Source organism: Magnetospirillum aberrantis SpK (genome assembly GCF_011022235.1).
In the GTDB taxonomy this organism is placed as follows: domain Bacteria; phylum Pseudomonadota; class Alphaproteobacteria; order Rhodospirillales; family Magnetospirillaceae; genus Magnetospirillum; species Magnetospirillum aberrantis.
The window spans coordinates 168,761-283,067 of the sequence record NZ_JAAIYP010000038.1; the positions used below are offsets into that span (position 1 = coordinate 168,761).

Sequence of the window (114,307 nt, forward strand, 5' to 3'; positions counted from 1 at the left end):
GCCCAGCGGCAGTTCCCCCAAGAAAAAGGGCGCGGATCGCTCCGCGCCCTGGTGCTTTCCCACGAAACCGGCGTCAGCCGACGATGTGGTAACCGCCATCGACGAACAGCGTGGTGCCGGTCACCGATTGGGCCAGGTCGCTGACCAGATAGGCGGCGAACGATCCGCAATCGTCGATGGTCGCCAATTGATGGGTCGGCGCCTTGGCGGCGGCGGCTTCCATCAATTCGTCGAAATGGTCGATGCCCGAGGCGGCGCGGGTCTTGAGCGGGCCGGGCGACAACGCCACGACACGGATGCCCTTTTCCCCCAGTTCCGCCGCCATGTACTTGGTGGTCGCCTCAAGCGCCGCCTTGACCGGGCCCATGACGTTGTAATGCTCGACCACCTTGCGACCGCCATAGAACGACACGGTCATCATGCAGCCGCCATCGGTCATCAGCGGTTCGGCCAGACGGGCCATGCGCACGAACGAATGACACGACACGTCCATGGCCATCATGAAGCCGTCGCGCGAGCAATCGACCACGCGGCCGTGCAAATCCTCGCGGCTGGCGAAAGCGATGGAATGGATGACGAAATCCAGCTTGCCCCAGCTCTTTTCGATCTCGGCGAACACCGCCTCCATCTCGCCGTCCTTTTGGACGTCGAGCGGCAGGATCAGCGACGCGTCAAGCCCTTCGGCCAACGGGCGCACCCACTTCTCGGCCTTCTCGTTGAGATAGGTGACCGCCAACTCGGCGCCATAGGCGCGGCAATGCTTGGCACAGCCATAGGCGATGCTCTGGTCGTTGGCGATGCCGACCACCAGGCCCTTCTTGCCGGTCAGATCCAGGGTTTTGACCAACTGATAGGGCTTCAGGGAAGCGTCCATGATGTTCCTCTCGGGTAAGGACGTGCTGCAATGCAACATACCCCGCCCTCTGGTCATACCTCAAGCCCCCTGCCCCGCTTTTCCCCAAACAGTCACACGTTTCGTATGGTCTTACCACGCTTGACGGCGTGCCAGACCTGACGCTATGACTGACGAACGTGGTGATTTGACCGACCGGCTTGCGGCCACGTTAAAATAAACGCTAAAGAGGTTCCGAGCTTGGCATTTTCCAGGCCCCGATCCGCCCCGGTCGGGGTATTTTCATGTCTGCCAGGAAAGGGGCCGATCCATGACCAAGAATACACCCACCAAGCGCCCGCTGCGCCTGCGCACCCGTCAGGTCCGCGCCGGCCTGTCGCGCACCGGATTTTCCGAGACCAACGAAGCCATCTTCATGAACTCGGGCTATGTCTACGGCAGCGCCCAGGAAGCCGAGGAAAGCTTCGACGGAACCCGCGACCGCATGGTCTATTCCCGTTTCAAGAATCCCACCGTCGCGGTGTTCGAGGAACGTCTGGCCGCGCTGGAAGGCGCCGAAGCCTGCCGCGCCACCGCCTCGGGCATGGCCGCCGTGCACGCCGCCCTGGTGTGCCAGTTGAAAAGCGGCGACCGGGTGGTGGCGCCGCGTGCGCTGTTCGGGTCGTGCACCTGGATCATCGGCGACTTGCTGCCGCGTTTCGGCATCGAGGTCGAATTCATCGACGGCACCGACACCGCCCAATGGGAACGCGCCCTGTCGCGTCCGACCCAGGTGGTGTTCCTGGAAACACCGTCGAACCCGACGCTGGAAATCGTCGATCTGGCCCGCGTCGCCGAGCTGACCCACAAGGCCGGCGGCCGGCTGGTGGTGGACAACGTGTTCGCCACCCCCATCTTCCAGGCGCCGCTGTCGCTCGGCGCCGACGTGGTGGTCTATTCCGCCACCAAGCACATCGACGGTCAGGGCCGGTGCCTGGGCGGCGCGGTCTTGGGCTCGGCCGAGTTCTGCAACGACGTCTTGGGCCCTTACCTGCGCCACACCGGGCCGGCACTGTCGCCGTTCAACGCATGGGTGCTACTCAAGGGATTGGAAACGCTGGACCTGCGGGTCGAGTGCCACGCCGCCAACGCGTTTACGGTGGCGCGCTTCCTGGAAAGCCGCCCCGAGGTGGCCCGCGTCCTTTATCCCGGCCTGGAAAGCCACCCCCAGCACACCTTGGCCAAAAGCCAGATGTGTGGGTACGGCGGCGTCGTCGCCTTCGAGATGAAGGGCGGCAAGGACGCGGCATACAAACTGCTGGACGGACTCGAGGTGATCGACATCTCCAACAATCTGGGCGATTCCAAGAGCCTGGTCTGCCACCCCTGGACCACCACCCACCAGCGCCTCACCCCCGAGCAGAAAGCCGAGCAAGGCATCACCGAGGGGCTGTTGCGTCTGTCGGTGGGGCTGGAAGACGCCGACGATCTGGTGGACGACCTGCGTCTGGCTTTGGAATCCTGAGCCTCGGGCCTGGATTTCATTTGAAAGCGGTCTAATATTGTCCCGGCGCGGCCTGCCCGCGCCGGGATTTTTGCTTGGAACGGAACCGTCGCCATGTATACCGAGACCACGCGCGGCATCACTGTCACGGTCCAGCCCATCTTTCTGGAAGACCAGTCCTCGCCGGCTGAAGGCCATTTCGTCTGGGCCTATCGCGTCCACATCGAAAACAACAGCCGGGAAACCGTGCAGCTGATGCGGCGACACTGGAAGATCGCCGACGCCCTGGGCCGCGTCCAAGAGGTCGAGGGGGCCGGCGTGGTCGGCGAACAGCCGATCCTCGAACCGGGCGGATCGTTCGAATACACCAGCGGAACGCCGCTTTCGACCGCGTCGGGCATCATGATGGGCACCTATCGCATGGAAACCGACGACGGCGAGGCATTCGACGTGGGCATCCCCGCTTTCTCGCTGGACAGCCCGCACGAAGCGCACCGCCCCAACTGACGGGTTGCATTCGGCCGCCGCCATCGCCACATGGGCAAAGGAAGCAGGCCACCCCGTTTCAGGACAGAGCAGGACAGGTTCATGGACGATCAGATCACTTTGCCCGCCGAATTGCGCCCCGCCACCGCCAGTCCCCGCCCCAGCCGCGCCGAAGCGGAAGACGCGGTGCGCGTGCTGTTGCGCTGGGCCGGCGACGACCCGACCCGCGAAGGACTGGTCGGCACGCCCGAGCGCGTGGTCCGCGCCTACGAGGAATTCTTCGCCGGCTACGACCAGGACCCGGCCGACATCCTGCACCGCACCTTCGAGGAAACCGACGGCTACGACGAAATCGTGCTGTTGCGCGACATCCGTCTGGAAAGCCATTGCGAACACCACATGGTTCCCATCATCGGCAAGGTGCATGTGGCCTATCTGCCCGATCGCCGGGTGGTCGGCATCTCAAAGCTGGCCCGCGTGGTGGAAATCTTCGCCAAACGCCTGCAAATCCAGGAAAAGCTGACCAGCCAGATCGCCAACACCATCAACGAGGTGTTGCAGCCCAAGGGCGTCGCGGTGGTGATCGAGGCGGCGCATGAATGCATGACCACCCGTGGCGTCCACAAGCCGGGCGTGACCATGGTCACCAGCCGCATGCTGGGCGCTTTCCGCAACAACCCGGCAACCCGCCGCGAATTCATGGCGCTGATCCAGGGCCGCGGCCACGGCCTGTCCAACGCCTAGGCCAGCACCATTCCCGCATCCAGCGCCGCCTGTTTCGCCGCCGCCACCTCGTCCGCCGAGGGGTGGCGGTTCAATTTCGGGGCCCGCGCCGCACGGTGCAGCGGCCGGTAATCGTCCAACACCTCGACCACGGTGCCGGCGGGCAGGGCGGCGAATGCCGCCCGACTGCCGCCCAGGTCGTTGGGCAACACCAGATGGCGCACCAAGACCCCACCGATCGCGCGCCCCTGTTCATCCCGCCGAAGCGGCCCCACCTGGGCCGCCATGGCGGCGACAGCGGCGGCGGCCACCCGCGGATAATCGGCGACCCCGGCACACATCCGCCCCGCCGCCGCCTCGCCATGCTTGAAGTCCAGCACATAGAGGGCGACCACGCCCTCCAGCAACGCCACGGTGTCCAGGCTGTCGTAACCGCCACTGACCCAGGCCAGCGGCAGGGAGAAGCCGCGTCCGACGGCGCGGGCCACCGCATCCAATATCTGAGCCGGCACATGGCTGGGGCTGGACAGCGCCACCATGCGATGTCCCTGCTCCTGGAGCCGGCACAGCAATCCGGCCAGGGCCTCGCCGTCCATGGCCTCGCCGTCTCCATCCCAACTGGCGGCGGCGGTGGAACAGGCGAGACAGCGCAGGTTGCACCCGGCGAACAGGATGTCCGCCGCCCCCGCCAACATCCCCTGCCGCGCCGTCACCCCGGCCACCGCCGCTACCGTGCCGGTCTGGCAGGTGGCACGGCGGATTCCCCGTGTGCGGTCGGCACCGCACCGGCGGGCACACAGGGTGCACGACGCCAACCGTTCCAACGCCAGGTCGGCGCGGCGGCGCAAATCGGACGGAACCGGAAACAAGGGTGCGGACATGCCCCATCATAGACCGCCCACGAAGTGCTGGACAGTCCGCGCGAAGCGGGCCACCTTTCCCCCTTGCACAAAGGGGTATTCACCGCGTGATCGACTTCAAGCCGGTCGTCTTCGTCAACGGCATCTTGCTGATCATCCTGGCGGCGGCCATGGGGCTGCCGGCCATGGCCGATGCCGTCTCGGGCGATTCCGACTGGCGGGTGTTCGCCGTGTCGGCCCTGGTCACCGCTTTCATCGGCGCCGGCATGGCCCTGGGCGGACGCCCGGCCGAACACCAGCCGCTGACCACCCGCCAGGCGTTCCTGCTGACCGCGTCGGTGTGGTACGTGCTGTCGGCTTTCGCGGCCCTTCCCTTCGCCTTTTCCGCCTATGGGCTGTCGCCGGCCGACGCCTTCTTCGAAGCGACCAGCGGCTTCACCACCACCGGCTCGACGGTGCTGACCGGCCTGGATTCGGCCCCCAAGGGCATCTTGCTGTGGCGGGCCCTGCTTAATTGGCTGGGCGGCGTCGGCATCATCGTCATGGCGGTGGCCATCCTGCCGATCCTGCGCATCGGCGGCATGCAATTGTTCAAGATGGAAAGCTCGGACAAGAGCGACAAGGTCAAGCCGCGCGTCACCCAGGTGGCGGGATCGATCCTTCTGGTCTACCTCACCTTCACCGCCGCCATCTGCCTGGGCTTGTGGCTGAGCGGCATGACGCCGTTCGACGCCATGTGCCACGCCTTCGCCGCGCTCGGCACCGGCGGGTTCTCGACCTCCGACCAATCGTTGGGCAAATGGGGGCCGGCGACCCAATGGATCGCCATCGCCGGCATGCTGATGGGGGCCATGCCCTTCACCTTGTTCGTCAGCCCGTGGAAGCACCAGCGATGGCCGTTCCTGAAAGACAGCCAAATTCGCTGGTTCCTGAATTTCGTCGCCTTCTTCGCGCTGGTACTGGCGTTCTGGCAATGGGCCTTCAACGACATGGAGCCCGGAGAGGCACTGACGCACGCGACCTTCAACGTGGTCAGCGTCGTCACCACCACCGGCTTCGCTTCGACCGACTACAACGCCTGGGGCGGTTTCGCTCAATGCGTGTTCTTCATCCTGATCTTCATCGGCGGCTGCACCGGATCGACCGCCGGCGGCGTCAAGGTGTTCCGCTGGGAAGTGCTGTTCAAGCTGGCCGGCGTGCATCTGAAACGCCTTTTGCACCCGCACGGCATTTTCGTGGTGGACTTCAACCGCCGCCCCATCGCCCAAAGCATCCTGGATTCGGTGCTGGGCTTCATGGCCATGTTCTTCCTGACCTTCGCCATCTTTTCGCTGATGTTGACCGTGGCCGGCATGGACCTGATCAGCGCCATCACCGGTTCGGCCCAGGCGCTGTCCAATGTCGGCCCCGGACTGGGACCGGTCATCGGCCCGGCCGGCAACTTCCAGACCGTTCCCGACCTGGCCAAGTGGATCATGGCCTTCGAAATGGTCATGGGCCGGCTCGAACTGTTCACCGTGGTCGTCTTGTTCACCCGATCGTTCTGGCGGGAATAAGGCCATGATCGACTTCCGCCCCGTCCTTCAGATCGTCGGCACCATCTTGTGCCTGATGGCCGCATCCATGGCGCTGCCGGCACTGGCCGACATGGCCTCGGGCCATCCCGAATGGCGCATTTTCGTGATGTCGGGGTTCACCACCGGCATCGCCGGGCTGGGGCTGATGCTGGGAACGCAAAGCGACTTCCAGTCGCTGAGCGTGCGCCAGACCTATCTGACGGCGGCCCTGGGCTGGGTGGTGCCGTGCCTGTTCGGCGCGCTGCCGCTGATGTTCGGTGCAGCCGACCTGTCGACCATCGACGCCATCTTCGAATCGACCAGTGGCCTGACCAACACCGGCTCGACGGTGATCGACGGATTGGAGCACATGCCACGCGGCCTGCTGTTGTGGCGGGCGCAACTGAACTGGATGGGCGGCATGGGCATGATCGCCATGGTGGTGGCCATCCTGCCGACACTGAACATCGGCGGCATGCAGGTGTTCTGCATGCATGGCGGCTCGTCGGGCGACATGCCGCTGCGCCGCTCGGCACGGGTCGGCGTCGCCATCGTCAGCGTCTACGTGATCCTGACCGCCGCCCTGGCGCTGGCCTTGTGGCTCGCCGGCATGCCGCGCTTCGACGCCGTCGTCTACGCCATGAGCACCATCTCGACCGGCGGGTTCGGCACCCACGACGCCTCGTTGGGGATGTTCAACAGCGCGGCCATCGACCTGATCGCCTGTGTCGGCATGGTGCTGGGCGGCGTTCCCTATCTTTTGTTCCCGCAACTGGCGCGGGGGCGGTGGCGAACCATCCTGCACGACCAACAGGTACGGCTTTATCTGTGGCTGATGGCCGCAGGCTCGGCGGCGGTGGTGCTGTGGCTGATGGTCGAACGCAACTTCTCGGTCCTTGGCGCCATTCATCACGGCGTGTTTACCGTGGTGTCGGTGATGACCGGCACCGGGTTGATGACCATCGACTATAGCGATTGGATCGGCCTGCCGGCGGCGGTACTATTTTTCCTGACCTTCGTCGGCGGCTGCGCAGGTTCGGCCACCGCCGGTATCAAGGTATTCCGCCTGCACCTGCTGTTCGCCAACGCCCGCGTCCAGATGCACCAATTGCTGCGGCCGCACGCCATCGAGGTCCCGACCTTCAACGGTCGGCCGCTGTCCAACGAAATCCTGCAATCGGCCATGGGATTTCTGTTCGTCTACGTTCTGGGCTTCGCCGTTTTGTCGATGACGCTGGGCTTTCTCGGGCTGGACTTCCTGACCGCCATCTCGGGGGCGGCGGCGGCGATTTCCAACCTGGGGCCGGGCCTGGGTGAAACCATCGGGCCAGGCGCCACTTTCGGGTCGCTGCCCGACATGGCCAAGATGGCGCTGGCCTGCGGCATGCTGTTCGGCCGCCTTGAGATGTTCATCCTGCTGGTGCTGTTCGTACCCAATTTCTGGAAGCAATAACCCCCAGAGGGGGCGGATCAATCCGCCGGATCGGGCCGGTATTCGGTGACCACCCAGGTGCCGTCCTTGGCCTGACAGGCGGTGACGTCGCGCATGAACTTCTGTTCGCCGAAATCCGCATCCTGTTTGAGGTTGCGACAGGGACGGCCGGAACGGTCGGCGTATTGTGCCCCCAGTGGTGACACCAGCCCCCGGTCGCCGCCCTCGGTCCACGACACCGCCTCGCCGTCCTCGGCGGCGGCGATGGTGGCGCGGGCGTGCTTTTCCTCGGACGCGCCATCGACGTAGCTTCCGGCGGCATAGCCGACCAAGGCCCCGCCCAGCGCGCCGACCCAGGTGCCCTGGGTCGCGGTGGCCGCCACGGCGCGGCCGATGCCGGCGCCCACGGCGGCACCACCAGCGGTCCCGTAAATCTGGCCGTTGGTGGGCGCGGTGGACGAACAGCCCGCCACCATCAGCGCCACCACCGTCACCACCATGCCCTTGCGCGCCATTTCGGCCTCCGTCTGAAACTCTGGCGCCGGATCATATCTCAACCCGGCAAGGCCGTCATCGTCCGGCGATGGTCAACCCGTCCACCCGCACGGTGGGACAATCGACGCCATAGCGGAATACCAGATCGTTGGCCGGCACCAGCTTGAGCAGCATGTCCCGAAGGTTGCCGGCGACGGTGATTTCCGACACCGGATAAGCGATTTCCCCACCGTCGATCCAGAAACCGGCGGCACCGCGCGAGTAATCGCCGGTGACCATGTTGACGCCCTGGCCGAACAGTTCGGTGACATAGAAGCCCGAGACGATGTCGCCCACCATCTCCGCGACGGTGACCGGACCGGCCTCAAGATAAAGGTTGCTGGCCGACGGACTGGGCGGCGAGGCGGTGCCACGGGTGGCATGGCCGGTGCTTTTCATCCCCAATTGCCGGGCGGACCGGCAATCCAGCAACCAAGATGCCAGCACCCCGTCCTCGACCAGCGCCAGCTTGCGGGTCTCGACGCCTTCGCCGTCGCATGGCCGCGACCGCAGCCCGCGCACCCGATGCGGGTCGTCCACCACCCGGATGCCATGCGCCATGATGCGCTTGCCCAAGGAATCCTTGAGAAACGAGGTTCCACGCGCCACCGCGGCGCCGTTGATCGCGCCCGACAGGCTGCCCAACAGGCCACGGCTGACGCGCGGGTCGAACACCACCGGCACCTGGCAACTCTTGACCTTGCGCGCCCCCAGACGGCGCACCGCCCGGCGGCCGGCTTCGCGCCCCACGTCCTCGGGACTGCGCAGATCGGCCAGATGCACCGCCGAGGTGTAGTCGTAGTCGCGTTCCATGCCGGTCGCCCCCTCGCCCGCCAGAACCGAGGCGGAAAGCGACGACGACGTCACCGCATAGGCGTGCGAGAAACCGTTCGAAGCGACGAACGCCACCGCCGAGCGCCCCCAACCGGCATCGGCCCCTTCGGAATTGGTGACGCCGCTCACCGCACGCGCACTGTCCTCGGTCCGCTTGCATAGCTCCAGCAAGTGCTCGGCGGTCGGTTCAGCGGCGTCGCAATTGTCCAGTTCGGGAAAGCTTCTGGCCAGTTCCGAGGGATCGGCCAACCCGGCGAAGGGGTCTTCCGGCACCGTCCGCGCCATGGCGACGGCGCGATCGACCAACTCGCCCAGCGCGGTTTCCGAACGATCCGACGACGACACCATGGCCTGACGTCGCCCGATCAGTACCCGCAAGCCGATGTCGCCGCCTTCCGAACGTTCAAGCCGCTCCAGCTTGCCCAGGCGCCAGCCCACCGATACCGACACGGAATCCAGGGACACGGCGTCGGCGGCGTCGGCTCCGGCGGCCTTGGCCTTGCACACCAGATTGTCGAGCAAAGCAAGCGTGTCGGACATGGGGGCTTCCTCCGTTCGGACCGGCAAAGGAAATGGAAAGGCTGGCGCATGGCTACCGCCACAACACGCCAGCCAACGCTAGCACGGGCGATGGCGCCAGGGAACCCGGCGCGCGCAGCCTCCGCGAAAGCCGGGACTCAATCGTGGATTGGTGGTATACTTTTCCGTGTCAACCTGTGCCAAGCGCGAAGGGGGAGGGGATCATGGCCACCTCCGCCATATCCGCCGCATCGTCGACGGACACCCAATACCCGATTTTGATCAACGGCTACCTGTGCTACAGCGCCGCCGAAGTCCGCGCCGCGCGCCAGTTGATCAACCCGCGCACCATCGACAAGGTCACCGGCCTGCCGGTCCGCGAAAGCGACACGCAATCCACATCGACCCGCCCCAGCTTCATGGAGAGCCTGCGCGGCTACAGCGCCCAAGGCACCAGCGACGACGAGACCACCCGGCCGCGTGGCTCGTTGCTGAACATCCTGGCCTGAGGCGGGGTTCTTTCCTAGAATCGTCCTGCCTTCAATCACAGAGAGCGGATAATGCGCTGGATATGGGCGTGTGCCCTGGCGTGGATCGCCATCATGTCAACCAGCCAGGCAACGGAACTGCGCGGCCGCCTCGAACAAGGCGGGCTGGCGTTGGGGCAGGCACGGCCGGGTGCCGACATCCGCCTGGACGGCCGCAACGTCCCCACCGATTCCGCAGGACGCTTCGCCTTGGGCTTCGGCCGCGACGCCCCGGCCCAGGCGGTTCTCGAAATCGATGGACAGCGTCAGATGCTGGCCATCGCCCCGCGTGCGTGGAAAATTCAACGTATCGACGGTCTGCCGCCGGCCAAGGTCACCCCCGATCCCTCGGACCTTGCCCGCATCAAGGCGGAAAACCAATTGGTGGCGGCGCGGCGGGAAATCGTCACCCCCATCGCCCAGTTCCTGGACGGAATCGCCGTCCCGGCCGATGGCCCGGTATCAGGCGTGTTCGGTAGCCAACGTGTGTTGAACGGCGAAGGCCGCGCCCCCCATTCCGGCACCGACATCGCCGCCCCAGCCGGTTCCCCCGTGCGGGCGCTGGCCTCGGGCACCGTCACCTTGGCCCATCCTGGCATGTTCTTCACCGGGCTGACGGCCATGGTCGATCACGGCCTGGGGGTGCAAAGCGTCTATGCCCACCTGTCGCGGCTGGACGTGGTCGAGGGGCAGCACGTCGAGAAAGGCCAAGTGATCGGCGCGGTCGGCGCCTCGGGTCGGGCCACCGGTCCGCACCTGCATTGGGGGGTCAGCTGGCTGGACGTGCGTCTTGATCCCGAGACGGTTCTGGCCGTTCTCGCCACCCCCTGACCCACCCCATACCTCAGTCATAATTTTACTGTGACGGAGGCGGCAATTTTTGTGCGCCAACAATTCCGCGAATTGTTCTTTCCCACCGTCAGGCCAACACCGGAGAAGACGCGCGAAGACCTTGTGACAAAGGTAAACGACTCGTAAACACGCACACCCCTTGAGAAATTGACCCCACGATAAGAAAGGAGAATCATTCCAGACAGAACGATAACGGGAGGTAATCATGGGGTGCGTCTACCAGCCCGAGGGGAGTGAGAACCGTTGCCGGAGCTGTCGCTACTGGTTCGAGCGGTGCTGCCATGCCCTGGCCCTGATGGAACCGGTGGAGCAGCGTTCCCATTGCCGCCACTTCGTCAACGAACGCACGACCCCCACCCCGTTGCTGGAGACCGCATCATGGTAGGTCGTCTTCCTTTTCCCGACTTGATGCGCGATTCCCTGGTGGCCCTGGCGCCGGCGCTGTGCCATCTGCTGGCCGGCTGGGCCATCCTGGGCTGATCCCCTTTTCCGGCGGTTGCCGGCCGATGAAACCGGTATAATGTCCTGGCATGGACGACGGTTTCGCCTCTCTTCTGGCCCGCGTGCGCGCCTGCACCTTGTGCGCCCCCCATTTGCCGCTAGGGCCACGTCCGATCCTGCGCGCCAACCCTGGCGCACGGTTGCTGATCGTGGGGCAGGCGCCGGGAACCAAGGTGCACGAGACCGGCCTGCCGTGGAACGACCGTTCCGGCGACCGGTTGCGACAGTGGTTGAACCTTGGCCGCGACACGTTTTATGACGAGGACCGCGTCGCCATCGTACCGACGGGGTTATGTTATCCCGGCCGCGACCCCAAGGGGGGCGACCTGCCGCCGCGCCCGGAATGTGCGCCGCTTTGGCATCCGCAAATCCTGCCCCTGCTGACCGAGATCCGGCTGACGCTGGTGGTGGGGTCCTATGCCCAGGCGGCGCTGTTGGGAACACGGCGCGCCGGCACCATGACCGAGACGGTGGCGGCGTGGCAGGGTTACGGCCCGAACCTGTTCCCCCTGCCCCATCCCAGTTGGCGCACCACCGCCTGGGAAAACAGAAATCCTTGGTTCGCGGCCGAATTGCTGCCTGATTTACGCTCGCGCGTGCATGCCCTGCTGAATTCGCCGTGACCAATTCCTGGCACGGTGGCGGGCAAAGATGTTAAAGCAGCCGCCACCATGATCGTCCGCGACAATCCTTCCGCCTGGCAATTGCTGTTCATCCTGCGCGGTTCCATCCTGCCGCGCATCGGCCGGCCACTGGCGCTGACCGTCGGCATCGCGGTGGCCGCCACCCTTTTGCACGGCCGGCTGTTCGACACCAAGATCACCCTGACCCCCATTCCCTTCAGCTTGATCGGGTTGGCGCTGGCCATCTTTCTGGGCTTTCGCAACAACGCCACCTACGACCGCTGGTGGGAAGCCCGCAAATTGTGGGGAGAATTGCTGATCCGGGCCCGCAGCCTGACCCGGCAATGGCTGTGCCACGTCACCCCCGCCGATGAAGACCAGCACCGCCGTCAGGTCTATCGCCTGATCGCCTTTGCCCACGCCCTGAAACACGCCTTGCGCGGCGAGGGAACGGACCATACCGGCGACTTCCTGAACCAAGACGAGCGCCCCGGCTGTGTCGCCGCCGCCAATCCTCCCGACGCCATCCTGCGTCGTGTCGGAGCCGAGTTGGCGGCGGCGGTAGCTGGCGGCCGGGTCAACCCCATGCTGGCCGCGGCCATCGAGAACAATCTGGACGGCCTTGCCGCCGTCCAGGCCGGATGCGAACGCATCCGCACCACGCCGCTGCCCTTCGCCTACACCTTGCTGTTGCACCGCACGGCCTATCTTTATTGCCTGATGCTGCCGTTCGGGCTGGTGGACAGCATCGGCTACGCCACGCCGGTGGTGGTGGGGCTGATCTCCTACACCTTTTTCGGCCTCGACGCGCTGGGCGACGAATTGGAGGAACCGTTCGGAACCCAGGCCAACGCCCTGGCCCTGGATACGCTGTGCCGGCGGGCGGAAATCGACCTGCGCGCCGCCTTGGGCGAACAGGACTTGCCCGAGATGCCCAAGCCCGTGGATTTCTGTCTGATGTGATCAGCGCCCCAACAGGCCGTCGATCTCGCCCTGATCCATGGCGCGGTTGGAACCATGGATGATGGCCGAAGCGCAATCCATCAACGCCTGGGCTGTCCGCGCCAGCACCCGGCACGATTCGCCCAATTGTTCGGGGCCGGCGCCACCGGCGATTTCCGCGTCGATGCGATCCACACCCTCGACGATCAGGGTGTTCAACTGCCGGATGGTTTCCTCGAACGGCAGACGGTAGACACTGGGCACCCGGTCATAGGCCTCGACGGCCAATTGCTTGTCGCGGAAGGTGGAATCGGCGAAATGGTCCTTATAGGACTTGGGTTGCCACAGCTTGCATTCCTCGATCATGTCCGGCATGTCCGGCAGCATGTCGAGCAGCATGACGATCTCGTTGAAATGGTTGAGGTAATCCGTGGCAAGCAGAGTCTGGGCGCTGATGTTGGTGCCTTCGACCCGCTGGCGATAGTCCTCGAACCCGGCCAGCTCGTCGGACGGAATATCGACGTCCACTCGTCCCTCTCCCTTACCTTCCCCCAACCATATCCTGGCTTGCAGGTCTTCTAAATTCAAGGAAAACGCGCGGGGGATAAGAACGCATCAGGCGCGATGATAGGGGTGCCCCGAAAGGATCGCCTGGGCCCGCCACAATTGTTCGGCCGCCATGGCACGAACCAGCATGTGCGGCCAAGTCATGGCCCCGAACGACAGCATCAGGTCGGCACGCGCCCGCACCGCGTCGCCATGGCCATCGGCGCCACCGATCAACAGCGCCAGATCGGCGACGCCGTCGTCACGCCACCGCCCCAGGCGACGGGCGAAATCCTCGGAACCCATGGATTTTCCGCGTTCGTCGAGCGCGATCACCACCGCGCCGGCAGGAATGGCGGCCAACAGCAATTCCGCCTCGCGCGCCTTGCGGTCAGGCACCGGCAACGGCCGTTTTTCCTCGACCTCGCGCAAGGTGAGCGGCGGCGTCAGACGGCGGGCATATTGCTGGAACAGGTCAAGCTCGGGGCCGGGCTTGGCCCGACCCACCGCAGCCAACCACAGTTTCACCGCTTTAGACCGAGGCCTGAACGGCCGAGGCGAAAGCGTCCTTGGTGCGTGCCCCCAAACTGGCCGGACGGGTGCCGCCCCACATCTTTTCCAGATTGTAGAAGGCGCGAACCTCGGGCCGGAACAGGTGGACGATGATGTCGCCGCCATCGATCAGCACCCAGTCGCCCTGGGGCAAACCCTCGACCGACACAGGCTGGCCGGCGTCCTTGAGCGCACGCATCAGGTGGTCGGCCATGGCGCCGACCTGACGCGACGATGCGCCCGACGCCATGATCATGTGGTCGGCGATGGACGACTTGCCGCGCAAATCGACCACGACGATGTCTTCGGCCTTGTCGTCATCAAGCTTGGCAACGACAAGATCGACCAATTCTTCCGCCGAGGCGATGGCGGGCTGGGACCGGGTGGTTATGGGTTTGCTCCTTCAAAAAAGCCTGGCCTTTGGCTGCGAATGGCGGTGGCCGAGGCGGGATGCAGCCGGGTATGCAAATAGACCCAAGCCGGCAACGGACGCTTCACCAGACCGCGCGCAGCCCGATCGGCAAGCCGGAAACGCGACAGGCGCCGGGCAGCCTTGGCCGCCAGCGCCTTCTGAGAATAGGGAGCACGCGCCAGAATCGCAACCGGAACAGCCTGGAAAATACGGGTCCAGCGTGCCCAGCGAGCCATCTGCGCCAGATTGTCCGCCCCCATCAGCCAGACGAAGCGGACGCGGGGGAACCGGGTCGCCAGTTTGCCCAGCGTATCGACGGTATAGCGGGTGCCCAGGTCCGTCTCGATGGCGGTGGCGTGCAGACGCGGATGCCCGGCCACCACCCGTTGCGCCGAACGCAACCGCGTCGCCAGGGGGGCCATGCCGGCCGATGGCTTCAGGGGATTTTGCGGACTGACCAGCAACCATACCTGATCCAGCCCCAACAATCCCAAGGCGGTCTCGGCCACATGGCGGTGGCCGTCATGGGCGGGATTGAACGACCCGCCCAACAGCCCGACCCGAACCCGCCGCCGGTCGCCCCAGGGATTGAGCGGGATCATCGCGGCAACCTGGAACAGTGATACGGATGAACACGGATGAACGCGGAGCGTATCAGCGGCACCACCCATCCGAGTCCATCCGTGTCCATCCGTGTCACCTTATTCCTCAGCCCGGCCGGGTCTGGCCCGAGCCCAGCACCTTGTACTTGAAGGTGCAAAGCTGTTCGACGCCGACCGGACCACGGGCATGCATGCGGCCCGTCGAAATTCCGATCTCCGCCCCCATGCCGAATTCGCCGCCATCGGCGAACTGAGTCGAGGCGTTCCAGCACACGATGGCCGAGTCGCAGCCGTTAAGGAAGGTTTCGGCCGCGGCCGGATCCTCGGTGACGATGGCTTCGGTGTGGTGACTGCCGTTGGCGTTGATGTGGTCCACCGCCGCCTGCACGCCGTCCACCACCTTGACCGAGATGATGGCGTCCAGATATTCGGTGCGCCAATCCTCGTCGGTGGCGGGCACCACGCGGGGATCCACCGCCTGAGTCGCCGCATCGCCGCGCACCTCGCACCCAGCCTCCAGCAGGTCGCGTACCAGCACCGGCAACAACGCCTGCGCCTGGGCATCCACCAGCAAGGTTTCGGTGGCGCCGCAAATGCCGGTGCGGCGCATCTTGGCGTTCAGCACCAGCTTGCGCGCCATGTCGGAATCGGCCGCGCCGTCCACATAGGTATGGCAGATGCCTTCCAGATGCTGGAACAGCGGGATACGGCTTTCCCTGGCGACCCGCTCCACCAGCGACTTGCCGCCGCGCGGCACGATGACGTCGATATAATCGGTCATGGTCAGCATCTCGCCCACTGCCGCGCGGTCGGTGGTGGGGACCATCTGCACCGCGTCCTGGGGCAACCCGACGGCCTCGATGCCGGCGCGCAACGCCGCCATGATGGCCTGGGACGAATGATAGCTTTCCGAGCCGCCGCGCAGGATGGCGGCATTGCCCGATTTCAGGCACAGGGCAGCGGCGTCGGCGGTGACGTTGGGACGGCTTTCATAGATGATGCCGATCACCCCCAGCGGCACGGCGACGCGCTGGATGCGCAGGCCGTTGGGACGGTCCCATTCGGCCAGCACCCGGCCGACCGGATCGGGCAATTCGGCGACGACCTCGAGCCCGGCGGCCATGCCCTCGATGCGGACATCGTTGAGCAGCAGGCGATCCAGCAGCGCCTTGGTCAGGCCCTTGGCCTCACCCGCCGCCATGTCCTTGGCGTTGGCCGCCTTGATCGACTCGGCCTGAGCCCGCAGAGCCGCCGCCGCGCCGCGCAACGCCGCGTCCTTGGCCGGGCCCGGCACCAGCGCCAACTGGCGGGCGGCGGTGCGGGCCTTTTGGCCCAGGTCGGTCATCAGCGTGTGCAGTTCGGTGCTCACAGTCAGCCCTCCATCACCAGATCGTCGCGGTGGATCAGTTCGTCGCCGCGCGAATCGCCCAGCAATTGGGCGATGTCGGCGGAACGGTGGCCCATGATGCGGCGCGCGTCGGAAAAATCATAGGCGGCAAGGCCACGCCCCAGAACGCGGCCATCGGGGCCGCGCACCAGAACGCAGTCGCCGCGTTCGAATTCGCCCTCGACCGCCGTCACCCCGGCCGGAAGCAACGAGCCCCCCTTGGCCAGCGCGCGGGCGGCGCCGGCATCGACCACGATGCCGCCTACCGGTTTCATGGCGCCATAGATCCATTGCTTGCGTGCCGTGCGCGGGCCGCCCTCGGGCAGGAACCACGTCGCCCGCGCGCCGCTCTCCAGGGCGGTCAGCGGGAACAGCGGCTCGCCCTTGCAGATGGCCATGCGGCAGCCGGCGGACAGACAGATGCGCGCCGCCGCCAGCTTGGTGACCATGCCGCCCGAACCGTAGCCGGTGCCGGGATCGCCGGCCATGGCCTCGATCTCGGGGGTGATCTCGTGTACCTCGGGCAGATAACGGGCCGTGGGGTTGTGGCGCGGGTCGGCGGAGTAAAGCCCGTCGATGTCGGAAAACAGCACCAGCGCGTCCGCCGAGATCATCTGAGCCACGCGCGCCGCCAGCCGATCATTGTCGCCGAAGCGGATTTCGGTGGTGGCGACGGTGTCGTTCTCGTTGATCACCGGCACCGCCCCCAGCCGCAACAGGGTTTCCAGCGTCTGCCGCGCGTTGAGGTAACGGCGCCGATCATCGGAATCGAACAGGGTCAACAACACCTGGGCGCAGGTGATGCCGTGGCGGGCCAACGCTTCCTGATAGGCATGGGCCAACTGAATCTGACCGGTGGCGGCGGCGGCCTGTTTCTGGTCGAGGGTCAGGGGAGGCGTCAGGCCGAGATGGCGGCGCCCCACCGCCACCGCGCCCGACGACACCAGTACGACCTCTTGCCCGCGCGCCCGGCAGCGGGCGACGTCGGCACACAGGCTTTCCAGCCATTCGCGGCGAATGTGACCGGTGGCTTCGTCCACCAGCAGGCTGGAGCCGACCTTGACGATCAGGCGCTTGGCGTCAGCGATCGGACTCGTCGTCGTCATCCTCTTCCTCGTCGGCTTCGTCGTACCAGATCCATTCGCCGTCGGCGCCGTAATAGCCGTCGTCCTCTTCCTCGGCTTCGGCATCCTTCATGCGGCGGTAAAAGCCTTCGTTGCCCTTCTTGCCGACACCGGCGGTGACGGCTGCGGCGACGATACCGGGCTCGGCCGCCTTGGAATCCTTGATCTCGACCAGCAGTGACCCCAGGATTTCCTTAAGCCCCATGCCGGCCACGCCGGACAGGCGGAACACCTTCTGGCCGCAGGCTTCCTCGAGTGCCGCCAGCTTTTCCGCGATGTCCTCCTCGGTCAGCGAGTCGCACTTGTTGAGCGCCACCACCTCGGGCTTTTCATCCAGGCCACCGCCATAGGCCGCCAGTTCGCCGCGCACCACGTGATAGGCCTCGGCCACGTCGTCGCCCGTGCCGTCCACCAGATGCAACAGAACGCGCGTGCGCTCGATATGACCCAGGAAACGGTCACCGATGCCGGCGCCTTCGTGGGCCCCCTCGATCAAACCGGGAATGTCGGCCAGGATGAATTCGTCACCGCCCAGATAGACCACGCCCAGATTGGGGTGCAGGGTGGTGAAGGGATAATCGGCGATCTTGGGGCGCGCACGGGTCACCGCCGCCAGGAAGGTGGACTTGCCGGCGTTGGGCAGACCGACCAGACCGGCATCGGCGATCAGCTTGAGACGCAGCCACACCCACATTTCCTTGCCCGGCCAACCGGGATCGCCACGGCGCGGCGCCTGATTGGTGCTGGTCTTGTAATGCAGGTTGCCGAAGCCGCCGTCGCCGCCGCGCAACAGCACCAGGCGCTGACCGGCCTCGGTCAGGTCGGCCAGCACGGTGTCCTTGTCCTCGGACAGGATCTGGGTGCCCACCGGCACCTTGAGGACCACGTCGTCGCCCTTGCCGCCGGTGCGCTGCCGGCCCATGCCGTGCATACCCTTGGCCGCCTTGAAATGTTGTTGGTAACGGTAGTCGATCAGGGTGTTGAGGTTATCGACGCATTCGATGACCACGTCACCGCCACGGCCGCCGTCACCACCATCGGGACCGCCGTATTCGATATATTTCTCGCGCCGGAAGCTGACGGCGCCGGCACCGCCGTCACCGCTCTTGATGAAAATCTTGGCCTGATCGAGGAATTTCATGTGTCTGCCCTCAGGCGGCGGGCAGGGGCACCGCGCACGCCGGGTGCCTGGGGCACCGCATTATGTCGAAACGGCAAAAAGGGGAACGGTCCTTGACCGTTCCCCTTTCGCAAAACCTTTCCGTCGGGGACGGCCGATTACTCGGCGGCCTCCGGCAGCGGCGCCACGTCGATGAAGGTGCGCTCGCCGCGATGGCGGAAGCTGACCTGACCGGCGGTGGTGGCGAACAAGGTGTGATCCTTGCCCATGCCGACATTCACGCCGGGATAGAACTTGGTGCCGCGCTGACGGACGATGATGTTGCCCGAGATGACGAGTTCGCCGCCGAACTTCTTGACGCCGAGGCGCTGACCCGCGGAGTCGCGGCCGTTACGGGACGAACCACCAGCCTTTTTATGAGCCATGGTCTCTTACTCCTAAAACTTCCGCGGCTCAGCCGGCGGTGATGTCGGTGATGCGCAGGATGGTGAGGTCCTGGCGGTGGCCGTTCTTGCGGCGCGAATTCTGGCGGCGGCGCTTCTTGAAGATGATGAGCTTCTCGCCACGGGCCTGGGCGACGACGGTGGCCTTGACCTGGGCGCCGGCCACGACCGGAGCGCCGATCTTGTCGCCGACCATCAACACCTGATCGAGCACGACCTCGGAGCCCGCTTCACCGGCCAGCTTCTCGACGCGGATCACGTCGTCCTTGGCCACCTTGTACTGCTTACCGCCGGTCTGAATGACTGCGAACATCACGATTCGTCCTGAGCAAAAATGAACTGGCGCGCCCAGGGCTTCCCGGCGCGAGAGGGCGCAACTATACTCGGGACGACCCGAGAGTCAAGCGATTGATGGGCCACATTTTCGCGACCCGCGCATGGCCGGCTTTCCCCGGAATCACACGAGGCGGCCCGCCGTCACGGACCGCCTCGCTCGATAGCTAGATCAGAACCATCATGAAACCAAGGGCCAGATAAGCAACCCCAGGAAGAGACGCGACGCCGGCTTCGGCGAGCAGATGGAACCGTGCCATTTTTACCCCCTGTCGTTCCCATGACTGCCGCCACGCGGCCCATGCAGGTCCCAACCGGGGAATGCAGCGACATTAACCAATCGCTAAGACTCTGTACACTGCGCATTACGAAGCCCACACCTGCACCACGCGCACACGTAATTGTTTTAATGAACTCTAAAACGCACACACAGAAAAAGGGCTCCCCCGTTCGGGGGAGCCCTTCATCCGCCATCAGGACAACACGGTTTAGTAGCGGTAGGTTTCCGGCTTGAACGGACCCTCGGCCGCGACGCCGATATATTCGGCCTGACGCTGGTTCAGCTTGGTCAACTGGGCCCCCAGCTTACCCAGGTGCAGGGCGGCGACCTTCTCGTCCAGGGTCTTGGGCAGCACATAGACCTTCTTCTCGTACTTGCCGGGATTGCAGAAGATCTCGATCTGGGCCAGCACCTGGTTGGTGAAGCTGGCCGACATCACGAAGCTGGGATGGCCGGTGGCGCAGCCCAGGTTGACCAGACGGCCCTCGGCCAGCAACAGAATGCGCTTGCCGTCGGGGAACTTGATCTCGTCCACCTGCGGCTTGATGTTGGTCCACTGGAAGTTCTTGAGGCCGGCGACCTGGATCTCGCTGTCGAAGTGACCGATGTTGCAGACGATGGCCCGGTCCTTCATGGCGCGCATGTGGTCGACGGTGATGACGTCCACGTTGCCGGTGGTGGTGACGAAGATGTCGCCGCGCGGGGCGGCTTCTTCCATGGTCAACACCTCGTAACCTTCCATGCAGGCCTGAAGGGCGCAGATCGGGTCGATCTCGGTGACGATGACGCGGCAGCCCTGGCTGGCCAGGCTCTCGGCCGAGCCCTTGCCCACGTCGCCGAAGCCGGCGACCACGGCGACCTTGCCGGCCAGCATGACGTCGGTGGCGCGGCGGATGCCGTCAACCAGGCTTTCGCGGCAACCGTACTTGTTGTCGAACTTGGACTTGGTCACCGAGTCGTTGACGTTGATGGCCGGCCACAGCAGGGTGCCCTTCTTCTCCATTTCATAGAGACGATGGACGCCGGTGGTGGTTTCCTCGGTCACGCCGCGGATGGCGACGCCGTTGCGGGAATAGAAGGTGGCATCGGTGGCCAGCTTCTTCTTGATGGAGGCGAACAGCACCTCCTCTTCCTCGCAAGTCGGGTTGGACAGCACCGAAAGATCCTTCTCGGCCCTCATGCCGAGATGGATCAAAAGGGTGGCGTCGCCGCCATCGTCCAGGATCATGTTGGGGCAGCCGCCGTCGGCCCATTCGAAGATCTTGTGGGTGTATTCCCAGTACTCTTCCAGGCTCTCGCCCTTGACGGCGAACACCGGGATGCCGGCGGCGGCGATGGCGGCGGCGGCGTGATCCTGGGTCGAGAAGATGTTGCACGACGCCCAACGGATGTCGGCACCCAGGGCCTTCAGCGTCTCGATCAAGACACCGGTCTGGATGGTCATGTGCAGCGAACCGGCGATGCGGGCGCCCTTCAGCGGCTGCGACGGGCCGAACTCCTCGCGGGTGGCCATCAGGCCGGGCATCTCGCTCTCGGCGATGTCCAGCTCCTTGCGGCCCCAACCGGCCAGGGAAATGTCGGCAACCTTATAATCGGTCATGATCTCGCGCCCTTTTTGCGGGGATTGTCCTGATCCCGTTGTACCAGCCTCGGGCGACAATGGCAACGATGATATAAAGATATGTTTATGTGGGAATGAAATGGCGCCACCTGTCCTGCATTTTTCGCGCCCCTGTGCGCATCAGCCCCCACGGCAACGCATGAACACACAGGCGCAAGAGGCGTAAAGTGGTATGACCATTTGCAGGGCGGCCGCCAAGGAGGGACGCCATGATCACCACATCCATTTTCCCCACCCGTTATGTCCAGGGAGCCGGCGCCATCGCCATGCTGCCGGAAGAAGCCCGCCGGCTGGGCGACACCGCGTTGGCGGTGGTCGACCCGCGCGTGCTGCCCGCCGCCGCCGCCGTGGCGCAAAAAGGCGCCATCGTCATCGCGCTGGAAGCATTCGGCGGCGAATGCTCGGACGAAGAGATCGAACGGATTTCTGCCCGCGCCCGCGCCCTTGACGCCAATGTCATCGTCGGCATCGGCGGCGGCAAGGCGCTGGATACCGCCAAGGCGGTGGCGCATGCGCTGGGCCTGCCGGTCGCCATCGTTCCCACCCTGGCCTCGACCGACGCGCCATGCAGCGCGCTCAGCGTCATCTACACCGCCGAAGGCGCGTTCAAGCGCTATCTGGTGCTGCCGCGCAATCCCGACCTGGTATTGGTCGACAGCCAGATCGTCGCCGACGCGCCGGTCCGCTTCCTGGTGTCGGGCATGGGCGACGCCCTGTCCACCTGGTTCGAGGCGGAAGATTGCAAGATCAGCGGCGCCGCCAACATGACCGGCCGGCCGGGCGGCATGACCGCCTTCGGTCTGGCGCGTCTGTGCTACGACACGCTGTTGGCCGACGGCGTCGCCGCCCGCAAGGCGTGCGAGGCGCGCAAGGTCACCCCGGAACTGGAGCGGGTGATCGAGGCCAACACCTTGTTGTCCGGCCTGGGATTCGAAAGCGGCGGCCTGTCCGGGGCGCACGCCATCCACAACGGTCTGACCGTGCTTGAGCCGACCCATGCCTTCTGGCACGGCGAAAAGGTGGCCATCGGCACGCTGTCGCTGTTGATGCTGACCAAGCGGCCGGCCGCCCTGGTAGCCGAAGTGTTCGGCTTCTGCGAGGCGGTGGGGCTGCCCACCACCCTGGCCGACATCGGGCTGGCGGACGCCACCGACGAGCAATTGCGTCAAGTGGCCGCGATGGCCTGCGCCCCCGGCGAGACCATCCACAACATCAAGGGCGACGTCACGCCGGAACAGGTGTTCGCCGCCATCAAGGCAGCCGACGCGGAAGGACAACGGCGCCGCCACCGCCACGCGGCGGAATAGGCGGCCCGCACGGCCGGACCCCTCCCCCCTGGTCCGGCCGCCGCCTTCGGGCTAAGATGGCGCCCCGAGGACGTCACGGGAGCGCCGGTGGATGGAAGACGCGGTTTCGCGGGTAATGGATTCCCGCCTGGGTGACCTGTTGGCACGCTGGCGAGAGAGCTTCGACCCCGAGGGGATGCTGCGTCCGCTGGAAAACCTTTCCCCCCATGGCGACCATCTGTTGCTGATCGCCATCGAGGACCAGGGGTGTCGCTACCTGCATTACGGCCAGGCCTTCGTCGAACATTTCGGCGTCGACCTGACCGGACAGGTGATCGACACCCTGGCGCCCGAGATCCTGGCGCCCGAGCGGCGCGGCATGCTGGAATTCGACTACGCTTTCGTCCAATCCCGCCAAGCGCCGCTATGGCGGTCCTACACCGCCAACTTCGCCACCGACGCCAAGGGCGCCAGCGTCATCGAGACATGGCAACGGCTGGTGCTGCCGGCCGGCGGCAACCTGTTGGCGGTGGGCGCCTATCCGGTCGAACAAAGCCAGCCGGACGGCGAGGCGGAAAGCCTGTTGCGGCTGGTGGTGGAACGGGTGCCGGTGGTGCTGGACCGCGATGGCCGCATCTGCGATTTGGCCCTCAGCCTGCGGGATTATTCCGACACCCAGCGCCATGCCGCCGAGATGGAGGTTCTGGCCAACCACGATGCCCTGACCGGCACCGCCAATTTGCGCCATTTCCACCGCCTGACCGGGCTGGAACTCAGCCACGCCCGCCGCATGAACCGCTCCTTGGCGCTGTTGGCGCTGGACCTCGACCATTTCAAGCGCATCAACGACCAGCACGGACACGCCGCCGGCGATCTGGCGCTCAAGACCTTCGCCGCCACCTGTCGCCGCGCCTTGCGCGATCCCGACATCCTGGGCCGCTGCGGCGGCGAGGAATTCGCCATCGCCCTGCCCAGCACCGGGCTGGACGGCGCGCTGGTTCTGGCCGAGCGGCTGCGCGCCGCGGTCGAGGAATTGCGGGTGCCGCTTCCCGGTGGCGAGGTGCTGGATTTCACCGTCAGCATCGGCGTGGCGGTGGCCAATCCCGGCGCGGAGGGCACACCCGACGTCTCCGCCCTGATGGCCCACGCCGACCGCGCCCTTTACGCCAGCAAGAAGGCCGGACGCAACCGGGTCAGCATCGCCGGGGAATAGCTATTTCTTGTCCACCACAACGTTCTCGGTGCCTTCGGCCCCCATGGACACCGCCAGGATGCGCACCGGCACCGTGCCGGTGTTGAGGCCCTTGTGGCTGACGTTCATGGCCTCGACGAAGCCGGCCCCCGGCCCAAAGGTCTGCTTGCCCGAAGCGCCGTAATCCACCGTCACCTCGCCCTCGAGGATATAGGCGAACATGGGCGCCGGATGATGGTGCAGAACGGTTTCCGTCCCCGGCGCGATGGTGACCACCACGGCGTGGACCTTGGGCGCGCCAGTGGTCGGATAGCGGATGTCCTCGCCCACCACCGTCTTGGTGGTGTCCACCAGCTTGACCGCCGGATAAGCGTCTTCGGCCAGGGCCATGCCGGGCGAAAGCAGCGCCACCAGCGCCGCGAAAGTCACCATGCGCATGCTAAACGTCTCCCCCATTGAAACTATCGAGCAACTGAGCGATGCGCGAACTATCGCTCTGGTCCATGATAGCACGGGCGCGACGGCTTGCAGCCCCCAGATCCAGGGTGCGGATACGCTGTTTGACCACGGCGACGTTGGTCGCCGACATGGACAGGTCGTGGATGCCCAATCCCAGCAACAGCGCGGTGAAACGGGGATCGCCCGCCACCTCGCCGCAGACGCAGACCGGAATGCGGGCCCGCAGCGCCGCCTCGGCCGAGAACTGGATCAGACGCAGCACCGCCGGATGCAGCGGATTGTAAAGGTGCGCCACCGTCTCGTCGGCGCGGTCGATGGCCAGGGTGTATTGGGTCAGGTCGTTGGTGCCGATGGCGAAAAAGTCGGCATGCCACGACAGCGCGTCGGCGGCCAGCGCCGCCCCCGGCACCTCGATCATCACCCCCAGGGGCGGCAAGGGATCGGCCATGGGCACATGGTCGCGGCGCAGACGTTTCACCACCCGCTCCATGACCGCGCGCACCGCCCGCATTTCCTCGACGGTGGCGACCATGGGAATCAGGATGCGTAGCGGACCGAAAGCCGAAGCCCGCAGACAGGCGGCCAATTGCGCCTCCAGAAGGTCGGGCTGGGCCAGCGACAAGCGCACGGCGCGCAGTCCAAGGGCCGGATTCGCTCCTGGCGAGATGCCCAGGCCACGCGCCAGCTTGTCGCCGCCGACGTCCAGCGTGCGGACGGTGACCGGCCGTCCCTCCATGCGGCACACCAGATCCCGCAACACCTGGAACTGCTCTTCCTCGCCCGGCAGATCGTCGCGGTTCATGAACAGGAATTCCGAACGCAGCAGGCCGATGCCCTCGGCCCCCGACGCCAGCACGGATTGGACCTCGCCGGGCAGCTCGATGTTGGCCTGAAGCTGGATGTGCACACCGTCGCGGGTCACCGCCGGCAAGTCGCGCAGCCGGTCGAGCGCCCGCCGCCCGCGCAGGAAGGCGGCACGGCGGCGGCGGTAATCCTTCAACACTTCGGGACGAGGGTTGACGATGACCTTGCCCTCGCGGCCATCGATCACCACCACGTCGCCCGAGCGCACCCCCTTCATCAACCCGGCCACCCCCACCACCGCCGGCAGGCCCAGCGAACGGGCCATGATGGCGGTGTGGCTTTCGGCACCGCCCAGCACGGTGGCAAGCCCGGCCACCTGGCGCGGATCAAGCAGGGCGGTGTCGGCCGGGGTCAGTTCCTCGGCCAGGATCACCGCGTTGCGGGGCAGCACCTGGAACGGACGATAGGGCATGCCCGTCAAATTGCGGATCAGCCGGCGCCCCAGGTCGCGAATGTCGGCGACGCGGGCCGACAGATAGGAATCCTGCATGGCCTCGAAGGCATGGGCGATCTCGTCGATTTCACGCTGGACGGCGGCTTCGGCGTTGACGCGATCACGTTCGATGCGCCCGCACACTCCGCGAATCAGCCTGGAATCGCGCAGCATTTGCCGATAGGCGTCGAGCAGATAGCCCAGTTCCTCGGCGGCCGCGCCCTCCAATCCCTCGGCCTTGATCTGCAATTGCGCCACTTCGCGGCCGGCGCGCTCGGCGGCGTCGGCGAAGCGGGACAATTCGGCGGCGACGCGCGATTGCGGCAAGCGGTATTCGGCGACGGTGACCGCCTCGGCGGCATGGCGATGGACGACGCCGATGGCGACGCCACGGCTGACACCGGTGCCATCAAGCACAAGTTCGGCGCCAGCGCTGGAAAGCGCCAGACGGGGCGTGTCGACGTCGGTGGTGGTGGCTGTCATCCGTCTCCTTCTCGAACGCGTCCGTCCCTGTGCGTTATTGCTTATTTAGGAGTTCAATCTTCCTCGTCGAACTTTTTCGCGATCAGGCCGCACAGCGCCTCCAGCGCCGCGGCGGCCTGGGTGCCCTCGGCCCTCAGTTCCACCGAACAGCCGGGCGCGGCGGCCAGCATCATCAATCCCATGATCGACAGGCCGGACACCTCGGTTCCGCGGTGGGCGACGTGGACCTGAGCGTCGAAGGTGGCGGCCAGCTTGACGAACTTGGCGGCGGCACGGGCATGCAGGCCGCGCCGGTTGCAGATGGAGGCCGTGCGCTTGAGCTCCTCGCCCGAGCAGGCGGAAAGGTCGGTCATTTACGGTCCTGGGTCAAAAGCTTGGATGCGACATTGATGTATTTGCGCCCGGCTTCCTGGGCCGAGGCGACCGCGTTGGCCAGCGGTTCGGAATGGCGCACGCTGGCCAGCTTGATCAGCATGGGCAGGTTGACGCCGGCGATCACCTCGACCTTGGCCTTGTCCATGATGGAAATGGCCAGGTTGGACGGCGTGCCGCCGAACATGTCGGTCAACACCACGACACCGGTGCCGTCGTCGCACCGCGCCACCTGTTCCAGGATGTCGTTGCGCCGTTGTTCCATGTCGTCGTCCGGGCCGATACAGACCGCGCCGACATTGGGCTGAGGGCCGACCACATGTTCCATGGCGGCGACAAGCTCGTCCGCCAATCGGCCGTGGGTGACAAGTACCAATCCGATCATAGCCATCCCCTTGTCAAACTCCCCCTGCTTCGAGCTCGCGATGGCGCAGCTCGACCCGAACCCCACGCTGTTTCAGCCATGCCGCCAGACGTTCGGACACGAAAACCGAACGGTGCCTGCCCCCGGTACAGCCGATCGCGATCGTCAGATAGCTTTTCCCCTCGGCGGAAAAGCGCGGCAGCAACGGCGCCAGAAGGTCGGTCATGGACTGGAAGAAAGCCGGAAAGGCGACATCGGCCGCCACATAGGCCGCCACGCCGTCGTCGCGCCCGGTCAACGGCTTCAGATCCGCGACGTAATGCGGATTGGCAAGGAAACGCGCGTCGAACACCAGATCCGCCTCGCGCGGCAGGCCGTTGCGATAGGCGAATGAGGTGACGAACACCATCAGCCCCTGATCGGCGCCGACGCCGAAATGACCGGCCAACACCCGCTTGAACTGTCCCGGCGCCAGATTGGTGGTGTCGAACACCAGGTCCGCGCGCCGCTTGAGCGGCGACACCAGCGCACGTTCGTGGCGGATGCCGTCGGCCAAGGGCCGGTCCACCGCCAAGGGATGCCGCCGCCGGGTTTCGGTGAAACGGCGGCACAGAACGTCATCGTCGCAATCGAGAAACAGCACCCGCACGTCAAGGCCGCGTTCGTCCGCCAGCGCGTCCAGCGCCTTGGCGATAGGTTCCACGCCGAAATCACGGGTGCGGATGTCGATACCCACCGCCAGCGGCCGGGCCATGGCCTCGCCATCGGCGGGACGGACCAGGGACGGCAACAACCCCACCGGCAGGTTGTCCACCGCCTCGTAACCCAGATCCTCGAACACCTTGAGGGCGGAGGTCTTGCCCGCCCCCGACAACCCGGTGACGATCACCACCCGGCCATTGCCGCCACGCGCACCCACGTCCCGCGGCGAGGCGGCGAGTTGAGTGGGACAGACGGTGTCGGGCGAAGGGGTCGAATGCGTCATCACGGGCGCATTATATCTCGTGTTGCGGAAAGCATCGCAAGGCGAACCTTCGCCGGAGCCGACGCCTCGAACGGCGCCAGGGCCACCCTCGGCACCATCACCCCCAAAAGCTGGGCGGCGCTGGGCTCGGGCAGACGTTCGACGTCCTTGGCCGCCACCAGGTCGACCACCAACGCCAACGGCGCCCGGCCGCGATGGGGAAGCCGTACGACCCCCACCCCCCGTACCTCGAGCAGACCGGCGATGGTTTCAGGGGCGGAAACGAACAGACGGCCGCCGTCATGGCTGACCGCGCTCTGGTCGTCGGCCACCAAGGTGGCGCCGCCATCGATCAGCCGAAGCGCAAGGTCGGACTTGCCGCTGCCCGACGGGCCGCGGATCAGGACGGCGTGGCCGCCGATTTCGACGCTGGTGGCATGAACCAGATGCATGAACGCAGGGTGGAGCGGCAAAGCGGGCGAGTCAATCCCGCCCTTTCCCTTATCCCCTCAGGCGTCACGCGCCAAGGGCAGGACCACGACGAAGCGGGCGCCGCCCTGCGGACGGTTCTCGGCCCAGATGCGTCCGCCATGGGCCTGGACGATTTGTTTGCTGATGGACAGACCCAGGCCGGAATGGGTGCCGAACTTCTCGGACGAAGGCCGTTCCGAATAGAAGCGGTCGAAGATGGCCTCGAGCTTGTTGTCCGGGATGCCGGGACCGTCATCCTCGACCTGAATCCGCACCGACGCCCCTTCGCGCCATGCCGAAAGCGAAATAACTCCGCCCGGCGGACTGAACGACGCGGCGTTGCCGATCAGGTTGCGCAACACCTGCACCAGACGCCCCTCGATTCCGACGACCACCAGCGGATCGTTGGCCGGCACCCGCACCCGATAGTCAAGCCCACCTTCGTCTTCGCCGGTGGAACGGTAGATGTCGCACAGCGTTTCCAGCATGGCCGCCACGGCCACCGGCTCGTTCTCGGCCCGCGACAATTCGGCGTCGATGCGCGAAGCGTCGGAAATGTCGGTGATCAGGCGATTCAGACGTTCGACGTCGTCCTGGACAATGGCCAGCAGTTTGCGCTGCTTCTCGGGATCGGTCAGCCGCGCCGCCGTCTCCACCGCCGAACGCACGGATGTCAGCGGGTTCTTGATCTCGTGGGCGACGTCGGCGGCGAAGCGTTCGATGGCGTCCATGCGGTTCCACAGCGCCTCGGTCATTTCCTTGAGCGCACGCGACAACTCGCCGATCTCGTCGCGGCGGGCGGGAAAGTCGGGAATGCGGTGGCGGCGTCCATGCCCGTGGCGCACCTGTTCGGCGGCCAGGGCCAGGCGGCGGATGGGTCGGGCGATGGTGCCCGCCATATAAAAGGACAAGGCCACGGTCAACGTCAGCGCCGCCACGAATATCTGAAGAATGTTGACGCGCACCTGGAACAGGCTCTTGGCGACGTTGCGCCCGTCGGCCTGGACCACCAGGGCGCCGACCACCTGTTTATAGCGCTGAACCGGCACCGCCACCGACAAGACCAATCCGCCGGCCCGCGAGCGCACCGCCGTACTCTTGCGGCCGGCCAGCGCCGCCATGGCCTCGGGCCAGTGTTCGGCACGGTCGTCGGCGTGTTCCCGATGCGGCGACAAGGTGGGGTCCTTGGGCATCCAGGTGGTCACCGCCTCCCACCATTGCCCCAGATGGGCGCGCCAGCCGGGACCGGCCGGCGGCGGCAGTTCCTCGATCAGGATGTTGCCCTTGACCGACAGCAATTGCCGAGAATCGGCGGCCAGTCCGCCCACCGCGTCGAACAGGCGGATGCGCACCTTGGCCGGTTCGGCCAGACGGCGGACCATCTGTTGCGCCAGATCGGGATTGAGTTCCAGAAAGCCCAGCGCCTGTTCGCTGACCGCGCCTTCGCCCACCGCGCCGGCAACCATCTCGGCCTGGGTGGTGAGCCCCGCCAACTCGCCCAGGATCAGCCCCTGTTTGTAGCGGTCCATGTAGAACAGGCCGGCCACCAGCAAGATGGGCGCCACCAGATTGACCGCCAGGATACGCCGGGTCAGCGGCGAACTGAGCGGCCGCCAGCGGCGGAAGCGGCGGCGCGGCGGCGCGAACTCAGAGGGAATCGTCACGATAGCGGTAACCCACGCCGTAAAGGGTCTCGATGTGGGCGAATTCGTCGTCTACTTCGCGGAACTTCTTGCGCAGACGCTTGATGTGGCTGTCGATGGTGCGGTCGTCCACGTAGATGTGTTCGCCATAGGCTTGGTCGATCAACTGGTCGCGGTTCTTGACGTGGCCCGGCCGCTGGGCCAGCGACTTGAGGATCAGGAACTCGGTCACCGTCAGATCGACGCTTTGGCCCTTCCAGGTGCAGACGTGGCGGGCCTGATCCAGCACCAAATGCCCGCGCACCAGGGTCGAGCCGGCCGCCGGCTCGGGATCGGCCGCCGCCTCAAGCCGGCGCAGCAACGTCCGAATGCGCTCGATCAGCAGTTTTTGCGAGAACGGCTTCTTGATGTAGTCGTCGGCCCCCATGCGCAGCCCCAGCAACTCGTCCACCTCGTCGTCCTTCGACGTCAGGAAGATCACCGGAATGGCCGATTGCTTGCGCAACCGTTGCAGCAATTCCATGCCGTCCATGCGCGGCATCTTGATATCCAGCACCGCCAGATCCGCCGGCTGGGCCGTCAATCCGCGCAACGCCTCGGACCCGTCGGTGTAGGTGCGGACCTTGAAGCCCTCGGCCTCAAGCGCCATGGACACCGAGGTCAGGATGTTGCGGTCGTCATCGACCAAGGCGATGGTGTAACTCACGACGGACTTCCCTCCCAACTGGGCTGTTGCGCAGCAAGGGTTACCCAATCCCTTTGTCCTGGCAACCCCCGCACGCCCGGTGCGGCATCTCGCGGCAATTGACAGGGCGATTGCGGCAAAATTATAGTTCGCCCCGATGGTTCCCCGCAGGTGCACGATGTGCGCTTCGGGGTGAAAAGGGAACCCGGTACGGCAGCCGAAAAGGCGGCTTATTCCGGGGCTGCCCCCGCAACTGTAGGCGGAGAGGTTCCGGCCGTTCGCGATGCCACTGGCCCGTCCACGAAAATCCACTCGTGCGGCGATCACGCTGGGAAGGCTATGCCGGACCCCATGACCCGCGAGCCAGGAGACCTGCCATCGCACCCGCGTGCGCACGCTTTTCCGGGCGGGGTGTCCTGGAATCGTGGTTCGTCCCCTGGCGACAGGGGGGGACTGTGCGCCCGCTTTCGCGGATGTAAGGTGGATTGACATGCATATCATGGAAGGGTTCCTTCCCGTGGCCCACGCGGTGGGCTGGACGGTCGCTTCGGCACCGTTCGTGGTGGTCGGCGCACGCCGTCTCAAGACCGTGCTGGCCGAACATCCCGAGGCTCGGCTGAGCCTGGGCGCCGCCGGCGCCTTCGCCTTCGTGCTGTCGGCGCTGAAACTCCCCTCCGTCACCGGCTCGTGCTCGCATCCCACCGGCACCGGCCTGGGCGCCATCACCATGGGCCCGGCGGTGATGAGCGTATTGGGCACCATCGTCTTGTTGTTTCAGGCGTTGCTGCTGGCCCATGGCGGCCTGACCACGCTGGGGGCGAACGTGTTCTCCATGGCCATCGCCGGCCCGTGGATCGCCTGGGGCGTGTGGAAGCTGGCGGGCAAGATGGGCGCGCCGGCCGCGCTGGCGGTGTTCCTGGGCGCCTTCCTCGGCGATCTCGGCACCTATGTGGTGACTTCGGTGCAATTGGCCCTGGCCTTCCCCGACGCCACCTCGGGCATCTTGGGGGCATTCCTCAAGTTCGGCGGCATCTTCGCCATCACCCAATTGCCGCTGGCGGTGGCCGAAGGCCTGTTGACCGTCGTCGTCGTCAACCTGCTGGCGTCGCGCCAGGCCGGCACGGAGTCCAAAGCGTGATGACCCGCACTTCCAACACCTTGCTGCTTTTGCTGGCGGTCCTCATCGTCGCCGCCCCCATGCTGCTCAAGCTGCCCGGCGAATACGGCGGAGCCGATGGCGCCGCCAAGGACGCCATCGCCGAGACCGGCTACGAACCGTGGTTCGAGCCGCTGTGGGAACCGCCCTCGGGTGAGATCGAAAGCCTGTTCTTCGCCCTTCAGGCGGCACTGGGTGCCGGCGTGCTGGGCTTCGTGCTGGGATACCGCCGGGGACAGCGCCACAAATGATCCCATCCGACCGGCTGGCCCATACCAGCCGTTGGCGGAAACGTGCGTTGGCGGAAAAGGCTTTGCTGTCGCTGGGCCTTCTCGTCCTGGCGCTGGCGCTGCCCCCATGGCCGGGGGCGGCGCTGGTGCTGGCGGCGGCCGTTGTCTGTTCCGTCACCGCCGGCACCCCCTTGGGCGCGCTGGTCCGGCTGGCGGCCGGGCCGCTTGCCTTCATCCTGACCGGCGCCGCCACCTTGACCGTCCAGGGCGGTCCCGAAGGATTGCATTTTTCCCAAGCCGGCGCCCATCAGGCCGGACTTTTGGTCCTGCGTTCGTTGGCGGCGGTGTCGGCACTGTTACTGCTGACCGTCACCACCCCGGCCTCGGATCTGGTCCAGGGCCTGCGCCGCCTGGGCCTCCCGGCCGAAGTGGCCGAAGTGGCGCTCACCACCTATCGCTTGCTGTTCGTTCTGCTGGACACCGCCGCCGCCATCCACACCAGCCAGGAGGCGCGCCTGGGCACCGTCGGCTGGCGGCGGCGCATCCGGTCCACCGGCCTTTTGCTCGGCAACCTCTTGCCCCGCGCGCTCGACCGCGCCCGCCGTCTTGAACTGGGGCTGGCGGCACGCGGTTTCGACGGCAGCCTGCGCACGCTGTCGCCGGCCCGCCCGGTCCGCCCGGCCAACGTGGCGATCATCGCCATGCTGTTGATCGCCTTGGGAGGGGCGGGTTTATGGATATGATCCTTGAAGCGCGCGGCCTGCATTACGCCTATGCCGGCGGGGTGGCCGCGCTCGATGGTCTCGACCTTTCGGTGGAACGTGGCCGACGCCTCGCCATCCTTGGCCCCAACGGCGCCGGCAAGACCACCTTGTTGATGCATCTGAACGGCACCTTGCGCCCCGCTGCCGGCCAGGTGTTGCTGGACGGCGAGGTTCAGACACACGGCCGCGCCGCCCTGGCCGCATGGCGGCGCCGGGTTGGGCTGGTGTTGCAGGAACCCGACGACCAGTTGTTCGCCCCATCCGTGGCCGAGGACGTGTCGTTCGGCCCCCTGAACCTGGGCCTGTCCGAAGACGAGACCCGTGCCCGCGTCACCGAAGCCCTGGACAGCCTGCGTATCGGCGACTTGGCCGAACGCCCCACCCACATGCTGTCTTTCGGCCAGAAAAAGCGCGTCGCCATCGCCGGCGCGGTGGCCATGCGTCCCGAGGTGCTGTTGCTGGACGAACCCACCGCCGGCCTGGACCAGTTCGGCGCCGTTCACCTGTTGGCGGTGTTGGAGAAATTGCGGACCGGCGGCGCCACCTTGGTATTCACCACCCACGACGTCGATCTGGCCTGGGCCTGGGCCGACACCGTCGCCTTGTTCGTCAACGGCAAGGTCGTCCGTCAAGGCCCCCCCGAGGACGTCCTGGCCGATACCGAGGCCCTGGCGCAAGCCCGCCTCAAGCCGCCGCTGCTGCTGGATCTGGGCTTGGCTGCCCGCGATCACGGTTGGCTCCCCCCCAGCGCCCGCCTGCCGCGCACGCGGGCCGAAGCGATGGCCCTGATGGAAAATATCAGCCGATAAAACAGCGGCTTAACGCATTTTCCGGCAAAAAAACGACGACGTTCATACCTTTGTTATATGCCGTTGCGCGTATTCATACGCGCAACGCGAACGCCGTTTGCATCCATAGGGCAGGATGTCCTCAATCGCGAACGGGAAAGAGGTGATGAGAAAGCGGCCCCTCCACAAATCATCGGCCCGCTTTCACGCCAGCGAGAACAAGAAAAACCGAGCAGCAAGAATCCCGCCCGGAAGGCGTTTCCTGCCCCACCCCCCCACGCTTTCCGGACCGGGCAAGCCCCCTTCCCTTACCCCAGGGGAAGGGGGCTCAATTTTTCCCGTTCAGCGCTTGCCGCCGTGCATGGCCCCTACCGGCTGAACGTCGACGGTGACGGTGACCTTTCCGGCCTGGGCGAAGGTCAGCTCCATGGGAAAGCTGGTTCCTTCCTTGAGCGGTCCCCTAAGGCCGATCAGCATGACGTGCAGCCCGCCCGGCTCCATGACCACGGTCTTTCCCGCCGGCAGCTCGATGCTTTCCACCGCCACCATGCGCATGACGTCGCCGTCCTGAAGGTGAGTGTGCAATTCCGCCACCTTGGACACATCGACAGCGGCCGACAACAGGTTGTCGGTGACGGAACCGGTGTTGGCCATGGTGAGGTAGGCGCCGCCGGCCGGAGCCCGCGCCGGGGTGGCCCGCGCCCAGGCTTCCTTGACTTCGATGGTGCCGACCTTGGCCTCGCCGGCCAGCGCAGGCAATGCCAGCACGGACACCGACACGGCGAGCACGGTTCCCAGCAACCTTTTCATCTGCGATGATCCTTCCCCGATATGACACGGTTTCGCCCGCGATTCGCGGAGCGACATGGTAGAGCTTAGGGACAATCGACACCATGGCCCATGACGCCGATCAAATGAAGACCCCGGATCTTCCCGCCGACAACCGTCAGGCATTGCGACAGGTGGCCCGTTCCTGCCGCAAGGCGGTGCTGTCCACCCTGGCGGCCGATGACGGCAGTCCCTATGGGTCGCTGGTCACCGTCGCCTTCGACCTGGACCTTTCCCCCATCCTGTTGCTGTCGGGACTGGCCGACCACACCCGCAACCTGATGGCCGCCCCCGCCTGTTCGCTGCTGCTGGACGGCACCGACGGCCATCCCAACCCCCAGACCGGGCCGCGCGTCACCCTGTGTGGCCGGGCCGAACGGGTCGATGAGCCACGGCTGCGCGCCCGCTTCCTGGCCCGCCATCCCGGCGCGGCGCTGTATGCCGATTTCGGCGATTTCTCGTTGTGGCGGATCATCCCCACACGCACCCATTTCGTCGGCGGCTTCGGCCGTGCCGTGTGGTTCGACGCCCCCTTCGGCCTTGCTCCCACCCAGATCGCCCAACTGGCCGCCGCCGAAGCGGCGTTGCTGGAGGATGCCAACGCCCGCTGGGGCGAACGACTGGGCGACGGCTGGCGGATCGCCTCGCTGGACCCGGACGGCGCCGATCTATCCAATGGGCAGGAATTCCGCCGCCTGATCTTTCACTCGCCGATTGACGGACCGGAGCGGGTTCAGACCGCCCTGGCGGAATCCCTGAACCATGCTTCCGGCTAAGTCTTTCGCATAGGCCTCAGTCTACTAAGGGCATTGCCCGCGCGCCGCCGGGAAGCTATCTTCGGCTCCTCTTCACGGCGGCGGCGTGGGCATTACGCCCGTGTCGGATACGGCGATCGAAACCCGCGTCTTCCGCATCATGGCGCGGCAGCTCTCTGGGGCCCGGAAAACGGCCACCATCAAAGGGATGGAGAACGGTAATCATGACGAAACTCGGTATTCCCGGCGGCAGCACGGTCAACGCCAATCTGTTGGCGTGGATCGACGAGATGGCGAAGCTGTGCCAGCCCGACGCCATTCACATCTGTGACGGCTCCGAGCGGGAGTACGACGCCCTGTGCGAACTGATGGTCGCCGGCGGCACCGCCATCAAGCTGAACGAGGCCAAGCGCCCCAATTCCTACCTCTGCCGCTCCGACCCGCGCGACGTCGCCCGCGTCGAGGACCGCACCTTCATCTGCTGCACCAACAAGGACGACGCCGGCCCGACCAACAACTGGGTGGCGCCCGCCGAGATGAAGACCCGCATGGGCAAGCTGTACAGCGGCTGCATGAAGGGCCGCACCATGTACGTGGTGCCGTTCTCCATGGGTCCGCTGGGCTCCGACATCGCCCATATCGGCGTCGAGATCACCGACAGCCCCTATGTCTGCACCAACATGCGCATCATGACCCGCATGGGTCAGGCCGTGCTGGACCTGCTGGGCAAGGAAGGCGAGTTCGTCAGGTGCCTGCACTCGGTCGGCAAGCCGCTGGCCGCCGGCGAGGCCGACGTCGCCTGGCCGTGCGATCCCGACAACATCACCATCAGCCATTTCCCGGAAGAGCGGACCATCTGGTCCTATGGTTCGGGCTATGGCGGCAACGCGCTGTTGGGCAAGAAGTGCTTCGCGCTGCGCATCGCCTCGACCATGGGCCGCACCGAAGGCTGGCTGGCCGAGCACATGCTGATCGTCGGCGTGGAAAGCCCCGAGGGTGAGAAGACCTATGTGGGCGCCGCCTTCCCGTCGGCCTGCGGCAAGACCAACTTCGCCATGCTGCAACCGCCGAAGGGCTTCGACGGCTGGAAGATCTGGACCGTCGGCGACGACATCGCCTGGATCAAGCCCGGCGCCGACGGCAAGTTCTACGCCATCAACCCGGAAGCCGGCTTCTTCGGCGTGGCGCCGGGCACCGGCTACCACACCAACGCCAACGCCATGGCGGCCTGCGCCAAGAACTCCATCTTCACCAATGTCGGCCTGACCGACGATGGCGACGTGTGGTGGGAAGGCATCTCGGAAGAGAAGCCGGCGCATCTGATCGACTGGAAGGGCAACGACTGGACCCCGGCCTCGGAAACCCCGGCCGCCCACCCGAACGCCCGCTTCACCGCCCCCGTCGGCCAGTGCCCGTCGGTGGACCCGGATTGGGAAAACCCGGCCGGCGTGCCGATCTCGGCCTTCATCTTCGGCGGCCGCCTGTCCAAGACCATGCCGCTGGTGTACCAGTCCTTCGACTGGGTGCACGGCGTCTATCTGGCCGCCACCATGGGCTCGGAGGCCACCGCGGCCGCCGTCGGCCAGGCCGCCATCCGTCGCGACCCGTTCGCCATGCTGCCGTTCTGCGGCTACAACATGGCCGACTATTTCAGCCATTGGCTGGACATGGGCCGCAAGGTCGCCAACCCGCCGGCCATCTTCCGCGTCAACTGGTTCCGCAAGGACGCCAACGGCAAGTTCATGTGGCCGGGCTTCGGCGACAACATGCGCGTGCTGAAGTGGATCGTCGACCGCGTGCACGGCCGCGCCCCGGCGGTGGAAAGCCCGTTCGGCAACGTCCCCACCTATGACGACCTGAACTGGAACGGCCTGGACTATCCCAAGGACAAGTTCCTTGAGCTGATGACCATCGACCGCGAGGCCGGTGTGGTCGAAGCCCGCAGCCAGGAAGACAATTTCGACAAGTTCCTGGACCGTCTGCCCGGCGAGTTCAAGTGCCAGCGCGAATTGCTCAAGGCCCGCATGTGGCGTTCGCCCGCCACCTGGACCCTGAAGCAGTAAGCTTCGGCCAAGGCTGAAACAGAAAACCCCCGCCGGAAACGGCGGGGGTTTTTTATCGGGGGGGCGGTACCCTATGGCGTCCCTCTGCGTCGGAACCGCCCGACCCAACGGCGGGCGCGGGCGCGAACCTCGCGTCCGGTGGGGAACAACGGCAGGCGCGGCTTGTCCACCTGGGTCGGTTCGGCCGCCAGCCCAACCTCGCCGATGTTGTCGTCGGCGTCGAGCGCCCGCACGATCAACTCGACCTCGCCCAGCGGCACGCGGTCGCCGATGCCCGGCCTGGTCCCCAACGATCCCTCCAGCCATGCCGCCACCGCCAACTCGCACGCTTCCTCGGGGACCGGCAGGCCGTACATCACCGCCAGTTCCCCCATGCGCACGCGGGGATCGATGGGAAAGTCGCCAAAGAACTGGCGGTCGGCCTCGGCCGCCTGGGCCGGACTGGCGAACAGACGGTCGAGATGGGGAACGCGCTCGGGCTTGGCGAACAGCCACACCATGTCGCCGGGTTTCAGTTTCTGCACGCCCGAGCCCAGCAACGAGCGCCCGTCGCGCACCACCAGGGACGGCGACGCCCAGCGCGGCAAGCGGTGGCCCTGGGCCACCAACGAATTGGCGACGATGCGATAGGCCACCAATTCGTGGGCGGCGCCGGGAATTTCCAGCTCCATGCGTTCGACCGGCCCGATCCGACGCGGCACCACCTGCCCCAGCCAGCGCGCCACCGGACCGATGGTCCAGCCCTGGACCGCCAGCGACACCAGCACCACCATGAAGGTGACGTTGAAGAACACCCGGCCGTTTTCCATGCCCGACACCATGGGCAGGATCGCCAACAGGATGCCGACCGCACCGCGCAAACCGACCCACGAGACGAAGGCGATCTCGTTGCGGCTCATGTGGAACGGCAACAGGCCGATCCACACCGCCAGCGGCCGGGCCACGAAGATCAGCACGAAGGCGATGCCCAAACTCGGCAGGATCAGGGGCGGGAACTCGTTCGGGCTGGCCAACAGCCCAAGCGTCAGGAACATGGTGATCTGGGCCAGCCACGTGGTGCCGTCCTGGAAACGGCGCATGGTGTCGGGCGCCACCAGCCGTGAGTTGCCGGCCACCAGACCGGCCACATAGACCGCCAGGAACCCCGATCCCCCCACCAGCGCCGTCGCGGCGAACAGCATCAGCGACATGGCCAACCCGGCCACCGGCAACAGGCCGCGTTCGATCCCGAGCCGGTTCACCGCCTGGACGATCACCGCGCCGCCCACCAGACCGGCCAGGGCGCCGATACCGAATTCCCGCAATAGATTGAGGATGACGAAACCGCCGAAACCGATATGGGTCGAACGGTCCACCAGGAAGCGGATCAGGATCAGCGTCAGGAAGATGGCCATGGGGTCGTTCGACCCCGATTCCACCTCAAGGATCGAACGCACGCGATCGCGGATGTGGATGCCGCCGACCCGCAACAGGAAGAACACCGCCGCCGCGTCGGTGGAACCGACGATGGAGCCCAACAACAACCCCTCGATCCAGCTCATGTCCAGCAACAGGCACGCCGGCACCGCCACCACCGCCGCCGTCAGCACCACCCCCAGCGTCGCCAGCGACAAGGACGGCAGCGCGGCCATGCGCACCGCCTTGATCGGGGTGTGGAACCCGGAATCGAACAGCACCATGGCCAGGGCCACGGAACCGATCATGTAGGCGGCCGAAGCGTCGTCGAAAATGATGCCGCCGACACCACCGTCGCCGGCCAACAGGCCGACGCCCAGGAACACCAGCAGCAACGGCGCGCCGATCCGATACGACAACAGGCTGGTGAAGATGCTGAAGGTCACCAGCCCGGCCAACACCAGCACCGCCACGTTCATATGTTCGATCACGCTCGGACCCTTTCCGCGCCCACGCCGCCCCTTCAAGGGGTGTAAGGTCGCTCCGGCGCGATGTCCAGGGGCGACAGGGACATGGCCGGCATGATAAGCGTTTCCCCTCAATTTCAAGGCCCCCGATGCTTGGTTAGAAAGGGGCCATCAACGGATATAAGGTGGCTCGATCTTGGAGCACGGCATCTTTCGCGATGCATTGATTTTCCTGGCGGTCGCCGTGTTGGTGGCGCCGCTGTGCCACCGGCTGCGGATCAGCCCGGTGCTGGGCTACCTGTTGGCCGGCAGCGCCGTCGGCCCCGCCGGCCTGGGCCTGATGAGCGAACAGGAAGGGGCGCGCGACCTTGCCGAACTGGGCATCGTCTTCCTGTTGTTCATGATCGGCCTTGAACTGTCGTGGGACCGTCTGCGGGTCATCCGCCACTTCATCTTCGGGCTGGGCACCGCCCAGGTTCTGGTCACCGGCGCCGCCGCCGCCGCCATCATGCGAGCGGTCGGCATGGACTTCGCCGGAGCCGGCGTGGTGGGAATGGCGCTGGCTTTCTCGTCCACCGCCTTCGTGCTTCAAATCCTGTCCGAACGTGGCGAGTTGAGCGGCCAGGTCGGGCGACTGGCGGTGGCGGTCCTTATTCTCCAGGATCTGGCGGTGGTGCCGTTGCTGGTCACCATTCCCCAGCTCAGCGGCCACGGCTTCAGCTTTTCCTGGGCCGAATTGCTGGCGCTGGCCAAGTCGGTGGCGGCGCTGGTGGTCATCTTCCTGGTGGCGCGGCTGGCGCTGCGCCCCTTGTTCCATGTGGTCAGTTCGACCCGCCAGCCCGAAGTGCTGGTGGCCGCGGCGCTTTTGGCGGTGGTGGGCACCGGCTTCGCCACCGAGGCGGTCGGGCTGTCGCTGAGCCTGGGCGCCTTCCTGGCCGGGGTGATGTTGGCCAGTTCCGAATACCGCCACCAGATCGAGGCCGACCTGCAACCGGTGCGCGGCCTGTTGATGGGATTGTTCTTCCTGACCGTCGGCATGACCGTGGACCCGGTCAAGGTGCTGGCCAACCTGCCGCACATCGCCGCCGGCGTCGGCATGCTGGTGGTGGTCAAGACCTTCGTGCTGACGCTTCTGGCGCTGGCCTTCCGCTTCCCGCTGGCGACGTCGCTGCATCTTGGGCTGCTGCTGGCCCAGGGCGGGGAATTCGCCTTCGTCGTCCTGGCCCGCGCCGGCCAGCACAATTTGATCGGCGGCACCGAAATCGAGCTTCTGACCTCGGTGGTGGCGCTCAGCATGGCGGCGACTCCGGCCCTGGCTCTGGCTGGCGAGTGGGTGGTGCGGCAACGCCGCATGGCCGACGGCCGCGCCGCCGCCCCCGACGGTGCCGCCAAGGACATGGCCGACCATGTGATCATCGTCGGTTTCGGCCGCGTCGGCCAGATCGTCGCCGGTCTGTTGCGCGAACAGGGCATCCCCTACATCGCCATCGACCGCGACCCGCGTCTGGTGGTGCGGCTGCGCGACGCCGGCCACGCCGACATGGTGTTCTATGGCGACATCCGCAAGGTCGAGGTGCTGAAGGCGGTGGGCGCGGCCCGCGCGCGCGCCGTGGTGCTGACCATCGACACCGGATCGAGCCGGGAAAAGCTGGTGCCGCGCCTGCGGGCCAACTTCCCCGAATTGCGCATCCTGGTGCGTGCCCGTGACCGCCGTCAGGCCAAGGGACTGGAACAATCGGGTGCTACGGCGGTGGTGCCGGAAATCCTGGAAGGCAGCCTGCAACTGGCCGGCCTGACCCTGCGCCACCTGGGATTGCCGCCCGACGACGTGCAGGCCCTGCTCGAAGAGTATCGACGCGGCGACTATGCCCGCCTGAGTCTGACCCTGGAACGGGAATAGGCTTCCCCTCCCGCGAGCGGGAGGGGAAAGCTTTTACGGGTTCAACACCTTGGGCACATTGTTGAGACGCAGACGGAAAGCGTCGGGCATGCCCTTTCCCAACAACGGCCGCAGATACATGCGAAAAGCGTCGGTGACGTCGGTGCCCGATTCCGAGATGAAGGCGTCTTCCATGGTACGGGTCTTGCCGGCCACCGCCTCGAGCGGCATCAGCTTGTAATCCACCGAATAAAAGCCGGTGCGCTGAATGGTCACCGAACCGTCGTTTTGGCCCCACATGGCGAACTGCACCGCCTTTTCGCCGACCTCGCGCGCCTCGCGCTGATCGACGTCGGAAACGCAGCCCACGAACGAACGTTGCAGATAACCGAACGTGTCGCCGCGTACCCGCTTGTACCCCAGCTTACCCTTGATCTCGTCGCACAACAGGTCGGCCAGGGCGCCGGTGCCGGAAAGCTGTATGTTGCCGTGAGCGTCCTTTTCCACTTCCTTGGCCAATTGGGTGACGATGGGGGCGCCGGTTTCGTCGTGGATGCCCTCGCTGACGGCGACGACGCACCGGCCGTGCTTGTCCATGGTCGCCTTCACGTCGCCCAGGAACTTCTCGACCTTGAAGGTACGCTCGGGCAGATAGATCAGATGCGGGCCGTCATCGGGGAACTTCTTGCCCAAGGCCGAGGCGGCGGTCAGGAAGCCGGCGTGGCGGCCCATCACCACCGCCAGATAGACCCCCGGCAGGGCCGCGTTGTCCAGGTTGGCCCCCATGAACGATTGCGCCACGAAACGCGCCGCCGAGGGAAAGCCCGGCGTGTGGTCGTTCAGCACCAGATCGTTGTCGATGGTTTTCGGAATGTGCATGCAGCGCAGCGGATAGCCGGCCTTGCGCGCTTCTTCCGACACGATGCGCACGGTGTCCGACGAATCGTTGCCGCCCACATAGAAGAAATAGGCGATGCCATGCGCCTTCAGCACCTTGAAGATTTCCTGGCAATACTTGAGGTCGGGCTTGTCGCGCGTCGATCCCAAGGCCGAGGACGGCGTGTCGGCGACCATCTCCAGATTGTGGCTGGTTTCCTGGGTCAGATCGAGGAAGTCCTCGTTCACGATGCCCCGCACCCCATGCCAGGCACCGTACACCAGATCGACGTTACGGAACTTGCGCGCCTCCAACACCACGCCGGCCACCGATTGGTTGATCACCGCGGTCGGCCCACCCCCTTGGGCCACCAGTACCTTGCCGTGCAGCATGACACCTCCCACTTTCAGCCGGAATCTGTCCGGCGGCCCAGGATAGGACAGAACCGTCGCCGACGACAGGGGCGACAGGGGGCTTGTACCGCCATACGAGAGGCGCCATTTTGAGGCTTGTCTTTCCGCAACCAGGAGTTCCGCGACGTGTCCGCCGACGACGATTTCGAGATCGAGTCCCCTTGTGTGTCCCAATGCGGACTGGATCCGGTGACCGGCACCTGTTCCGGCTGCGGCCGTACCATCGAGGAAATCCGTAACTGGAAGCTGTCCTCCAACGCCGAAAAGCTGGAGATCCTGAACGCCATGGCCCGTCGCCGCGCCCAGGCGGCGGCCGGCTGATGGCCCACGCGCTGGATCGCATCGGCGAATTGCTGGATTTCTGGTTCGCCGACGCGCCACGGCTGGACGGCGAACTGGCCGGCCGTTTCGGCGACGACTTGGCACGGGCGGCGCGCGGCGAATTGGATCATTGGCTGGACAGCGCCGACGGCGCCCTGGCCCTGGTCATCTTGTTGGACCAGATGCCGCGCCGGGTGTTCGCCGGCAAGGCCCAGGCCTTCTCTTTCGACAGCCACGCCATGGCGGTGGCCGAGTCGGCGGTGCTGCGCGGCCACGACCGCGCCTTGCCGCCCGACCGGCGCCGCGTGCTGTACATGCCGTTCCTGCATTCGGAATCGCTGCCCGACCAACGCTATGGCGTCAGCCTGTTCGAACAGGCGGGCGACGACACCGAAGGGCTGGAACTCGCCCGCGCCGCCTGCGCGGTGATCGAACGCTTCGACCGCTTCCCCCAGCGCAACCACATCCTGGACCGCGAAACCAGCCCCGAGGAAGAAGCCTTCCTGAACTCTCAGGCCGCCTTGATGGAAATGTAGGCCGCGGTGCCGGCCAAGGTTCCGGCCGCCGCGCGGTTCAGGACCTTGAGGGCGGCGGGACGGCGCAGCACCGCACGCGCCCGTGCTGCCAGGAAGATGTAGGGGACCAAGGCCACCGTCAGGACCACCACCGACCCCGCCGACACCAGCAGATAATCCCGCGTCGTCATGGTATCGAGCGGCAACAGGGTCGGCAGCAGGGCCAGATAGAACAGCATGGTCTTGGGATTGCCCAAGGTCACCAGCAAGCCGGACAGGAAAGCGCCGCCGCCACTGCCGCCGGTCTGCCCCTCGATATCCTGGGACAGCAACCCCTGGCGCCACAGCTTCCACGCCAGGAACGCCAGATAGGCCGCGCCCAGGTACTTGACCACCAGGAAAACCGTCCCGAGGGTCTGGGCCACATAGGCGAACCCGAAACAGACCGTGGAAAAATAACAAAGGTCGCCGACGATCAGCCCCAGCCCCATGAAGACAGCCGGGCGCACACCGCCGCCCAGCGCGCGGGCGACGATCGCCGTCATGCCCGGACCGGGAATCAGGGCGGCAACCAACAACGCGGTGCCATAGGCCAGGAACGTCGCCACACTCATCACGCTCTCCGTTTTCAGCCGTTACTGTGCGAATTCACCGGCCGCGAGACAAGCGCCCATTGCGCATCCCCGCCGGCCGCCATGCCGCGATCCGCCGCCATTGGCGCTCCGCCCCGCCCCATGCTATGGTCCGCCGGCCCATTTCGCCGAAAGACAGGCAATCCCTTGAGCAAGAAGAAGATTTCTCTGGACTACTCCACCTCGGTACTGATGCGCCGGCTGATGAAGGAAGGCATCCGCCCCTATATCGGCATGGTCTTGCTGGCGGTAACGTGCATGGCCGTCTCGGCCGGTTCCACCGCCATGTACGCATGGCTGATGGACCCGATCATCAACAAGATCTTCGTGGCCCGCAAGGCCGAGTACCTGTGGCCGCTGGCGGTGACCATCATCACCACCTTCGCCGCCAAGGGCGTCGCCGATTATGGCGAAGCGGTGCTGTTGTCGCGCGTCGGGTTGCGGGTCATCTCGGACATGCAGAACCGGCTGTTCGCCCGGCTGATGGACCTGGACGTGGCCTATTTCCACGCCAACCAGTCGGGCAAGCTGATGAGTCGGCTGACCAACGACGTCAACGCCATGCGCTTCGCCGTGTCCAACGCGCTGACCGGCGCCGGCAAGGACGCCTCCAGCGTGCTCTTCCTGGTGGGATTGATGTTCTATCAGGATTGGGTGCTGTCGGCCCTGACCTTCTTCGTCTTTCCGCTGGCCGTGCTGCCCATCCGCAAGCTGGGCCGGCGCATGCGCAAGGTGACCGCCAACACCCAGGAACAGACCGGCCTGCTGGCCACCTATCTGAACCAGGCCATCCAGGGCATCCGCGTGGTCAAGGCCTACGGCATGGAGGATTACGAGAAAAGCAAGGTCCGTTCGCTGGTGGAATCGCTGTACGACCTGACCTACAAGGCGGCGCGGGTGCGCTCGGCCTCCTCGCCCATCATGGAGATGTTGGGCGGCGTCGCCATCACCGTGGTCATCGTCTATGGCGGCTCCCAGGTGATCTCCAGCGCCGACACCGACCCCGACCGCGCCGGCGCGTTCTTTTCGTTCATCACCGCGCTGATGCTGGCCTACAAGCCGATGAAGGCGCTGGCCAGCCTGAACACCAACCTTCAGGAAGGCCTTGCCGCCGCCGCCCGCTGCTTCGAGGTGATCGACGCCCATGCCGGCATCGCCGAACGCCCCGACGCCGCCGAACTGGTCGTGCGCGAAGGCAACGTGCGGCTGGAGGGCGTGTTCTTCACCTATGACGGCATCAAGGCGGCGCTGGACGGCGTCACCCTGGACGTACCGGGCGGCAAGACCGTCGCCCTGGTCGGGCCATCGGGCGCCGGCAAGACCACCATCTTGAACCTGTTGCCGCGCTTCTACGACGTCACCGACGGCCGCGTGCTGGTGGACGGCCAGGACGCGCGCGAGGTGTCGTTGACCTCGCTGCGCGCCAAGATCGCCCTGGTCAGTCAGGAAATCACCCTGTTCGACGACACCATCCGCGCCAACATCGCCTATGGCCGCTTCGGCGCCACCGAAGCCGAGATCGAGGACGCCGCCCGCATGGCCGCCGCCCACGACTTCATCATGGGCCTGCCCAACGGTTACGACACCATCGTCGGCGAACGCGGCCTCAACCTGTCGGGCGGCCAGCGCCAGCGTCTGGCCATCGCACGCGCCATGCTGAAGAACGCCCCGATCCTGTTGCTGGACGAAGCCACCAGCGCGCTCGACACCGAATCCGAGCGTCAGGTGCAATTCGCCCTGGAACAGTTGATGAAGGGGCGCACCACCATCGTCATCGCCCATCGTCTGTCCACGGTGGTCGGCGCCGACCTGATCCACGTCATGGATCGCGGCCGGGTGGTGGAAACGGGTGACCACAACGCGCTGATGGAACAAGGCGGCCTTTACGCCCGCCTTTACGCCATGCAGTTCGCCGAGGAAACCCAGCGCGCCGAGCCCCAGGGCTGGCCAGCCTGAAGCCCGGAGACCGGCGCATGGGTCTGATCAAACGCATCGGCAGGAACGAACGCATCCGGGGCACGCTGTGCTGGCTGGCGTCGCTGTATATCCGGCTGGTCGAGGCGACCGGCCGTTGGCAGGTGATCGGCGGCCATATCCCCGCCGCCTATTGGAATCAGGGCAAACCGTTCATCCTGGCCTTCTGGCACGGACGGCTGCTGATGATGTCCAAGTGCTGGCGCGGGAACGTTCCGATCCACATGCTGATCAGCCAGCACCGCGACGGCAAGCTGATCGCCCGCACGGTCAGCCATTTCGGCATCGGTTCCATCGAAGGGTCGACCAGCCGGGGCGGCGCCGCCGCGTTGCGCACCATCCTGCGCACCCTCAAGACGGGCGGGTGCATCGGCATCACCCCCGATGGACCGCGCGGACCACGCATGCATGCCGCCGCCGGCATGATCAACATCGCCCGCTTGTCCGGTTGCCCGATCATCCCGGTCTGTTATTCCTCGACCTCGCGGCGGCTGCTGAAAAGCTGGGACCGTTTCGCCGTCACCTTCCCGTTCTCACGCGGCGTCTTCCTGTGGGGCGATCCCATCGAAGTGCCCAAGGATTTGGACGAAGCCGCCGTCGAACAGATCCGCCTCCAGGTCCAGGCGATCATGGTCGCCCAGGCGGCGGAAGCCGACCGCCTGATGGGGGTCGAACCGGTGGAACCGGCATGATCTTCTGCCTCTACCGCGCGCTGACCATCCTGGGCGGCCCGTTGATCTGCCTGCACCTCAAGCGCCGCATGGCGCGCGGCAAGGAAGATCCGAAACGTTTCGGCGAACGGCTGGGACGGCCCGGCCTGCCCCGGCCGGACGGCCGGCTGGTGTGGCTGCACGGCGCCTCGGTCGGCGAGACGCTGTCGCTGCTGCCCCTGGTGGAACGTTTGGCCGCGCGCCCCGGCTGGCGGGTTCTGGTGACCTCCGGCACGGTGACCTCGGCCCAGATGATGGCGGAACGGTTGCCCAAAGGCGCGTTGCATCAATACATTCCGGTCGACCGCCCGGCCTGGGTCGAAGCGTTCCTGGACCATTGGCGGCCCGATCTGGTGCTGTGGGCGGAATCCGATTTCTGGCCCAACATGCTGGACGCCATCCGCCGCCGCCGGTTGCCGCTGGTGCTGGTCCAAGGCCGGGTGTCGGCCAAATCCTTCGCCGGCTGGCAACAGGCCAAGGGCTTCATCGGCCGCATGCTGTCGGCCTTCGACCTGTGCCTGGGCCAAACCCCCGAGGACGCGCGGCGGCTGGCCGCGCTGGGCGCCCGGCGCACGCAATGCCTGGGCAACCTGAAAATGGCCAGCCAGCCCCTGCCCGCCGACGACGCCGAGTTGGAGCGCTTGCACTCCCTGGTGGCGGAGCGCCCGCTGTGGCTGGCCGCCAGCACCCATGCCGGCGAGGAAGCCCTGGCTGCGCGGGTGCACCAGCACATGGTCCAGCGCTTTCCCGACCTGTTGACGATCATCGTGCCGCGCCACCCCCATCGCGGTGCCGACATCGCCGCGGAACTAATGGCGATGGGCGTGACGGCGAGCCTGCGTTCGTCTGGAGGCGAGATCCCCCCCGGCACCTCCGTCTACGTCGCCGACACCATGGGCGAACTGGGCTTGTTCTATCGCCTGTGCCCGGTGGTGTTCGTCGGCAAGAGCCTGTTGGCCAAGGGCGGTCAGAACCCGTTCGAACCGGCCCGGCTGGGCGCGGCGGTGGTGTTCGGCCCGTACATGGACAATTTTCCCGCCATGGCTCCGGCCATGGTGGCCGCCGGCGCCGCCCAGCAAGTCGCCGACGAAGCCGACCTGATCCGCGCGGTGTCCGCGTTGCTGGCCGACAGGACCGCGCTGGCCCGCGCCCGAACCGCCGCCCGCGCTTGGGCCGAAGGCGAAGCGGGCGTCCTCGACCAGATCATGGGCGCCGTCACGCCGTTGCTGGAACAGGCGGAGAAGGCCGATGCGCACCCCTGAGTTCTGGCATGACGACACAATGCTCAGCCGTCTGCTCTCGCCGCTGGGCCGGCTTTACGCCTGGGCCGTGGCGCGGCGTCTGACCGACGCCGAAAGCTATCGCCCCAAGGTGCCGGTGATCTGTGTCGGCAACATCGTCGCCGGCGGCGCCGGCAAGACGCCCACCTGTCTGGCCCTGGCCGAACGGCTGCACGCCCGCGGGCGCCACCCCCATTTCCTGACCCGCGGCTATGGCGGCACCGAGGTCGGGCCGCGCGCCGTCGATCCCGTTCGCCACGACGCCGCCCGCGTCGGCGACGAGGCCTTGCTGCTGGCCGGGCACGCCCCGACCTGGGTGGCGCGATGGCGCCCCGACGGCGCGATGGCGGCGGCCGAGATGGGGGCCGACCTGATCGTCATGGATGACGGTTTCCAGAATGCCAGCCTGGAAAAGGACCTGTCGCTGGTGGTGGTGGATGGCGGTTACGGTTTCGGCAACGCCCGCCCCATGCCCGCCGGCCCGTGCCGCGAGGACATCCGCGCCGGTCTGGCCCGCGCCGACGCGGTGGTGATGATCGGCGACGACCGCACCGGCGCCGCCCGCTGGTTCGGTTCCCTGCCGGTGCTGCGGGCGCGGCTGATCCCCGGCCCCGAGGCGGCGGATTTCGCCGGCCGCAAGGTGGTGGCCTTCGCCGGAATTGGCCGCCCGGCCAAGTTCTTCGACACCCTGGAAAGCGTCGGCGCCCAGGTGGTGGCCGCCCATTCCTTTCCCGACCATCACCCCTATGGCCGCGCCGAGATCGAAGCCCTGATCCAGGAGGCCGAGGCCCAGGAGGCGCTGCTGTCCACCACCGCCAAGGACGCGGTCAGGGTGCCATCGGACCTGCGGTCGCGCCTGTCGGTCTTGACCGTACGGCTGGAATGGGACACACCCGAGGCCGTGGACCTGATTCTCGACCACGTGGACAGCCGATTTTGAAGCTTTTCTCCAAAACCACCCGCCAACGCCTGGAAGCTCAGGCCGCCAAAGCCGTGATGGCGCTGTTCGCCGCCCTGCCGGTGGATGCCGCCTCGGGGCTGGGCGGGGGCATCGCCCGCACCATCGGCCCGTTGCTGGGCGTGTCCAACGTCGCGCGGCGCAATCTGGCCCGTGCCTTCCCCGACAAGAGCCCGGCCGAGATCGAGACCATCGTTCGCGACGCCTGGGAGAATCTGGGCCGCGTCGCCGCCGAATTCCCCCACATCAACACCTTGGCCGCCGAGCGGGTCGAGGTGGTGGGCATGGAATACCTGCACCAACTGCGCGACGACGGCAAACCCGGCCTGTTCGTGTCCGGCCATATCGGCAATTGGGAATTGGGCGCCGCCATCTCGGTGCGCGAGGGCGTGCCCATCACCCTGGTCTACCGCGAGGCCAACAATCCCTGGGTCGAGGATCTGTACCGCAGGTACCGCGCCACCGCCGCCACCGGGCAGATCCGCAAGGGGGCCGAGGGTGCTCGCGAGATGATGGCGGTGCTGCGCGGCAACGGCCATATCTGTCTGTTGGTCGATCAGAAGATGAATGACGGCATCCCGGTGCCGTTCTTCGGCCGCGACGCCATGACCGCCCCGGCGGTGGCCCGCTTCGCCCTGAAATACCAGTGCCCGGTGGTGCCGGTGTGCATCGAGCGTCTGAACGGCGCCCGCTTCCGCATGACCTTCCAACCACCGGTGCCGTTGCCCGCCAGCGGCGACATCCACGCCGACACCCAGACCCTGATGCGGGATATCACCGGCCATCTGGAAGACTGGATCCGCCGCCGTCCCGGCCAATGGCTGTGGATGCACAAGCGCTGGCCGGAATAAGAAAGGGGGCGGAACCCCATAGGATCCGCCCCCCAGACGCATCACCGCCGGAATCAGTTGTTCTTGGCGCCCTGCTTGATCCACTTGCGGATCAGGTCGCGGTCGCAAGACGACAGCTTCTTCTTGCCGTGCGGCATTTGCAGGGACTTGTCGGCCTTGCCGTCGATCAGACGCATCAGGTTGGACGACACCGGGTCGCCGGCGACGATCATCGGACCGTGCTTGGTGCCCTTCATGGTGGTTTCGTAGGTGGAGAGGTCGAGACCCGAAGCCTCGGTGCCGGCCTGGCCCGGAACGTGGCATTCGGTGCAGCGCATGTCGAGGATCGGCTTGACGTCCTCGGCGAAGCTGATCGGCTCTTCCTTGGCGAGAGCGGGAGAAGCGGCGGCGGCGACGAGCGCGGCGGCGGCAGCCATGCAAAGCTTGTTCATTTAACGAGTTCCCCTGTTCACGAAGTCCTTAAACCACCTAGGACCACATTCTATAACCTTTTGCAACTGCCTCCCTGGGACGAAACGCGAAATTTCTCCCCCTCGGTGCCGCTTCATGCTTTATTAGCGGCCTTTTGGGATGGCTGGTCAGAGACACCATGCAGAGCTTGAACACCTACCGCGCCGGCCCTGACGAGCGCGGTCACTTCGGTATTTTCGGCGGCCGCTTCGTGGCCGAGACCCTGATGCCGCTGATCCTCGAGGTCGAGCAGGCCTACAAGGAGGCCAAGGCCGACCCGGCCTTCGACGCCGAGTTCCGGGCATTGCTGGCCAATTACGTCGGCCGGCCCAACCCGCTTTATTTCGCCCGCCGCCTGACCGAGGCATGGGGCGGCGCCAAGGTCTTCCTCAAGCGCGAGGACCTGAACCACACCGGCGCCCACAAGATCAACAACTGCATCGGCCAGATCCTGTTGGCCATGCGCATGGGCAAGAAGCGCATCATCGCCGAGACCGGCGCCGGCCAGCACGGCGTCGCCACCGCCACCGTGTGTGCGCTGTTCGGCCTGAAATGCGTGATCTACATGGGATCGACCGACATCGAACGTCAGGCGCCCAACGTCTACCGCATGAAGCTCTTGGGCGCCGAAGTGCGGCCCGTCACCTCGGGCGCGGCGACGCTCAAGGACGCCATGAACGACGCGTTGCGCGACTGGGTGACCAACGTCGCCGACACCTACTATCTGATCGGCACGGTGGCCGGCCCACACCCGTTCCCGCAGATGGTGCGCGACTTCCAGTCGGTGATCGGCGACGAGGTGCGCGCCCAGATGCTGGCCGCCGAGGGACGCCTGCCCGACAGTCTGGTCGCGTGCATCGGCGGCGGCTCCAACGCCATGGGACTGTTCCACCCGTTCCTGGACGAGCCTTCGATACGCATCATCGGCGTCGAGGCGGCGGGCCACGGCATCCCCAGCGGCCAGCACGCGGCATCGCTGACCGGCGGCCGGCCCGGCGTGCTGCATGGCAACCGCACCTACCTGTTGCAGGATGCCGACGGCCAGATCACCGAGGCCCATTCCATCTCGGCCGGCCTGGACTATCCCGGCATCGGCCCGGAACACGCATGGCTGAACGATGTCGGCCGCGTCGAATACGTTTCGGTCACCGATTCCGAAGCGGTCGAGGCGTTCCAGTTCACCACCCGGTTGGAGGGCATCATTCCGGCGCTCGAATCCAGCCACGCCATCGCCCACGCCGCCAAGATCGCGGGCGGCTTGCCCAAGGATCACCTGATGGTGGTCAACCTGTCGGGCCGCGGCGACAAGGACGTCAACACCATCGCCCGTCACCTGGGCCATTCCGACATGGGGGATCTGTAGTCATGAGCCGGCTGCAAGCCCGCTTCGCCAAACTGGCCGCCGAGAACCGCGCGGCCCTGGTCACCTATGTCATGTCCTTCGACCCCGACCGCGCCACCAGCCAGGCGGTGTTGAACGGCCTGCCGGCGGCGGGTGCCGACATCATCGAATTCGGCATGGCGTTCACCGACCCCATGGCCGACGGCCCGGCCATCCAATATGCCGCCCAACGCGCGTTGGCGGCCGGCGCATCGTTGCGCGGCACGCTCGAGATGATCGCCGAGTTCCGCAAGATAGACGCGGAAACCCCGGTGGTGCTGATGGGGTATTACAACCCGATCCATGCCTGGGGCCCGGAAAAGTTCGCCGCCGACGCGGCCAAGGCCGGGGTCGACGGGTTGATCCTGGTCGACCTGCCGCCCGAGGAAGCGGACGAACTGGTGCCGTTCTGCCGCGCCCAGGGCGTGGACTTCATCTTCCTGGCCACACCGACCAGCGACGAGGCACGCCTGCCGCGCGTGGTCGGCGGCGCCTCGGGCTTCGTCTACTACGTCTCAATCGCCGGCATCACCGGCACCGCCAGCGCCAGTTCGGACACCATCGCCGACGCGGTGACCCGCATCCGCGCCCTGACCGACGTCCCGGTTTGCGTCGGCTTCGGCATCAAGACCGCGGAACAGGCGGCAGAGGTCGCCCGCGTCGCCGACGGCGCGGTGATCGGTTCGTCCATCGTCACCGTCGGCGAGGACGCGCGGGCCAAGGGTGCCGACCCGGTGACCGCCATCCACGCCTTGGTCGGCCAATTGGCCGAAGGTGTGCGCGGCGCGCGTAAGTAATTCAGTGACGCGGATGAACACGGATAAACACGGATGGGCACCCCCTATTCGCGTTCATCCGTGTTCATCCGTGTCCATCCGTGTCATATATTCGCCCGCCGCCCCACGCGGCAGGCGATTTATAGAGGGTGTTGATCCATGAACTGGCTGACCAATTACGTCCGCCCCAAGCTCCAGGCCCTGGTCCGTCCCAAGGACGTGCCCGACAATCTGTGGCGAAAGTGCCCGACCTGCGGCCACATGATCTTCCACCGCGACCTGGAAAAGGCCCTGAACGTCTGCCAGCATTGCGGCCACCACATGCGCCTTTCGGTGAAAAAGCGCCTTGAGATGTTGTTCGACGACGGCAAGTACACCCGCATCGAACTGCCCAAGGCCGCCGAGGACCCGCTGAAGTTCAAGGACCAGAAGCGTTACACCGACCGTCTCAAGGACACCCGCGCCAAGACCGGCGAGACCGACGCCATCGTCGTCGCGCACGGCAAGATGGGCGGGCTGGCCGTGGTGATCGCCGCCTTCAACTTCGACTTCCAGGGCGGTTCCATGGGTGTCGCCGTGGGCGAAGGCATCGTCGCCGCCGCCGAACTGGCGGTGCTTCAGGATGCACCGCTGATCGTCATCCCGGCTTCGGGCGGTGCGCGCATGCAGGAAGGCATCCTGTCGCTGATGCAGATGGCCCGAACCACCGTCGCCGTGGACAAGGTCAAGGAAAAGCGTCTGCCTTACGTCGTGTTGTTGACCGACCCCACCACCGGCGGCGTCTCGGCCAGCTTCGCCATGCTGGGCGACATCGCCATCGCCGAACCGGGCTGCGTCATCGGTTTCGCCGGTGCCCGCGTCATCGAAAGCACCATCCGCGAAAAGCTGCCCGAGGGTTTCCAGAAGGCCGAATACCTGTTGGACCACGGCATGATCGACATGGTGGTGCCGCGCAAGGATCTGCGCGCCACCGTGGTCCGCACGCTGTCCTTGCTGCGCAACAAGGCCCCGGCCGGCGATCTGGTGGCGTTGCCGGTGGAAACCCCGGATTTCGACCCGGAAAGCGCCGCACGCATGTAAATTCGGGGCATTTCCCCCGCCGTCTTGCCGTCATGCCCGGGCGTCCCCCGGGCATGGCGCGTTCAGGAAGCCCCTTATGGTCATGATCGACGCCATCCTTGACCGCCTGACCCGCCTGCACCCCAAGGTCATCGACCTGTCGCTGGATCGCGTTCTGGCGCTGCTGGACAAGCTGGGGCGGCCACAGGACCATTTGCCCCCGGTTGTCCATGTCGCCGGCACCAACGGCAAGGGCTCGACCGTCGCCACCCTTCGCGCCATCGCCGAAGCGGCGGGGATGCGGGTGCACGTCTACACCTCGCCACATCTGGTGCGCTTCGCCGAGCGCATCCGGGTGGCCGGGGAAATCATCGCCGACGACGCGCTGGAAGCGTTGTTGCAAGAGGTGGAACAGGTCAACGACGGCCTGCCCATCACCTTTTTCGAGGTGACCACCGCCGCCGCCTTCCTGGCCTTCGCCCGCACCCCCGCCGATCTGGTGATCCTGGAAACCGGATTGGGTGGGCGGCTGGACGCCAGCAACGTGGTGACGCGGCCGGCGTTGACGGTCATCACCCCCGTCGCCATGGACCACGAAAGTTTCCTGGGCGACACGCTGACCGCCATCGCCACCGAAAAGGCCGGCATCCTCAAGCCCGGCGTACCGTGCGTGCTGGCGGCGCAACCGCCCGAGGCCCAGGCGGCGATCACCGCCCGTGCCGCCGCACTGGGCGCCGCCTTGCTGCGCGAGGGACCGGATTTCCTGGGGCACAAGAACGCGGACGGATCGCTGTCTTACGGCTCCCTGCGCCTGCCGCCGCCGGCCCTGGCCGGCGAATTCCAATATCGCAACGCCGGACTGGCCCTGGCCGCCGCCCACAAGCTGGCCGCCGAACGGGTCCTGCCGCCGCTGACACCGGACATCCTGGCCCGTGGCCTGCGTTCCATCCAATGGCCGGCCCGCCTGCAACGCCTAAACCAAGGACCGCTGGTGGAGATGTTGCCCCAGGATTGGGAATTATGGCTGGACGGCGGGCACAACCCACACGCCGCCGCCGCCATCGCCGCCCATGCCGCAGGCTGGACCGACCGGCCGCTTCTGGCGGTATTCGGCATGTTGAACAACAAGAACGTGGACGGCTATTTCGCGCCGCTGGCCAAACATTTCGCCGCCCTTCGCGCCGTCGCCATTCCCGGCGAAATCAACACCCTGTCGGCCGAGGACGCCGCCGAAGGCGCGCGGCGCCATGGCTGCGTGGATTCCCAGCCGGCACCTTCGGTCGAGGCGGCGTTGCGCGCCCTGGCCGGCCATCCCGGCCCGGCCCGCGTGCTGATCTGCGGCTCGCTTTACCTGGCGGGCGTGGTGCTGGCCGACAATTCCTGATCACGGGGCAAGGGCGGACAACGCACGTCCGGCGAACGGCGTTCCCCCGGCTGGTTCATGACATAGCCGGCGACACCGACGTGGTCGGACAGGACAGCCCGCCAAACCGCCGTGTCCAATCCACCGGTCTCGCGCGGGTCGGGGGCGAAATCCACGGCCAGATTCCGCCCGTTCCACAAAAAATGATCGTAGGCCGAGACGTAGCGGCCCGTCGAATTGAGACTGGTCTTGAGGTCGGGCGCCGCCCTCAATCCCGGCACTCCCGCCGCAACCTGCGCGAAGGCCGGATCGGCCGCCGCCAGATTCCAGTCGCCAGCCACCACCACCCGGCCGATGGTGCTGCCATCGGGGAGAGGACGTGCCGCGTAATAGTCAAGGACGCGGGTCATGGCGGCAACCTCGCGGCGCCGTGGCTCCAATCCCCCCCGCCCGAACACCACGTGGATTCCCACCAGCCAGAAACGGTCGCCGTCCTTGTCTTCGATAGCGACGGCAAAGGGCGGACGGACGAAAGCGCCCCCGGCATCGGGGAACTCGGCCACATCCAGCAATCGCGCAGCCGCCCCACGCATCAACATGGCGTAATGCTCGCGGTATCCGCCCCCGCCCTTGGCGGTGCTGACCACCACCGAGAAGCCTTCGGGGGCCAGTCGCCCCGGTTCGTCCGGGTCCATCACCTCTTGCAGGGCAACCACGTCATAGGCCGCGAAGACACGGCGAAAACCATCACGCTTGCCCGCACGGTAAGTCTCTGCCCCCTGCCCCAGCCGCAAGGCGTTCTGGGTCAGGAAACAGAAATCGGCCCGCGCCGGCATCGCCGCCGCGATCGCCGACAGCAAAATGAGCATGGAAGAATGGCGCCGCATATTCGTGTACTGGTGGTGTTGTTCACGGGAACAACACCACCATACATCACGCAAGCACCCTTGCGCATCACCAGAACGCAAAAGGAACGTTTTATTTTCCCCGCACCCAGCGGGCGGTGGCTTCGGCGACACGTTCGCCCAAACGTTCCGCGGTCTTGCGATCGGAATGGGGCGGGGCCACATCGGGACCTTCGTCGGCATTGGCTTGAGCCATGGCCCCAAGGAAGCTGCCCAACCGGTTGAGGTCCTCGACGCTGCCCTTGGAATTGTTGTTGCCCGGCAGCAGATCGTTGCCCACCCACACCATGCCGTGCTGGGCGGCGAACACCGCCAACTGGATCAGGGTGTTCAGCTTGTCGCCGCTTTGACTGGCCGAGACGGTGAAGCCGGCGGCCAGCTTGTCCTTCCACCCCCGGCCGTACCAGGTCTTCGAGGTCGCCTCCATGAATTCGTGGAAGCGAGCCGAAGCCGACCCCATGTAGGTGGGCGACCCGAAGACGATGGCGTCGGCGCCGTCCAGGATGGCGGCCTTGGCCTCGGCCTCCTCGACCGGTACCAGATGCACTTCGGTCCCGGCGACGCGGGCGGCGCCCAGGGCGACGCTTTGCGCCAGAACGGCGGTGTGGCCGTAGCCGGAATGATAGACGATGGCGATGGAAGACATGAAAACTCCTCGTGTAATCGTAGGTGTTACCGTTACATTAAAAGGCAAAAAAACAGTTCAGCCCATGGCCTCGGCGCGAATCTGCGTCACCACCTCGGACAGCAAGGTGGTTCCCAGAACCGCCTCGCGCGCCGCCTCTGCCCGGTCGATCACCCGCACCAGCACCGGTTGGATGCCGCGTCCCACCGGGCAGGCGGGGTTGGGCGGCTGGTGATGCAGTGCCGGACCTTCGTCTTCCTCGACCGCGCGGGCGATGTCGAGCAGGGTGATACGCTCGGGCGGCCGTGCCAACAGCGATCCCCCGGCGCTGCCGCGCAGCGAGCGCACCAACCCGGCCTTGGACAAAGCCGACAGCAGCCGACGGATGACCACCGGATTGGTGTTGACGCTGCCGGCGATCCATTCCGACGTCGCCGGTTCGTCCCCGGACAGAGCCAGGACGGCGGCGATATGAACGGCGACGGCGAAACGACAGTTCTTGGACATGGGCGAAACGTAATCTCATCAGTTACAGTTTACAAGCCCTCTCGCGCACGAAAAAGCCCCCGCCGTCATCCGGCGGGGGCCCGCGAAACAACCCGGCTTACAGGCTGGCTTCGACCCATTCGTAAAGCTTGCTCTTGGGCAGGGCACCGATCTTGGTCGCCGCCACCTGGCCGCCCTTGAACACCATCAGGGTGGGGATGCCGCGCACGCCGTACTTGCCGGGCGTGCCGGGGTTTTCGTCGATGTTGATCTTGACCACGGTCACCTTGCCTTCAAGGTCCTTGGACAGATCCTCGAGAGCGGGCGCGATCTGGCGGCACGGACCGCACCATTCGGCCCAGAAATCGACCAGCACCGGGCCGGAAGCCTTCAACACATCGGCTTCGAACGTCGCATCGGTCACATTCTTCATCGCCAGTATCCTTGCTCCATGGTCGATGGGAGGAAAACGGCCCGTCATCGGCCACCACCTCCCGGAATTGAAAAACACTCTAGAAAGGCCCGGCCGGGGCGTCAAGCTGGGCCACCGCAGGGGTGCCCCACGCCAGCATGGGGCGCCCCGCATATGGGGACGCCCCGATCAAAGAAAAACCCCCCAGGCACAGCCCAGGGGGTTTTCTCAGCACTCCGAAATACAAGATCAGCCGTTGACGGCTTCCTTGAGGCCCTTGCCAGCCGAGAACTTCGGCTGCTTCGAGGCCGGAATCTGAATCTTTTCGCCGGTGCGGGGGTTGCGGCCTTCCGAGGCGGCACGAGAGGCCACCGAGAAAGAGCCGAAACCGACCAGGCGAACCTCGTCGCCACCCTTCAGCGCGGCGGTGATCGCCTCGAACACACCCTCGACGGCCTTTTCGGCGTCGGCCTTGGTCAGGCCGGAGAGCTCGGCAACGCGCGAAACCAGGTCAGCCTTGTTCATCGGTCTAAATTCCCCTGAAAGTGTGAAATCCATTCGGACCCATCCGTCCTCCCCAATTGCCAGAGCCCCATGCGGCCGTCAATGGCAGAAATGCACGGATATCAGCGAAAACCGGTTTCCACCAGCAGACGGTGGAATTCACGCAGGTGTTTTTCGGCCTCGCTGGGCTTGGGCACGCTGGCCAGGAACTTTTCCTCGAACTGGGGCTGGCGCAGATGCTCGATGACACGGGCACGGGCCAAATTCAACGACTTACCCTCGATCAGCACCCCCGAACCGCAGAACTTGATCAGCCGGATGGCACGCAGCGCCAAGGGGTCGTCGGGCTTGTCGATCTTTTCGATGACCCCTTCATCCACCAGATAAGCGGCCAACGTCTCGTCCACATGCGACGCCAGTTGCCGGCGTGTGTCCTCGTCCAACTCGGCCGAGGCCAGCAAGGAACGGTTGGCCGCCGCCAGGGCCGCCATGCGCTCGGGCGGCCCCAAGCGGGCCGGCACCCACTCGTTCATGGTCTTGGCCCCCAGCACGCGGCCCGACAGCAGATCGACCAGCCCCCGCCCCATGGCCAGGCCCATCGGCGCCTTGGCCAGCGCCAGCAGGAACTGCACCCGCCGCACCCCGTCCGACAGCGCCGACAGGGTCAGTTCCACCGCCTGGACGGTCCCCAGGGTGCCAAGATGGGCGTGGATGTGGGCGATCCGGTGCACCATGGCCTCGGCCGAGGCGCCCTCGCCCAGCACGCCGCGATGGCCGACCAGACGGTGCATCACCTTGTGGCAGACCTCGGTTTCCTGTTTCGGTTCGTTGCGCGACAACGGATTCTGGCCGCCCAGTTCGCGCGCCACGCGGTCCAACAGCACCCGCCGCCCCTCGACCAGTACGCCCGTGGCGAACAAGGCATTAAGGCCGTTGAACGTCTCGGGAGCGAACTTGGCCGCCTGTCCCGTTCCCTCGGCCAGATCGGACAGTGAACACAGGGCCGCCCCCAAATTGGCCTGATACCCCAAGAGATCCTGGATCAACTGCGCGGAATTGAGGATGTCGGCGACGATGCCGTCCATCAGCGCCAGGGCGGAACCCGCCTGCGGCCCCATTTCCGTCGCCTCGGCCGCCCAGCCCAGAATGGTATCGAGCTTGCCGATCCACGACCGCGTTTCCAATAAGCGCAAGGTCATCAGCGACAGGCACAGATAGGGATGTTCGTCGCCGCCCTTCTCCACCCCCTTCAGCACCTCGGCCAGGGTCTTGGGGGTCTTCGGCTTGCTGGCCGCGACCTTGCGGGCACGGGCCAGTCCTTCGTCCCACATGCGCGACAGGAAATCCCGCCGCGTCTTGCCGTCCTCGCCGGACGTCGCCGCCTGAAGGGTGGAAATGCGGTCGATGGCGGCGAACAGCAGCGTGCCACGGTCGCCGAACCGCTTCATCTCGGCGGCACTGTGCAACAGCTCGCTGGGACTGACCACCACCTCGTCCAGATATTTGCGCAGCATCCGCCCCAGGGTCAGCCGGGCCTCGATCCCATAGAAATCGCCCAGGGAGCGGCACAAGGGCGCGTCCTTGACCGGCGCCAGCGACAGGTCGGGGCCACCGGTGCGAGGGGCGGCGGTCTTTTCCTGGATCACCGTTTCCGTGTGCAGGCCGTCGAGACCACGGCGGTCGCGCACCACCCGCACCGCCGCGTGGTTGCCCTTTTGCAAAAGGTTGTCGGCGAAAGCGCGGGCCTTGGCCTCGTCGTTGGCGAAATCCGCCACAACCCAATGCTTGTCGGTCAGCACCTGTATTTCGAAGGAGACGTTGGGAGGGGGGCTCATGCCGGAACCTCCGGCGCCAGTTCGGCCCGGCGGCGAAGGGCGGCGGCGACGCCATCGGCGCCCAGCCGCGACGCCAGCCGCGCCAGCCCGCGCCGCGCCGGTTCGACAATCCGGCCATGCCCGGACGCCTCGGCCAACGTCAGCCAGACATAGGCCTCGGCCTCGTCCCGGTCCAGGCCCTGACCGGTGGCGCACATCACGCCAAGATTGTAGGCGGCCAGCGCATGACCCTGACGAGCGGCGGCGCGGAACAGGCGCGCCGCCTCGGCCGCGTCGCGGGCGACGCCGTCGCCGGCCAGGTACAGTTGCCCCAGGTCGTATTGGGCGTCGGCGACATTGCCGGCCGCCGCCTTGCGGCACCAATCCACGGCGGAAGCCGTGTCCTGCTTCACGCCTTCGCCCAGCCGGTACAGAACCGACAGCCAATGTTGTGCCCGCGCGTGCCCGCCCTGGGCCGCGACACGAAACCAATGGGCGGCGGCGGCGACGTCCTTGCCCAGCCCCATGCCGGCCCAGCACATCAGGCCAAGATTGAATTGCGCCGCCGCCAAGCCCTGTTCGGCGGCCCGCTGACAGAAATGGGCGGCCTCGACCGGGTCGGCCTCGGTGCCGCGTCCTTCCCGCAGCATGTTGGACAGATTGAACTGGGCCAGGGCGTCGCCGGCCTCGGCCGCCTGACGGTAATAGTCGGCGGCGCGCACGTCGTCCTGGGGGACGCCCTCGCCGGCCTCGTGCAGCGCGCCCAGCGTGAACAGGGCATCGACGTCGCCGCCCGCCGCCGCCTTGCGAAACCATTGCGCCGCCACGCCCGGATCGGCGGCGCAGCCCCGCCCCGAGCGGATCATGTTGCCCAGGTTGAACTGGGCCGCCGCGTCGCCGGCCTGGGCCGCCGAAAGATACCAGCGCAGCGCCTCGGCATCGTTTTGCCGCACCCCCACGCCCAGATCGTACAGCACCGCCAGGGAATATTGCCCCACCGGGTCGCCGGCCTTGGCGGCGGCGGCGTACCAGCGCGCCGCCTGGGCCGCGTCCTCGGGCACGCCCATTCCCATGCGGCAGGCGTTGCCCAACGCCACCTGGGCGGCGGTGTCGCCGCCATCGGCGGCGGCCCGCAGCGAAACCACGTCCACGACGGTTTCGAACTCGCACAGCGGATCGGGATCGGGATCGGGGGCCGTCAACGGCGCATCGACGCCGCCGTCGCCTTCCGTCCCCTCGGCGGGCTTGAGAGTATCGAGCAGATCCTCAAGGCTTTGCTGACGCGGTGCCGGGGCGGTTTCGACGCGGGGTGCCGCCACCCCCTGCGCCACCAATTGGTCAAGCGCCCGCCGCGCCTGTGAATGACCTTGGGCGGCGGCACGAGCCATCCACTTGGCTGCCTCGTCCAGGTTGCGCGGCACCTTGGCCCCCAGGCGGTAGCATTCGCCAAGATTGAATTGGGCCTGGGCGTCGCCGGCTTCCGCCGCCTGGCGGTGTGCCGCCACCACTTCCGGTTCCCGTGCCATCGTCTTGTCCGTCCCTGACCGAACCCGTCGCCAGCATGCCACAGCCGGCCGAAGCCGTCATGGCGCTTGCGGCGGCGGATGCAAGGGAAGACGAACGGTAAAGCGACAGCCCCGCCCCAGTTCCGACACCAGTTCGACCCGCCCGCCCAGCAATCCGGCCAAGCGTCGCACGATGGCCAGTCCCAGCCCCAGCCCCTGGCTGCGGTCACGGGCGGAATTGGCCACCTGGTGGAATTCCTCGAACACCGCCTCTTGCTGTTCGCCGGCGATGCCGATACCGGTGTCGGCGACCACCACCCCCAACTCGTCTCCCAGTCGGCGACAGCCGACGACGATGTGGCCCGAGGGCGTGTAGCGGATGGCGTTCTCGATCAGGTTGCGCAACAGGCGTTCCAGCAAGGCGGCATCGCTGACCAGGGTGCGACTGGTCGGCACCAGACGGAACGCCAGCCCCTTTTCCGCGGCACGAATGCTGTATTCCTCGGCCAGCCGACCGAGCAGGTGGCCCAGGTCGATCCTGTCCATGGTCGGAACCACCACCCCGGCATCCAGCTTGGACATGTCGAGCAAGCTGTTGAGCAGCAGCCTGAGACCGTCCAGGGCATGTTCCATCTGCGCCGTCACCTGTTCCATGGGCGAACCGGACAGGCGGATCTTCATCACCTCGATCAGCAACAGCAGCGATTGCACCGGCTGGCGCAGATCATGGCTGGCGGCGGCCAGGAACTTGGAACGGGCCAACGAGGCCCGCTCGGCCTCGGCCTTGGCGTCCAACGCCTCGTCGCGGGCCAGCTTCAACTCGGATTCGGCCAGCTTCACCGCCGTGATGTCGATGTTGACGCCAAAGGCGCTGCGCATGGCGTTCTCGGCCCCGAAGGCCACCATGCCGATACCGGTCATCCAGCGCAGGCGCCCGGAGGAATCGGTCAGGCGGTATTCGATGCGGTATTCGCGCGAGCGGGTGGTGCGGACCCGCTCGATCTCGGTCTCGACCGCCCGGCGGTCCTCGGCCGGCAACAGTTCCAGCCAGTCGCTGAACGTGACCGGCGGCAAGCCGTCGCCGTAAAGCGCGGCCACGTCGCCGGTCCAGTCCAGCCGGTCGCTGGCCACGTCCCAATGCCAGGTGACGGCATGGGCGGCACGCAACGCCACCGCCAGCTTGTCGGCGTTCTCGCGGGCCTGACGCTCCAACAGCCCCTTGCGTCGCAACGTCACCGTGGACAACACCCCGCCGAGCGTGATCAGAACCAGGAAGAAAACACTGCGGTTGGCGTTGCCCCGCCAGGTCGCCATGGTGTCGCGGTCGGCCAGCGCCACGGTGGCATAAAGCGGATAGCGTTCAAGCTTGCGAAAGGCGGTGACGCGGCTGATCCCATCCAGCGGCGATTCGCGCTGGTAGTCGCCCTCGTTCTGGCCGGCGGCGAAGGCATGCTCCACCTCGGGCGACGGCACCGGCTCGTTGATCATCTCCTCGACCAGCGGCGAACGCACCATCAGACGATGGTCGAGATCGCGCACCGACACCACCGAGGACGGCGGCAGCAACAGGCTTTGCCAGAACGGGCTGAGATATTCGATCAAGCCGACATTGGCCACCACCATGCCGGCGAAACGTCCGTCCACCCTGAGCGCGCGGGCCACCTGGATGCCCCATTTGTTGGACACCCGGCCACGGATCAGCCGCGACACCACCGGTCCCGCCGTCGGACCGTCGCGCAAGGCCAGGAAATAGTCGCGATCCCCCAGCGATCCGCCCGGCGCGGCACCCAGCGAATTGGCCACCACCCGGCCCTTGCCGTCGGTCACCGTCATGGAAACGATGCCGTGGCCGTCTTTCTGGATGTCGGACATGGCCGCCTGAACCTCGTCGCGACGCGCCGGAGACAGGGCCAGACCACCGCGCAGTTCGTCCCGGCTCAACAACGCCCCGACCTGACGCAACACCAGATTGGCACGGTCGAACGAAGCGGTCGCCTGTTCCTCGACCAAACGGACATAGGACGTCGCCGATTGCCGCGCCTGCTGTTGCGCCTGACGGTACGACAGCCACAAGCCGACGCCCACGTAGACGTCGAAACTGAGGATGAACACCCACAGCAACGTCAGGTGGCGAAAGGCTCCAGATCGTTGCGCCATTCCCTCCCCCAAGCGAAAGCATCGCGGCCACTTTCAGGCTGCAATTTTTCGTCGGTCAATTCGGCCATGCCCCAAAAGGGCTGTCAAGCGCGGCAGCACCCGACACCATCCAGGAAGACGCGCACCGCGACGCGGACGTGGCTTTCCATCTCGGCCTCGTCGAGTACGACGCTCAGCCCCAGAACCCGGCGGGCGTGCAGCACCCCCAAAAGGCTGCCGAGGAAGACCCGTGCCAATTGCTCGGGCGAGGCGAAGCCGTCGCGCACCAGAGCCGAATTGGCGAAACGTTCGGCCAAGATACGTTCCGAACTGCGCGGTCCCAGTTCGAAGAACAGGCGCGCCACCTCGGGAACCCGTTCGGATTCGGCGGCCAGGACACGAAACACCGCCACCGATTGCGGCGCCAGCGCCGCGTGCACGAAGCAAATCCCCAGGGCGCACAATCCCTCCTCCGAGCCGAGGTCGGCGAAGGTGTTGCTGTTCAGCGCCTGCCAGGTGACGGCGGTGGCCTGTTCGATCATCGCCCGCAACAGACCTTCCTTGCCGCCGAACTGCTCGTAAAGGGTCGAGCGCGAGCCCTTGGACCGGCACACGATGTCGGACAGGCTGGTCCGTTCGTAGCCCTTTTCCAAGAACAGCTCCGATGCCGCGTCCAGCATCGCCTGACGGCGCAACTCGCCCCGTGTGGGGGTCTTTTCCGCTGACACCTGCCCCATGCTCCTTCCGTGCTGGCTGTTACCGTCTGAAACAGTTTCGTCGTTGAATTAATCTATACTGTACGGTACGGTACAGTCAATTACCCCCTAGCCGCCACCCCCCTGGCCGGCCCTTTTCTCCGGGAAAACCGCAGATGCCCTTGTCCTCCAAAGCCATTCCATCCGCCCTCGCGCTGTTGCTCGCCCTGTCCGCCGCCGCCTGTGGCGACAGCCAACAAGCCGCCGCCCCCGCCGCCGCGCCGATCGAGGTCACCACCTTTACCGTCCAATCGGCCGACATTCCGCTATCCACCGAATTGCCGGGCCGCACCGCCGCCTTCCGGGTGGCCGAGGTGCGGCCGCAAGTCAGCGGCATCGTGCTCAAGCGCCTGTTCGAGGAAGGCAGCGAGGTCAAGGCCGGTCAACAGCTCTACCAGATCGACCCGGCCACCTATCAGGCGGCGGTGCAAAGCGCCCAGGCCGACCTGGTCAAGGCACGCGCCACCTTGAAATCGGTCGAGGCCAAGGCCGCACGTTACGCCGAACTGGTCAAGATCAACGCCGTGTCGCGTCAGGACTACGACGACACCGTCGCCACCCTGGATCAGGCCAAGGCCCAGATCCTGGTGGCCCAGGCTGCATTGGAAACCGCCCGCATCAACCTGAACTACACCAAGGTCTACGCCCCCATCGCCGGCCGTATCGGCAAATCCAGCGTCACCGAAGGCGCGCTGGTCACCGCCAACCAAACCACGACCATGGCCACCATCACCCAACTGGACCCCATCTACGTGGACGTCAGCCAGTCCAGTTCCGAACTGATGCGGCTGCGCCGCGCCATGGCGGCGGGAAAGGTGCGCGAGGACGAAGGCGCCGTGGTGACGCTGACGCTCGACGGCTCCAACCTGCCTTACGGCGAGACCGGGCGCCTGCAATTCTCGGACGTCACCGTGGACCCGAGCACCGGAGCGGTGCAATTGCGCGCCCAGTTCCCCAACCCCAACAAGGACCTGTATCCGGGTCTGTTCGTGCGCGCCCGCGTCGAACAGGGCGTGCGTCCCGGCGCCATCCTGGTGCCGCAACAGGCCCTGGTGCGCAACGCCGACGGCTCGGCCCAGGTGTGGGTGGTCGACGCCGACAACAAGGTGGCGCCGCGCCCGGTGGTCACCGGCCAGGCCATGGGCGACCGCTGGCTGATCGACGACGGCCTCAAGGCCGGCGAACGTGTGGTGATCGCCGGCCTTCAGAAAATTCGCCCCGGAACCCCCGTGACCCCGGTGGACGCCGCCCCCGCCACCTCCGCCGCGGCCCCCACCGCCGGCCAGCACTGAGCGAGGCGCCACCATGTCGCGTTTCTTCATCGACCGCCCGGTCTTCGCCTGGGTCATCGCCATCGTCATCATGCTGGCCGGCGGGCTGGCCATCCTCGATCTGCCCATCGAGCAATATCCCCGCATCGCGCCGCCATCGGTCCAGATCACCGCGTCCTATCCCGGCGCCTCGGCGCAGACGCTGGAAAACTCGGTCACCCAGGTGATCGAGCAGAAGATGAACGGCATCGACCATCTTCGCTACATGTACTCGACATCGGACTCGGCGGGTAACGTCAGCATCACCCTGACCTTCGAGCCCGAGGCCAACCCGGACATCGCCCAGGTGCAGGTGCAGAACAAGCTGCAACTGGCCACGCCGCTGCTGCCGCAAGAGGTACAGCAGCAAGGCGTGAAGGTCGCCAAGGCCACCAAGAACTTCCTGATGGTGGTGGGCCTGGTGTCGACCGACGAGCGCATGGCCGGCGCCGATTTGTCCGACTATCTGGTTTCCAGCGTCCAGGACGACATCAGCCGTCTGCCCGGCGTCGGCGAGGTCATGGTGTTCGGCGCCCAGCACGCCATGCGCATCTGGCTGAACCCGGATAAACTGGTCAGCTACAAGATCACCGCCAGCGACATCAGCTCCGCCATCAAGGCGCAGAACGCCGAAGTGTCGGCGGGTCAGATCGGCGGCGCCCCCGCCGTGCCGGGCCAGCAGATCAACGCCACCATCATCGCCCAAAGCCGTCTGGAAACGCCCGAGCAGTTCGGCAACATCCTGCTCAAGGTCAATACGGACGGATCACAGGTGCGCCTGAAGGACGTGGCCCGCATCGAGATCGGCTCGGAAAGCTATGAGAACGTGGCCCGCTACAACGGCAAGCCCGCCGCCGGCCTTGCCGTCAAGCTGGCCACCGGCGCCAACGCGCTGGACACGGCGGAACTGGTGCGCAAGCGCTTCGCCGAACTGAAGCCGTTCTTCCCGCAGGGTGTCGATGTGGTCTATCCCTACGACACCACCCCCTTCGTGAAAATCTCGATCGAGGAAGTGGTCAAGACCCTGGTGGAAGCCATCGTCTTGGTCTTCCTGGTCATGTACCTGTTCCTCCAGAATTTCCGCGCCACCCTTATTCCCACCATCGCCGTGCCGGTGGTGCTGTTGGGCACGTTCGGCATCCTGGCGGCATGCGGTTTCACCATCAACACGCTGACCATGTTCGCCATGGTTCTGGCCATCGGCCTGTTGGTGGACGACGCCATCGTGGTCGTCGAGAACGTCGAACGCGTCATGAGCGACGAAGGGTTGCCCCCGCGCGAGGCGACGCGCAAATCCATGGGCCAGATCACCGGAGCCCTGGTGGGCATCGCCCTGGTGCTGTCGGCGGTGTTCGTGCCCATGGCCTTCTTCGGCGGCTCGACCGGTGCCATTTATCGCCAGTTCTCGCTGACCCTGGTTTCGGCCATGGCCCTGTCGGTGCTGGTCGCCCTGGTGCTCACCCCCGCCTTGTGCGCCACCATGCTCAAGCATGTGGAGCGCGGACACGCCTGGGAGACCAAGGGGTTCTTCGGCTGGTTCAACCGCCTTTTCGACCGCAGCCGCAATGCCTACGGCAAGGGCGTACAGGGTGTATTGAGGCGGTCGGGCCGGTTCCTGTTGGTCTATGCCGTGCTGCTGGTGGGCCTGGGCTTCCTGTTTACCCGCATGCCCAGTTCGTTCCTGCCCGACGAGGACCAGGGGATCATGTTCGTCCAGGTGTCCACTCCGGCCAGCGCCACCCAGGAACGCACCATCGAGGCCCTGAAGAAAGCCGAGGACTATTTCCTCAACGTCGAAAAGGACAACGTGGCGGGCCTGTTCACCGTGGCCGGCTTCAACTTCTCGGGCCGCGGCCAGAATTCGGGCATGGCCTTCGTGCAGATGAAGGACTGGAGCGTGCGCAAGAACCCGAACCAGAAGGTCGGGGCCATCGCCATGCGCGCCATGCGCGCCCTGTCCACGGTCAAGGACGCCATGGTGTTCGCCTTCACCCCGCCCGCCGTGGTGGAACTGGGCAACGCCACAGGCTTCGACCTGCATCTGATGGACCGCGGCAACCTGGGCCATGAGAAACTGATGGCCGCCCGCAACCAGCTTCTGGGCATGGCGGCGCAGAATCCCGCCCTGATGGCGGTGCGTCCCAACGGCCTGGAAGACACCCCCCAGTTCCGCGTCAACGTCGATCGGGAAAAGGCCAGCGCGCTGGGCCTGTCGCTGTCGGACGTGAACACCACGCTGTCGGCCGCCTGGGGATCGTCCTACGTCAACGACTTCATGGACAACGGCCGCGTGAAGAAGGTCTACATGCAGGCCGACGCCCCCTTCCGCATGCAGCCCGAGGACCTGAACCGCTGGGAGGTCAAGAACCTGTCGGGTCAGACCGTGCCCTTCTCGACCATCATGAGCACCCGCTGGTCCTATGGCTCGCCGCAGCTTGAACGCTACAACGGCACCCCCTCGCGCGAGATCATGGGCGCCCCGGCTCCCGGCCATTCCTCGGGCGAGGCCATGGCGATCATCGAGGACATCGCATCCAAGCTGCCGCCGGGCATCGGCCTGTCTTGGACCGGTCTGTCCTACGAAGAACGCCTGGCCGGTTCACAGGCCCCCGCCCTTTACGCCATCTCGGTGCTGGTGGTGTTCCTGTGCCTCGCCGCCCTCTACGAAAGCTGGTCGATCCCGTTCTCGGTGATGCTGGTGGTTCCCCTGGGCGTCCTGGGCGCGGTGGCGGCGGCCCTGATGCGCGGCCTTCCCAACGACGTGTACTTCCAGGTGGGCCTGCTTACCACCATGGGATTGGCGGCGAAGAACGCCATCCTGATCGTGGAATTCGCCAAGGACATCCACGAACGGGAAGGAAAATCCCTGGTGGACGCCGCCATCGAGGCGTCACAGCAGCGCCTGCGGCCGATCATCATGACCTCGCTGGCCTTCATCCTGGGCGTGTTGCCGCTGGCCATCGCCAACGGCGCCGGTTCGGGTGCCCAGAACGCCATCGGCGTCGGCGTGATGGGCGGCATGATCAGCGCCACGGTGCTGGCCATCTTCTTCGTGCCGCTGTTCTTCGTGGTCGTGCTGCACTACTTCGCCCGCAAGTCGGCCCCCCAGCATGCGGAAGTCCCGACAGAATGACCCGCCACGCACTTAGCCCCAAAGAGACGACCATGAAAAAAATCGTGCTGATGACCTGCGCGGCCGCCGTGCTGTCGGGATGCTCGCTGGTTCCCGATTACATGCGCCCCGACATGCCGGTGCCGCAGGCGTGGCCGCAGGGCCCGGCGGCGGCGGCCACCCCGGCCGCCAAGGACGGACAATCCTTGTGGACCGACACCGCGTGGAAAGAGTTCTTCACCGACCCCACCTTGCAGCGACTGATCCAGCAATCCCTGGACAACAACCGCGACCTGCGCGTCGCCGCCCTGAACATCGAGGTGGCACGCGCCACCTATCGCGTCACCCAGGCCGACCTGTTGCCCAACCTCGACGCCAACGGCTCGGGCAGCGTGGCGCGCACCCCGCTCAACGCCAGCCGGACGGTGCCGGCGACCAAGGTCACCGCCCGTTCCTATGCCGCCAATGTCGGCGTCACCGCTTTCGAACTGGATCTGTTCGGCCGGGTGCGTGCCTTGAACGAACAGGCGCTCGAGCAGTTCCTCGCCACCGAGGAAGCCCGCAACTCCACCCAGATCTCGCTGGTGGCCGAGGTGGCCAACGCCTACCTGACCTGGCTGGGCGACCGTAAGCTTCTGGCCCTGACCGAGGAAACCCTGGAAACCCGGTTGAAATCGCTGGAACTGATCGACCAGAGCTTCGCCCGCGGCGTCAGTTCCGAACTGGATCTGGCCCAGGCCAAGACGGCGGTGGAAACGGCACGGGCCAACCGCGCGCTTTACCTGCGCCAGGTGGACCAGGACCGCAACGCGCTGACCTTGCTGGTGGGCTCTCCCATCGCCGACGACGCGCTGGCCGGCGAACTCGATTCCATGCGGCTGGTCGAGGACTTGCCAGTCGGCCTGCCGTCCGAGGTATTGCTGCGCCGACCCGACATCGCCCAGGCCGAACACAGCCTGAAAGCGGCCAACGCCAACATCGGCGCGGCCCGCGCGGCATTCTTCCCCAGCATCTCGCTGACCGGCGCCGCCGGTTATTCCAGCCGCAACCTGAGCAACCTGTTCGAAGCGGGATCGGGGGCGTGGTCGTTCGGCCCGTCCGTCAGCCTGCCCATCTTCGACGCCGGCCGCAACCAGGCCAACCTGGATTCCGCCAAGGCCAGCCGCGACATCGCGGTGGCGCAATATGAAAAGTCGATCCAGACCGCGTTCCGCGAAGTGGCCGACGCCCTGGCCGCCAAAGGCACGCTGACCGATCAGATGGCGGCGCAAGGCCGGCTGGTCGAGGCGACCCGGACCAGCTATCGCCTGTCCCAGGCCCGCTACGACCATGGCATCGACAGCTATCTGAACGTGCTGGATTCGCAACGTTCCCTCTACAGCGCGCAACAGGAACTGGTGTCGGTTCAGGTGGAACGGCTGTCCAATCTGGTGTCCCTGTACAAGGTCCTGGGCGGCGGTAGGAACTGACACGTTTTCTTGGTGGGATGGCGTGACCGGTTTCTCCGGCCGCCATCACGCCGTCTCGACAGGTAACGGACGGTCCAGCCGGGTCAACAGGTCGGACAGCACCCGCCGGGTGTCATGCCACGTCTCGGCCCAAATCGGCGGCCCACAGGCCGCACAGCCGCTCTGTCTCGGTATAGACACGACCTCCCTCGGCCGCGCCGGGGAAGGGTTGGGGTGGGGGCAGATTTACGAAGAAGGCGGGTGCCGCTTGGCGCCCGCCTTTTTTGTTGTGAAAGGGAAAAATGCGAAGGGACGCGGCCTCTTCGCGCATCCCATGCCCTATTTGGCCGGAGGCTTGCCAGCCGCCGCGAGTTTCGCGTTCAGCGCTGCCTTTCGGGCCGCCGCTTTCGCAGGGCGGACATAAAAATGGTCAAAGAGCCCATCTAAAATATCCAGGCACCATTCGGCTTCATGCTCTTCGACATCAATGATTTGCAGGCCTGTGATGTCGTTAATCGGATGGGCCGAGAAGTTTCCAAAATTGCGGATCGCGTCCACAGTGCCCTTAAGATCGCTGGGGACGTCAGGGCGGTCCAGGAAGGTGTCGATTTCCTTGGAAAGGTCGCGTTCCTTAATGCCGTTTTGCCGCAAAACGTTTTGTAGGCAACGCCGTGCTAAGGCGGCCGACGCCTTTGGGCTGATAGGTAGAACCTCTGCCGCTTCGAGATAGTCTTGTGAAATGGCCGCAGGCACCTCTTGCGCTACCGGTCTATCAACAGCGCCTCGAGGATAGGCGGTGAAGGTGGCGCCATGTGGTTCCGTGAGCTGAATCGTAATCTTATTGCAGGCTGGGCAATGGGTATAATGATAGCTCCAACTGCCTGCGAACACGTTCTCCGTCCAGCGATCATGAAATTCAATGTTGCAATGCGGGCATTTCATCGGGGGCAGCAATCCAGGCGAGAGAGTTGGTGGGATGATAGCTCTCAATAGAGGACATTCAATAGTATATCCCATTGACATATCCCACGGCGATCTCATATCCTGATCCAAAGCGGATAGGAAAGGCGCCGCCATGACCCGCACCACCCTGTTTCACAGCAACCGATCCCAGGCCGTGCGCCTGCCCAAGGATGTAGCGTTCCCCGACGGGGTGCACGAGGTGGCGATTTTGCGGGACGGGGCGCGGCGGGTGATCGTTCCGGCCAACGCGGTGTGGGACGATTTCTTCGCGGCGCCGGGGGTGGATTTGGGCGAGCGGGATCAACCGGCCATGCAGGACCGCGAGAGCCTGTAGCATGCTGCGCTACATGCTCGACACCAATCTGTGCATCCGGGTGCTGCGCGACCGCCCGCCGGGCTTGCGCGAGCGCTTCAATGCCGAGGCGGCGGCGCTGTGCATTTCCTCCGTCACCCTGGCTGAGTTGCTGTATGGCGCCGAAAAGTCGATGCGACCGGTGGAAACCCGCCACCGGGTCGAGGATTTCGCCGCCCGCCTTGCGGTGCTGGCGTTCGACGATGCCGCCGCCGCCCATTACGGCGATGTCCGTGCCGATCTGGAACGGCGGGGGCAGGTCATCGGCCCCTACGACCTGATGATCGCCGGGCACGCCCGCAGCAAGGGATTGGTGGTGGTGACCGGCAATTTGGGGGAATTCACCCGTGTCGCCGGTCTGCGCGCCGAGGATTGGCTGGGCTGATGGGATGCGCGAAGGGACTGCGTCCCTTCGCACCTTTTCCCTTTGCTTCTTCAATCCCCCGGCCGCCGGTCGTCGGTGCCGATATAAGTTACAGGCGGCGTGTGCTTGCGCAGGTGTTTGCGGGTTTCCGGCGACAACAGGCGGAACACCGGAGCGGTGACGGTCAGGCCGGTGCCGGTCAGGGTGAAGGCGGTGGCGACCGGGCGGCCGAACACGTCCAGGATTTCCTGGCCGGGGGTGCCGACCAAGCCCAGGGCTACCGGGCCGACATCGGCCTTGATGCCGACATGGCTGGCATAGCCGCGCTGGCCCAGCCACTGGTTGGCCTCGGTGCGCAGGGCAATCAGGGCGTTCAGGGCGTGGTCGGTATCCGCTGCGGGAAAGATTGTCAGGGCGTTGTCGCCCAGGGTCTTGATCTGCCGTCCCCCGGCCTCGGCGACACGGATGCCGGTCAGGGCGAACAGGCCGGACATGATGTCCATGACCCCGGCCAGGGTCGAGGCCTCGGCGTGGCGGTGCAGCCAGTGGGTTTCGATGATGGCGACAAGCATGTCGTGCTGCGCGGGCAGGCGCAGGTCGGTCCAGAAGGACATGGATTTTCTCCCGACGAATGGGCGAATGGCAAGCGGCCCACGGGTCCGCCAGTGTCGGAGAAAAATCGCCGGCCCACAGGTCCGGCAGTGGGCGCGATGGTGCGGCAATGCGCAGAAAACGTCAAGAGAGCGGAACGGGATGCGCGAAGGGACCGCGTCCCTTCGCGCTGTTCCCCTTGCCCCTTACACGCTGAAATACTTGGCCTGCGGGTGCAGGCAGACGATGGCGCTGGTGCTTTGTTCCGGTTCCAACTGGAATTCGTCGGACAGCGTCACGCCGATGCGCTCGGCGCCCAAGAGCGCCAGCAATTGCTTCTGGTCCTCGATATTGGGGCAGGCCGGGTAGCCGAAGGAATAGCGCGAGCCGCGATAGACCTGTTTCAGCATCTTCTCGGTTTCCGGCGCGTCCTCGGCGGCGAAGCCCAGTTCGGCGCGGATGCGCTTGTGGGTGTATTCGGCCATGGCCTCGGCCATCTCCACCGACAGGCCGTGCAGGTACAGGTAATCCTGGTACTTGTTGGCCTCGAACCACTGGGCGGCGATGTCGGTGGCGGCCTTGCCCATGGTCACCACTTGCAGGCCGATGACGTCGCGTTCGCCGCTGTCCACCGGGCGGTAGAAATCGGCGATGCTGAGGCCGCCGTCCTTGGCCTGACGGGGGAAGGCGAAGCGGGCGACCTCGGTCACGCCATCCTCGGCGAACAGCACCACGGCGTCGCCGTCAGCGGCCGCCTTCCAATAGCCGTACACCGCCTGGGCCTTGAGGATGTTCTCGGCCTCGCAGCGCTTGAGCATGTCCAGCGCGATGGGGCGCAGTTCCTTGGCGGCCCAGGCCTTGAACTCGTCGAGCGAGCGACCCTGCTTCTTATAGCCCCAGTGGAACTGGTACAGCATGGTGTCGTTCAGATACGGCGCCAGGGTGGACAGCGGCACGTTCTCGATGACCTTGGCCCCCCAGAACGGCGGGGTGGGAATCGGCACGTCCTTGTGCAACTCGGCGCGGCGCAGGTTGACCTCGTCCCAATCCACCGGCCTGAGCGTGCTGGTGTCCTGGGGCTGGCCGATGCGTTTGGAATTGCCGGAACGCGGCGCGGCGGCGCGGGCGGCGACATAGGTGTCGAAGCTGCCATCGGCCACCTTGCTCATCAGGTCCAGGCCGTCGAAGGCGTCGCGGGCATAGGCGACGCCGCCGCCGCCATAGGCGCGCAGGCAGTCTTCCTCGACATATTTGCGGGTCAGCGCGGCGCCGCCCAGCAGCACCGGAACCGACAGACCGGCGGCCTTCATCTCCTCCAAATTCTCGCGCATGATCACCGTGGACTTGACCAACAGGCCGGACATGCCGACGGCATCGGGCTTGTACTGCTCGACGGCTTTCATGATGTCGCCGATCGGCTGCTTAATGCCGATGTTGTGCACCTTGTAACCATTGTTGGTCAGGATGATGTCCACCAGATTCTTGCCGATGTCATGGACATCGCCCTTGACGGTGGCCAGAACGATGGTCGCCTTGGCGCTGCCATCGGCTTTTTCCATGTGCGGTTCCAGGAAGGCAACGGAGGTCTTCATGGTCTCCGCCGATTGCAGCACGAAGGGCAATTGCATCTTGCCGGCACCAAACAGTTCGCCCACCACCTTCATGCCTTCCAGCAACAGGTTGTTGATGATGTCCAGCGGCTTCCAGCCGGCGGCCATGGCCTCGGCCAGATCGTCCTCGAGCCCGGTACGGTCGCCATCGACGATGCGTTGCTTGAGCCGGTCCTCGACGTTGGCCGGCAGTTCCTTCTTCATGTCGGCGGCCTTGCGGTCGCCGAACAGGGCGATGAAGGCTTGCAGCGGGTCATAACCTTCGACGCGGCGGTCGAAGATCAGATCCTCGGCCACCTTCACTTCCTCGGGCGCCAGGGTGTGCAGCGGCAGGATCTTGGACACATGGACGATGGCGCCGGTCATGCCGCGCTTGACCGCATGGTCGTTGAACACAGAATTCAACACCTGCCGGGCGGCGGGCTTGAGACCGAACGAGATGTTGGACAGGCCCAGCACGATGCCGCATTCCGGCAATTCCGTGCTGATCCGTTCAATGGCGTCCAGGGTGGCGACACCTAAGCGGCGGTCGTCCTCGTTACCGGTGCAGATGGTGAAGGTCAGCGGATCGAACAACAGGTCGCCGGCGGGCAGGCCATGCTTGTTGACCGCGAAATCATACAGGCGCTTGGCGATCTTCAGCTTGGTGTCGGTGTCCTTGGCCATGCCCACTTCGTCGATGGTCAGCGCCACCACGGCGGCGCCGAACTTCTTGGCCAGCTTGAGGCGCGCCTCGGCCTCGTGCTCGCCGTTCTCGAAGTTGATGGAATTGATGATGGCCTTGCCGCCGTACAGCTTCAGCGCCGCCTCGATCACCGGCAATTCGGTGGAATCGATCACCAGCGGCGTGGTGACCGAGCCGCGCAGCCGGGTCACCACCTCGGTCATGTCGCGCACTTCGTTGCGACCGACGAAGGCGGTGCAGACGTCGAGCGTGTGGCTGCCTTCCTTGACCTGTTCGCGGGCCATGGCGACGATGCCGTCCCAATTCTCGGCGTCCTGAAGATCGCGGAACTTCTTGGAGCCGTTGGCGTTGCAGCGTTCGCCGATGGCCAGGAAGGCGTTTTCCTGGCGCAACGAAACCTGGGAATAGAGCGAGGCGACGGCCGGCACCCAATGCACGCTGCGCTTGACCGGAACCGGGCGATAGCCGTTGCCGACCCGCACCAGCATCTGGTTGGTGGCGGCGATGTGATCGGGGGTGGTGCCGCAGCAGCCGCCGATCAGGTTGACGCCCATGCCGATGAAACGCTCGTGCCAGGTGGCCAGTTCGTCAGGCAGCAGCGGATAGCGGGTCTGACCATCCACCAGTTCCGGCAGGCCGGCATTGGGCTGGATCGACACGAAGCCGTCCCAGTTCTCGGTCAGCCACTTGACGTGTTCCAGCATCTCGCGCGGACCGGCGGCGCAGTTCATGCCCAGCGACGGCACGTCCAGGGCGCGCACCACCGTGGCGGCGGCGGCGATATCGGCGCCCACCAGCATGGTGCCGGTGGTTTCCACCGTCACCTGGACCAGGATGGGAATGTCCTTGCCGGCGTTCGCACAGGCGATCTTGCAACCATTGACGGCGGCCTTGACCTGCAACGGGTCCTGGCAGGTTTCCACCAGGAAGGCAGAGACACCGCCGGCGATCTGGCCCGAAGCCTGGATCACGTAGGCGGCTTCCAACTCGTCATAGCCGATGTGGCCGAGGCTCGGCAGCTTGGTGCCCGGACCGATGGCGCCCAGCACGAAGCGGGCGCGGCCATCGCCCTTGAATTGCTCGGCTGCTTCCCACGCCACCTCGATGGCGCGCTGGTTCAACTCGAATGCCTGATCGGCGATGCCGAACTCGGCCAGGGTCACCGGAGAACCGCCGAAGGTGTCGGCCTCGACCATGTCGGCGCCCGCCGCGAAATAGCGTTCGTGAATCGAGCGGATGACGTCGGGGCGCGACTTGACCAGGATCTCGGTGCAGTTTTCCAGCCCCAGGAAGTCCTTTTCCACCGACAGGTTCATGGCCTGCACCAGGGCGCCGGTGCCGCCGTCGCACAGAAGAACACGGTCGCGGAGATGGTCGAGAATATTGGTCATTGAGTCCTCGTGACGCTGGCGAAGCCAGAAAAATTAGACACGGATGGACACGGATGAACACAGATAAACCAGAAGAATTTTCATCCGTGCTTATCCGTGTCCATCCGTATCACCTATTACTTGGCCTGGGGCCGCACGCCCAGGATATGGGAGATGGCGTAGGCCAGGTCGGCGCGGTTCAGGGTGTAGAAATGGAAATCGGAGACGCCGTCGGCGGCCAGGGCGCGGCATTGCTCGGCGGCCACGGTGGCGGCGACCAGGCGGCGGGTGTCGGGGTCGTCGTCCAGCCCCTCGAACAGCTTGGCCATCCAGTCCGGCACGCTGGCGCCGCAAGCGGCGCTGAACTTCCGCACCTGGGCGAAGTTGGTCACCGGCAGGATACCGGGCAGGATCGGCACATTGATACCCGCGGCGGCGGCCTTGTCGCGGAAGCGGCGATAGACGTCCACGTCGAAGAAATACTGGCTGATGGCCCGCGTGGCGCCCGCGTCAACCTTGGCCTTGAGGTTGTCCAGGTCGAATTGTGCGCTGGGGGCGTCGGGATGCATCTCGGGATAGGCCGCCACCGAAATCTCGAAATCGGCGATGCGCTTGAGCCCCTTCACCAGATCAACGGCATAGGCGTAGCCGCCGGGAGTCGGCACATACTTGCCCGAACCTTCCGGGGCGTCGCCGCGCAACGCCACGATATGGCGGATGCCTTCGTCCCAATAACGCCGGGCGATGTCGTCCACCTCGCCGGTCTGGTGGCCGACACAGGTCAGGTGGGCGGCTGGCTTGAGCGAGGTCTCGCGGGCGATGCGGACCACGGTGTCGTGGGTGCGCTCGCGGGTGCCGCCCCCGGCGCCGTAGGTCACCGAGACGAAGCTGGGGGCCAGCGGCTCAAGGCGCTTGATGCACTCCCACAAGGTCTCCTGCATCTTCTCGGTCTTGGGCGGGAAGAATTCGAACGAGACGTTCACCGGACGGGTGGCGGCGATGGGAAGGGGGCTCACGCGGCGGCTCCTTTCAGGTTGGGCTGGGCGGCACGGGTGGCCGTCCACAGCACCACGGTCAAATGTTGTCCCGGCAGGCGGGTGACGGGGCCGGGTTCGAGGCCGGCAACGCGCAGCCAGCCGGCTACCTCGTCGTCGGCGAAGCCCAGGCGGTGGTGGGCGTGTTCGTCACGCAACACCTCAAGCTGGTGAGGCGCGAAATCGACGATGACCAGCGTCCCGCCCGGTTGCAGCACCCGCGCCGCCTCGGCCACCACGGCGGCCGGGTCGGTGGCGTAATGCAGCACCTGATGGATGGTCACCGCGTCGGCCGAGGCGGCGGCCAACGGCAATTGGGTGATGTCACCCTGGCGCACCATGCAATGGCCCAGACCGGCGCGTTCCAGGTTGGCGCGGGCCACCGCCAGCATTTCGCGCGACAGATCGACGCCGACGCCGCGCTCCACATGCGGTCCCAGGACTTCAAGAACGCGGCCGGTGCCGGTGCCCATGTCCACCAGATCGCGCACGCCGCGCCCGGCGAAGACGGCGACCAGGGCGCGCTCGACCTCGGCGTCGTCCACGTTCAGGCCGCGAATTTCGTCCCAGCGTTCGGCGTTGGCGGTGAAATAGTCCTGGGCCTTGGCGGCACGGGCCACCCGCACCATGGCAAGACGCTCCTGGTCCAGGGCGATGGTGGGATCTTCCGCCGGCAACAGATCAAGCAGGGCACGCGCCAGGGCCGCCCCGCCGCCCTTGGCGGCAAGACGGTAGAACACCCAGGCCCCCTCGGGATAACGGTCGAGCAGACCGGCCTCGCACATCAGCTTGAGATGGCGCGACACGCGCGGCTGGCTTTGGCCCAGGATGTGGGTCAGCTCGCTCACGGTCAGCTCGCCCTGGGCCAGCAGGGCCAGGAGACGCAGGCGCGTCGGCTCTGCCGCCGCGCGCAATCCCGTCAATACAGCCTCCACCCGATGGGCCCTCCGCTCATTCTCGAAAACATATAAACATATCTTTATGCGGATATGAAGCCCCTTGTGCGAGTGTGTCCCAAAGAGTGTTGCCGTGATGCAACATTACGCGCATGCGACAGACCCGGAAGATTCTGCCGGCTGGAGTTTGTGCACCGAGTGTGCTACCTCAGACGATGCGGGGGCAATCTTCGGATGTCGCCTTCGTTGATCCTTTGACACCGTCGGGGCCTTACTCGGGCCATGACATTACAGGGCGACAAGACAAGCGAATGACGACCATTTCTCCTCGCTCCATTGCCATGCGGCTCACCGCTTCCCTGTTTGCCATTGCCTTGGTTTCCGGCTGCGCCACTCCGCCGCCCGCCGACGACAAGGAGGCCGTGGCCGAATGGGAACAGGTCAACGACCCGCTTGAACCCATGAACCGGGCGGTCTTCGAGTTCAACACCGCCATCGACAAGGCCCTGATCAAGCCCATCGCCACCGGCTATCGCGAAGTGGTGCCAGCCTATGGCCGCGAACGTGTGCGCGACGCGCTGAACAACCTGCGCTCGCCCATCATCCTGGCCAACGACATCCTTCAGGGCGAACCCGACCGCGCCATGCAGACGCTGATGCGCTTCGCCTTCAACACCGGTTTCGGCATCGGCGGCCTGTTCGACGTGGCCTCGCCCGGCGGCATCCCCTACCACGACGAAGATTTCGGCCAGACCTTCGCGGTCTGGGGCGTCGGCGAGGGCCCCTATCTGGTGCTGCCAATCCTTGGCCCCAGCAATCCCCGCGACACCAGCGGCCTTGCCGTCGAATGGCTGAGCGATCCGTTCAACTTGTGGATGGACAATACCGGCCGCGACTGGGTGGTGTGGACCCGCACCGGCGTCGCCGGCATCGACAAGCGCGAAAGCCTGCTCGACACCCTGGACGAGGTCGAGAAGTCCTCGCTCGACTATTACGCCGCCGTCCGCTCGCTGTACCGTCAGCGCCGCGCCGCCGACGTCAAGAATGGCGGCGGCAATGGGGAAAACTCTCCCAACCTCAACCTGAGCGCCGTCGAGCCGCCGGCCGCGAGCGGCAACTGAGCGCCATGCTTTCTCGTCGTTCGCTGATCGGTCTGGTTGCCGCCGTCGTTTCCACCTTCGCCGTCTCCCTTCCGGCTCGCGCCGAAATGGAGACCGAGGCGCGCGCCTTCATCCAGAAACTGGCCGACACCGCCATGAACAACGTGGCGGTCAAGGGGATCAGCAACGAAGACCGCGCCAACCGGTTCCGTACGCTGTTCGTCGATACCTTCGATCTGCCCGAGATCGGCAAGCTGGTCCTGGCCCGTCACTGGCGCGTCGCCACCCCCGAGCAGCAACAGGAATTCCTGCGGCTGTTCGAGGATATCCAGGTCTACACCTGGACCCGGCGTTTCAAGGACTATTCCGGCGAAACCCTGGAAATCCTGGGGGTCCAACCCGAATCCGGCGGCGACTTCCTGGTGGATTCCCGCATGCTGCGCGAGAAGCTGGAGCCCATCGCCGTTTCGTGGCGGGTGCGCCGGGAAGGCGACGTCTTCAAGGTTCTGGACATCAAGGTTGAAGGCGCCTCCATGGCGCTGACCCACCGCTCCGAATATGGTTCTGTGATCCAAAGCGCCGGCGGCCGTGTCGACGGCCTGTTGCAGGCCTTACGGAAAAAGGTCGCGCAATTGCGTGCGGAAACCCTTGCCGCCGCCAATTGACGGCATCGCGCCAAAGACCATGAAAAAAGGCCGCTATGACGCGGCCTTTTTTCATGGCGTCACCGGGAACTCAATACCCGTAAGGTTTGTCCCCCCACACCAGACCGGCCACGTGCCGGCTGACGCATTTCATCAGGTCGTAGGACGGCCGCACGAATTGCAACGCTATCCAGTCACGGTTGACGAACCGCACCTCTCCTTTGCCGACGGCGATTCGCATCTCGGGCCAACGGGTCGAACGCAATTCGAAATCCAGAACCTGTCCCTTCCAGGTACGGCGCCCGGCCGGCAGCGGGATCTTCATGCCGCCGATGGAAATGTCCAGCACCTCGAACGTGTCGCCCTCGGTGACGGCCACCAGGCCCGTTCCCGGATGGCGGTCGTCGAAACGGCGATCCAACCTGCTGCGCATGTTCATGTGGCAATCCCCAAGATGCGCCCCGCATGCATGGCGCGTGGAAAAATCATACCCGTCCCCGCCCCCAAGGCCAAGAGTCCCTGGCGCTCCGGTTCAGCCGGCCCACCATCCGCCCCCTCAGGTGGTGCGGATTTTCTCGACCGTCTGGTTGAGACCGGATTTCAACACCTCGGCCTGATGGGCAAGGTCGGCCCCCGAACTCAACACATGCTCCGCGGCCAGACTGGCGGCACTGATAGCCTCGGACACGCCGGCGATGTTAAGCGACACCTGACGGGTTCCTTCGGCCGCCTGATGGACGTTGCGGGCGATTTCCTGGGTGGCGGCGCCCTGCTCCTCGACAGCGCTGGCGATGGCGGTGGTGACGGCGCTCATCTGACCGATAACCTTGGTGATGGCGCCCAGCGCCCCCACCGCCCGTCCGGTGGCGGCCTGAACTGCGTCGATCTGGGCGGTAATCTCCTCGGTGGCCTTGGCCGTCTGGTTGGCCAGATGCTTGACCTCGCCGGCCACCACGGCGAAGCCCTTGCCGGCCTCACCGGCGCGGGCCGCCTCGATGGTGGCGTTCAGCGCCAGAAGGTTGGTCTGGCCGGCGATGGCGGTGATGAATTGCACCACCTCGCCGATCTTGGTCACCGCATTGGACAATTCGGCTACACAGGTGTCGGCGGCGTTCGCGTCGTCAACGGCAGCGGCGGCGATGCGGGTGTTCTCGCTCATCTGGCGACTGATCTCAGTGATCGAGCCGGACAATTCCTCGGTGGCGGCGGCCACGGTCTGGACGTTGGCCGAGGCTTCCTCGGCGGCGCTGGCGACGGCGGTGGCACCGCCATGCGCCTGATCCACCATGGCGTTCAGGGTCGCGGCAGTGTCGTGCAAGCCCCCCGAAGCCCGCTTGACCACGTCGGCGACTCCGCCTAGCGCGTTTTGCAGGTCGTCGGCCACACGGTCCAAGGCTTGACGCCGGCCAGCCTCGGCCTGGGTCCGCAAAGTCTCCTGTTCATCGTGCAACGCCTTGTTCTCTTCGGCCTGGGCCTTGAACACCGCCACCGCACGCGCCATCTCGCCGACTTCGTCAGTACGGCCAGTAGACGGCACAACGACCTCCAGTTCGCCACTGGCCAGCCGCCGCATCACCGCAGTGATGCCCTCAAGCGGCAGGGCGATGCCGCGCGCCAGAACCAGCGCGACCACCAAACCGGCCGCCAGCACGCCGGCCACCACCGCCAGCGCCTTGTTGCGGGCGGCTGCGTATTGGTCGGCATACAGGCTGGAATCCATCACCAACTCGACCACCGCCGCCGGTTTGCCGGCATAATCCATGACCGGAGCGGCAACCGCCGTCACCGGCACACCGTCGCGGAAACCGCGCTTGAGAATCTGATGCCCGTCCAGCGCCTCGCGCCACTCGGTTTCACTGAAGAACGGCTCGGGCGCGGTCGAGGCCAGGGTCTTGTATTCCTCCTTGATGGTACCGCCTTGTTGTACCGCTGCGTTGGCAGCGTGCAAGGCGACCTCGACCCCGAATTGCTTCTTGAAGGTTTCGGCCAGATCCTTACCGAAATTCAGGCCGAACTCGACGGTGCCAAGATGCTTGCCGTCCTGGGTCACCGGCACCACCGCCCGCACGCCCATGCCGCCGACACCGTTTTCCAGGCCCAGGACGGCCTTGCCGTCACGGTTGGCCTCGACCACCGTCTTGCGGAAGCTGGACAGGTCGTCGCCGAATTTCTGAGGCATGTGGACACGCAGGAACGACAGGGCCGGTGGCGTGTGGAACTGCATCTGCGACACGCCGTAAGTCTTTTTCAACGCGGCGAAGGCATCGATGAACAATTGCCCCAAACGGTCGCGGTCGCGGGCGGCGAAGGCCACCTTGGCGTCCGGCATCTCGGCGACGAAACGGGCCAGCAAGGCGCCCGAATGGGTGCTGTCGGCAACCGCCCCGACAAAGGCGACCCGCGTGTTCTCCAATTCCCGTTCTTCGGCGATACGAATGGTATCGGCCAATTGCCCCAGCATCAGCGGCACCAGCAGCAAGGCCACCAGCGACAGCACGGCCAGGAACGACACGGCCAACCGGCCTTTGATGCCCATCCTCGTCATCCCCACCTCCAGACACGCTCCCCCCCACAAAGACAAGATAGTACAGAAAGCCCGTACAGCAAGTGATGCTATTGGTTAACAATCTTCCGACGTAGGTTCGACCACCAAAATATCCGCATCACCTTCCATGTCGCAGCCGTTTTCTTTGCGATAAATAGTGCGGCACGAAGAAATAAACTCAAAACGTGTGGCGCCAGCTTTCCTCCGATGCCTCGAACCAGGAACTTCGATGCTATGGAAGGCTGAACGGCGAACGGCCCGCCGGAAGTTTTCCGACGGGCCGTTCGCTGAAAGGTTTTACTTTCCTTCAGAATGCGGATGGGGCGAGCTTGAGAACATCCGGGGCGCCGGGTTTTTCCATATAGGAAAGACGCAGGATCGCCCCCATCTCCGGCGACGTTCCGTCGTCCTTCTTCTCTTCCTGCGGTGGCGTGGCCGGTTGTACCACCAGATGCAGCGCCACCATGTGTCCCTGGACGTCTGCGCCGCGGAAAACCAGGATGGAACCATCGGGAAGACGGGCGTTGAGCGCCATGCTGTCCTTGACGTAGGCACCCTTCCCCGCCAGATGGTCGCGTAGGGCGTTGGCGGTGGCGGCCACACGCTCCAGCCCGGCTTTGTCGCCGGGTGCCACCGTCCACACCACGTTCACCTGCATCAGCGCCTTGCTGGTGGCGCCCAGGATATAGGCGACCGACGCCGTGCCGCTGTCCGGCAACAGGTTCTTGGCCTCGGCCAGCAAGAAGCGGGTGCGTTCAACCGGATGGGTGTCCGCCTTGATGCTTTTGGCGTCGATTCCAAGATCCTTGGCGATCTTGGGCAGCAACTGGCTTTCGCTGTCACCGAACTGGGCCGACCGGAAACCGGTGATGGTCACGGTCGGTGCCTGGCTCTGGCTTGGGGTTTCCTTATCCTTGGCGGCAGCCTGGGCCGGCACGCCGATCAGCGTACCAACCAGAACCACCGCCACCGTGACGATGCGGCAAAAGCTTCGTGTCGTCTTCATATCTGGAAACAGCCTTAGAAATAGACGATGCCGGACAACCACAACTGGTTGTTTTCCCGAAGGCCGTTGGCGTTGTTGCCGGAAGTGCTCTCACCGTTGTTATCGCCAAGCGTGCGCGCCCAGGAGGCGCGGATCGCGTAGATGTTGGCAAGCGACAGGTTCAGGCCGACGCCGGCACCGGACAGGTTGTAATAGTTGCGGCCGGTGGCCGAGGTCACGTCGCCCTGCCAGCGGGAACGGTTCCATTTGATGCCACCCGCATCGTAGAAGGTGACCAATTGCAGCATGCCGATCGGCAGATCGACCGGCACGTCGTAGCGCAATTCGATGTTGGTCAGCCAGCCGACATCGCCCGAGCCTTCACCCACCGGATAGGCACGGATGCCCGAGGGGCCGCCCAGGATGAGCTTTTCCGACGAATCCAGGTTCTTGTCGGCGAATTGGCCGTTGAACGACCCGAACAGCGAGAAATCCGAGGTCAGACGCTGAAGGCGCGCCGCCGACAGGTTGAGCTTGTGGAAAGTGCCGGTCGAATGGGCCGAAGCGGCGTCGGTGGTTTCATCCGATTCCATGCGCGACCGGTCCAGACGGCCGATGGTGGTGCTGAGCGTGGCGGTGCTGAGGCCGCCGCCGCCCAACGAGTCGAAATTACTGACGGTCAGGCTGGGTTGCCAATCCGCCACCCGGCGGTCGCTGGTGACCACGGCGGTGGTCTTGTCGGTCAGCACCTTGTAGGTGTAGCCCAAGGCACCGCTGACGTTCAGCATGCGGGTGCGGATGATCGGGTAGCTGGCGCGGATGTCGTAGGTCTTGGCCAGACCGGAATTGACCAGACCGACGTTTTCCTTGCCGATCTTGTAATGCATGTTGGTGTAGGAACCGGACAGCCGGAGGCCGCTGGTGCCGAGCGGCAGGCTGTAGCCAAGCTGCTCCATCCACAAACGGTCGGCCAGGGTGCCCGAGACGCTCAACTGGTCGCCCAACGCGAACGGACTGTTCAGCGCGGCATTGGCGATCTTGCGGAAGCCGCCGGTATAGCGGTTGCCGTAATTGTCCAGATTGACGGCGCCGCTGTACCAGCTGCCTTCGGTGACATCCACCAAGACACGGGTGGAATTGGCTTCCGCACCGCGTTCCAAGGTGGTCTTGGCGCTGACCGCCGGCAGGTCGTTGAGCAACAGCACGCCGCGCTCGAATTCATACTGACCGGGAGTTCCGCCGTCCTGCGGCAAGGCACCGTCCACGAACGCCTTGGCGGTATCGTTGGAAATGCGGTTCTCGCCACCACGCACGACCACGCCGCTGCTCTCGACATGACCACGGATCACCGCGATCTCGATCTCGCCGTCCGTCACGTCCTGGCGCGGCAGATAAGCTTGAACCAACGGCCAGCCCTTTTCGCGCAAATAGGCGGTGACGGCATTGGCCACTTCCTGAAGCTGGTTGAAGGTCAAGGACTTGCCCACATAGGGCTGCACCAGTTGGTTCAGTTCCTCCTCGGTGGCCAACCCCTCGATGTCGGTGAAGCGGAAAGCCTTCACCAGTACCTGACGGGCGTCGGCATCGGGCACGCCGACCGGCAAGTCCTTGCTTTCCGGCTGCGGCAGACGGTCCGGCAGACGGGCGGGGCGCTGCTGTTGCTCGTTCAGCAACTGTCCCGAATCGGGCGATGCCGCCAGCGCGGGCAGCGCCACCAGGGACGCCGCCGCGACCATCAGCCCACGACGAAAATTAAGGGACATGTGCGGCATCGCCTTTTTCCTTTTGCTCATTTCCTGTTGTCTCACTGGGCCGGAGTGATCATGACGGCCTTGACGTCACCGACCGAGGTTCCCAAGCCCTGTCGGGCCAGCGCCAGCCCGACCAGCATGGTGGTTTGCGGATCGGCCGCCTGAACGGCGTCGGCGGGCATCGAGATCACCAACACGCCTTCGGCCGAAACACCGACCGAGATCGGAACGTTGCCCAGGCCGGGAACGTCGATGGCAGCCACCACCGGGTCGCCGACCAGGGTCGGCGCGGCGGCTGGCGGCGCCACCGTGGCGGTGCCGGTCGTGGCGGTCATGGTGGTGCCCTGGTGCACCACGTTGAAATCGCCCTTGGCCTGGACACCCTGACCGTTGGCCACGAACAGCGTCAAACCGGTGGAGTTGTTGCCGGCCGGATCGGCGGCGACGTTGGCCAGGGCCGGCACGTCCACCGACATGGCACCGCCGCTGACGCTCACGGTCATGGCCGAGGTGGCGCCACCCGACGACACGGTCATGGGCGTGGATGCCGTCCCAGCGGGCGCCGTGCCTTGGGTTTGCGGCGCCGGAGCCTGCGGCGCGGGAACGGCAGTCCCGGTGGTGGGCGCCGGAACCGTGTTGTTGAACACCACCTGGTTGTTGGCGGCGCTGACCAGCGTCGAGGTGCCGGTGCCGGCGCCGACCTGTTGCGCGGCCTGGGTCGTGCTCCCGGAGGAGGTATTGGTGCTGGTGCCGGTGATGCCGGTCTGGACGCTGACCAGGCTGGAGGTGTTGGTCGGCGGCGTGGTGATGGCGAAATCCGCGCCGACGAAGGTGACGGCGTAATTGGCGCTGGCCGCCAAGGTTCCCTGGCTGATGGCGTAGTCGCCGTTTTCCTCACCGACGGCGCGGGTCAGGCTGCCGCTCAAGCTGTCATTGTTGACCAAGGCGGTCTTGGAGCCGTTGCCGGTATAGCTGACCGAATAAAGCAGGGTCGGGTCCAAGTCGCCTTTGTGTTTCTGCTGGTTGCTGTTGGCGGTGATGGTGATCGGCCGCGCGACGACGTTATAGGTGTTGCCGACGTAAGTGATGTTGTAGTTGCTGTTGCCCAAGGTACCTTGGGTGATGTTGTAGTTGCCCACCGTCGCGGTGACGCCGCCGCCGTTCAACGAACCGCTCAGCGCGCCGGTGCCACCAGTTCCGGTGTTCACCAGGGACCCCGAGGTCACGGTGTAGGTCAGCACGCTGTCGGCGTCGCCGTACACCTTGGTCTGCGCCGCGTCGGCGGTGATGGTGATGGCCCGCTGGTTGACCGTGTAGCCGTTGGTGCGGGTGCTGTTCACCACCTTGTAGCCCATGACGTAACCGTTGTACTTGGGCACCAGGTACTGGGTGGCATCGGTGGTGGTGTCGCTGGCGATGTACGAGATGTCGTAGGTGCCGACGTTCGAATTGCTGGTGGCGGTGCTGCTGTAGCGGGCGGTGCCGGTCATGGTGCCGCTGTCGCCGCCGTTGGCGGTGTACCAGCCGCTGGCGCCATAGCCGCTCAGGCTGGGGGTATTGCCATAGGTGCCGCTTTGACCGTTGTCGGGCGTGATGGTCAAGGTCGGCTGGGCGCTGTACAGGAAGCCGTTCAGGCCTGCGGTCGAACCGGTGCTGCCCGGAAGGGTGCGGCCGAAGCTGCCGTTGTCGTAATTGTAGCTGGAATCGGCGGAGCGGAAGAAGTCCCAGGCGTAATAACGGAAGGTGTGCGCCTGGCTGCCACGGGAATTGCCGCCGGTTTCCGGGGTCTGGGAATAGACCAGCCAACGGCTGTTCGTCGCCGACAGCGCCGACGAATTGTAATTGTTGTTGAAGTAGCGCCCGGCCACCAACACCACGGCCGCGCCCATGCGGTCGTTCATGTCGGTGGGGGTGGTGCCGTTCATGGCGGTGTAGGTGCCACTGCTGCTGACCCCGGCGGAAAGCGAGAGGTCGGTGGTGGTGTTGAGGTAAACCCGCTGCGACCCGCTGACCCCGTTCGCCGACACCGTCGAGAACGGCGAACTGTCCCACGCCGTGGCGCCGGAGATGGTGTAAGCGGAAAGGCTGCTGACCGTCAGCGCACCGCTGTTGATCAGTTCCACCGTGCCGGCCGAGGCCGCCAGCGTCTGGACCGAGTTGGTGGCGGTGGCGCTGGTGTTGTCCTTGCCGGCGGCCAGCTTGAAGGTGCCCGATCCGGTCAGCAGCAGCGACGGCGCGGTGATGGCCCCGTTGCCGTCGACGGTGCCGTCGCTTTGCAGCGTCAGTTGCTTGCCGCTGCCCACCGACAGGTTGCCGGCCAGCGAGATGTTGCCGTTCCCCACGCTCAGGGTGGTGCTGGGGTTGAAGCTGGCGCCGTTGACGGTGATGGTGCCGGTGTTGGCGTTGCCGCCGATCACCAAGGATCCGATCGAGGACGCGAACACCCCCAGCTTGGCGGTGTCGAGGAACAAGGTGTTGCCGGGATCGACGTCGGTACCGGTGATCGAGATGCCACGGCTGGCGGTGTTGGTGCGCAGGCCGACATAGGTGCCGGTCACCGTGCCGGCGTCGCCGTTGAACTGCATGGTGTCGGCACTGAACACGCCGGTCGTGCCGACCGAAATGGCGATGGCGCCGCTGTTCTGGATCAAGGCGGCGGCCGCGCCGGCACTTTTCGCGTCGACCTTGACGTAGGTGGCGTTGCTGGTGCTGATGCCCGAAACGCCCCCCACCGTGCCGATCACCAGATCTTCGCTGTCACGGTAGTAAAGGGTGTTGGCCTGGGCCGCCAGAACGTCGATGTTGTTGCCCGACTGACGGAAGTCGAAGGTCCAGGACGTGGCGCTGGTATTGCTTTGCATCAGCACGTTCTTGGCGGTCAACGCCCCGGCGGTCTGTCGGGCGTGACCCAGGCTCACCAGTTTCAACGTGCTGTTGGCCGCCGAATTGGTCAGGTTGCCGGCGATGTCGATGCCGTAGCTGGCGTCGCTGCCCGACGAACCGGAATGGGACGTCGTACGGTAATCGGCCTGCCATCCCAGGTAAACGGTATGCCAGCAGGTGCTTTCGCCGCAGGCATAGGATGCCGAATGCCCACCGTCATATTCGGTGTAATAGGTGCTTGACCCGCTGCCGGCGGTGCCACGGCGGCCGTCGATGGTCGCCGTCGGCGCATCGAAGGTGACGTTGCCATCTTGCTGATAGCCATCGGCGCCGCTGCCGCCGGTGGCGACACCACCGGTATTGCTGGTGGTCGCATCACCGCCATTGCCGCCGGTCGCGGTGATGGTCGCGGCGGTGGTGGCGGTGATGTTGACCGCGGCGCCCGCATCCACCAGGACACCATAGACACCGTTGCCGGCAACCGCACGCGATCCCGAATCACCATTGGCGCCGGTATTGGGCAGGGCGGGACCGGCGGCGGCAGTGTTGGTGGCGTTGCCGCCACGGCCGCCGACGCCGGTCACGGTGATATTGGTGCCGCTGAGATTCACCGTCCCACTGAACTGGACACCATAGCCGGCTGTGCCGCCGGCATTGACGGTGCCGCCGTAACTGTTGGCGCTGTTGGCGACGACATTGTAGCCATTGCCGGAGATGACCAAGTCGCCGGTGACGCTGATGGTGACGGCACTCAGAACCACGCCGGCACCGCCGCTGGCACTGTTGGCCCCCGTGCCGACCAAGGTCAGGCTATGACCCGAGGTGCTGATGATGTTCGAACTGACGGTCAAGGTCCCGGTATCGCTATAGACGACGTCTGTGGTCACCATGTTGTCAACGATAATGGCTGCCTGAGCGGCGTCGATGGTCGAGTTGGTGGGGTCGATCAGCCATTGGCCAGCCGCGCCGTTGCTGGCGCCGGCATCGACTCGCAACACGCCCATGGTCAGTTGGTGACCCGAAGTTTCGATAAACCCGCCATCGCCGCCGACAGCACCGCCACGGGCGGTGATGGTGCCGCCGACATTGGTCACGCCGTCCGACCACACGACGACCGAGCCGCCGTCGCCGTTCTGGGTGGCGTCGGCGTGGATGGCCGCACCCTCGGCGACGGACACGTTCTGGGCGTTGGCGATGGTCGCGTCCTGACCCTGGACGCCGCCGCCGATGCGGATGGTGCCGCCGCCGGCCGCGCCCGAGGCGTCGATCACCGCGTCGGCCGCCACCGCGACGTCATGACCGGTGACGTCGATGGCGCCGCCGGTCTGACCGGCGGCGGTGCCCTGGGCGCTCAGGGTGCCGGACACCTGGACCGTTCCGGCGGTACCGCCGTCCAGTACGATACGGCCGTTCTTTTCCGACAAGGTGTTGGCGCGGATGGTGCCGGTATTGTTGATCACCGTGTCCAACAGCGCCGTGGCGCTTTGCGCGGACATGGCGGCGACGCCGCCATCGGCGACGACCACCCCCTTGTTTTCCACCAGGGCGTCGAACGTGCCCTGGTCCACCTTGACGTTCAACAGGCCGTCGCCGACGAAGTCCAAGGTGACGCCGCCGGCCGCCGCCAGAGCGACGCTGCCGCCCGACGCATTCAGCGTGCCCTCGTTGCTGACCTGAGAGGCGATCAGGGCGATCACGCCGCCGGGGGCGGCGTTGATGGTGCCCTGGTTGACCACCGCGCCGGCACCGTCACCGCCGGTGAAGACGTGACGTCCCGCCAGGAAGTCGGCGTTGGACAGGTTCAGGGACGACGCCACCACGCCGCCGACGTTGACCTGGGCACCCTGGCCGAAAACGATGCCGTTGGGGTTGATCAGGTAGACCTGACCGTTGGCGCTGAGCGAGCCCATGATCTGGGAGACGCCCCCCAGCACGCGGTTCAGCGCAACCGCCGAGGTGCTGGGCTGGACGAATTGGACGCTGGCGCCCGAACCGATGTTGAAGGTGTTCCAGGTGGCGATCATCTGACCGCTGTTCTGGGTCACCGTCATGGAACTGCCCGACTGGCTGATGCTGCCCGAACCGGCGGTGATCTGGCCCCCGGTCGGCAGTGCGTTGCTGGCCACCTGGGCCAGCGCCTCGGGTGAGGTGACCAACACCACCACAGCCACGGCGGCGGCATTCTTCAGACGACGGCGACGCTTTTGCTTACCGCCACTCGACACACGCTCTGGAACAGGAACAAAGGCCTGAAGCTGGTGACTCCAGATGACGTTGAAAACGTGATTCATGACCTTTGCCCTCACCCTTAGCCATTAGTTCCTTTTGGACATCACATCAGGCGATTTTGACCTTGTCTGCACTGCTACTTTCGTCGCATGCGAAGTCGCCACGGCAACACATCGCGAAAAGCAACAAATAAACAAGACCATGCTTTGCGTCACACAGACATACGCAGGATCGACACAAAACGTCACAAGTCAAAACTTGCGCACAATGCGTTTAAAGCCCAAAAACCCCATGGATTTTTCTACGTTTTTTCCGCTTCATTGAGTAGCTTTTTCAATATACGCAAGATTGTCGCTCTTATACGTGATCTGGAACAATCAATTCCAAGTTGAATAGCCGCCAAGCGGCTTTTGTGGTTTTGGGAATTCATGCCGCCTTGCGGGAGCAAAAGATCATGGCAAACGCCTATAGAAAAATAAAATTCACCTGGCCAGAGGGCGCAAACGACTTACAAATCGATCCACTCTCAGACGATTCTGACAGCGATCTGCTGCACGCAAGCACACCAGAGTGCGATATCTTCTTTACGAAGATTGATATGTCTTTCGGAATATCAATTTTTAGATCAGTTCATACGTTTAAGAAGCATAGTGACGATGGCCTGATAGAAATAGGGAAGGTCACAAGTGACCTGTCAGGCGGGTCACTTATGGTGCAAAGCGTAGACAAGGGGCGCATTCTACATGATGAGATGCATCCAAATACAGCTTTGGAATACAAATGTGGATACGATTTATTCAGATTCGCAGATCGTGCAGAAATGATACCCAGCGTCTCTCAGGCTGAAGACTGCACAATGACGTCACTGACAATCAGCCACTCCACCCTGATAAGCCTGCTGGGAGCGGATTGCGTTGAACGAATGCTGTCGGCATTGGGGCTCCTACCCTCGCCGAAAGTATTGGTTCACCCCATGCCGGCCTCGGTCAGCCGCCATTTGCACGAATTGATTCCCACAGGCATGACGGGCCCGCTGCGACGACTGGTCTGTCAGGCGCGGGCACTGGAATACCTGTCGGCCTTGCTGACCCATTTGGGATGTGCCGAAAATGGCGAGGAGAATTCACCCAGCCGCCGACGCGCGCGCAAGGTTTTCGACATGTTGTCGCAGGTGCCTGGAAAGTTGCCGTCACTCGACGAGATCGCAGCGGAATTCAACGTTTCCGCCCGAACGCTGAACGCCGAATTCAAGGCCGCATACGGTCAGCCGATCCATACACTCATGACGGATTTGCGCCTGAACGAAGCCCATGCCGCCATCAAGGCAAGCACCATCCCGCTCAAGACCTTGGCGCAGCAATTGGGCTACACCCACACCCATCATTTCCTGACGGCGTTCCGCCGCAAATTCGGATACCCCCCCAGCGCCCTTCGCAAGAAGTGACGCTCGCCCCAAGGGGTATCACTGGGGATCGCTGCGTTCGATGAAGCGGCGGACCGAAAGCGGCAAGCGATGCTTGACCGCGTTCAGGGCGCGCGACATGGGCGGCACCGCACGACGCAACGCCGTTACCCCGCGCCGCGCCATCTTCGACCCGCGCGCGGCGAAATAAAGGCCGATGGCGAACAGCACGAAACCGATAGGCACCGGCGACGGCACCGCCGCGATGCCGGCGGCGATAAACGCCAGCGCCAGCACCAGCCAGACCGCCCGTTTGGCGACCACCGTCCAGCGGCGGCGCATCCGCCGCACCGGGTCCGGCGGCAATTGTCCGTAAAGCCGGCGGTCGCTCACGACGCCCTCTCTTGTGACGGACGGGCGCAACCACCAAAGCAGGCGAAATCGTTGCGAGACATTAACGAAGTCGGGGTCAGGGTCTCACCTCGATGGCGGTGGTCCGCATCTGGGGGGGCCGCCCCGGCCGTTCCCAGATGACGACAGCCTGATAACGGCCAATCACCCAACCGGAAACCGGGCGTTTCTTGCCCGAAGCCGCCATCCGCCATGCCTGGTCGCGATCCAGCGCAATGGTTTGCTCCAGCAAGGTCGAGCCGTCGGGCGCGGTCAGCCGAACCCCCAGACGGTCGCCGCCCTTGACCCCGAACAAGGTCGCCCAGGCGACCAGGGCCGGCGCGTCTGGGGTCACGACGGCAAGCCCTTGGGCATGCCGCTTGACCTCGTCCGCCGTGGGAAGATGGTCGGCGAAACCCACCGCATACAGGTCGCCCGCCTGATACGGCAGGCTTTGCCCCCACAACGGCTTCGGCGGCTGGCCGCAACCGGCCGACAACAGGGCTCCGGTGAAAGGATCGACAGGAACCCCCTCGGTCTTTCCCGGCGCGAAACGAAGCAGCCCGACATGGATATGGGGGAACTCGGTCATGCCCGACAAGCCGACAAGCCCCAAGGGTTGGCCGGCGGCGACCATGTCGCCCACCTTGACCCGGATCGAGCCTTGCCGCATGTGGCAATAATCGGTGACCCAGCCGTCGCCATGGGCGACCGCCACCCGGTTGCCGCATTCGCGCCGCGCCGCCTTGACCTCGTCCTTGCGGCCGGCCAGCCAAAGACCGTCCTCGACCTCGTCACGGGCAGCCACCACCTTGCCGGCCGCGACCGCCAGCACCGGCACTCCAGCCTCCAGCGCCTCGCGGTCGCGCAAGGCGATGTCCACGCCGGTATGGCCGTCATAGGACCGGGGGGCGCAGGTGTAATCGCGACTGCCGGGACCGGGATCGGAATCGGGATAGTTGGCGATCCAGCAATCCTCGCCCAGCCGACAATCGAGCGGCAGGCGAAGACTTGGCGGATCGGCCAAGGCGGGAGCGGCCACCAGGACCAGCAGAAGGGCGAGAAACATGCGCATGGTTTGACCATAGCGCAAATAAGAGCGGCCCCTCCATCCCGCAAGGGACGAAGGGGCCGCTTTTCACAAAGCTCTCAAATATGCAGGGCGCGACCCAGAACGGCCAGACAGGCTTCCTTGACCGCCTCGCCCAGGCCCGGATGGCTGTGGCAGGTCCGGGCCACATCTTCCGACGCCGCACCGAATTCCATGGCCATCACCAGTTCGGCCAACAGGTCGCCGGCATTGGGACCGACGATGTGGGCACCCAGCACGCGGTCGGTGGTGGCGCAGGCCAGCACCTTGACGAAACCCTCGGTCTCGTTCATGGAGCGTGCGCGGCCGTTGGCGGTGAACGGGAACTTGCCGGCCTTGTAGGCGATGCCTTCGGCCTTCAACTGTTCCTCGGTCTTGCCGACCGCGGCCACTTCCGGCCAGGTGTAGACCACCGCCGGAATGGCGTCGTAGTTCACATGGCCATGCTGGCCGGCCAACATCTCGGCCAGGGCGACGCCCTCTTCCTCGGCCTTGTGCGCCAGCATGGCGCCGCCGACCACGTCACCGATGGCGTAGATGCCGGGGACGCTGGTCTGATAATGACCGTTGACCGGAATGAAGCCACGGGCATCGGTGGCGATGCCGACGTTCTCGAGCCCCAGCCCCTCGGTGTAGGGCTTGCGGCCAATGGCGACCAACACCACGTCGGCCTTGATCTCTTCGGCGGCTCCGCCAGCGGCGGGCTCCACGGTCAGGACAGCGTGCTTGCCCGCCTTCTTGGCGCTGGTGACCTTGGTCCCCAGCTTGAAGGTGAAGCCCTGCTTGGCCAGGATCTTGTGCATGGACTTCGACACCTCGCCGTCATTGGTCGGCAAGATGCGGTCCAGGAACTCGACCACCGTCACCTCGGCGCCCAGACGGCGCCACACCGTGCCCAGTTCCAGGCCGATGACGCCGCCACCGATGACCACCATGGTTTTCGGCGTCTTCTTCAGCGCCAGCGCGCCGGTGGAAGAGACGATCACCTCTTCGTCGATCTCGACACCCGGCAGGGGCGTGACGTCGGAACCGGTGGCGATGACGATGACCTTGGCCGTCACCTGGCTCTCGGCGCCGTCCTTGGCGGTGACCTTGACCTGACCCGGCGCGGTGATGGTGCCGGCGCCGACGATGTAGGTCACCTTGTTCTTCTTGAACAGGAACTCGATGCCCTTGGTGTTGTCGGACACCACCTTGTCCTTGTGACCCTGCATGGCGGCCACGTCCATCTCGACCTTGCCGACCTTGACGCCGAAAGCGCCGTAATGGTGGGCGGCGGCCTCATAGGCATGGCTGGCCGACAACAGGGCCTTGGACGGAATGCAGCCGACGTTCAGGCAGGTCCCGCCGAGCGCGCCGCGCTTTTCAACGCAGGCGGTCTTGAGGCCCAACTGGGCGGCGCGGATGGCGGCGACGTAGCCGCCGGGGCCACCACCGATGACAACGACGTCGAAAGTGTTCTCGGACATGGTTTCCAGTCCCAATTCTTATTGAACCACAGAGACACAGAGGCACAGAGAGAGTGTGCTGGCTTCGAGACACAGCCCTTTCCGTGTCTCCGTGCCTCTGTGGTTAATCAATCCTACATTTCCAGCAGGATGCGCTGCGGGTCCTCGATGCATTCCTTGACGCGCACCAGGAACGACACCGCCTCGCGGCCGTCGATGATGCGGTGGTCGTAGCTGAGCGCCAGATACATCATCGGACGCGCCTGGATCGAACCGTCGGGCATCACCATCGGACGCGGCTGGACCTTGTGCATGCCCAGGATGCCCGATTGCGGGGTGTTGAGGATCGGCGTGCTCATCAAGGAACCATAGACGCCGCCGTTCGAGATGGTGAAGGTGCCACCCGTCAGGTCGTCCATGCCCAGCTTGCCGTCACGGGCCTTCTTGCCCAGGCCGGCGATGGTCTTTTCCACGTCGGCGAACGAAAGCTGGTCGGCGTTGCGCACCACCGGCACCACCAGACCCTGGGGAGTGCCCACGGCCACGCCGATGTCGTAATAGTGCTTGTAGACCAGGTCGTCGCCGTCGATCTCGGCGTTGACCGCCGGCCAATCCTTGAGCGCGGCGATACAGGCCTTGAGGAAGAAGGACATGAAGCCCAGCTTGGTGCCGTGCTTCTTCTCGAACTGGTCCTTGTACTGGTTGCGCAGGGCAAACAGCGCGGTCATGTCCACCTCGTTGAAGGTGGTCAGCATGGCGGCGGTGTTCTGCGCTTCCTTCAGACGGCCGGCGATGGTCTTGCGCAGGCGGGTCATCCGCACGCGCTCCTCCAGGTCGGCCTTGGCGCGCGGACCGGACGGAACCGCCGGCTTGGCGGCCGGCGCCGGAGCGGCGGCGGCGGCCATCACGTCACCCTTGGTCACCCGGCCACCCTTGCCGGAGCCGGCAATGGCGGCGGTGTCGACACCGGTCTCAGAGGCCAGCTTGGCCGCCGACGGGAAGGCCGGCGGAGCGGCGGCAACCGCCGGAGCGGCAGCCGGAGCCGGCGCGGCGGCGGGAGCGGCTGCCTTGGGGGCCGGCGCGGCGGCGGCACCGGTGCCTTCGCCGATGATGCCCAGTTCGGCGCCGATCTCGACGGTGGCGCCGGCCTGAACCAGGATTTCGCTCAGCACGCCAGCCGCCGGGGCCGGAACTTCAGCGGTCACCTTGTCGGTTTCCAGCTCGACGATCGGCTCGTCGGCCTTGACCGCGTCGCCGACATTCTTGAGCCACTTGGCAACGGTGGCTTCGGTGATGGATTCGCCCAGGGTGGGCACCGTGATCTTGGTCGTCATTTTGTGGCGTTCCCTTATTTCAATCCTAGGCGGTCAACCGGCTGAGCTTGGTGGCCCGGCGGAACGGCTGCGCGACGTTGGCGAGGTCGCCCGACAGGGCGGTGTCGACGATCCACGCCTGTTCGGCGTTGTGGGTCTTGTAAAGGCCGGTGGCCGGCGAGGCCGCGGCGCGGCGGCCGCAATAGACGGCGCGCTTGGCCTTGATCTCGAGTTCCTCGCAAATGAACTCGATCCGGCGATCGACGAAGGTCCACGGCCCCATGTTGGCCGGCTCTTCCTGCACCCACACCAGATCGGCCTCGGGGTAACGGGCCAACTGGTGCTTGATGGCATCCTTGGGCCAGGGATAGAGCTGCTCGATGCGGACGATGGCGACGTCGTCGATGCCGCGCTTCTGACGCTCCTCGAACAGGTCGTAATAGACCTTGCCCGAGCACAGGACGACGCGACGGACCTTGGCGTCGGGCACCAGACGCTCGGTTTCGGCCAGCACGCGATAGAAGCGGGTGCCGGTGCCGAACTCCTCAAGCTTGCTGACGCAGAGTTTGTGACGCAGCAGCGACTTCGGCTCCATCACCACCAGGGGCTTGCGGAAATTGCGGTGGATCTGGCGGCGCAACGCATGGAAGAAATTGGCCGGGGTGGTGATGTTGACCACCGACCAGTTGTCTTCCGCCGACAATTGCAGGTAACGCTCCCACCGCGCCGACGAATGCTCGGGACCTTGTCCCTCGTAGCCGTGCGGCAACAGCATCACCAGACCCGACATGCGCAGCCACTTGGACTCGCCCGAGTTGATGAACTGGTCGATGATCACCTGGGCACCGTTGGCGAAGTCGCCGAACTGCGCCTCCCACAGGGTCAGCCCCTGGGGAGTGGTCAGCGAGTAGCCGTATTCGAAGCCCAGCACCGCCTCTTCCGACAACGGGCTGTCCAGAACCTCGAAATGGGCCTGGTTGCCGGGACGGATGTGGTTCAGGGGCTCGAAGCGATTTTCGTTTTCCTGGTCGACCAGACGGCAATGGCGCTGCGAGAAGGTGCCGCGGCCGCAATCCTGACCGGACAGACGAACCGGGTGGTTCTCGATCAGCAAGGTGCCGAAGGCCAACGCCTCGGCGGTCGCCCAATCGACGCCGGTGCCCGAATCCACCATCTCCTTCTTGGCCAGGAGCTGGCGGGCGATCTTGCGGTTCAGGTTGAAGTCGGCAGGAACCTCGGCCAGTTTGTGCCCGACTTCCTTCAGGACCTCAAGGGCGACACCGGTCTTTTCTTCCCGGTACTCTTCCTCTTCGGCCAACTGAACGATGCCCTGCCACTTGCCTTCAAGCCAATCGGCCTTGTTGGGCTTGAAGCTCTTGCCCGCCTCGAACTCCTGTTCCAGGTGCTCCTGGAACGCGGTCACGATGCCGGCGACCTCGTCCTCGGTCAGCGTCCCTTCGGCCACCAGCTGACGGCCATAGATGGTGCGGGTGGTCGGGTGGCTGGCGATCTTGCGGTACATCAGCGGCTGGGTGAACGCCGGCTCGTCCGATTCGTTGTGGCCGTGACGGCGGTAGCAGATCATGTCGATGACCAGATCGGCCCCGAATTCCTGGCGGAACTCGGTGGCGATGCGCGCCACGTGCACCACCGATTCCGGGTCGTCGGCGTTGACGTGGAACACCGGCGCCTGAACGCCCTTGGCGATGTCCGACGAATACGGACCCGAGCGCGAATATTGCGGGCTGGTGGTGAAGCCGATCTGATTGTTGATGATGATATGGATGGTGCCGCCGGTGGTGTACCCCTGAAGCTGGCTCAGCAGCATGGTCTCGGGCACCACGCCCTGGCCGGCGAAAGCGGCGTCGCCATGCAACAGGATGCCCAGCACCTTGCGGCGCTCAAGGTCGCCCTTTTGCGTCTGCTTGGCGCGGACACGGCCGACCACCACCGGATCGACCACTTCCAGGTGCGACGGGTTGGCCTGAAGGGTCAGATGCACCACGTTGCCGTCGAAATCGCGGTCGGACGACGTGCCCAGGTGGTACTTGACGTCACCCGATCCCTGGACGTCCGACGGGTTGGCCGGATTGCCCTGGAATTCCGAGAAGATGGCCCGATAGGGCTTCTTCATGAAGTTCGCCAGGATGTTGAGACGGCCACGATGCGCCATGCCCAGCTCGACATCGGTGACGCCCAACTGGCCGCCACGCTTGAGGATCTGTTCCAGCGCCGGAACCACCGATTCGCCGCCTTCCAGGCCGAAGCGCTTGGTGCCGGTGTACTTGAGCTGCAAGAAGCGCTCGAACCCCTCGGCCTCGGTCAGGCGCTCCAGGATGGCGCGCTTGCCCTTGGGGGTGAAGTCGGTGTGGTTGCGCACGCTTTCGATGCGCCGCTGAATCCAGGCCTTCTGGTCGGGGTCCTGGATATGCATGAACTCGACGCCGATCTTGCCGCAATAGGTGGCGCGCACGACGTTGACGATGTGGCGCAACGTGGCGGTCTCGAGCCCCAGCACGTTGTCGATGAAGATCGTCCGGTCAAGGTCGGCCTCGGTGAAGCCGTAGGTCCGGTAATCCAGTTCGGGATGCGGCTCGGGCTTGTTCAGCCCCAGCGGATCGAGGTCGGCCTCGAGATGGCCGCGCACGCGGTAGGCGCGGATCATCATGAGCGCCCGGATGGAATCCAGCACCGCCTGACGCTGGGCGGCCGGGTCGGCCGGAGCGGCGGCGGCAGGAGCTCCCTTGCCCCCCTTGGCGGCAGCTTCCTTGGCCTTCTTGGCGGCGGCGGCGGCTTCCTCGGGATCGACAGCGCCGACGATCTTGACGTCGCGCGGGGCGTAGTCGGTGCCCTTGAAGTCGCGGGTGATGGCAACACCCTCGTCCTTCAGGTCCTGGAAAAAGCTTACCCAGGACGCATCGACCGAAGAGGGATCCTCGACATACCGGGCATACAGCTCGGCGATGAACACGGCGTTGCCGCCGGTCAGGAAGGACGTTTCGTCGGAATGCTTCGTCATCGTCGGGGGCTGACGCGGGTTTTTTCCCGCATCCCTTTCCTTCTTATGGAACGATGGCGGCGCCGCCGGGCGCCGCCATCAGCGGCGCAAACTGAGGTAAAAAACGGCCCGATGCTCCGGCGGGTGCATCGGGCCGCCCTAGGAAAGGGCTTAGCCCTTAAGCAGCTTCAACATGGTCGATCCCAGCGAAGCCGGGCTGTCGGCCACGGCGATACCGGCTGCGCGCAAGGCCTCGACCTTGAAGTCGGCGGTGTCGTTGCCGCCCGAGATCACCGCGCCGGCATGGCCCATGCGGCGGCCCGGAGGGGCGGTGCGGCCGGCGATGAAACCCACCGTCGGCTTCTTGACCTTGGAGGACTTCAGCAGCTCGGCGCCCTGAACCTCGGCGTCGCCACCGATTTCGCCGATCATGATGATCGCTTCGGTCTCGGGGTCGTCCAGGAACATTTGCAGGCTGTCGACGAAGTTGGTGCCGTTGATCGGGTCACCGCCAATGCCGATGCAGGTGGTCTGGCCCAGGCCGGCGGCCGTGGTCTGCGCCACCGCCTCATAGGTCAGGGTGCCCGAACGGGACACGATGCCGACCTTGCCGCGCTGGTGAATGTGACCGGGCATGATGCCGATCTTGCATTCGCCGGGGGTGATGACACCCGGGCAGTTCGGACCGATCAGACGAGTCTTGGACCCCTTGAGCGCCCGCTTGACGGCCAGCATGTCGGCCACCGGGATACCCTCGGTGATGCAGACGGCCAGCTCGATCTCGGCGTCGATGGCCTCCAGGATGGCGTCGGCGGCGAACGGCGGCGGCACGTAGATCACCGAGGCGTTGCAGCCGGTGACGGCCTTGGCCTCGGCGACGGTGTTGAACACCGGCAGGTCCAGGTGCTTGGTGCCGCCCTTACCGGGGGTGACGCCGCCCACCATCTTGGTGCCGTAGGCGATGGCCTGTTCGGAGTGGAAGGTGCCCTGGGCGCCGGTGAAGCCCTGGCAGATCACCTTCGTGTTGGAATTGACGAGAACGGCCATTTACTGAGCCTCCTTCACGGCCTTGACCACCTTTTCGGCGGCATCCGCCAGATTGTCGGCGGCGATGATGGGCAGGCCCGACTGAGCCATGATCTTCTTGCCCAGCTCGACATTGGTGCCTTCCAGGCGAACCACGAGCGGAACGTTGAGCGACACTTCGCGGGCGGCGGCGACAACGCCTTCGGCGATGACGTCGCAGCGCATGATGCCGCCGAAGATGTTGACCAGGATGCCTTCCACGTTCGGGTCGGACAGGATCAGCTTGAAGGCGGTGGTGACGCGCTCCTTGGTGGCGCCGCCGCCGACGTCGAGGAAGTTGGCCGGCTCGCCGCCATAGAGCTTGATGATGTCCATGGTGGCCATGGCCAGACCGGCACCGTTGACCATGCAGCCGATGGCGCCGTCGAGCTTGATGTAGTTGAGCGAGTGGCGCGCGGCCTCAAGCTCGGCCGGGTCTTCCTCGGACTCGTCACGCAGTTCTTCGATGTCCTTGTGACGGAACAGCGCGTTGTCGTCGAAGTTGACCTTGGCGTCGAGCGCGATCAGCTGATCGTCGCCGGTGACCACCAGCGGGTTGATCTCGACCACCGAGCAGTCCAGGTCCATGAACGCCTTATAGAGCGAGCCCATGAACTTGACGGCGGTGCTGACCTGCTTGCCCTCGAGGCCGAGAGCGAAGGCCACCTTGCGGCCGTGATACTGCTGGAAGCCCTCGACCGGGTCGATGGCCACCTTGACGATCTTTTCCGGGTGGCTGTGGGCCACCTCTTCGATCTCCATGCCGCCTTCGGTCGAGGCGACGATGGTGACCTTGGAGGAAGCGCGGTCCACCAGGAGCGACAGGTACAGCTCGCGACGGATGTCGCAACCCTGCTCGATGTAGACGCGCTTCACTTCCTTGCCGGCCGGGCCGGTCTGGATGGTGACCAGGACCTGGCCCAGCATCTGGTTGGCGTTCTCGGCGACCTCCTCGACCGACTTGACGACGCGGACGCCGCCCTTGCCGTTCGGGTCGTTCTTGAACTTGCCCTTGCCTCGGCCGCCGGCGTGGATCTGCGACTTGACGACCCACACCGGACCACCGAGTTCCTTGGCCACCTGGGTAGCCTCGGACGGAGTGTAGGCCACGCCGCCCTTGAGCACGGCGACGCCGTACTTGGCCAAGAGCTGCTTGGCTTGATACTCGTGAATATTCATTCTTGGACTCCCCCTGGAGTTTGATTAGCCCATCAGGCCCTTGGCGACCGTGACCAGGCCACGGACGGCATCGGCGGACTTGTTGAAGGCGGCCTGTTCGTCGGCCGAGAGTTCGATCTCAACAACACGTTCCACGCCGTTTTCGCCGATCACCACCGGCACGCCGACGAACACGTCGTCGGGCTGACCGAAGGTGCCGGCCTTGACCAGGGTCGCGACGGGCATGACGCGCTTCTGGTCCTTAAGATAGGCTTCAGCCATGGCGACGCCCGAGGCGGCCGGAGCGTAGTAAGCCGAGCCGGTCTTGAGCAGGTTGACGATCTCGGCGCCGCCGTCACGGGTACGCTGCACGATCTGGTCCAGCTTCTCCTGGGTGGTCCAGCCCATCTTCACCAGATCCGGCAGCGGAATGCCGGCGACGGTGGAGTAGCGCACCAGCGGCACCATGGTATCGCCATGGCCACCCAGCACGAAGGCGGTGACGTCCTCGACCGAGACGTTGAACTCTTCCGACAGGAAGTAACGGAAGCGAGCCGAGTCCAGCACGCCGGCCATGCCGACGATCTTGTTGGCCGGCAGGCCCGAATAATGCTGCAACGCCCACACCATCACGTCGAGCGGATTGGTGATGCAGATCACGAAGGCGTTGGGGCAGTTGTCCTTGATGCCCTGGCCGACGGAGGCCATGACCTTCAGGTTGATGGCGACCAGATCGTCACGGGACATGCCGGGCTTGCGCGGCACACCGGCGGTGACGATGACCACGTCGGCGCCGGCGATGGCGGAGTAGTCGTTGGCGCCCGAGTAGCGGGCGTTCACGCCCTCGACCGGAGTGGACTCGGCGATGTCGAGCCCCTTGCCCTGCGGGATGCCTTCGGCGATGTCGAACAGCACCACATCGCCCAGTTCCTTGAGACCGATGAGATGCGCGAGCGTACCGCCGATGTTGCCCGAGCCAACGAGAGCAATCTTCTTGCGTGCCATTGAAATTCCCTCAGGTGGTGTTCGTGATTCTGGTCGAACGGGTGGGCTGCGATGCGTCGCAGCATAGGCCTTGGAGGGTCTTGGTAACCCGATTCGCGCCCAAGGGCAAGGGGATTGGCACTTGGCTACACTATATTAGCACAAGCTAATACGAACGCTTTTCCCTTGGTTTGCGCGCCGCCATACCCCCGTGTCGGGCTAACCCCTTGGAGTCCTTCGAAAAGTCCCTACCCGGTACGGGTTTTGCCCCACCCTTGCGGGTGGTTGCGGCAGGGTGGGTGCCCTGTTTTAGCCCCTCATGACAAAGGGGACGGATCAGTCCAACCCCACCAGCGAACGCGCGAAGGCGTCAGCCGCGAACGGGCGCAGGTCCGAAGCCTTCTCGCCGATTCCGATGGCGTGCACCGGCAACTGGAACTTGTCGGCCAGCGCCACCAGCACGCCGCCACGCGCGGTTCCGTCCAGCTTGGTCAGCACCAGTCCGGTGACGCCGACCATCTGGCGGAAGATTTCCACCTGGGAATGGGCGTTCTGGCCCACCGTGGCGTCCAACACCAGCAACACGTCATGCGGCGCGGTTTCGTCCTGCTTCTTGATGACACGGACGATCTTTTCCAGTTCGGCCATCAGATCGGCCTTGTTCTGAAGGCGTCCGGCGGTGTCGATGAACAACAGATCGTCACCGCGCTTGCGCGCGTCGGCCAGGGCGTCGAAGGCCAAACCGGCGGCATCGGCACCGGTTTCGCGCGCCACCACCGGGCAATTGGTGCGTTCGCCCCACACCTTGAGCTGTTCCACCGCCGCGGCGCGGAAGGTGTCGCCGGCGGCCAGGGTCACGGAACGGCCCTGGTCGCGATAGAACTTGGCCATCTTGCCGATGGTGGTGGTCTTGCCGGCGCCGTTGACGCCGACCACCAAAATCACATGGGGCTTGCGGTCGAAATCGGGCGCCAGCGGCACGGCGACCGGAGCCAGGATGGCGCCGATCTCCTCGGCCAGGGTGGCCTTGATCTCGTCGGAATCCACGTCCTGACCGAAGCGGGTCTTGGCCAGACGCTTGGTGACGCGGGCGGCGGTGGCGACGCCCAGGTCGGAGGTGATGAGCAACTCCTCCAGTTCCTCCAGTGCCTCGTCATCCAGCTTACGCTTGGTGAACAGGTCACCGATGCCCAAGGTCAGCTTGGACGAGGATTTGGACAACCCCGACCTGAGACGCGAGAACCATCCCGACGACGCCTCGGTCTCGGCGGCACCATCAGCTTCGGGCTCGGATTCGGGCTCGGGCGTCAGTGCCGGTTCGGATTCGGGCTCGGATGGCACGACGGGGTTTCCAACCCCGGCCTCGACGACGGGTTGCTCCTCCGGCGGCGTGTCCTCGCCCTTGCGTCCCAGCAACCGCCCGAAAAAACCCGTCTTGCTCATGCCTCTCTCCCCGGCCGCGTCTCAGCGCGGCTTCGCGACCAAAGTGGCGCCGTCCACACCGGCGACGCGAACCTGGACGATCGCGCCGTCCTGCGCCGGAACGTCCAGACGCACCGGCAGATAATGCTCGCTAAATCCGGTGTTGTCGCCTTCCACCAGCACGCTGGCCTCGCGCCCGACCCTGGACGCCAGGAAAGCGGCCATGGCGCCCTCGCCCTTGGCCCGCAGCCGCGCGGCGCGATCCTTGACCACGTCGCCGGGAACGCGCGGCATGCGCGCCGCCGGCGTGCCGGGGCGGGCCGAGAACGGAAAGACATGCAGATGGGTCAGTCCGGCTTCGTCCACCAACTCCAGCGATTGCCGGAACATGGCCTCGTCCTCGGTGGGGAAGCCGGCGATGATGTCGGCGCCCAGCGCCACGTCGCCGCGCAACGCCCGCAGCCGGGCCGCCAGCGAGATCACGTCGGCACGCAGATGACGGCGCTTCATGCGCTTCAGGATCATGTCGTCGCCGGCCTGGGCCGACAGGTGGAAATGCGGCATCAGGCGCTCTTCCTCGGCCACCAGCCGCAACAGGTCGTCATCGACCTCGACCGGGTCGAGCGACGACAGCCGCAGACGCGGCAGCTCCGGCACCTGGGCCAACAGGCGGCGCGCCATCTGGCCCAAGGTCGGCTGTCCCGGCAGGTCGCCGCCATAGGCGGTGATGTCGACTCCGGTGAAGACGACTTCGCTGAACCCCTGGGCCACCAGGGCGCGCACCTGCTCGACGACGCGCCCCATGGGCACCGAGCGGTTATTGCCGCGCCCGAACGGAATGATGCAGAAGGTGCAGCGGTGGTCGCAACCGGTCTGCACCTCGACGAAGGCCCGCGCCCGCCCCTCGAACCCGCTGACCAGATGCTCGGCGGTCTCGCGCACCGTCATGATGTCGGTGACGACGATGCGGTCCTCGGGCGGCGCGGTGAAGATATCGGGCTGCATCTTCTCGGAATTGCCCAGCACCTGATCCACCTCGGGCATGGCGGCGAACTTGGCCGGGTCCACCTGGGCGGCACAGCCGGTGACCACGATGCGGGCGTTCGGGTTGTCGCGCCTGAGCTTGCGGATGTTCTGGCGGGCCTGACGTTCAGCCTCGGAGGTCACCGCGCAGGTGTTGACGATGATCGTCTCGACCCCCGTCTCCGCCGCCTTGGCATGTTCGCGCATGACCTCGGATTCGTAGGCGTTCAGACGGCACCCGAAGGTGACGACCTGAACCTTGTCGGTGGTCATGACCAGCCCCTCGCTACGCTCGCTCCGGTCACGTTCAGGCCCTCAGGCGCCGGGCGCGCGCCTCCGCGCGCTTGGCTGACACTCGCACATGCTCGCGGGGCCTCAACGGCCCAGTCCCTCGCTGCGCTCGCTCCGGTCATGTCTGGCCCCTCAAACGCCGGGCGCACGCATCCGCGCGCTTGGCTCACGCTCGCAGGGGCGCGCGGGCGCTCAACGCGCCAGTCCCTCGCTACGCTCGCTCCGGTCATGTCTGGCCCCTCAAACGCCGGGCGCACGCTTCCGCGCGCTTGGCTCACGCTCGCAGGAGCTCGCGGGCGCTCAACGCGCCAGTCCCTCGCTACGCTCGCTCCGGTCACGCCATCAAACTCGGGTCGAGGGTTCCCCGGAACGCCAGCGCCACCGGCCCGGTCATCAGCACATGGTCGTCGGCCAGCCATTCGATGAACAGGGAACCGCCATCCAGCACCACCTCGGCCTTGCGGGTGGTCAGGCCACGCCGCGCCGCCGCCACCAGCGAGGCGCAGGCGCCGGTGCCGCAGGCCTGGGTGATGCCGGCACCGCGTTCCCACACCCGCATGCGCAGCTTTTCCGGTCCCAGAACCTGGACGATCTCGATGTTGGCGCGTTCCGGGAACAAGGGATGATGCTCCAGCCCCGACCCCACCGACGACAGGTTAACGTCGGCCACGTCAGGGACAAAGAACACCGCGTGCGGGTTGCCCATGCTGACCCCCACCGGGTCGCTCAGAGGGCCAAGGCCGATGCCCAGGTGCAGGGTGTCGCGTGCCTCGGCCAACGGAATGTCCCGCCAGTCCAGCCGCGCCGGCCCCATATCCACCGCCACCATCCTGTCGCCGCGCGTTTCGGCCTTCAACAGGCCGGCGCGGGTTTCGATCACCACACGGTCAGCACCGGTTTCGCCCATCAGCAGCCACGCGACGCAACGGGTGGCATTGCCGCACGCTCCCGATTCGGAACCATCGGGGTTGTAGATGGTCATCCAGGCGGTGGAATTGTCCCCCCGTGGCGGCTCGACGACGATCAACTGGTCGCAGCCGACCCCACGGCGACGGTCGGCGATGGCGCGCACGGCGTCCGCCGTCAGGGTCAGGCCCGAACGACGAATATCGAGGACGACGAAGTCGTTCCCCAATCCGTGCATCTTGACGAATTCATGGGCGATCGCGGTGTTCATGACCGGGTTATATGGGGCTCGCCCCCGCAGAGTCCAGCGTGCCCCGATCAGAACAGCGCATATTGGTTGGCCGGAACGCGGGAACGCACGCCGCGCGGCTTGCGCTCGGCCTTCGTTTCCTGAGGCAGAAGCTCGGCCGGAAGGCCGGGCGGCAGGATGCGGGCCTGTTCCAGCTCGACGGCCAGACGGCGGTTTTCCGCCTCAAGCCGCAATTTCCGCACCTCGGCGTCGGACAATCGACCGATGGCCACCGCCAGTTCCGCCTGCACTTCCTGCACCGTCCGCCTCAGGCCCGCCTGGGCGGCCCGTTCCTCGGCCAACGTTTCCTGCGCCTCGGCCAATTCGGCGCGCAGGCGGATGACATCCGAAGCGGCCCGCGCCGCCTCGAACATCGAGGTCGGCGTACCGTCGGCGGCACGCCCCTGGCGCAGCCGTTCGTTCTCGCATTTGAGCTCGCGCACTTCGTTGCGCAAATGGAAGACGGCGTCCTCGAGCGCCGAGCGTCCGGCGCCATCCCCCCCGGCCAACACATCGGCCAAGGCGACGAAATCGCTGCCGGCCTCGGCCAGCAGACGATGGGCGGCACGCAGGGCGCCCAGCGCCTCGGCATCGTTGTCCGAAGCGGCAAGCGCCAGCACCTTGGCAAGTCGTTGCAGGTCCATGGCCAACATCTCGTGGGGTGCGAAGAAACCAACCCCCAGAATGTGAGTCAGCCCAATCGCCAGCGCAACAAAAAAGAACCCCGCCAAAGGGCGGGGCTCTGGGGAATCAACCGTCGGCGTTGATGCGTTTGACGATCGCCTCCAACGCGCTTTCCGCCTGGTCGTTGGGCACCTGGCAGGTGCCGGCCTTTTCGTGGCCGCCGCCGCCGTATTCCAGGCACAGCGCGCCGACATTGGTCTTGGACCCGCGATCCAGGATGGAGCGGCCGATGGCGAACACCGTGTTCTGCTTCTTCAGGCCCCACATGACGTGGATCGAGATGTTGCACTGGGGATGCAGCGCATAAATCATGAAGCGGTTGCCGGCGAAGATGGTTTCCTCTTCACGCAGGTCCAGCACCACCAGATTGCCATAGACCTTGGAACAGCGCTTGATCTGGTCCGTGGCCCGTTCCTCGTGCTCGAAATAAAGGTCGGTGCGTTCCTTGACGTCGGGCAGGTCCAGGATCTGTTCGATGGTGTGGTTCCGGCAATAGTCGATGAGGTTCATCATCAACTGGTAGTTGGAAATGCGGAACTCGCGGAAACGCCCCAGGCCGGTACGGGCGTCCATGATGTAGTTCAGCAGCGTCCACCCGGTGGGCGACAGGATGTCGTCCAGGGAATATTGCGCGGAATCGGCCTTGTCGACCTCCTCCATCATCTTGTCCCAGGCCGCAGGGAAGCGCACGGCGCCGCCGTAATAATCATAGACCACGCGGGCCGCCGACGGCGCGTCGGGATGGATGACGTGGTTGTCACGCTTGCCGACGCGGATGGTCTCGGACAAATGGTGGTCGAAGGCGATGTGCACGCCATCCACATAGGGAAGGTTGGTGGTGATGTCGTTGGGACCGATGTCGATCAGCCCATCCTGCATATCCTTGGGGTGGACGAACTTGATATCGTCGATGATGTCCAACTGGCGCAACAGCACGGCACAGACCAAACCGTCGAAATCGCTGCGGGTCACCAGACGGAACTTCTTGGCTTCGGACATCGGGAATTCTCCTACCCACCCAAACGTTCGGCCAGAGTATCTCCTGGCGCAGGCGGAGACAACGGCCGCAACGCGCTTTCCGACGGCAAAGCGCCTTTCCCTTGCCCCGCCTCTGGGATAAACAGAGAGACCGACAAGACGACCGAGCCCCGACATGCGCGCCCACCGCCCCTTGATCCTGCTGATTGCCGCCCTTGGCGCCGGCTGCGCCGACCCCGAACCGTTCGTCAACGTCGGCGGCAGCATCAACCCGAGCTACAGCAAGCCCCTGGACCCGGTGATCGAATACGGCCGCTTCAACATCTGCTACAGCGACGCCACACCCTGGGCCGAGGTCGAAGCGCTGGCCGCCGAACGATGCGGCACCTATGGCTTGACCGCGCGGGTCACCACCGTAACCCGCTGGCAATGCCGCATGGCCTCGCCGCATATCGCCGATTTTTTCTGCTACGATCCCGAAATGGTAACGGCCGCGGGCTCTCCGGTGAACCCGTTCGACCACAACGCCGTCAAGGCGTGGGAGGTCCAAACCGGAAAGAAGGCGAAACCGCATAACACGCTCAGCGGCAACCATCTGACGGTTCAGACACCGGCTGCGGTTCCGGGCTCGCCCACGGACACACCGCCCCCCGCCACCGCACCGGCGGACTCCACGGCCACCCCGGCACCGCCGCCCTCTTTGACCGCGGCACCGCCGCCCGCCTTGACCCCGGCCGACATCGCCACTCGGCCAGCCATCAGCCAGCCGGAACCGCTCCCGGCGGCCCCTGCGCCCACCGCCGCCAGCAGCGGCCCGGCCTACCCGGTGGACAACTTCACCCTACCCCAGGGCAGCTGGGGCGACGCCTTCAAGGAATAAGGCACGGGCAAGGAATAAGGCACGGGCAAGGAACAAAACAACCGGCCTTACCCCCGGCGGAACCGGCCGGCGCCTTCGGTCTTTTCGTCGAACAGCGCCGTCAACTGACGCAGCACGGTGCCGCCCAGTTCCTCGGCGTCCATGATGGTCACCGCCCGGCGGTAATAGCGGGTGACGTCATGGCCGATACCGATGGCGATCAGTTCCACCGGCGAGCGGGTCTCGACGAATTCGATGACGTCGCGCAGGTGCTTTTCCAGGTAATTGCCGGGATTGGCCGAAAGCGTCGAATCGTCCACCGGCGCGCCGTCCGAGATGACCATGAGGATACGGCGCTGTTCGGACCGCCCCAACAGCCGGTCGTGCGCCCACAACAGCGCCTCGCCGTCGATGTTTTCCTTGAGGATGCCTTCGCGCAGCATCAGCCCCATGTTGCGCCGGGTCCGCCGCCATGGCGCGTCCGCCGCCTTGTAGACGATGTGGCGCAGGTCGTTGAGGCGTCCCGGCTGGGCCGGTTTGCCGTCGGCCAGCCATTTCTCGCGCGATTGCCCGCCCTTCCACGCCCGCGTAGTGAACCCCAGCACCTCGACCTTGACCGCGCAGCGTTCCAGGGTGCGGGCCAGGATTTCCGCGCTCATGGCGGCGACGCTGATCGGCCGGCCGCGCATGGAGCCGGAATTGTCGATCAGCAACGTCACCACGGTGTCGCGGAAATCGGTTTCCTTTTCCACCTTGAACGACAGCGAATGGGTGGGGTTGGCGACGACGCGGGCCAAGCGGCCGGTGTCGAGGATGCCTTCCTCAAGGTCGAAATCCCAGTTGCGCGTCTGCTGAGCCATCAGCTTGCGTTGCAGGCGGTTGGCCAATTTGGCCACCACGCCCTGAAGATGGGCCATCTGCTGGTCGAGTTGGTTCCGCAGCCGGGTCAGTTCCTCGACGTCGCACAATTCCTCGGCCAGCACCACTTCGTCGAAACGGGTGGTGTAGGAATGATAGGGCCGTTCTCCATGGACGCCGGGCTGCGGTTCGAAATTGGGACGCGACCGCGACGGCCCGCCCGGTTCGTCCGTGCCGGCGCCGGAAATCTCCATTTCCTCGCCCGACTCGACACCGTCCTGTTCGCCGTCGCCTTCGGCGCTGCCCGGCGCGGCCTGGGGCTGTCCCTCCGCCTGGGGGCCCTTGGACTGGTCGTCGTCCTCGGTGTCGCGGCTGCCTTGGGATTCCCCTTCGCTGGCCTGTTGCCCCTGTTCTTCGCTTTGCTCGCTTTCTTCGTCGTTCAATTCGGACGGCGCGAACAAATCCAACTCGCCCAGCAATTCCTTGAGGCCGCCGACAAAACGTTCCTCGTCGGCGATCAGGTCACGCAGCGCGTCAAGACGCAAGCCGGCCTTGTCCTCGATATAGGGCGCCCACAATTCGACCGCACGCCGGGCCGATGGCGGCGGCGGTTCTCCCAGGAAGTGCTGGCGGGCGATGAAGCGCATGGCCTCGGCCAACGGCACCTCGTCGCGCTTGCCGACCCGGTCCAGCCCCTCGGCCCGTGCCTTCTGTTCCAGGACGGCGGCGATGTTGGCGGCCGCACCGGCCATGCGCCGCGCCCCCAATGCCTCGATACGGGCCTGTTCCACCGCTTCGTACACCCGCCGCGCCTCGGCCCCCGGCGGCATGCGACCGGCATGCAACGCCTCGGTATGATAGCGGAACCGCAACCCTACCGCGTCCGCCGTCCCCCGCAGCCGCACCAGATCAGCGGCGGTGACGTTGCGCGGCGGCGCCGGCAACCGGATTTCGGTACCACGCACGTTGGCGGCCCCGGTGCCATAGCCGACGTCAAGGTCGGCACGGCCGGCCACCGCGCGCACCACCGCCGTGGTGCACCGCTTCATCAGGTCGGCCGGCGTCTCGTCCCGGCGCGGCTGGGCGGTAACGTGGGCCGGGGGCGTGTTGGGGGGAACGGACAAGGGAGCGGTCCTACATCATCACCCGCGCAGGGGTTTCCGGCAGTTCCTGGTTGAAGCAGCGCTGGTAATATTCGGCCAGCACCGGGCGTTCGACCTCGTCGCACTTGTTGAGGAAGGTGAGACGGAAGGCGAAGGCCACATCGCCGAAGATCTTGGCGTTCTCGGCCCAGGTGATGACCGTGCGCGGGCTCATCACCGTCGAGATGTCGCCGTTCATGAAGCCCTGGCGGGTCAGGTCGGCCAACGACACCATCTGGCCGATCATCTTGCGGCCGGCATCGTCGCCATAGCCCGGCAACTTGGCGGAAACGATGTCCACCTCGGCGTCGTGCTCCAGGTAATTGAGGGTAGCGACGATGTTCCAGCGGTCCATCTGGCCCTGGTTGATCTGTTGCGTGCCGTGATAAAGGCCGGTGGTGTCGCCCAGGCCCACGGTGTTGGCGGTGGCGAACAGACGGAAGGCGGGATGCGGACGGATCACCCGATTCTGATCCAGAAGCGTCAGCTTGCCTTCGACCTCGAGCACGCGCTGGATGACGAACATCACGTCGGGACGGCCGGCGTCGTATTCGTCGAACACCAGGGCGCAGGGATGTTGCAGCGCCCACGGCAGGATGCCCTCGCGGAACTCGGTCACCTGCTTGCCGTCCTTGAGCACGATGGCATCCTTGCCGATCAGGTCGATCCGGCTGACGTGGCTGTCAAGGTTGATGCGGATGCACGGCCAGTTGAGACGCGCAGCCACCTGTTCGATGTGGGTCGACTTGCCGGTGCCGTGATAGCCCTGGACCATGACGCGACGGTTGAAGGCGAAACCGGCCAGGATGGCCAAGGTGGTGTCGCGGTCGAAGCGATAGGCCGGGTCCTTTTCCGGCACGTGTTCCGAGCCCTGGCTGAACGCGGGCACCTTCAGGTCGGTGTCGATGCCGAAGGTCTCGCGCACGTCCAGTTCGATGTCGGGCAGGGCAAGCGGATGGTCCGAGGCGAGCGGGCTCTGGGTGCTGGAAGTCATGCTGGGGGTCCTTGAATGTCCGGGTCTCGGCCCGGTTCCTCATGCGGTCAAGCTGGCGAGCAGCGTGGTGTAGGCCTGGTTGATTTCCTTGAACTTCTCTTCGGCGGCCTTGTCGCCGCCATGCAGATCCGGGTGGTGGCGCTTCACCAACAGCTTATAGCGCTTCTTGAGAATGGCGAGTGTCAGTTCCCCGTCAAGCTCCATCACGCGCATGGCTGCCTGCTCCGGGGTCTCGGCGCGCGCCTTGGCGTTCTGTTCGCGCACCACGTCCTCGTCGAACACGCCGAAGGGATCGTGGATGCCGAAGTTGAAGCGGCGGTTGCCGGTCTTGGCCCCCAACGGCCAGGTTTCGCGCTGCCAGGTAGTGGAGCGGCGAAGCTCTGCCTCGATCTGCTCGGGGCTCATGCCCTTGTAGAAATCCCAAGAGGCGTTGTAGGCGCGCACATGGTCCAGACAGAACCAATAATATTCCGTCAGGTGGTCGCGGGATTTCGGCGCCCGATACTCGCCCTCGGCCGTGCAGCCGGGATGGTCGCAATGCCGCGTCCGCGGCTTGGGGGGCTCGTCAAAAGGGACACGCCAGGAACGTTTGAAACCGCTTGCCTTCATGGTGGCCGCAATAATGCGGATTGGCCGCGTCGGAAGCAAGGCGGCTTGCGGGAAAACATCGCCCCTTGACGACCTTGGCGCCAACCCCCACCTAGGCGCGGTACAGGATTTCCCGAAAGGACCCGACATGAAGGTGCGCGCCGCCATCGAGCGCAAGCTGGCCCAAGGACTTTCCCCCGTCCGTCTGGTGGTCGAGGACGATTCCGCCCGTCACGCCGGCCATCACGGCAACGACGGCGGCGCCGAAAGCCATTTCCGGGTCGAGGTCGTGTCGGCCGCCTTCGCCGGCAAAAGCCGGGTCGAGCGTCACCGCATGGTCAACGTCCTGTTGGCCGAGGAACTGGCCGGACCGGTGCACGCCCTGCAACTGGCGACCCGGACCCCCGACGAAGGGCAATGATCAGCCGCCGTCCTGAAGGCCGTCGCCGTCGCCCCAGGCGTCGGCGATCCCCATGATCCAGGCGTCGCGGGTCAGCATGTCGTGCTCCATCTGCCGCTGGACCACGGCATAAAGGTCACGCACCGACACCATGGCCAGCGGGCACCCCGCCTCGTCCAACACCGGCAGGTGGCGGAAACCGTGGCGGCGCATCAGCTCCAGCGCCTCGGAAATGGAATCGTCGGGAGCCAGCGAACGCGGCCTGGGGCTCATCACCTGCGCCAGCGTGGTGGCATCGGGGTCAAGCCCGGCCGCCACGACGCGGGCGCTGACGTCACGTTCGGTGACGATGCCCAACAGGTGGCCCGGTTCGGTCACCAGCAAGGCGGCGACGTTGTTGGCCGCCATCAGACGCGAGGCGTCACGGACGCTGGATTGGGGCGACAGGGTCAGCACGTCGCCGGGACTGACCACGTCAGGTACAATTTTCGGTCGCATCCGGTGATTATACGACCGGATAGGCACTGTGCGCAATCACCCTCAATCTTCCTCGGCCACCGGACCGCTGGCCGGCGGCGTGATGCGGATCGAGGTGATCTGGTTGCGATGGCGCCGCAGCACCTCGAAACGGAAGCCGAAAAAGCGGAACACCTGTCCCACCGAGGGGATTTGCCGGCTTTCATGCAGCAGCAGGCCGGCGATGGTCGCCGCCTGTTCGTCGGGCAGGCGCCAATCGAACTGACGGTTCAGGTCGCGGATGGTCACCGTGCCGTCGACCACGAACGAGCCGTCGGTCTGGGCCTTGACCCCGGCCACCGCCGCGTCGTGCTCGTCGGCGATGTCGCCGACGATTTCCTCGAGGATGTCCTCGAGGGTGACGATGCCCAGCAGCGCGCCGTATTCGTCCACCACCAGGGCGAAATGTTCACGCCGCTGGCGAAAGGCGGTCAACTGTTCCAGCAACGTGGTGGAATCGGGAATGAACCACGGCGCCGAGGCCAGTTCGGCCACGTCCAGTTTTTCCAGCTCGCCGCCCAGCGCGCGCACCGCCCGCAACAGGTCCTTGGCGTGGACCACGCCGACGATGTTGTCGGGGTTGTCGCGCCACAGGGGAATGCGGGTGAAGGTGCTTTTCAGGATCTGATCGACGATTTCCGCCGACGGCAGGTTGGCGTCGATGGTCAGCGCCGCCTTGCGATGGGTCATGACGTCGCCGACGCCGACGTCGTCGAGGTCGAGGATCGAGCGCAGCATCTTGCGCTCGGCCTCCACCTCGATTTCCGAGGCATGCACCTCGATGGCGCCGCGCAATTCCATCATGGCGCTTTCGATGGTCGCCTTGGTGGCGTAGCGGGCCCCGAACAGACGGAAAATCAGCCGGGTCAGCATCTCGATCAGCCGCACCAGCGGCGACAGCACCCACACCACCGCCGACACCGGCCCGCTCACCCACAACGCCACCGCATTGGCGTTGTAGATGGCATAGGTCTTGGGCAGCACCTCGCCGAACATCACCACCACCACGGTCATGCCGGCGGTGGCATAGACCACGCCGGCATCGCCGAACAGCGCCATCATGGTGCTGGTGGCCACGGACGACGCCAGGATGTTGACCAGATTGTTGCCCAGCAACAACGCGCCGATCAGACGGTCGCGCGCGGCGATCAGCCGGTTGACCCGGCCGGCCTTGACGTTGCCGTCCTGCTCCATCTGATGCAGGAACGGCCGCGACACGGCGGTCAGCGCGGTTTCGGACCCGGAAAAAAACGCCGAGACCACCAGCAGAACCAGGATGACCACCAAAGACAGGGGCACGGTATCCATGGGCTCAAACCTTGGCGAAGTCCTGAAGCATCTCGCGCACCGCCTCGGCCGGCACCTCGCGGGTCAGGAAGCTTTGGCCGATCCCGCGCGCCAGCACGAAGGTAACCTTGCCGTCCTTGACCTTCTTGTCGCCGGCCATGTGGTGGATCAGGCGCTCCACGTCCCAGACGCGGTTGCGGCTGAGCCCGGTCGGCAGGCCGACCTTGGCCAGATGGCGTTCCAGACGCACCGCGTCCTCGACCGGCGCGAGGCCCAGCCGGGCCGACAGCCGGAAGGCCATCACCATGCCAATCGCCACCGCCTCGCCGTGCAGCATCTCGTCCGAGAAACCGGTCTCGGCCTCCAGCGCGTGGGCGAAGGTGTGGCCCAGGTTCAGCAACGCGCGCACGCCGCCCTCGCGTTCGTCCTGGGCGACGATGCGGGCCTTGGCGCGGCAGCTCACCGCCACCGCGTGGCGACGGGCCTTTTCCTCGCCGACGATGACGTGGAAGCCGTTCTCCTCCAGCCAGGCAAAGAACTCGGGTTCGTCGATACAGCCGTATTTCACCACCTCGGCATAGCCGGCCAACACCTGACGGCGCGGCAGACTGGTCAACGCCTGTGTGTCGGCCAGCACCAGACGCGGCTGGTGGAAGGCACCCACCAGATTCTTGCCGTGCCGGGTGTTGATGCCGGTCTTGCCGCCGACACTGCTGTCCACCTGGGCCAGAAGAGTGGTCGGCACCTGGACGAAATCCAGGCCGCGCTGAAGGATCGAGGCGGCGAAGCCGGTCAGGTCGCCGACCACGCCGCCGCCCAGCGCGACCACCATGGTCGAGCGTTCGCAGCGCGCCTCCAGCATGGCGTCCACCAGGGCCTCGAGATGAGAGAAATCCTTGGTGCTTTCACCATGCGGCAACACGGTGTTGAGGTGCTTGATGCCGGCCTTGTCCAGACTGGCG

106 protein-coding genes and 2 riboswitches (1 of these 108 only partly in view) are annotated in these 114,307 nt (G+C 65.6%); of the genes, 40 read left to right on the forward strand and 66 right to left on the reverse strand.

Features of this window, described 5'->3' with window-relative positions; genetic code table 11:
• Positions 1-73: 73 nt before the first annotated feature.
• Positions 74-874, reverse strand: a complete 801-nt coding sequence (gene fabI, locus G4223_RS11885; RefSeq protein ID WP_163679718.1) for an enoyl-ACP reductase FabI — start codon at positions 872-874, stop codon at positions 74-76.
• Positions 875-1,022: 148 nt separating this feature from the next.
• Positions 1,023-1,101: riboswitch (SAM riboswitch) on the forward strand.
• 62 nt (positions 1,102-1,163) lie between these two features.
• Here fabI and metZ point away from each other — a divergent pair.
• From metZ to folE, 3 genes are all read left to right on the forward strand, one after another.
• Positions 1,164-2,357, forward strand: a complete 1,194-nt coding sequence (gene metZ, locus G4223_RS11890; RefSeq protein ID WP_163679720.1) for an O-succinylhomoserine sulfhydrylase — start codon at positions 1,164-1,166, stop codon at positions 2,355-2,357.
• Between the two features lie 93 nt (positions 2,358-2,450).
• Positions 2,451-2,843, forward strand: coding sequence for a Co2+/Mg2+ efflux protein ApaG (gene apaG / locus G4223_RS11895; RefSeq protein WP_163679722.1), 393 nt, complete (start codon positions 2,451-2,453; stop codon positions 2,841-2,843).
• Between the two features lie 81 nt (positions 2,844-2,924).
• Positions 2,925-3,566, forward strand: a complete 642-nt coding sequence (gene folE / locus G4223_RS11900; RefSeq protein WP_163679725.1) for a GTP cyclohydrolase I FolE — start codon at positions 2,925-2,927, stop codon at positions 3,564-3,566.
• Here folE and G4223_RS11905 read toward each other — a convergent pair.
• Positions 3,563-4,426: a radical SAM protein gene (locus G4223_RS11905; RefSeq protein WP_163679727.1), complete on the reverse strand. Its 864-nt coding sequence runs from the start codon at positions 4,424-4,426 to the stop codon at positions 3,563-3,565. The genes folE and G4223_RS11905 overlap by 4 nt on opposite strands.
• An 86-nt stretch (positions 4,427-4,512) precedes the next feature.
• Between G4223_RS11905 and G4223_RS11910 the strand changes: the two genes are divergently transcribed.
• The gene (locus G4223_RS11910; RefSeq protein WP_163679730.1) at positions 4,513-5,961 is read left to right on the forward strand and encodes a potassium transporter TrkG; all 1,449 of its coding nucleotides are present in this window, start codon (positions 4,513-4,515) and stop codon (positions 5,959-5,961) included.
• Between the two features lie 4 nt (positions 5,962-5,965).
• Positions 5,966-7,414, forward strand: coding sequence for a TrkH family potassium uptake protein (locus G4223_RS11915; protein ID WP_163679734.1), 1,449 nt, complete (start codon positions 5,966-5,968; stop codon positions 7,412-7,414).
• Positions 7,415-7,431: 17 nt separating this feature from the next.
• Here G4223_RS11915 and G4223_RS11920 read toward each other — a convergent pair whose 3' ends face one another.
• Positions 7,432-7,908, reverse strand: a complete 477-nt coding sequence (locus G4223_RS11920) for a hypothetical protein (protein WP_163679736.1) — start codon at positions 7,906-7,908, stop codon at positions 7,432-7,434.
• 55 nt (positions 7,909-7,963) lie between these two features.
• Complete coding sequence (locus tag G4223_RS11925; RefSeq protein WP_163679739.1) at positions 7,964-9,301, reverse strand: TldD/PmbA family protein; 1,338 nt, start codon at positions 9,299-9,301, stop codon at positions 7,964-7,966.
• A gap of 203 nt (positions 9,302-9,504) precedes the next feature.
• Here G4223_RS11925 and G4223_RS11930 point away from each other — a divergent pair, with 203 nt between their 5' ends.
• From G4223_RS11930 to G4223_RS11950, 5 genes are all read left to right on the forward strand, one after another.
• Positions 9,505-9,789: a hypothetical protein gene (locus G4223_RS11930; protein ID WP_163679742.1), complete on the forward strand. Its 285-nt coding sequence runs from the start codon at positions 9,505-9,507 to the stop codon at positions 9,787-9,789.
• Positions 9,790-9,882: 93 nt separating this feature from the next.
• A complete protein-coding gene (locus G4223_RS11935) occupies positions 9,883-10,638 on the forward strand; it encodes a M23 family metallopeptidase (protein ID WP_241004084.1) in 756 nt (251 codons plus the stop codon).
• A gap of 226 nt (positions 10,639-10,864) precedes the next feature.
• Positions 10,865-11,044, forward strand: coding sequence for a hypothetical protein (locus tag G4223_RS11940; RefSeq protein ID WP_163679748.1), 180 nt, complete (start codon positions 10,865-10,867; stop codon positions 11,042-11,044).
• A 145-nt stretch (positions 11,045-11,189) separates the two neighbouring features.
• Entirely contained in the window at positions 11,190-11,783 is a 594-nt protein-coding gene (locus G4223_RS11945) for a uracil-DNA glycosylase family protein (RefSeq protein ID WP_163679751.1), read from the forward strand.
• A 48-nt stretch (positions 11,784-11,831) separates the two neighbouring features.
• A complete protein-coding gene (locus G4223_RS11950) occupies positions 11,832-12,746 on the forward strand; it encodes a bestrophin family protein (protein ID WP_163679754.1) in 915 nt (304 codons plus the stop codon).
• Here G4223_RS11950 and G4223_RS11955 read toward each other — a convergent pair whose 3' ends face one another.
• The 10 genes from G4223_RS11955 to ahcY form a co-directional block, all read right to left on the reverse strand.
• On the reverse strand, positions 12,747-13,253 hold the full coding sequence (locus G4223_RS11955; protein ID WP_338086873.1) for a hypothetical protein: 507 nt from the start codon (positions 13,251-13,253) through the stop codon (positions 12,747-12,749).
• 87 nt (positions 13,254-13,340) lie between these two features.
• Positions 13,341-13,799, reverse strand: coding sequence for a 23S rRNA (pseudouridine(1915)-N(3))-methyltransferase RlmH (gene rlmH, locus G4223_RS11960; protein WP_163679757.1), 459 nt, complete (start codon positions 13,797-13,799; stop codon positions 13,341-13,343).
• Positions 13,800-13,803: 4 nt separating this feature from the next.
• Entirely contained in the window at positions 13,804-14,172 is a 369-nt protein-coding gene (gene rsfS, locus G4223_RS11965; RefSeq protein WP_163679761.1) for a ribosome silencing factor, read from the reverse strand.
• 38 nt (positions 14,173-14,210) lie between these two features.
• The gene (locus G4223_RS11970) at positions 14,211-14,837 is read right to left on the reverse strand and encodes a nicotinate-nucleotide adenylyltransferase (RefSeq protein ID WP_163679764.1); all 627 of its coding nucleotides are present in this window, start codon (positions 14,835-14,837) and stop codon (positions 14,211-14,213) included.
• A gap of 106 nt (positions 14,838-14,943) precedes the next feature.
• The gene (locus G4223_RS11975; RefSeq protein WP_163680383.1) at positions 14,944-16,182 is read right to left on the reverse strand and encodes a glutamate-5-semialdehyde dehydrogenase; all 1,239 of its coding nucleotides are present in this window, start codon (positions 16,180-16,182) and stop codon (positions 14,944-14,946) included.
• A 26-nt stretch (positions 16,183-16,208) separates the two neighbouring features.
• The gene (gene proB / locus G4223_RS11980; RefSeq protein WP_163679767.1) at positions 16,209-17,330 is read right to left on the reverse strand and encodes a glutamate 5-kinase; all 1,122 of its coding nucleotides are present in this window, start codon (positions 17,328-17,330) and stop codon (positions 16,209-16,211) included.
• The gene (obgE, locus tag G4223_RS11985; protein WP_163679770.1) at positions 17,305-18,489 is read right to left on the reverse strand and encodes a GTPase ObgE; all 1,185 of its coding nucleotides are present in this window, start codon (positions 18,487-18,489) and stop codon (positions 17,305-17,307) included. Before obgE ends, proB begins: the two co-directional genes overlap by 26 nt.
• A gap of 137 nt (positions 18,490-18,626) precedes the next feature.
• Positions 18,627-18,893, reverse strand: coding sequence for a 50S ribosomal protein L27 (gene rpmA, locus G4223_RS11990; RefSeq protein ID WP_163679773.1), 267 nt, complete (start codon positions 18,891-18,893; stop codon positions 18,627-18,629).
• A gap of 28 nt (positions 18,894-18,921) precedes the next feature.
• Positions 18,922-19,224, reverse strand: a complete 303-nt coding sequence (gene rplU, locus G4223_RS11995) for a 50S ribosomal protein L21 (protein ID WP_163679778.1) — start codon at positions 19,222-19,224, stop codon at positions 18,922-18,924.
• 508 nt (positions 19,225-19,732) lie between these two features.
• Positions 19,733-21,124, reverse strand: coding sequence for an adenosylhomocysteinase (ahcY, locus tag G4223_RS12000; protein WP_163679781.1), 1,392 nt, complete (start codon positions 21,122-21,124; stop codon positions 19,733-19,735).
• Positions 21,125-21,354: 230 nt separating this feature from the next.
• Between ahcY and G4223_RS12005 the strand changes: the two genes are divergently transcribed.
• Both G4223_RS12005 and G4223_RS12010 read left to right on the forward strand, forming a co-directional pair.
• Positions 21,355-22,452 carry a glycerol dehydrogenase gene (locus tag G4223_RS12005; RefSeq protein ID WP_163679784.1) on the forward strand — a complete coding sequence of 366 codons (1,098 nt, stop codon included), beginning with the start codon at positions 21,355-21,357 and terminating at the stop codon, positions 22,450-22,452.
• Positions 22,453-22,543: 91 nt separating this feature from the next.
• Positions 22,544-23,644, forward strand: a complete 1,101-nt coding sequence (locus G4223_RS12010) for a GGDEF domain-containing protein (RefSeq protein ID WP_163679786.1) — start codon at positions 22,544-22,546, stop codon at positions 23,642-23,644.
• On the opposite strand, the gene G4223_RS12015 is transcribed toward G4223_RS12010, so the two are convergent.
• The 8 genes from G4223_RS12015 to G4223_RS12050 are packed head-to-tail and all read right to left on the reverse strand — an operon-like array spanning position 23,645 to position 30,382.
• A complete protein-coding gene (locus tag G4223_RS12015; protein ID WP_163679788.1) occupies positions 23,645-24,061 on the reverse strand; it encodes a cupin domain-containing protein in 417 nt (138 codons plus the stop codon).
• A gap of 1 nt (position 24,062) precedes the next feature.
• A complete protein-coding gene (gene ptsP, locus G4223_RS12020) occupies positions 24,063-25,862 on the reverse strand; it encodes a phosphoenolpyruvate--protein phosphotransferase (RefSeq protein WP_163679790.1) in 1,800 nt (599 codons plus the stop codon).
• Positions 25,863-25,915: 53 nt separating this feature from the next.
• Entirely contained in the window at positions 25,916-26,215 is a 300-nt protein-coding gene (locus G4223_RS12025; protein WP_163679792.1) for an HPr family phosphocarrier protein, read from the reverse strand.
• Positions 26,212-26,619 carry a PTS sugar transporter subunit IIA gene (locus G4223_RS12030; RefSeq protein ID WP_163679794.1) on the reverse strand — a complete coding sequence of 136 codons (408 nt, stop codon included), beginning with the start codon at positions 26,617-26,619 and terminating at the stop codon, positions 26,212-26,214. The genes G4223_RS12025 and G4223_RS12030 overlap by 4 nt, the downstream gene beginning before the upstream one ends.
• Positions 26,620-26,632: 13 nt before the next feature.
• The gene (gene rapZ / locus G4223_RS12035; RefSeq protein WP_163679797.1) at positions 26,633-27,583 is read right to left on the reverse strand and encodes an RNase adapter RapZ; all 951 of its coding nucleotides are present in this window, start codon (positions 27,581-27,583) and stop codon (positions 26,633-26,635) included.
• Positions 27,583-28,014 (reverse strand): HPr kinase/phosphorylase, encoded by a 432-nt coding sequence (locus tag G4223_RS12040; RefSeq protein WP_163679800.1) that lies wholly within the window; start codon positions 28,012-28,014, stop codon positions 27,583-27,585. The genes rapZ and G4223_RS12040 overlap by 1 nt, the downstream gene beginning before the upstream one ends.
• Before the next feature lie 57 nt (positions 28,015-28,071).
• Positions 28,072-29,697, reverse strand: coding sequence for a stimulus-sensing domain-containing protein (locus G4223_RS12045; RefSeq protein WP_338086874.1), 1,626 nt, complete (start codon positions 29,695-29,697; stop codon positions 28,072-28,074).
• Positions 29,681-30,382, reverse strand: a complete 702-nt coding sequence (locus G4223_RS12050; protein WP_163679802.1) for a response regulator — start codon at positions 30,380-30,382, stop codon at positions 29,681-29,683. Before G4223_RS12050 ends, G4223_RS12045 begins: the two co-directional genes overlap by 17 nt.
• Before the next feature lie 120 nt (positions 30,383-30,502).
• A riboswitch (cobalamin riboswitch) is annotated at positions 30,503-30,755 on the forward strand.
• A gap of 96 nt (positions 30,756-30,851) precedes the next feature.
• Here G4223_RS12050 and G4223_RS12055 point away from each other — a divergent pair.
• Genes G4223_RS12055 through G4223_RS12070 form a run of 4 tightly spaced genes read left to right on the forward strand, consistent with a single transcriptional unit; the run spans position 30,852 to position 33,320 of the window.
• Positions 30,852-31,499: an energy-coupling factor ABC transporter permease gene (locus G4223_RS12055; RefSeq protein ID WP_163679805.1), complete on the forward strand. Its 648-nt coding sequence runs from the start codon at positions 30,852-30,854 to the stop codon at positions 31,497-31,499.
• Entirely contained in the window at positions 31,499-31,768 is a 270-nt protein-coding gene (locus tag G4223_RS12060) for an energy-coupling factor ABC transporter substrate-binding protein (protein ID WP_163679808.1), read from the forward strand. Before G4223_RS12055 ends, G4223_RS12060 begins: the two co-directional genes overlap by 1 nt.
• Positions 31,765-32,490 carry a cobalt ECF transporter T component CbiQ gene (gene cbiQ, locus G4223_RS12065; protein WP_163679811.1) on the forward strand — a complete coding sequence of 242 codons (726 nt, stop codon included), beginning with the start codon at positions 31,765-31,767 and terminating at the stop codon, positions 32,488-32,490. The genes G4223_RS12060 and cbiQ overlap by 4 nt, the downstream gene beginning before the upstream one ends.
• Entirely contained in the window at positions 32,481-33,320 is an 840-nt protein-coding gene (locus tag G4223_RS12070) for an energy-coupling factor ABC transporter ATP-binding protein (protein WP_241004085.1), read from the forward strand. The genes cbiQ and G4223_RS12070 overlap by 10 nt, the downstream gene beginning before the upstream one ends.
• A gap of 321 nt (positions 33,321-33,641) precedes the next feature.
• On the opposite strand, the gene G4223_RS12075 is transcribed toward G4223_RS12070, so the two are convergent.
• Positions 33,642-34,109, reverse strand: a complete 468-nt coding sequence (locus tag G4223_RS12075) for a copper chaperone PCu(A)C (protein WP_163679815.1) — start codon at positions 34,107-34,109, stop codon at positions 33,642-33,644.
• Between the two features lie 83 nt (positions 34,110-34,192).
• On the opposite strand from G4223_RS12075, the gene G4223_RS12080 reads away from it, so the two are divergent.
• Positions 34,193-34,903, forward strand: coding sequence for a HugZ family pyridoxamine 5'-phosphate oxidase (locus G4223_RS12080; protein WP_241004086.1), 711 nt, complete (start codon positions 34,193-34,195; stop codon positions 34,901-34,903).
• A 203-nt stretch (positions 34,904-35,106) separates the two neighbouring features.
• Entirely contained in the window at positions 35,107-36,945 is a 1,839-nt protein-coding gene (locus tag G4223_RS12085; RefSeq protein ID WP_163679818.1) for a phosphoenolpyruvate carboxykinase (GTP), read from the forward strand.
• A 71-nt stretch (positions 36,946-37,016) separates the two neighbouring features.
• Here G4223_RS12085 and G4223_RS12090 read toward each other — a convergent pair whose 3' ends face one another.
• Positions 37,017-38,831, reverse strand: coding sequence for a potassium/proton antiporter (locus tag G4223_RS12090; protein ID WP_163679820.1), 1,815 nt, complete (start codon positions 38,829-38,831; stop codon positions 37,017-37,019).
• A 172-nt stretch (positions 38,832-39,003) separates the two neighbouring features.
• Between G4223_RS12090 and G4223_RS12095 the strand changes: the two genes are divergently transcribed.
• Positions 39,004-40,707, forward strand: coding sequence for a cation:proton antiporter domain-containing protein (locus tag G4223_RS12095; RefSeq protein ID WP_163679822.1), 1,704 nt, complete (start codon positions 39,004-39,006; stop codon positions 40,705-40,707).
• A gap of 33 nt (positions 40,708-40,740) precedes the next feature.
• On the opposite strand, the gene G4223_RS12100 is transcribed toward G4223_RS12095, so the two are convergent.
• The gene (locus G4223_RS12100) at positions 40,741-41,955 is read right to left on the reverse strand and encodes a 6-phosphofructokinase (RefSeq protein WP_163679824.1); all 1,215 of its coding nucleotides are present in this window, start codon (positions 41,953-41,955) and stop codon (positions 40,741-40,743) included.
• 147 nt (positions 41,956-42,102) lie between these two features.
• Between G4223_RS12100 and G4223_RS12105 the strand changes: the two genes are divergently transcribed.
• Positions 42,103-42,297 carry a DUF1289 domain-containing protein gene (locus G4223_RS12105; RefSeq protein ID WP_205762490.1) on the forward strand — a complete coding sequence of 65 codons (195 nt, stop codon included), beginning with the start codon at positions 42,103-42,105 and terminating at the stop codon, positions 42,295-42,297.
• Positions 42,297-42,833: a DUF924 family protein gene (locus G4223_RS12110; protein WP_163679827.1), complete on the forward strand. Its 537-nt coding sequence runs from the start codon at positions 42,297-42,299 to the stop codon at positions 42,831-42,833. The genes G4223_RS12105 and G4223_RS12110 overlap by 1 nt, the downstream gene beginning before the upstream one ends.
• On the opposite strand, the gene G4223_RS12115 is transcribed toward G4223_RS12110, so the two are convergent.
• Positions 42,809-43,426: a LysE family translocator gene (locus tag G4223_RS12115; RefSeq protein ID WP_163679829.1), complete on the reverse strand. Its 618-nt coding sequence runs from the start codon at positions 43,424-43,426 to the stop codon at positions 42,809-42,811. The genes G4223_RS12110 and G4223_RS12115 overlap by 25 nt on opposite strands.
• Positions 43,427-43,591: 165 nt before the next feature.
• On the opposite strand from G4223_RS12115, the gene G4223_RS12120 reads away from it, so the two are divergent.
• Genes G4223_RS12120 through G4223_RS12140 form a run of 5 tightly spaced genes read left to right on the forward strand, consistent with a single transcriptional unit; the run spans position 43,592 to position 49,217 of the window.
• Positions 43,592-45,400 (forward strand): ABC transporter ATP-binding protein, encoded by a 1,809-nt coding sequence (locus G4223_RS12120; protein ID WP_241004088.1) that lies wholly within the window; start codon positions 43,592-43,594, stop codon positions 45,398-45,400.
• A gap of 17 nt (positions 45,401-45,417) precedes the next feature.
• Positions 45,418-46,110 (forward strand): lysophospholipid acyltransferase family protein, encoded by a 693-nt coding sequence (locus G4223_RS12125; protein ID WP_163679832.1) that lies wholly within the window; start codon positions 45,418-45,420, stop codon positions 46,108-46,110.
• On the forward strand, positions 46,107-47,390 hold the full coding sequence (locus G4223_RS12130) for a 3-deoxy-D-manno-octulosonic acid transferase (RefSeq protein WP_163679835.1): 1,284 nt from the start codon (positions 46,107-46,109) through the stop codon (positions 47,388-47,390). Before G4223_RS12125 ends, G4223_RS12130 begins: the two co-directional genes overlap by 4 nt.
• Positions 47,377-48,348, forward strand: coding sequence for a tetraacyldisaccharide 4'-kinase (lpxK, locus tag G4223_RS12135; RefSeq protein WP_163679838.1), 972 nt, complete (start codon positions 47,377-47,379; stop codon positions 48,346-48,348). Before G4223_RS12130 ends, lpxK begins: the two co-directional genes overlap by 14 nt.
• Positions 48,345-49,217, forward strand: coding sequence for a lysophospholipid acyltransferase family protein (locus G4223_RS12140; protein ID WP_241004089.1), 873 nt, complete (start codon positions 48,345-48,347; stop codon positions 49,215-49,217). The genes lpxK and G4223_RS12140 overlap by 4 nt, the downstream gene beginning before the upstream one ends.
• A gap of 53 nt (positions 49,218-49,270) precedes the next feature.
• Here the strand turns inward: G4223_RS12140 and G4223_RS12145 are convergent, their stop codons facing one another.
• Positions 49,271-49,648, reverse strand: coding sequence for a c-type cytochrome domain-containing protein (locus G4223_RS12145; protein WP_163679844.1), 378 nt, complete (start codon positions 49,646-49,648; stop codon positions 49,271-49,273).
• A gap of 158 nt (positions 49,649-49,806) precedes the next feature.
• Here G4223_RS12145 and trpB point away from each other — a divergent pair, with 158 nt between their 5' ends.
• The 4 genes from trpB (at position 49,807) to G4223_RS12165 (ending at position 54,267) form a co-directional block, all read left to right on the forward strand.
• Positions 49,807-51,030, forward strand: coding sequence for a tryptophan synthase subunit beta (gene trpB / locus G4223_RS12150; protein ID WP_163679847.1), 1,224 nt, complete (start codon positions 49,807-49,809; stop codon positions 51,028-51,030).
• A 2-nt stretch (positions 51,031-51,032) separates the two neighbouring features.
• Entirely contained in the window at positions 51,033-51,845 is an 813-nt protein-coding gene (gene trpA, locus G4223_RS12155; protein WP_163679850.1) for a tryptophan synthase subunit alpha, read from the forward strand.
• Between the two features lie 138 nt (positions 51,846-51,983).
• Positions 51,984-52,904, forward strand: coding sequence for an acetyl-CoA carboxylase, carboxyltransferase subunit beta (gene accD, locus G4223_RS12160; RefSeq protein WP_163679853.1), 921 nt, complete (start codon positions 51,984-51,986; stop codon positions 52,902-52,904).
• Positions 52,905-52,986: 82 nt separating this feature from the next.
• Positions 52,987-54,267 carry a bifunctional folylpolyglutamate synthase/dihydrofolate synthase gene (locus G4223_RS12165; protein ID WP_205762505.1) on the forward strand — a complete coding sequence of 427 codons (1,281 nt, stop codon included), beginning with the start codon at positions 52,987-52,989 and terminating at the stop codon, positions 54,265-54,267.
• On the opposite strand, the gene G4223_RS12170 is transcribed toward G4223_RS12165, so the two are convergent.
• From G4223_RS12170 to G4223_RS12210, 9 genes are all read right to left on the reverse strand, one after another.
• A complete protein-coding gene (locus tag G4223_RS12170) occupies positions 54,231-55,115 on the reverse strand; it encodes an endonuclease/exonuclease/phosphatase family protein (protein WP_163679858.1) in 885 nt (294 codons plus the stop codon). The genes G4223_RS12165 and G4223_RS12170 overlap by 37 nt on opposite strands.
• Before the next feature lie 109 nt (positions 55,116-55,224).
• The gene (locus tag G4223_RS12175) at positions 55,225-55,797 is read right to left on the reverse strand and encodes a flavodoxin family protein (protein ID WP_163679860.1); all 573 of its coding nucleotides are present in this window, start codon (positions 55,795-55,797) and stop codon (positions 55,225-55,227) included.
• 57 nt (positions 55,798-55,854) lie between these two features.
• A complete protein-coding gene (locus G4223_RS12180; protein WP_163679862.1) occupies positions 55,855-56,283 on the reverse strand; it encodes an Rrf2 family transcriptional regulator in 429 nt (142 codons plus the stop codon).
• A gap of 97 nt (positions 56,284-56,380) precedes the next feature.
• Positions 56,381-56,695, reverse strand: a complete 315-nt coding sequence (gene trxA, locus G4223_RS12185; RefSeq protein WP_163679864.1) for a thioredoxin TrxA — start codon at positions 56,693-56,695, stop codon at positions 56,381-56,383.
• 228 nt (positions 56,696-56,923) lie between these two features.
• A complete protein-coding gene (locus tag G4223_RS12190) occupies positions 56,924-57,199 on the reverse strand; it encodes an HU family DNA-binding protein (protein WP_163679866.1) in 276 nt (91 codons plus the stop codon).
• A gap of 101 nt (positions 57,200-57,300) precedes the next feature.
• Complete coding sequence (locus G4223_RS12195) at positions 57,301-59,013, reverse strand: hypothetical protein (RefSeq protein WP_163679868.1); 1,713 nt, start codon at positions 59,011-59,013, stop codon at positions 57,301-57,303.
• The gene (locus tag G4223_RS20445; protein ID WP_163679870.1) at positions 59,010-60,518 is read right to left on the reverse strand and encodes an SEL1-like repeat protein; all 1,509 of its coding nucleotides are present in this window, start codon (positions 60,516-60,518) and stop codon (positions 59,010-59,012) included. The genes G4223_RS12195 and G4223_RS20445 overlap by 4 nt, the downstream gene beginning before the upstream one ends.
• A gap of 57 nt (positions 60,519-60,575) precedes the next feature.
• A complete protein-coding gene (locus G4223_RS12205) occupies positions 60,576-62,654 on the reverse strand; it encodes a sensor histidine kinase (RefSeq protein WP_163679872.1) in 2,079 nt (692 codons plus the stop codon).
• Between the two features lie 83 nt (positions 62,655-62,737).
• On the reverse strand, positions 62,738-63,370 hold the full coding sequence (locus tag G4223_RS12210; RefSeq protein WP_163679876.1) for a TetR/AcrR family transcriptional regulator: 633 nt from the start codon (positions 63,368-63,370) through the stop codon (positions 62,738-62,740).
• A gap of 134 nt (positions 63,371-63,504) precedes the next feature.
• Between G4223_RS12210 and G4223_RS12215 the strand changes: the two genes are divergently transcribed.
• From G4223_RS12215 to adeC, 3 genes are read left to right on the forward strand one after another with little or no spacing between them, the layout of a single operon-like run.
• Complete coding sequence (locus G4223_RS12215) at positions 63,505-64,680, forward strand: efflux RND transporter periplasmic adaptor subunit (RefSeq protein ID WP_163679879.1); 1,176 nt, start codon at positions 63,505-63,507, stop codon at positions 64,678-64,680.
• Between the two features lie 13 nt (positions 64,681-64,693).
• Complete coding sequence (locus tag G4223_RS12220; protein WP_163679882.1) at positions 64,694-67,831, forward strand: efflux RND transporter permease subunit; 3,138 nt, start codon at positions 64,694-64,696, stop codon at positions 67,829-67,831.
• Between the two features lie 32 nt (positions 67,832-67,863).
• Complete coding sequence (adeC, locus tag G4223_RS12225) at positions 67,864-69,279, forward strand: AdeC/AdeK/OprM family multidrug efflux complex outer membrane factor (protein WP_163679885.1); 1,416 nt, start codon at positions 67,864-67,866, stop codon at positions 69,277-69,279.
• Positions 69,280-69,324: 45 nt separating this feature from the next.
• Here the strand turns inward: adeC and G4223_RS20245 are convergent, their stop codons facing one another.
• The gene (locus G4223_RS20245) at positions 69,325-69,459 is read right to left on the reverse strand and encodes a hypothetical protein (RefSeq protein ID WP_277395041.1); all 135 of its coding nucleotides are present in this window, start codon (positions 69,457-69,459) and stop codon (positions 69,325-69,327) included.
• A gap of 138 nt (positions 69,460-69,597) precedes the next feature.
• A complete protein-coding gene (locus G4223_RS12230) occupies positions 69,598-70,335 on the reverse strand; it encodes a DUF4145 domain-containing protein (RefSeq protein WP_205762491.1) in 738 nt (245 codons plus the stop codon).
• On the opposite strand from G4223_RS12230, the gene vapB reads away from it, so the two are divergent.
• Positions 70,334-70,555, forward strand: coding sequence for a type II toxin-antitoxin system VapB family antitoxin (gene vapB / locus G4223_RS12235; protein WP_163679888.1), 222 nt, complete (start codon positions 70,334-70,336; stop codon positions 70,553-70,555). The two genes, G4223_RS12230 and vapB, sit on opposite strands and share 2 nt — an antisense overlap.
• Position 70,556: 1 nt before the next feature.
• Positions 70,557-70,958 carry a type II toxin-antitoxin system tRNA(fMet)-specific endonuclease VapC gene (vapC, locus tag G4223_RS12240; RefSeq protein ID WP_163679890.1) on the forward strand — a complete coding sequence of 134 codons (402 nt, stop codon included), beginning with the start codon at positions 70,557-70,559 and terminating at the stop codon, positions 70,956-70,958.
• A gap of 50 nt (positions 70,959-71,008) precedes the next feature.
• Here the strand turns inward: vapC and G4223_RS12245 are convergent, their stop codons facing one another.
• The 4 genes from G4223_RS12245 to G4223_RS12260 form a co-directional block, all read right to left on the reverse strand.
• Positions 71,009-71,551 carry a nucleotidyl cyclase domain-containing protein gene (locus G4223_RS12245; RefSeq protein ID WP_163679893.1) on the reverse strand — a complete coding sequence of 181 codons (543 nt, stop codon included), beginning with the start codon at positions 71,549-71,551 and terminating at the stop codon, positions 71,009-71,011.
• A gap of 183 nt (positions 71,552-71,734) precedes the next feature.
• Positions 71,735-75,214 (reverse strand): methionine synthase, encoded by a 3,480-nt coding sequence (gene metH / locus G4223_RS12250; protein WP_163679895.1) that lies wholly within the window; start codon positions 75,212-75,214, stop codon positions 71,735-71,737.
• A 116-nt stretch (positions 75,215-75,330) separates the two neighbouring features.
• Positions 75,331-76,209 carry a methylenetetrahydrofolate reductase gene (gene metF, locus G4223_RS12255; RefSeq protein ID WP_163679899.1) on the reverse strand — a complete coding sequence of 293 codons (879 nt, stop codon included), beginning with the start codon at positions 76,207-76,209 and terminating at the stop codon, positions 75,331-75,333.
• Positions 76,206-77,162, reverse strand: a complete 957-nt coding sequence (locus tag G4223_RS12260; RefSeq protein WP_163679901.1) for a metalloregulator ArsR/SmtB family transcription factor — start codon at positions 77,160-77,162, stop codon at positions 76,206-76,208. The genes metF and G4223_RS12260 overlap by 4 nt, the downstream gene beginning before the upstream one ends.
• 272 nt (positions 77,163-77,434) lie before the next feature.
• Between G4223_RS12260 and G4223_RS12265 the strand changes: the two genes are divergently transcribed.
• Positions 77,435-78,244, forward strand: coding sequence for an MlaA family lipoprotein (locus G4223_RS12265; RefSeq protein WP_163679903.1), 810 nt, complete (start codon positions 77,435-77,437; stop codon positions 78,242-78,244).
• Between the two features lie 5 nt (positions 78,245-78,249).
• Positions 78,250-78,888, forward strand: a complete 639-nt coding sequence (locus tag G4223_RS12270) for an MlaC/ttg2D family ABC transporter substrate-binding protein (RefSeq protein WP_163679906.1) — start codon at positions 78,250-78,252, stop codon at positions 78,886-78,888.
• Positions 78,889-78,958: 70 nt separating this feature from the next.
• Here the strand turns inward: G4223_RS12270 and G4223_RS12275 are convergent, their stop codons facing one another.
• The 5 genes from G4223_RS12275 to G4223_RS12295 all read right to left on the reverse strand — a co-directional run bounded on the left by G4223_RS12275 (position 78,959) and on the right by G4223_RS12295 (position 89,322).
• Positions 78,959-79,306 carry a PilZ domain-containing protein gene (locus tag G4223_RS12275; protein WP_163679909.1) on the reverse strand — a complete coding sequence of 116 codons (348 nt, stop codon included), beginning with the start codon at positions 79,304-79,306 and terminating at the stop codon, positions 78,959-78,961.
• A gap of 117 nt (positions 79,307-79,423) precedes the next feature.
• Positions 79,424-81,403 (reverse strand): methyl-accepting chemotaxis protein, encoded by a 1,980-nt coding sequence (locus G4223_RS12280; protein WP_163679912.1) that lies wholly within the window; start codon positions 81,401-81,403, stop codon positions 79,424-79,426.
• 316 nt (positions 81,404-81,719) lie between these two features.
• Positions 81,720-82,418, reverse strand: a complete 699-nt coding sequence (locus G4223_RS12285; RefSeq protein WP_163679915.1) for a hypothetical protein — start codon at positions 82,416-82,418, stop codon at positions 81,720-81,722.
• Positions 82,419-82,432: 14 nt separating this feature from the next.
• Positions 82,433-84,169 (reverse strand): ShlB/FhaC/HecB family hemolysin secretion/activation protein, encoded by a 1,737-nt coding sequence (locus tag G4223_RS12290; protein ID WP_163679917.1) that lies wholly within the window; start codon positions 84,167-84,169, stop codon positions 82,433-82,435.
• A gap of 32 nt (positions 84,170-84,201) precedes the next feature.
• Positions 84,202-89,322: a two-partner secretion domain-containing protein gene (locus G4223_RS12295; protein WP_163679919.1), complete on the reverse strand. Its 5,121-nt coding sequence runs from the start codon at positions 89,320-89,322 to the stop codon at positions 84,202-84,204.
• Positions 89,323-89,714: 392 nt separating this feature from the next.
• On the opposite strand from G4223_RS12295, the gene G4223_RS12300 reads away from it, so the two are divergent.
• Positions 89,715-90,704: a helix-turn-helix transcriptional regulator gene (locus G4223_RS12300; RefSeq protein ID WP_163679921.1), complete on the forward strand. Its 990-nt coding sequence runs from the start codon at positions 89,715-89,717 to the stop codon at positions 90,702-90,704.
• Between the two features lie 18 nt (positions 90,705-90,722).
• Here the strand turns inward: G4223_RS12300 and G4223_RS12305 are convergent, their stop codons facing one another.
• From G4223_RS12305 to G4223_RS12365, 13 genes are all read right to left on the reverse strand, one after another.
• Positions 90,723-91,055 carry a hypothetical protein gene (locus tag G4223_RS12305; protein WP_163679923.1) on the reverse strand — a complete coding sequence of 111 codons (333 nt, stop codon included), beginning with the start codon at positions 91,053-91,055 and terminating at the stop codon, positions 90,723-90,725.
• 76 nt (positions 91,056-91,131) lie between these two features.
• Positions 91,132-92,127, reverse strand: a complete 996-nt coding sequence (locus G4223_RS12310) for a M23 family metallopeptidase (protein WP_163679927.1) — start codon at positions 92,125-92,127, stop codon at positions 91,132-91,134.
• Positions 92,128-92,201: 74 nt separating this feature from the next.
• The gene (lpdA, locus tag G4223_RS12315) at positions 92,202-93,611 is read right to left on the reverse strand and encodes a dihydrolipoyl dehydrogenase (protein WP_163679929.1); all 1,410 of its coding nucleotides are present in this window, start codon (positions 93,609-93,611) and stop codon (positions 92,202-92,204) included.
• 113 nt (positions 93,612-93,724) lie between these two features.
• Entirely contained in the window at positions 93,725-94,924 is a 1,200-nt protein-coding gene (gene odhB / locus G4223_RS12320) for a 2-oxoglutarate dehydrogenase complex dihydrolipoyllysine-residue succinyltransferase (protein ID WP_163679931.1), read from the reverse strand.
• A gap of 25 nt (positions 94,925-94,949) precedes the next feature.
• Positions 94,950-97,922 carry a 2-oxoglutarate dehydrogenase E1 component gene (locus tag G4223_RS12325; RefSeq protein ID WP_163679935.1) on the reverse strand — a complete coding sequence of 991 codons (2,973 nt, stop codon included), beginning with the start codon at positions 97,920-97,922 and terminating at the stop codon, positions 94,950-94,952.
• Between the two features lie 150 nt (positions 97,923-98,072).
• Complete coding sequence (sucD, locus tag G4223_RS12330; protein WP_163679938.1) at positions 98,073-98,948, reverse strand: succinate--CoA ligase subunit alpha; 876 nt, start codon at positions 98,946-98,948, stop codon at positions 98,073-98,075.
• Positions 98,949-100,145, reverse strand: a complete 1,197-nt coding sequence (sucC, locus tag G4223_RS12335) for an ADP-forming succinate--CoA ligase subunit beta (RefSeq protein ID WP_163679941.1) — start codon at positions 100,143-100,145, stop codon at positions 98,949-98,951.
• Positions 100,146-100,169: 24 nt separating this feature from the next.
• Complete coding sequence (gene mdh / locus G4223_RS12340; protein WP_163679944.1) at positions 100,170-101,129, reverse strand: malate dehydrogenase; 960 nt, start codon at positions 101,127-101,129, stop codon at positions 100,170-100,172.
• Between the two features lie 315 nt (positions 101,130-101,444).
• Positions 101,445-102,551, reverse strand: a complete 1,107-nt coding sequence (ftsY, locus tag G4223_RS12345) for a signal recognition particle-docking protein FtsY (RefSeq protein ID WP_163679947.1) — start codon at positions 102,549-102,551, stop codon at positions 101,445-101,447.
• Positions 102,552-102,572: 21 nt separating this feature from the next.
• On the reverse strand, positions 102,573-103,826 hold the full coding sequence (mtaB, locus tag G4223_RS12350) for a tRNA (N(6)-L-threonylcarbamoyladenosine(37)-C(2))-methylthiotransferase MtaB (RefSeq protein ID WP_163679950.1): 1,254 nt from the start codon (positions 103,824-103,826) through the stop codon (positions 102,573-102,575).
• 352 nt (positions 103,827-104,178) lie between these two features.
• Positions 104,179-105,021, reverse strand: a complete 843-nt coding sequence (dapF, locus tag G4223_RS12355; RefSeq protein WP_163679953.1) for a diaminopimelate epimerase — start codon at positions 105,019-105,021, stop codon at positions 104,179-104,181.
• Between the two features lie 47 nt (positions 105,022-105,068).
• Positions 105,069-105,683: a metalloendopeptidase gene (locus G4223_RS12360; protein WP_163679956.1), complete on the reverse strand. Its 615-nt coding sequence runs from the start codon at positions 105,681-105,683 to the stop codon at positions 105,069-105,071.
• Between the two features lie 106 nt (positions 105,684-105,789).
• Complete coding sequence (locus tag G4223_RS12365; RefSeq protein ID WP_163679959.1) at positions 105,790-106,722, reverse strand: DHH family phosphoesterase; 933 nt, start codon at positions 106,720-106,722, stop codon at positions 105,790-105,792.
• 154 nt (positions 106,723-106,876) lie between these two features.
• Between G4223_RS12365 and G4223_RS12370 the strand changes: the two genes are divergently transcribed.
• Complete coding sequence (locus G4223_RS12370; protein ID WP_163679961.1) at positions 106,877-107,581, forward strand: hypothetical protein; 705 nt, start codon at positions 106,877-106,879, stop codon at positions 107,579-107,581.
• A 47-nt stretch (positions 107,582-107,628) separates the two neighbouring features.
• Here the strand turns inward: G4223_RS12370 and cobT are convergent, their stop codons facing one another.
• Genes cobT through G4223_RS12385 form a run of 3 tightly spaced genes read right to left on the reverse strand, consistent with a single transcriptional unit; the run spans position 107,629 to position 111,163 of the window.
• A complete protein-coding gene (gene cobT, locus G4223_RS12375) occupies positions 107,629-109,542 on the reverse strand; it encodes a cobaltochelatase subunit CobT (RefSeq protein ID WP_277395042.1) in 1,914 nt (637 codons plus the stop codon).
• Between the two features lie 10 nt (positions 109,543-109,552).
• On the reverse strand, positions 109,553-110,554 hold the full coding sequence (gene cobS, locus G4223_RS12380) for a cobaltochelatase subunit CobS (protein ID WP_163679971.1): 1,002 nt from the start codon (positions 110,552-110,554) through the stop codon (positions 109,553-109,555).
• Between the two features lie 39 nt (positions 110,555-110,593).
• A complete protein-coding gene (locus tag G4223_RS12385; RefSeq protein WP_163679974.1) occupies positions 110,594-111,163 on the reverse strand; it encodes a J domain-containing protein in 570 nt (189 codons plus the stop codon).
• A gap of 127 nt (positions 111,164-111,290) precedes the next feature.
• Here G4223_RS12385 and G4223_RS12390 point away from each other — a divergent pair, with 127 nt between their 5' ends.
• Positions 111,291-111,563: a BolA family protein gene (locus G4223_RS12390; RefSeq protein ID WP_163679977.1), complete on the forward strand. Its 273-nt coding sequence runs from the start codon at positions 111,291-111,293 to the stop codon at positions 111,561-111,563.
• Here the strand turns inward: G4223_RS12390 and G4223_RS12395 are convergent, their stop codons facing one another.
• The 3 genes in view from G4223_RS12395 to aroB are tightly spaced (at most 42 nt apart) and all read right to left on the reverse strand, a layout consistent with a single transcriptional unit that may run on beyond the window.
• Positions 111,564-112,040: a CBS domain-containing protein gene (locus tag G4223_RS12395; RefSeq protein WP_163679980.1), complete on the reverse strand. Its 477-nt coding sequence runs from the start codon at positions 112,038-112,040 to the stop codon at positions 111,564-111,566.
• Positions 112,041-112,082: 42 nt separating this feature from the next.
• Positions 112,083-113,366 carry an HlyC/CorC family transporter gene (locus G4223_RS12400; protein WP_163679983.1) on the reverse strand — a complete coding sequence of 428 codons (1,284 nt, stop codon included), beginning with the start codon at positions 113,364-113,366 and terminating at the stop codon, positions 112,083-112,085.
• 4 nt (positions 113,367-113,370) lie between these two features.
• Positions 113,371-114,307: the 3' portion of a 3-dehydroquinate synthase gene (gene aroB / locus G4223_RS12405; protein WP_163679987.1), read on the reverse strand. The gene runs 170 nt beyond the window's last position; only the last 937 of its 1,107 coding nucleotides appear in the window; its start codon lies off the right edge, out of view; it ends in the stop codon at positions 113,371-113,373.

Excerpts from the sequence above, each read along its gene's own strand:
- fabI (WP_163679718.1), bottom strand. The coding sequence starts at position 874 with ATGGACGCTTCCCTGAAGCCCTATCAGTTGGTCAAAACCCTGGATCTG.
- metZ (WP_163679720.1), top strand. The coding sequence starts at position 1,164 with ATGACCAAGAATACACCCACCAAGCGCCCGCTGCGCCTGCGCACCCGT.
- apaG (WP_163679722.1), top strand. The coding sequence starts at position 2,451 with ATGTATACCGAGACCACGCGCGGCATCACTGTCACGGTCCAGCCCATC.
- folE (WP_163679725.1), top strand. The coding sequence starts at position 2,925 with ATGGACGATCAGATCACTTTGCCCGCCGAATTGCGCCCCGCCACCGCC.
- G4223_RS11905 (WP_163679727.1), bottom strand. The coding sequence starts at position 4,426 with ATGTCCGCACCCTTGTTTCCGGTTCCGTCCGATTTGCGCCGCCGCGCC.
- G4223_RS11915 (WP_163679734.1), top strand. The coding sequence starts at position 5,966 with ATGATCGACTTCCGCCCCGTCCTTCAGATCGTCGGCACCATCTTGTGC.
- G4223_RS11920 (WP_163679736.1), bottom strand. The coding sequence starts at position 7,908 with ATGGCGCGCAAGGGCATGGTGGTGACGGTGGTGGCGCTGATGGTGGCG.
- G4223_RS11925 (WP_163679739.1), bottom strand. The coding sequence starts at position 9,301 with ATGTCCGACACGCTTGCTTTGCTCGACAATCTGGTGTGCAAGGCCAAG.
- G4223_RS11930 (WP_163679742.1), top strand. The coding sequence starts at position 9,505 with ATGGCCACCTCCGCCATATCCGCCGCATCGTCGACGGACACCCAATAC.
- G4223_RS11935 (WP_241004084.1), top strand. The coding sequence starts at position 9,883 with ATGTCAACCAGCCAGGCAACGGAACTGCGCGGCCGCCTCGAACAAGGC.
- G4223_RS11940 (WP_163679748.1), top strand. The coding sequence starts at position 10,865 with ATGGGGTGCGTCTACCAGCCCGAGGGGAGTGAGAACCGTTGCCGGAGC.
- G4223_RS11945 (WP_163679751.1), top strand. The coding sequence starts at position 11,190 with ATGGACGACGGTTTCGCCTCTCTTCTGGCCCGCGTGCGCGCCTGCACC.
- G4223_RS11950 (WP_163679754.1), top strand. The coding sequence starts at position 11,832 with ATGATCGTCCGCGACAATCCTTCCGCCTGGCAATTGCTGTTCATCCTG.
- G4223_RS11970 (WP_163679764.1), bottom strand. The coding sequence starts at position 14,837 with ATGATCCCGCTCAATCCCTGGGGCGACCGGCGGCGGGTTCGGGTCGGG.
- G4223_RS11975 (WP_163680383.1), bottom strand. The coding sequence starts at position 16,182 with ATGACCGACCTGGGCCAAAAGGCCCGCACCGCCGCCCGCCAGTTGGCG.
- proB (WP_163679767.1), bottom strand. The coding sequence starts at position 17,330 with ATGACGACGACGAGTCCGATCGCTGACGCCAAGCGCCTGATCGTCAAG.
- obgE (WP_163679770.1), bottom strand. The coding sequence starts at position 18,489 with ATGAAATTCCTCGATCAGGCCAAGATTTTCATCAAGAGCGGTGACGGC.
- rpmA (WP_163679773.1), bottom strand. The coding sequence starts at position 18,893 with ATGGCTCATAAAAAGGCTGGTGGTTCGTCCCGTAACGGCCGCGACTCC.
- rplU (WP_163679778.1), bottom strand. The coding sequence starts at position 19,224 with ATGTTCGCAGTCATTCAGACCGGCGGTAAGCAGTACAAGGTGGCCAAG.
- ahcY (WP_163679781.1), bottom strand. The coding sequence starts at position 21,124 with ATGACCGATTATAAGGTTGCCGACATTTCCCTGGCCGGTTGGGGCCGC.
- G4223_RS12005 (WP_163679784.1), top strand. The coding sequence starts at position 21,355 with ATGATCACCACATCCATTTTCCCCACCCGTTATGTCCAGGGAGCCGGC.
- G4223_RS12010 (WP_163679786.1), top strand. The coding sequence starts at position 22,544 with ATGGAAGACGCGGTTTCGCGGGTAATGGATTCCCGCCTGGGTGACCTG.
- G4223_RS12015 (WP_163679788.1), bottom strand. The coding sequence starts at position 24,061 with ATGCGCATGGTGACTTTCGCGGCGCTGGTGGCGCTGCTTTCGCCCGGC.
- ptsP (WP_163679790.1), bottom strand. The coding sequence starts at position 25,862 with ATGACAGCCACCACCACCGACGTCGACACGCCCCGTCTGGCGCTTTCC.
- G4223_RS12025 (WP_163679792.1), bottom strand. The coding sequence starts at position 26,215 with ATGACCGACCTTTCCGCCTGCTCGGGCGAGGAGCTCAAGCGCACGGCC.
- G4223_RS12030 (WP_163679794.1), bottom strand. The coding sequence starts at position 26,619 with ATGATCGGATTGGTACTTGTCACCCACGGCCGATTGGCGGACGAGCTT.
- rapZ (WP_163679797.1), bottom strand. The coding sequence starts at position 27,583 with ATGACGCATTCGACCCCTTCGCCCGACACCGTCTGTCCCACTCAACTC.
- G4223_RS12040 (WP_163679800.1), bottom strand. The coding sequence starts at position 28,014 with ATGCATCTGGTTCATGCCACCAGCGTCGAAATCGGCGGCCACGCCGTC.
- G4223_RS12055 (WP_163679805.1), top strand. The coding sequence starts at position 30,852 with ATGCATATCATGGAAGGGTTCCTTCCCGTGGCCCACGCGGTGGGCTGG.
- G4223_RS12060 (WP_163679808.1), top strand. The coding sequence starts at position 31,499 with ATGACCCGCACTTCCAACACCTTGCTGCTTTTGCTGGCGGTCCTCATC.
- cbiQ (WP_163679811.1), top strand. The coding sequence starts at position 31,765 with ATGATCCCATCCGACCGGCTGGCCCATACCAGCCGTTGGCGGAAACGT.
- G4223_RS12070 (WP_241004085.1), top strand. The coding sequence starts at position 32,481 with ATGGATATGATCCTTGAAGCGCGCGGCCTGCATTACGCCTATGCCGGC.
- G4223_RS12075 (WP_163679815.1), bottom strand. The coding sequence starts at position 34,109 with ATGAAAAGGTTGCTGGGAACCGTGCTCGCCGTGTCGGTGTCCGTGCTG.
- G4223_RS12080 (WP_241004086.1), top strand. The coding sequence starts at position 34,193 with ATGGCCCATGACGCCGATCAAATGAAGACCCCGGATCTTCCCGCCGAC.
- G4223_RS12085 (WP_163679818.1), top strand. The coding sequence starts at position 35,107 with ATGACGAAACTCGGTATTCCCGGCGGCAGCACGGTCAACGCCAATCTG.
- G4223_RS12100 (WP_163679824.1), bottom strand. The coding sequence starts at position 41,955 with ATGCTGCACGGCAAGGTACTGGTGGCCCAAGGGGGTGGGCCGACCGCG.
- G4223_RS12110 (WP_163679827.1), top strand. The coding sequence starts at position 42,297 with ATGGCCCACGCGCTGGATCGCATCGGCGAATTGCTGGATTTCTGGTTC.
- G4223_RS12115 (WP_163679829.1), bottom strand. The coding sequence starts at position 43,426 with ATGAGTGTGGCGACGTTCCTGGCCTATGGCACCGCGTTGTTGGTTGCC.
- G4223_RS12125 (WP_163679832.1), top strand. The coding sequence starts at position 45,418 with ATGGGTCTGATCAAACGCATCGGCAGGAACGAACGCATCCGGGGCACG.
- G4223_RS12130 (WP_163679835.1), top strand. The coding sequence starts at position 46,107 with ATGATCTTCTGCCTCTACCGCGCGCTGACCATCCTGGGCGGCCCGTTG.
- lpxK (WP_163679838.1), top strand. The coding sequence starts at position 47,377 with ATGCGCACCCCTGAGTTCTGGCATGACGACACAATGCTCAGCCGTCTG.
- G4223_RS12145 (WP_163679844.1), bottom strand. The coding sequence starts at position 49,648 with ATGAACAAGCTTTGCATGGCTGCCGCCGCCGCGCTCGTCGCCGCCGCC.
- trpB (WP_163679847.1), top strand. The coding sequence starts at position 49,807 with ATGCAGAGCTTGAACACCTACCGCGCCGGCCCTGACGAGCGCGGTCAC.
- trpA (WP_163679850.1), top strand. The coding sequence starts at position 51,033 with ATGAGCCGGCTGCAAGCCCGCTTCGCCAAACTGGCCGCCGAGAACCGC.
- accD (WP_163679853.1), top strand. The coding sequence starts at position 51,984 with ATGAACTGGCTGACCAATTACGTCCGCCCCAAGCTCCAGGCCCTGGTC.
- G4223_RS12165 (WP_205762505.1), top strand. The coding sequence starts at position 52,987 with ATGATCGACGCCATCCTTGACCGCCTGACCCGCCTGCACCCCAAGGTC.
- G4223_RS12170 (WP_163679858.1), bottom strand. The coding sequence starts at position 55,115 with ATGCTCATTTTGCTGTCGGCGATCGCGGCGGCGATGCCGGCGCGGGCC.
- G4223_RS12175 (WP_163679860.1), bottom strand. The coding sequence starts at position 55,797 with ATGTCTTCCATCGCCATCGTCTATCATTCCGGCTACGGCCACACCGCC.
- G4223_RS12180 (WP_163679862.1), bottom strand. The coding sequence starts at position 56,283 with ATGTCCAAGAACTGTCGTTTCGCCGTCGCCGTTCATATCGCCGCCGTC.
- trxA (WP_163679864.1), bottom strand. The coding sequence starts at position 56,695 with ATGAAGAATGTGACCGATGCGACGTTCGAAGCCGATGTGTTGAAGGCT.
- G4223_RS12190 (WP_163679866.1), bottom strand. The coding sequence starts at position 57,199 with ATGAACAAGGCTGACCTGGTTTCGCGCGTTGCCGAGCTCTCCGGCCTG.
- G4223_RS12195 (WP_163679868.1), bottom strand. The coding sequence starts at position 59,013 with ATGAGCCCCCCTCCCAACGTCTCCTTCGAAATACAGGTGCTGACCGAC.
- G4223_RS20445 (WP_163679870.1), bottom strand. The coding sequence starts at position 60,518 with ATGGCACGGGAACCGGAAGTGGTGGCGGCACACCGCCAGGCGGCGGAA.
- G4223_RS12205 (WP_163679872.1), bottom strand. The coding sequence starts at position 62,654 with ATGGCGCAACGATCTGGAGCCTTTCGCCACCTGACGTTGCTGTGGGTG.
- G4223_RS12210 (WP_163679876.1), bottom strand. The coding sequence starts at position 63,370 with ATGGGGCAGGTGTCAGCGGAAAAGACCCCCACACGGGGCGAGTTGCGC.
- G4223_RS12215 (WP_163679879.1), top strand. The coding sequence starts at position 63,505 with ATGCCCTTGTCCTCCAAAGCCATTCCATCCGCCCTCGCGCTGTTGCTC.
- G4223_RS12220 (WP_163679882.1), top strand. The coding sequence starts at position 64,694 with ATGTCGCGTTTCTTCATCGACCGCCCGGTCTTCGCCTGGGTCATCGCC.
- adeC (WP_163679885.1), top strand. The coding sequence starts at position 67,864 with ATGAAAAAAATCGTGCTGATGACCTGCGCGGCCGCCGTGCTGTCGGGA.
- vapB (WP_163679888.1), top strand. The coding sequence starts at position 70,334 with ATGACCCGCACCACCCTGTTTCACAGCAACCGATCCCAGGCCGTGCGC.
- G4223_RS12230 (WP_205762491.1), bottom strand. The coding sequence starts at position 70,335 with ATGGCGGCGCCTTTCCTATCCGCTTTGGATCAGGATATGAGATCGCCG.
- vapC (WP_163679890.1), top strand. The coding sequence starts at position 70,557 with ATGCTGCGCTACATGCTCGACACCAATCTGTGCATCCGGGTGCTGCGC.
- G4223_RS12245 (WP_163679893.1), bottom strand. The coding sequence starts at position 71,551 with ATGTCCTTCTGGACCGACCTGCGCCTGCCCGCGCAGCACGACATGCTT.
- metH (WP_163679895.1), bottom strand. The coding sequence starts at position 75,214 with ATGACCAATATTCTCGACCATCTCCGCGACCGTGTTCTTCTGTGCGAC.
- G4223_RS12265 (WP_163679903.1), top strand. The coding sequence starts at position 77,435 with ATGACGACCATTTCTCCTCGCTCCATTGCCATGCGGCTCACCGCTTCC.
- G4223_RS12270 (WP_163679906.1), top strand. The coding sequence starts at position 78,250 with ATGCTTTCTCGTCGTTCGCTGATCGGTCTGGTTGCCGCCGTCGTTTCC.
- G4223_RS12275 (WP_163679909.1), bottom strand. The coding sequence starts at position 79,306 with ATGAACATGCGCAGCAGGTTGGATCGCCGTTTCGACGACCGCCATCCG.
- G4223_RS12280 (WP_163679912.1), bottom strand. The coding sequence starts at position 81,403 with ATGGGCATCAAAGGCCGGTTGGCCGTGTCGTTCCTGGCCGTGCTGTCG.
- G4223_RS12285 (WP_163679915.1), bottom strand. The coding sequence starts at position 82,418 with ATGAAGACGACACGAAGCTTTTGCCGCATCGTCACGGTGGCGGTGGTT.
- G4223_RS12290 (WP_163679917.1), bottom strand. The coding sequence starts at position 84,169 with ATGCCGCACATGTCCCTTAATTTTCGTCGTGGGCTGATGGTCGCGGCG.
- G4223_RS12295 (WP_163679919.1), bottom strand. The coding sequence starts at position 89,322 with ATGAATCACGTTTTCAACGTCATCTGGAGTCACCAGCTTCAGGCCTTT.
- G4223_RS12300 (WP_163679921.1), top strand. The coding sequence starts at position 89,715 with ATGGCAAACGCCTATAGAAAAATAAAATTCACCTGGCCAGAGGGCGCA.
- G4223_RS12310 (WP_163679927.1), bottom strand. The coding sequence starts at position 92,127 with ATGCGCATGTTTCTCGCCCTTCTGCTGGTCCTGGTGGCCGCTCCCGCC.
- lpdA (WP_163679929.1), bottom strand. The coding sequence starts at position 93,611 with ATGTCCGAGAACACTTTCGACGTCGTTGTCATCGGTGGTGGCCCCGGC.
- odhB (WP_163679931.1), bottom strand. The coding sequence starts at position 94,924 with ATGACGACCAAGATCACGGTGCCCACCCTGGGCGAATCCATCACCGAA.
- G4223_RS12325 (WP_163679935.1), bottom strand. The coding sequence starts at position 97,922 with ATGACGAAGCATTCCGACGAAACGTCCTTCCTGACCGGCGGCAACGCC.
- sucD (WP_163679938.1), bottom strand. The coding sequence starts at position 98,948 with ATGGCCGTTCTCGTCAATTCCAACACGAAGGTGATCTGCCAGGGCTTC.
- sucC (WP_163679941.1), bottom strand. The coding sequence starts at position 100,145 with ATGAATATTCACGAGTATCAAGCCAAGCAGCTCTTGGCCAAGTACGGC.
- mdh (WP_163679944.1), bottom strand. The coding sequence starts at position 101,129 with ATGGCACGCAAGAAGATTGCTCTCGTTGGCTCGGGCAACATCGGCGGT.
- ftsY (WP_163679947.1), bottom strand. The coding sequence starts at position 102,551 with ATGAGCAAGACGGGTTTTTTCGGGCGGTTGCTGGGACGCAAGGGCGAG.
- mtaB (WP_163679950.1), bottom strand. The coding sequence starts at position 103,826 with ATGACCACCGACAAGGTTCAGGTCGTCACCTTCGGGTGCCGTCTGAAC.
- dapF (WP_163679953.1), bottom strand. The coding sequence starts at position 105,021 with ATGAACACCGCGATCGCCCATGAATTCGTCAAGATGCACGGATTGGGG.
- G4223_RS12360 (WP_163679956.1), bottom strand. The coding sequence starts at position 105,683 with ATGGACCTGCAACGACTTGCCAAGGTGCTGGCGCTTGCCGCTTCGGAC.
- G4223_RS12365 (WP_163679959.1), bottom strand. The coding sequence starts at position 106,722 with ATGTCCGAAGCCAAGAAGTTCCGTCTGGTGACCCGCAGCGATTTCGAC.
- G4223_RS12370 (WP_163679961.1), top strand. The coding sequence starts at position 106,877 with ATGCGCGCCCACCGCCCCTTGATCCTGCTGATTGCCGCCCTTGGCGCC.
- cobS (WP_163679971.1), bottom strand. The coding sequence starts at position 110,554 with ATGACTTCCAGCACCCAGAGCCCGCTCGCCTCGGACCATCCGCTTGCC.
- G4223_RS12385 (WP_163679974.1), bottom strand. The coding sequence starts at position 111,163 with ATGAAGGCAAGCGGTTTCAAACGTTCCTGGCGTGTCCCTTTTGACGAG.
- G4223_RS12390 (WP_163679977.1), top strand. The coding sequence starts at position 111,291 with ATGAAGGTGCGCGCCGCCATCGAGCGCAAGCTGGCCCAAGGACTTTCC.
- G4223_RS12395 (WP_163679980.1), bottom strand. The coding sequence starts at position 112,040 with ATGCGACCGAAAATTGTACCTGACGTGGTCAGTCCCGGCGACGTGCTG.
- G4223_RS12400 (WP_163679983.1), bottom strand. The coding sequence starts at position 113,366 with ATGGATACCGTGCCCCTGTCTTTGGTGGTCATCCTGGTTCTGCTGGTG.